A 115343-nucleotide genomic window follows, 5' to 3' on the forward strand; every position below is an offset into this window, starting at 1 on the left:
AGAAGCGGTTCTGACTGAGATTGTTCAGGCTCATCCTGCGACACTTAAATCACCGGAACCAATGATTAAGGTGCACACGCTGAATACTTCATCTGTCGATTTTATTGTCCGACCTTGGGTAAAAACAGACGATTATTGGGATGTGTATTGGGACATTACTAAGGAAGTGAAGCTTCGTTTTGATAAAGAAGGTATTTCGATCCCATTCCCACAACAAGATGTGCATTTGCATATGATTAAAGACAAGCTAACGGATTGATAAGCTGAGTTTAGTATTTTCACTCACACAGTGAATTGCGATTGTATTCACAAAACTTCTAGCCCAAGAGAGCTGCTAAAGTGCGACCATAACGGTTGGATGTTTAGCTCGTCTCTTGGGCTTTATTCATTCTTAATGTATTGAATGAATTAAATTTTCAATAGAAAGGAATCATATTATGTTAGGTAAACATCAGGAACCCTATAGCGCTTTTTATCGCTCCACTCACGACAACAAACATCTCGATACTAGAACGGAGCTTTTGGTTGGGCTATCCGCCGCAATGGGCATGAACTGTTTGCCTTGTACTCGTTACTATTTACATGAGGCAAAGAAAGCAGGGATTACCAAAGGTGAGATTTCGGATGTAACAGCGAAAGTGATGGCCGTCGCTGCTGGTCAGAAGAAATTGCAAATGCAAGAAGTACTGACGAAGTACAACATTTCACTAGATGACTATGATTAAAGTTCTCAACCGATTGTCGGTTGGGCTTCTGATGCACAAATGGAGTTGATGATGTTCCCTATAGAAGTCTTTATTGCGTATACCACCGCATGTGTGTTGCTGGTGTTATCTCCTGGTCCAGACAACTTGCTTGCTATAGGCAGGGGACTCAGTCAAGGCAAGCTTGCGGCTTTGGTGTCTGGCCTTGCTTCTGGTTGTGGGATCTTGTTTCATGTGATGTCGGCAACATTTGGGCTGACCTTACTTATTTAAACGTCGGAGTTGGTCTTTTACGCTGTGAAACTGATTGGCGCAACGTACCTGATTTGGTTAGGAATAAAGGTGCTTAGATTGCGAAGTTTATTTACTCTAGAACCGGCCAAGCCAACACCGTTAAAATCCATTTTCTCGACTGGTTTTCTATCGGCAGCACTCAATCCAAAGCCAGGCTTATTTGTACTCGCGTTTGTGCCTCAGTTTGTAAATCCATTGCTGGGTTCAGTGACATGGCAAATGGTCGTTTATGGCTGCTGGTTCGCATTACTTACCTCGGTCGGCTTTGCTTTGATGGGTGTATTTGCATCCCGTTTGGTAACTTGGCTCAAGAATAAACCTAAGGTGGTGTCTGGGCTTAATGTCGGCGCTGGCCTTACTTTTCTTGGTTCAGGGTTCGCCATAGCACTGATGCGTCAGAGGTAATGCTAGGTGGTACTGGTTCCATTTCTTGGTTACTATCTAATGAATTCATTACGTTAAAGTTAATTCATTAATAGGGACTTGGTATGATACGTCACATATTACTCATCCAATTCAAATCCACGGCGACGGAAGCTGACGTTGAGGCACTTATGTCATTATTTGAGGCAATACCATCAAAAGTTGACGGAGTAGAAGCGGTGGAGTGGGGCATCAACGATAGCCTTGAAGGAAAAAATAAACAGTATACTCACTCTGTGTTGATGACGTTTCGCGATGAGCAAGGCCGTCAAAACTACTTACCGCACCCAGAGCATGACGCGCTCAAAGCCGTGTTTCGACCACTACTCGAAGACATTATTGTCTTTGACTACTCTCTTTAAACTATCATGTTACATATTTCAAATACCGTTACGATTGCCGATTGGGAGATTGAGCTCACAGCCATTCGCTCTATGGGCGCTGGTGGTCAAAAGGTTAATAAAACCAGCTCTGCGATACACCTGCGCTTCGACATTAAACGTTCTACATTGCCTGACTTTTACAAAGAAAGACTCCTGTCGTTAACCGATTCGAGGATTACAAAAGAAGGCGTCATCATCATAAAGGCTCAACAATTTAGAACACAGGAGCAGAATCGTGAAGATGCTCTCGAGCGGCTCAAGAAAATAATACTTTCTGCGACAGTCGTTCAAAAAGCGCGGAGAGCGACTAAGCCGACAAGAGCATCCCAAAAGCGACGTGTTGATAGCAAAAAGCGTAAGAGCCAAACAAAATCGCTTCGAGGAAGAGTACAGTAAATTCAATGTTGTAACCCTCCTTATCCCTGCCTAGGTGTATTTAAGACTTACAATACTTTCAACGATTGTATGCTGGTCTAGTTTTGAGATCTAAACCTCACAAAGCATAGCAAAGGCTGTTAATTTTCAACGAGATATGGATTTCATGATACGGGGTCGTATATTGTTAGCTTGAAGCTAGTAACCGAAGGAAAGATAGTTGGATATTGTTAAGGACGATTTGCAAAGCCACCAAATTAAAGCTCTACTTCAAGAGCACTTAGATGATATGTATGCCACGTCACCGGCGGAAAGTGTTCACGCTCTTGATATAGAGGCTCTACGCCAATCTAACGTAGAATTTTGGACGGCGTGGAACGAGCAAGAGTTGTTAGGGTGTATTGCGTTGAAAGCTTTGGACAGTGAGCACGCGGAAATTAAGTCGATGCGCACTGCTCATAATGCGAGAGGCAAAGGGGTGGCGAAAACACTGCTCAATCATCTTGTGAGTCAGGCATCTGCGCGGGGTTTTTCTCGTTTAAGCTTAGAAACGGGCACAGAGGACTACTTTACAGCGGCTCGCACACTTTACTCCGGCCATGGTTTTGTTGAATGCGACCCTTTTGCTGATTACGTGCTCGATCCCAATAGTGTGTTCATGACCAAACAGCTTTAGGAGAAACGATGCTCAACCTAATTTGTCTTATAGTCGTTGCTAATATCGTTGCTGCGTTAGCTGTCTTTGGGCTAGGTTTGTTTATCCCGTTTTTTAAAGTCACCAACTTGATGGATGGGGCGTTTTTTAATGCCGCTTCAATATGGTGTGTCACCGCTCTCGTTTGGGATGGTGGAAAGGTCAGTCGTACTTACGATGTAGACATAGTAACGCATAAAATGAAGGGCATGGTCACTGGGCATGACTTGCAAGGCGAAAAGCACCAGCACTATCGTCAAAATTACAGCTTTGGTTTATCGCTGTTTATTGCAGGTGGGATGCCAATGTTGATGGCGATTGCACTGTCGATTTTTTCTTAGTTCAATTTGTTTACAGGAAAAGAACCAGTGATGCCTGCACATCACTGGTTAACCATGTTTATCTTAATCAATCTCACTTCCATGGCGCTCACGCCATTCTTGCCACATACGCGCTTTAAACTCTAAGAAACCCATATCGCTGTTAGGCGCAAACTGCTCGATGGTGCGTTTTTCTGGGTTAAGGTAATCAAAATACTCGTAATGCTGAGTATTATCACGATTGTACTGGTAGCATTGAATAGTAATGCAAGCTTTACCATCGCTCGCTTTGTTTTTAAGTTGGTGAATTTGGTTTAGACCCGGTGATAGCCAAGTGACTTCGCCTTGTTTAAACACTTGAGTGGCAAACGGTGTCGGATCGTCGTGAAATTTAGACAGCATCGCAAATAATTTCACTGTTATTTCACCAGACAGCACCCTGATAATGGCATTAGCATCACCGTGGTTGTGGATAGGAGAGTAATGCTCGCTTGGCCATATCTCCATAACGAAAGGGATACCCGGTGATTCTCCGAGGTTTACCCCCATTGTGATTCGCAAATAGGTTTCTTCCGGTGCATCGGAGCCAAACTCGTTTGCCTTGGCTTTTAGCGTTTGATAACACCATCCATTGACGTCATTGATACTCTCGTTAATAGCCTGCTCAAACTGCGGGAAGGCTTGTGTATTGAGGGTAAATTGCTTACCTGAGATGTTGGCGTACAGCTGCTGACAGGCTGGGGTTAAGTTCTCTGCAACGGTTTTGTGCTGGAAGGCGATGTCATCCATACTGATATCGTCTGTTTTGGCGACAAACAGCGGAGGCTCGATGGTTACGGGGTCAATGAGAACCTTATCGGTAAGGCGGTTATCTGAAGCCAGAATATCGACGTCTTTCACTTCTTTAAGCCAGCTTTCAGCTTCGCTATCAATATCATTGGCACGAAGATATTGTTCATCTTGTTTAAGCCCGTATTCCAACAAGACGGTATTACCGCGTATCTCACCTTTACCATAGCGAACGACGGCGTTGTTACCATCGATACTGAGCCAATATTGACATTGCGGATCGCGATCGATGCCATGATGATTCGCAGCCAGTATTACCCAATCTCCAGAACCATCTAACCCTTGTATCGTTGTCGAAATACTGGTTACAGAGAGCTTCATTGCTCGCTTTCCTTCACCAAAGCAAAATTCTAAGAAGTTGAGTTCACAATCAGTACTCGCCGCTACGGCGACAACACCTTGCCCTCTGACAATGAGTTCCTTTTCTAGCTTTTTGGTGTGGCTAAAATCGGTACTACTGGCTAAGGATGGGTTATTGGTTTTTGTCTTGTCAGTCATTGTCATTTCCTTTTGAATTAGTGTCGTCATAGGCTCGAGTAGCGAGGATCCAGCTAAAATCAGCTCCAGCTCTTTGTGCACCTTGGTGGCAGTTCATACAGCTATCGTATTGGTGATACGTCTCCATAGTAATGTTGGCCAATTGGCACTCAGGAAATGGCATGCCGCCCGCTTGAACGGGTGTACCGTCTTCACATCCAAAGTCTCCATCGGTGGGTGTTTTGGCAGAAATAGAGGGTAATTGAGGCCATTGTGAACCAATTAGTTGATAATGCTCCCAAACGGTGCCTTTTAGCAGGTTGCGGTATCGAGTATTCATATCAGTGGTCGAATAGCCAAGCTTGTTAGGGTCTTCGCGCAAAGGAGTATCAGGAATTTGGCTAAGGCGAACCACATTGATGGGTGTCGTATTAGAAAAGTCTCCAGGTTCTGGTACTCGGCTTGCTCCGGGGTGTTGCGCGGGATTGGCTCTTAAAACTGAGGCTTCACGCTGATACAAGGTAGGGTCGTAGTAGGATGGCGTCATCTCTGCGGGTGTGGACGGGTCTTCGCCTAGGTTATCGACTTGTTCGAAGGTCGCCCAGACCCATTGTGGGAAGTTGGGCGTCTTCTGGGCGATATGAAAACCAACAAGACCAACCTTGGTCGTAGTACAATCACAGCGCATCATCGCATTTTTATCGTCATCACAGGTACCTGGTACGGATACGACAGCGTTATCAAGCGTAAAGAAACGAGAATGGAACTTCGGGTTTACTTTGCTGAGATCGCGCCATGCGGCTTTGACCTCTATAACACCCTCTTTATCCTTTCCGTTACCTGATGGCATGATGATGGCCTCGTTAGGCCACTCGCTACGATTGTAATAGCCGTTTTCTCGAATAAAGTCGTATTCAACTTTGTTTACTCTTACTTCGTAGCGGGTAAATAGACCAGTTTGATCGACCAAAGGCCCTCCAAAGGCTTGGTCTAACTCATCTGCAACCGTACTGAATTTGGAACCGCTAACCAAAACCGGTTGTCCTTCGTAATCTCCACTTTTGCAAATAGCCGTACCATTGCGAGCTGTCCACGCTACGGGCTTATCACCATTTTGTGGAAATAGGTTAAATGCGGATTTCCACCCAAGCCATACGGGAAGCTTCCCATCAGAGTAATGACCAAAAACGGCCGTATTGTTGGGTTCAAATGGTTCACCATGGGAGTTGGCTTTCGATGGCCACATTAACGCAATAAAGTTTTGCCAGTTGAAGTAGTCGAAGAATGGTCTCTTGACGACACCAGAAGCGGCAAAAGGTTGCGAGGGCACTTCGGCAAGCAAGTGCCCAGAGAGTTTGGGTTCAAGATGGTGGTATAGCTCGTCCTGACTCTCTGCAAGTGCTTGACTTGCACACAATGTAAAGAGAGTTAATGCAATAAGGTTCGCTTTCATTACTTGTCCTCACACTCTCTTGGCATGTTAGCAGCGAACATCGCATGCTGTTGAACGGCGATTTGCATTTGCAAAGACGTATCTAGATTAAGTAGGTTTGGATAGTTTCCACCGCTATAAGCTTGCGGGAACTGTGTCGTTTGGAAGTAGTTAACGTTCTCTTGGCTGTATTGGTTACATAGACCGTCAAAACCAAAAATAGGGGGAATAGTGACACCCATTTGAGGGTTGGTATCATCTACATTGGCAAATGCGCCAGCATGACATGATAAGCAAGAGCTGAGTTTGTTATCTACGGGGCCTGCTAAGCGGTCTTCGCAACCAAAGTGCTCATACTTCTCAATGGATTTGTTGAGGACGCTTTGACGCGCAGTAATGGATTCAGATTTTGGTACGGCTGGGAATGTCCAAGGATCCATACCCCATTGGAGCCCAACTGGTTGAAGATTATCCCAAACCGTCGTTCCGCCGTTGTTGATGTATGCGTATGTGCCGTAGACCCATCGGGTAGGCGAGCGGCTATCGACAACCGCGACATCAACCTGAACGAGGTGAACATCTTGAATTGTGCGGCTGCACTTATCATAATTGTCACTTGTTTCTTTATGACGGTTAGCCTGCCATTTAGGAGAGCCTTTGAGGTACTCCACATCAGTAGGCGTAACACTAGAAAACAGGAATTTGACGACCACAGTGCCTTCTTTGAACGGCATACCTTTAGTCGAGGTGATTCCGTTAACTGTCTCTAAGATAGGCTGGCCATTTTTATCAAAACTTTGGCCAATTGTGTACGCACCGATATCGTTGTACATACCCACAGCCCACGTTTCAAAGCCACGTCCTTCGCCATCGCTAGGGCCACCTACACCATAAAAGTCGCTTAAATGAGCGGTACGCTCATTAGTGAGTCCATGAACAAATTCACGTCCGGTTTCTTTTGCATAAGCCATCCATGGTATGTGAAACCATCGTGTTTGACCGTCTACGTCGACGATCAATCCTTGGTCATTGTTGAGGTCGCGGGTTTGACCTTGTTTGATGTAGTCGAGGATGCTGGTTATATAATCCTTGTATTTGGGTTCTTTAGACCAGTCTGGAATACTAGAGTCGCTAAAGTCGACACCTTTCGACTCAGAGAAAAGGTCGATGTTTAGCCAAGGGCACGTGACATCTGTGCAGGCTGCTGGCATTTCAGTGGGGTATTGATCGCTAAGCTTGAAAGTAGGCCCCTGCCAATTTGTGGGTGGTTTGTTTACAGCATTATTCCATGCTGGGGATTCTGCAAACGCTATGAAAGATGTGGTCGCTAGCCACAGAGTGAGTAATAGGCGATTTATGTTTATCTGTATCATAATGCTTCCTAGTGTTCTGACGTAAATGTGGTTCATTTTGTGACGGTGTCACTATTTATAGTATTTAGATAATTGCAATAGGTAGCGTCAGCATCGGCCGAAAGGGCAATGTTTACTGACGAACCATTGTTGTGATCGACCAAAATCTGTCCCGAAGTATCGTTTTCTTCATTTAAGGTTTGCTCGACTCGAATTCGAAAAGATTGAGTTTGAATCAATTGAGGATTAGTGATGACTGAAGCGGCGAGGGGATCCCAAAAGTCGAGGTACTTGCCAATGCCTTTTTTAATAGACTGGCTGTTGAGTACCTGAGTGAGAAAGCGTGCACTGTTGTTTTCTATTTGATTCAGCTCATCGACAAAAGTTTGAGTAATTGGAACTTGCTGGGTTGCATTGAGTGCGACGAGCGTAAGATTCAAATCACTTTCAATGATTGTCTGAGCGCCTAAGGGGTCGACAAAAATGTTCCATTCAGCCACTTTGTTGGAATAGCAAGGTGGCTCTGACAAGGTTGGTTGAATGTTCCCTTCAGCACCAGGCTCGACGAACTCACTCGTTAGGTTGCCTCCCATCATTATGATTTGAGAGATTTTGTCTTTTAACGCTTTGGACAAACTAGGCTTGTCTTTTGCGTATTCAAGAAATCGCCCCCATGTGGTTCCACCACCGATACATAGTAGCGAAACGGGTTCTGAGGCACTTAAGATGTATTCTTCTAAAAAAGGAATCGCATCTATGTAATCACGATGCATGTTTTGATGTGGAAACGGAGTGTCGTAGTGGTTATCGGCAGCCTCTCGTTCTTCTCCGGGAAAGGTGTTGCTGTATCGCATGGGGGCATTAAACCCTTTGACGACTGGTATATGTAAGTCTGCCGCTTTTCCAGTTAGCGAGAGCATGTTGCTAACGTTGTGTAGCCCATGACTGAGGTGTGCATCACCTGTACCAGTGACGGAAATCCCAACCACATTGACTTCGGGGTGTAGCAGTAGATACAGCATTGCCATGTAGTCATCGAAGTCGACGTCGGTGTCGATTAGAACATTCACAGTGATCTCCTTATATGTGCTTGTGCACATAGAGGCTAGGACAAGATTTGTTAATGTCTCGTTAAAATTCTAAACTTGATAAAAAGCAACAGGATTGGAATATGGAAGCGATCAGAGAATGGCGGGTGAACTGCCCTTATTGCGGGGAGGCGTTTGAGACCTCTATTGATTGCACGTTGGACAATCAGGAGTATATTGAAGACTGCTATGTCTGCTGTCGCCCAATTTTGTTTGAAGTTACCCTAGAAAGTGAAGACGTGTTTGTGACTGTACGGCATGAGAACGAGGTTTAGATTGAAATTCAACTAATTACGCGCTAAAACATCAGATTGTTATATGGATGTAACTCGGAGTTGGTTTGGATATTGGGGTCTTTTTTACCGGTTTTTCGTTAGGTTTATCGTTAATTCTCGCGATCGGAGCACAAAACGCATTTGTCTTAAAGCAAGGGTTAAAACGCCATTATGTATTTGCAGTTTGCGCGGTCTGTGCGGTTTCTGATGCTTTGCTGATTACCGCCGGTGTGAGTGGCTTTGGAGCAGTGATTGAAGCCTATCCTTCTGTCGAAACGGTTGCTCGATATGCAGGCGCGGCATTTCTCTTTATCTACAGCTTTCAGAGTTTTCGCTCTGCAATTTCAAGCAACCATCAGCTAGATCCTGAAGGGGATAGCAACGCCAGTCTGATGAAAACAGTGCTTATTTGTTTAGCATTAACATGGCTCAACCCTCATGTTTACCTAGACACCGTCGTTCTTCTAGGTTCTATCTCAACGCAATATGCCCCTCAGCAATTCTCGTTCGGCCTTGGTGCGGTAACGGCCTCATTCGTCTTTTTCTTTTCGCTAGGATATGGCGCCAGGCTCCTCACTCCAATTTTTCATAAGCCTATTTCATGGAAGATTTTGGAGGGGCTAGTGGGCTTTATCATGCTCGCGATTGCATTGTCTTTGATTTCAGGTTAGGTGGAAATGAGTAAATTAATTGTGGTTACCGGTGGAAGCAGAGGCATTGGCGCTGCTACATCCAAACTGTTAGCGGCTAAAGGCTATAGAGTGGTCGTTAACTTCTTATCAAACGCCAAGCGAGCAGAGCAGGTGGTTAGTGATATACGACGAGATGGTGGAGAAGCGTGTAGTTATCAGGTGAATATTGCCAGTGAGGATTCAGTTGTTTCCATGTTTGACTCCATCTATGCAGAGCATGGCGAGATTTATGGGTTAGTGAATAATGCAGGGATCTTAAGTACGCAGTGCACCCTTGAGCAGATTACCGCGGAGCGTATTACTCAAATCTTAGCGACTAATGTGACTGGAACACTACTATGCGCCCGTGAAGCAATTAAATACATGAATGGGGGAAGCATAGTGAATGTTTCTTCTCGCGCATCGGTTACCGGGTCACCATTTGAGTACCTGGATTATGCCGCCAGTAAAGGAGCGGTGGATACTCTTACTAGAGGGTTAGCGTCCGAACTAGCCGGTAGAAATATTCGTGTAAACGGGGTGCGCCCGGGACTGATTAATACGGAAATGCATGCCGATGGCGGAGAGCCAGAAAGAGTTAAACGATTAGAGTCGCAGATCCCACTCGGCCGGGGAGGTGAAGCGGAGGAAGTTGCCAATGCAATTTCATGGCTGATATCAGAAGAGGCTTCTTTTGTGACGGGCACATTCGTGGATGTATCTGGCGGAAAGTAAGGAAACAAATGTATGAAACAACAAGCGCTCAGTTGTCATTGTGGAAATGTGCAGCTTTCTTTTGACCATTGGCCTGAATCGGTCACCTGCTGTAATTGCTCAATTTGTCGACGCTATGCCGCGCTTTGGGGTTATTTTCAACCAAAAGACGTGATGGTTGAAATAGCGAAAGAGACAGTAGCTTATCGCTGGGGGGATGGCTGTATCGATTTTCATCACTGCGCTGTGTGTGGTTGCGTTACTCATTATGAGTCTGCTGATAGCTCATCGACCCCGAGAACGGCCATCAACTTTAGAATGGCGGATGGCCTTAAATCTACCCAGGTTAAATATTTCGATGGAGCTGAGTCTTGGTGTTTTCTTGATGAAAGTGAGGTGCGCAAGGTATGAATCAAGAGAGGTTGAGTTTTCAAGATATCACGCTTCGGGTCGCTACAGAGCAAGACTTTGAACCGCTCTATCAACTTATGACAGAGGATGAAGCTTGGACGAAGCTTAATGGTCCTTACTTTGGTTATCAGCGTCCAACGCGTGAGCAGTTTAGCGAGGGTTACTTCTCCAAACTCATGTTGGGTAATGAAGCGCTTGTTATTGAGTATCATCAAAGAGTCGTCGGAACGGTAAGTTGTTACTGGGAAGACCAAAAAACCCGTTGGCTTGAAGTTGGAGTACTGGTTTATGACTCCCGACTTTGGGGCTGTGGCATTGGCATGAAAGCGCTGATCCCATGGGTGAGTTATCTGTTCAATACTCTAGATATAGAGCGAGTAGGGCTGACTACATGGAGCGGCAATCCGCGAATGATGAAGTGTGCGCTAAAACTTGGTATGACCCAGGAAGCGCGCCTGCGCAAGGTTCGTTACTATCAAGGGCACTATTACGACAGCGTTAAGTATGGCGTGCTGCGAGAGGAGTGGCGTGAACTAGAAAAGCTTTGGCGTCAACGTGATCATATTTACTTGTTTGATTGGGGCGATACACTCATGGTCGATGACCCCAGCCAAAGTGGCAAGATGTGCGATTGGCAAAAAATTCAGCAGGTGGAGGGGGCGAAAGCGCTATTAAGTGGGCTCGCAAAATACTGCCCCATTTATGTCGCAACCAATGCCAAAGATTCTGCAGAAGAGGATGTAAAAAGAGCCTTTGAAAGAGCGCAGCTTGCTGAATACTTATCTGGGTACTTCTGTTTCAGCAACCTTGGTGTCGGCAAAGATGATGAGGATTTTTACCCACGCATTGCCTTTAAGCTCAATACAGATACCAGTCAACTCGTAATGACTGGAGATCAACTTGAACGAGATATACTGCCAGCAAGGCGTGCGGGATTGAGAACGAACTGGCTTAATGTGAGTTCTATTTCACATAATGAAAACGGCTTTGTTCGATTAGAAGATATTCTCTATCGGGAGCAAAGCCGCATGTCTTTGGTTGACCTCGACTAAAAGGTGGCTATTACGATGATTGGATGGTGGTGATAAGCTTCTCTGCTTGATCCAAATATTCACCACCAAACAAATTGCAGTGATTGAGCAAATGATACAAGTTGTAGATGTGCTTGCGGTACTCGTACATAGGCTCGATCGCCAAAATACTTTCGTATCCGTCGTAGAACTCCTGCCTAAACCCGCCGAAAAGCTCTGTCATTGCTAAATCACATTCTCTATCACCCCAATAGCTCGCTGGGTCATAGCATATTGGTCCAAACGCGGTATTAGCCGCATTGCCATACCAAAGGTCACCGTGTAGTAAAGACGGTTTGGGATTGTGCCCGGAAAGCTGTTCGTTTACCAGTTCAACAAATTCATCGATATCTGTGAATGTGATTTGTTTTTCTTTTAGAAGCTGAAGTTGCCAGCCAATTCGCTGCTCAGAGAAGAATCGTGACCACTTTTTGTGCCACTGATTAGGTTGCAGTGTGGTGCCAATATAGTTGTCTTGATCGAACCCAAACTCCTTTTGCTCGCCCCACTTGTGTAGTTTGGCAAGTTCCTCTCCAAGCTGGTAACTAGCAGGGCCAGTATCTAAGGGTTTTACAGGTATGTAATTGAGTACGATAAAGGCACACTCTTTGGTTTTACCAATGTGAACCAGTTCAGGTACATGAACCGTGTTGGTTTCTCTTAGGGCAGTGAGATTGTCGGCTTCGATTTCAAATTTCGCGATAAAGTCTTTGTCATTGATTTTGACGAAGTAACGCTGATCACCATCGCTGATCATGTAACACTGATTAATGTCCCCGCCGCTCATTTTAATGCGCTCGGAGATATTGAACTCAAACATTAGAGTTTCTGAAAGCTGATCTGAAATTGCTTGCCACATAAACGTCTCCCACCTGCCAACACTATGGCTAGTGTAGAACAATATTGCTTACATAACATACTGTCAGCGCACAGAATCATTGACGTGACACCCGAATTTTCCTTTGTGTTCTTACAAACGTGACTTAGGTTTGCTATGGTGAAGATCTTGTCATTATTGTCATTGCTAGGAGAGCAGTCGTGGTTGTAGATACTGACGGCTATCAAGCACTTATTGAACACCTTGCGCTCAATCTAAGTGTGTTTACCTCAGAGTTGGGGGATACAGGAGAAGAGACCATTGAGGACGTATCAACGGATATGGTTGCCTCAAATATTATGGCGGTCTTCGAACAAAACCCAGAGCTTCATGCCAGTGTACGCTTTAAACTTCTTAAGGAAGTGGATTTAGTTATCCAGGATCTGGAAGAAGTGTTAGCGGGCGTTTGGAACAAAAAGGCGACCAATGAACAAGTCGCTTTTCTTGAGGAATATATCGCACTAGTAAAAAATCTATTTGACACTGCGGTGGCAAAATACGATTAATCTAGGCGTTTCTCTCTGTATCGAATTACAGAGAGAAACGTTATTGAACACTTCTAAAGTGCCAAAACGTCGATGCCCAGTATGGGTTATCTAAGCGAGAAAGCACTACCCCTTTTGATGTCGAAGCATGCATAAACGTATTGCCACCTAAATATATTCCTACGTGACGGGTTTTTCTACCAGTTTTAAAAAAGACTAAATCTCCACTTTGCGCACTCTTGTAGGCGATTTTTTCACCTACTTTGACTTGCTGCGCTGTAGTCCGTGGTAATGAGAGAGAATAGGCGTCTTGATAGACCGCTTGAACAAATGCTGAGCAGTCAACGCCGGAATAATTGGTGCCGCCCAAACGATATGGAACACCTTGCCATTTTTTATATTCAGCGAGGAAGGGCGCATTATCTGGGGTATTGTAGTGTTGCCTTGTATGTTCCGCTCGCTCTGGCTGATTAGAGCACGCCGATACGAAAACTACCATACCGTATAAAATCAATGATTTAACAAATTTCATCTGTCACACTGCTTACATCTAAACGTAATAAAAATGTCACTAAGGATTACTAATATCCTGATAATTCTATACCAAGTTATTAAATAGTACGAACCTATTACTTATTTGGTTACCGTTTAATGGATCAACTCGACGGATTGTTTATGAAAACCCCAGACAAGGGAAAACGTGCCATCTCTTTGATTCACTCTTTGAGTGCTATCTTCTTAACAATTATTCTAATTTTTGTCGGCGCGAGTGTACTGAGCACCAATGGCCTTAATCAAGTTAAGCAACAGTTTGACAATTTATCAGAAAAAGCCCTTCCACTGTCTCTTAATAATGCCGCATTGACGCAAGATGTACTGGAACAAGTAAAACTGCTTAACTATGGTACACAGCTTGAGTCGACAGAAGAGTTAGAGCAGATCCGCCAACGCATCACGCAGCTTGTCGAGCAAAGTAATCAAAAGGTTGAAAACCTATACGCCATTGCCTCGGAGTTGGGCAATGCCGTTACACAGGAGCAACGAGAGCTCCTTGGGCAGAAAATTGTTGAACTTCAAAGAAGCACTCAAGCGATTCTGGCATACCAATCGCAAATACTGGCCATGAGTGCAGATATCGATAAAGAAGTGGCCGGCTTTCGATATGCCATCAGTACGCTTGGTCAAGAAATGAATCGCATCAGCTTGCTGTTTACACAAAACAATCCGTCTTCGGCCGATGCCGCTACACGAGTGGTGACGGCTGCTAGTTCTCTAGAGAGCGCATTCTTGATGCTGATGATGCAGACCGATCTGAAAAAGGCTAATGGCGAATATCGGCAGATGCGCAATCGCTATGCAAGCATCAATTTAGCCTACGATCAGTTTGAAGAGTGGCATCCAGAAATCAGCGAGTTTCCAAGTTTTACTGCGCCCTATGACATGGTGAAAGCAGGGTTTAAGCAAAGCGGTGTGGTTCGTCAGATCATTGAACGGTTGGAGATTGCGACTATACAGCGTGAAGAACTCGCCAAAGCCGCTGTGCTGGCAAATGAGACCACGCAGATCTTGTCAGCCATTTCGACAACAGCGGAAGGGCTCATTGATGAGAGCCAATCCGTGGTAAACAGCACCATTCAAACCAATATTTACACTCTAATCATTACCACAGCCGTGTTAGTGATGGTTGTTTTTGGATTGTTCTTTGGACTGCGCCGCTGGGTTAATCGCGCACTTAAGAGTATTACTAGGCAGCTAAAACGTTTGGTTGAGCACGACTTAACGGGCGTCGTAGAGCTTTCAGGTCCCTCGGAAATGCGTGATATTGCCAGAAAGTTGAATCAGGTTATTGAGTCGACCCATGACTCAATCGAAGTGGTTACCCGTAACTGTGAAACCTTGTACCAAACCGCAGAAATCAGTCATGGCGCAGCAGAATCGACGCGAAGCAGTTTGCTAGCGCAAAACGAATCTCTCGATAGCATGGTTGCTACAGTGACTCAGTTGGAAGCGTCAATCAAAGAAATCGCGACCGTGACGACGTCCTCATTTTCTGATTCGCAGCAGGCAGAAGAGTTTGCTTCTCTGGGGCTAAAAGCGGTCGAGGAGAATCAGCAACGTTTGCATACCCTTGAAACGACACTCGGCAACAATGAAACCTCGATGAATGAGTTGGATGGTAAAGTAAAGCAAATCCAAGAAATGGTCGATATGATCAGTGGTATTGCAGACAACACCAACTTGTTAGCGCTCAACGCTGCCATTGAAGCGGCGCGAGCGGGTGAAATGGGACGCGGCTTTGCCGTTGTTGCGGATGAAGTACGCAAGCTCGCGAGCGATACCTCAGAGCAAACCACCAATATTCGCCAAATGATGGCTGAGCTGATGGACGCCGCCCAAGATTCGAGACAATCTGTTATCGAGTCTCGAGCTGAAATGAATCACGCCCTAGATTCTAGTGAGCGAGTCAAAACGTCGTTCTCAGATATTGCGCTGTCTGTGAATCATATTCGAGAACGAGCGGAGCAAGTATCTGTGGCAACCGAAGAGCAAGAGCGAGCGACAGCAGAAGTAGGGCGCGCCATTGTTCATGTCACCGACCAAGGTGAGCATTCAAATATGCAGCTTGAGTCTATGGTTGAAAGTGCTGAGCAGGTGGCTGATATCGCAGGCCACCAGCAAGCAATGCTTCACAAGTACGAGCTCAATCGTCTATCCGTTTGAACGAACAGCAGTTTAAACGAATAGCGGTTTAACCTAATTAGACTCGCGATCGTTCCTAAAAGGCTGGGTAAGTAACTTATCCAGCCTCTGCTCGTTTTTAGCCGCAAATTCTGGAATGCCTATCTCCACCTTATCGTGTCCAAGCTCTGGCTGAGCGCGATAGGTGCCAAACCAGCGATCCCATACCGACAAAAAGAAACCAAAGTTGGAGTGTGTCTCCTTGGGTATTACCGAGTGATGAACGCGATGAAAATCCGGAGTCACCACGATTTTTCTTAGAGCTTTGTCTACGGGTGCAGGCAGCTTGGCATTGCTGTGATTAAACATCGCGCTCGCATTAAGAACAATCTCAAACACCAATACTGCAACAGGTGGGATCCCAAGCGCCATCACTACGCCAATTTTGATCCACATCGATAGCACAATTTCAATGGGGTGGAAGCGAGCACCGGTGGTGACGTCTATATCTCTATCCGCGTGATGCATGCGGTGTAATCGCCAAAGTATGGGCAGTCGATGGAACACGACATGCTGAAAGTAGATAACGCCATCAAGCAAGATGACGCTGATTGGTACTACCAGCCATAAGGGCAAGGCAAGGTGGTTGAAAAGCCCCACTTGAAGTTGAGCCGCGCGCAAAGATGCTTCAATCGCTAAAAGGGGCATGGCAACCGCTAAGGTTAAAGAGTTAAACCCTACGAGCGCGAGATTGTTACTCCAACGTAATAAACGGCTGCGCGTTCGCGCCTTTCTTGGGACTGCCCACTCCCAGACAGCGCAGAGCACTAATACAGAAAGAAAGATCGCTAGGCGAATAGTGTCACTGTTTTCCATTGCTATTGAGTTTCCTTTTACTAACGCACGTTGGCAGAGTAGAATCCCGCCACCTTTTGTCAAAGTACCATGATTATGAGACGCCACGCCTTCCACGCCATGTATGACGAGCGACTTGCCGCAGCCACTAAACCATTCAACGCCCGCGGAGCAAAAGTTGAACGTTGTAAAACCTGCCAAATCGCCAAGCAATACTGTATCTGCGAACACCAACCCGTACCGAACCTTGATATTGCGGTCATGCTGTTGGTCTCTGATGCAGAGATCTTAAAACCAAGCAATACTGGGCGTTTAATACTTGATACGGTTGAGCAAGGCTATGCGTTTCCTTGGCATCGTACTGAGCCAAATGCAGACATGTTGGCGGTGTTAAATGATGAGACCTTACAGCCGATTATAATCTTTCCAGAAGATTATGTAGATGATAAAACGCGTGTTCTAGAAATGGGTGCGCAATCTGAGTTAAATACGACTTTATCTGAAGGTAAAAAGCCACTGTTTATCTTTTTGGACGGCAGTTGGCGAGAAGCACGAAGAATGTTTCGCAAATCGCCGTATTTGGACAGGTTCCCAGTTTGTTCTATCAAACCAGAAGCCGTGTCGAATTACGTAATGCGCAAGTCTGAGAATGAAGACCACCTAGCGACCGCAGAAGTGGCCAGTTTAGTATTTGAGCAATTTGGCGAAGAGAAAACCGCCAATACACTCGCTCTTTGGTTTGCTGCTTTTCGTGAAAGCTACATGTTAAGTAAGACTCGCTTCTCTCCTGATCTCACTCGTCCAGAGTTAAATAATTTCATAGCTCTAATAAAAAACGAGACGTTGCTCTAATAGTGTCCATTTAGGTGACGACTTGTTAACCAAGCGGTGCAAGCAAAGGTATAAATTGGGGCTGCATCACGGTTTGAGGGGGTAGGGATATGGATAATGCCATCAGTTATTCTATTTTTTTCGCCTCAGATTGAGGTTTCAAGGAGAGTTTTCATGTATTACGGCTTTGACGTCGGCGGCACAAAAATTGAGTTTGGTGCTTTCAACGAAAAACTAGAACGTGTAGCCACTGAGCGCGTTCCAACACCAGTTGATGATTATCAAGTATTGGTCGATACGTTAGCGGGTTTAGTTGCGAAATACGACGCAGAGTTGGGTACAGAAGGGAAAGTGGGTCTCGGTCTTCCTGGTATGGAAGATGCGGACGACGGTACCGTACTGACAGTAAATATCGGCTGTGCGAAAGGTAAACCGTTACGTCACGACCTACAACAAAAAATTGGTCGTGAAGTGAAGTTAGAAAATGACGCAAACTGTTTTGCGCTTTCTGAAGCTTGGGATGATGAACTTAAAGATTCGCCTTCAGTGATGGGGTTGATCCTGGGTACTGGTTTTGGTGGCGGTTTGATTTACGAAGGAAAAGTATTCTCAGGTCGTAACAACGTTGCTGGTGAGTTAGGCCATATGCGCTTGCCTATTGATGCATGGTTCCATCTAGGAGAAAAAGCACCTCTTCTGGATTGCGGTTGCGGTAAAAAAGGTTGCTTGGACAATTACCTGTCAGGTCGTGGCTTTGAGCTTCTTTATGCTAATTATTATGGCGAGAGCAAGAAAGCGATTGATATTATTAAAGCGCGTGAAGCTGGTGATGCAGAGGCGACTGAATTTGTCGACATGTTCATGGAACTGTTAGCTATCTGCTTTGCGAACATCTTCACCGGAAATGATCCACATGTCGTGACACTTGGTGGTGGTCTGTCTAACTTCGATTTGATTTACGAAGAAATGCCTAAGCGCGTGCCAAAATATTTAATGTCTGTGGCTAAATGCCCTAAGATTGTGAAAGCGAAACACGGCGATTCAGGCGGCGTTCGCGGCGCAGCATTCTTGAACATTAAGTAATTGCCATCGTTTTAAGTAAGGCGACCCAGTGGGTCGCCTTTTCTGTTTTTAGGTGGGAGTTGTCGTCAAAGCGAAAGTGATCTATCATTTGATACATTAAGAGTATATCAAGTGGTGGTTTAAATGAGTGCTTCAACTAAATTCGTTCCTTCTCGTTCAAAGGCTAGCTTTTGGTCGCAGATTGGCGTGCCTCCAAGAGGGCGCAAACTCTATGAAGCGATTGAAGCAGGCTTCGACTTTGCAACCTACCAAAAGCTCGCGACAGCGACGGGGATAGAGAAAAAAGAGCTCGCTCGTATCACCAACATCAAAAGCGCAACACTGAGCCGCCGAGCGAAGGATGGTAAATTCTCTTCAGATGAAAGTGACAGGCTTTACCGATATGCCGAAGTCTACAATGCGTCACTGCGTTTGTTTGAGAACAATAAAATCAAAGCGTTTCAGTGGATGCACAACCCAGTGAAGGCATTAGGGTACATCGCGCCGAGCGACATGTTGAAAACCAGTGCTGAAACCGAAGAAGTACTAAGCGTAATTGGCCGCCTCGAGCATGGCGTTTTCAATTAATGCAGTTGTATCGAATTGTAAAGAGAAAATTCGCCACAAGCATAGAGCAAGTCTTTGATGGTGAGGGGGCGCGGCGCTATGGTGGGCGATGGAACTCGGCAGGCATGCGATGTGTGTATCTCGCAACGTCCGAGTCATTGGCCATTTTAGAAGTGCTGGTGCATCTCAACGATTCTGAGCTGCTCAATGACTATGAGTTGTATCGTATTGATGTGGACGATAATGCGATCATCGAACTTGACCAAAGCTATTTGCCGGATGATTGGCAAGAAGATCCGGCACCGGCGTCGACCGCACAAATTGGTGATGAATGGATAGGCAGTGACATAAGTCTTTTTCTTAAAATCCCTTCGACTATCGTACCGCGAGAGTTCAATTGCCTGCTAAATCTCGCTCATCCTGATTTTGACTTAGAGAAACTTAACGTCGTTAAGCTCAACTTTGAGCCGGATCCTCGTTTGCTTGGTTAAGATAATCAAGGTTAAACGACAGGGCTGTGAGCCGGAAGCACTAGCTTGATGGCGTTTGGCAGGACACTGAACTTGATGTGCTTTGATGTTAGTGGTTCGCCATCGAGATTTACTGGCATCACTGAATCAGAAATCCACTCCAATGTTTTCACTTGGTTTCGCTTTACAAACGTGCCACTAAACTCGGGTTGTTGGAGCAGCTCATCGACCACTGCGGGAATATCGCCTGGCGTAAACTCTTCCAATGACACTACGTCAAGCAGCCCATCATTGAGCATAGCGTTGGGTGACAAAGGTTGACCGCCGCCAGCCATTCTGCCGTTGCATACAGCGCCGACGACAACATGACTGTCTACTTCCTTGCCGTCATACAATACTCTGCCGCTAAAAGGTTGAAAATTAATCGCTTGAACAAGGCCTGCAAGGGTATAAGCACCGCCACCTAAGAAGTTCTTCAAAGCTACGGGTGTATTAGCGGTGACCTGAGCGCCAAATCCGGCCGTGGCGATATTGATAAAGTGTCTTTCATTAGCCGATGCCGCGTCGATAAACGTGGCTTGGCCGGTCAGTGCTAAATGCAGAGCATCATAAGGGGAGAGAGTTGGAATTTCGCAGGCTGTAGCAAAGTCATTAGCCGTACCGAGTGGTAGGACAGCTAACTCGATGTGAGAAAGTTTTTGTTTGAGCAGGGCATCGACCACTTCATTGATGGTGCCGTCACCACCGCCTGCGATGAGGCGTGTGACACCATTAGCACCGGCTTCTTGTACTAACCTTTCAATATCTCCGCCTTCCCACGTCACGCGAACCTCAAGTTGGTGCCCTTGTTCTCGAAGTTGATAGACGGCTTCTCGAATGTCTTCTTGAGCAGCTTTTTTACCGTTTAGTAGTAGGCGGATGGTCATGTTCTTTCCTTAAAACAGCGAGTTAGCACTGAGTGCAGCGATATTACGAAAAACTATAGCACAAATTTCTCAATCGCTTTTGCTACGCCGTCATCATCATTGCTGTCTGTGATGTAATCGGCAATCGCTTTGGTCGCTTCCATCGCATTCGCCATCGCGACACCTTTACCAGCAAACTTGATCATGTGATGGTCGTTTTCGGCATCACCAAAGCACATCGTTTGCTCATAAGGAATGCCCAGGTGATCGGCAACGACTTTAACCCCTTCACCTTTGTTGCTGAGTGGGTTTAAGAACTCTAAGAAGAATGGGGCGCTTTGAACGATGGTGTAATCATCGTGATACGACGCGTCAATCTTGGCAATGCCTTTAGTGAGTTTGCTCGGCTCGCCAACAATCATCGCTTTGATGATTTCATGGTCATCTTCTAAGCGTTCAAAGTCATAAACAGTGAAGTCGAGCTTATTGATTTCTGCTTCGTGGTCGGTGTATGGGTTAGCTTCTGTGGTAATCAATCCGATCTGCGTGCTGAACGCGTGACAGTGTAGCCCTAGTTCGTTTGCAAGACGTGCAATACGCTTAGCATCTTTGCCTGTTAGTGGCTGCTCGTGAAGCTTTTCACCACTTTTGACCTTTTCAACGTAGGTGCCGTTAAAGTGAATAACAAAGTCGTCTTGCTCTGTTAAACCTAATTCTACAAGTGCATCCTTCATACCGTTAAGTGGTCGGCCAGAAGCAAGAACGACCGTAACGCCTTTGGCTTTAGCAGCAGCGATGGCTTGTTTGGTACGAGGGGTGATGTTTTTGTCGGATGTGAGTAGGGTTCCATCCATATCGATAGCGATGAGTTTGTACACGTGACTTACCTAAAAAAGAAATAAAACAAAACCGCATGAGAATAGGGAAATTAGCCGCAGACTGCCAGTGATTTTGTCGTCCGGTTAATGTTGAATTTCTAGCGCGCATCCTTTAAGGTCTGCTCATCTTACATAAATGGCAAAATTTAATGAGCGGTAAACAATTCAAGATCAATGAGATGTTTGAAACCATTCAAGGAGAGGGCGTGTTCACTGGCGTTCCTGCGGTATTCATTCGTCTACAGATCTGTAATGTGGGTTGTGCGTGGTGTGATACCAAGCAGACCTGGGAAGCAAAGCAAGAAGATGAGCGCGCGTTCGGCGAAATCATCACTAAGCAAGGTGATAGCCCTACTTGGAGTGATGTCAGCGCAGATGAGGTCGTTGCTATGTATCAAGCCCAGGGCTTTACAGCGAAGCATATTGTCATTACTGGTGGTGAGCCTTGCGAATATGACTTAACGCCCCTTTGTGAGGCGTTTGAGGCTATCGATGCTCGTTGCCAAATCGAAACCAGCGGCACGTCAGAAGTGAGAGTCACTGAGAATACCTGGGTGACAGTGTCACCTAAGATCGCCATGAAAGGCAAACGCGAAGTGCTTACCTCAGCGCTAGAGCGAGCGAATGAAATTAAACATCCTGTGGCGACGGATAACAACATTGAACAGCTTGATGCGTTGCTTGACGGTGTGGCGTTAAAACCGGATGTGGTGATTGCGCTGCAGCCAATTAGCCAAAAGCCACGCGCGACAGAGCTTTGTATGAGCACGTGTATCGCGCGTAACTGGCGTTTGTCGGTACAAACGCATAAATACTTAAATATTGCATAACACTAAATATGGAGACGGTAATGAAGAAGGCAGTAGTAGTTTTTAGTGGTGGCCAAGACTCGACCACGTGTTTGGTGCAAGCATTAAAAGAGTATGATGAAGTACACGCAATCACGTTTGATTACGGTCAGAGACACAAGCTAGAAATCGAAGTCGCACAAGCTTTGACAGAAAAGCTTGGCGTAAAAGCACACAAAGTGATGGATGTAGGTCTTCTCAATGAACTGGCCATCAGCTCACTGACACGTGATGACATTCCTGTCTCTCATGAACTGCAAGAAAATGGCTTACCAAACTCGTTTGTTCCGGGTCGTAATATTCTTTTTCTAACCTTAGCTGGTATTTACGCTTATCAAATTGGCGCTTCAGCGGTTATCACGGGTGTGTGTGAAACCGACTTCTCTGGCTACCCAGATTGTCGCAATGACTTTATTAAGGCAATGAACAGTGCTTTGGTGCAGGGTATGGATAGAGAGCTGGATATCGTTACACCACTAATGTGGCTAGATAAAGCCGAAACATGGGCACTGGCAGACAAATATGATGCGCTAGAGCTTGTTCGTAACGAGACGCTGACCTGTTATAACGGCATCGTTGGTGATGGTTGTGGTGATTGCCCATCATGTGAGCTGCGAGCAAATGGCCTAAACCATTATCTCGATAATCAGCAAGCGGTGATGCAATCACTTAAAGAGAAATCAAACTAAAAAGAGGCGCATGATGCGCCTCTTTATTATCTACTACGTTTATTCAAAACGACAGTGGACTGATTAGTTAAGTTTTAGATATAGCTTAGCAACCTCTGAAGGCTCCATTTCCTTACCGTCTAGCTGAGCGTTCCAGTTCGTGCCGATCAATACGCCGTCTTCGTCCAATGTCAGTAGCCAATCTTCAACGAAGATATCAAGGGGGATGTGCAGTACTTCAAAATCCGCCCACTCTTCAACGTTGTGAGTTTTTGCGTCTTCCTCTGACGACCAGAAAGGCATTACTTCACTGTTTTCGAACTCGGTCGAATCACACGCCAACCAACCATCTTCGTTGCGAAGACCCCATACAAGTTGGGTTTTGCTTGTTTCTTCAATAAACAGCTTTAGGTTTTGTTCGATATCAGACGTTAATTTGCTCATTGTTATCTACTCATAGTAAGAACTGCTTACAAGACTAGCATGAGATCATTAATATCTAAATGAATTGGCAATAAAAAAGCGCTCTAGAAGAGCGCTTTATGTCTGATTGATGGAGAACTAGGCTACTTGCCGATTTTGGTGAATATCGTCCATTCAATTTTGACCTCACCCTTGTAGCCGACCACTGAAGCGACGACTTTACGATTCATTGCATGAGCAAATTCACTGTCGCCTAATTCTTCAGGTTGCGTATCGCCAAAACCAACGATAGTGAGTCTGCTTGGGTCGATACCATTGCTTATTATGGCCTGCCTTACGACATCGGCGCGGTTTTGTGAAAGCAGCATATTCTTGTCAGTATTGCCGACGATACTCGCGAAACCTTGAATTTCAATGCTGGTTTCTGGGTACTCTTTTAGGAAGTCCGCCATCTCACTGATTTGATCTTGGAACACCGGCTTGATGTAGGTTGAGTTGTTATCAAACAAGATACGCAATGCCAGTGTGTTTGAAACGTCGATGTACTCTTCACAGCCGTCGTTATCGAGTGCTGCGCCCTGCGGCGTAGTGATACATAGATCTCTTGCATTGATAACGCCGTCTCCGTCGTCATCAATTAAATCTGCTTTCTGATCTGCAACTGGTGTTGGAATATATTCGTACTTATCGTTTTCTTCGTTGGAGGCCACAGCGGTAAGTGGCAATACCATTAGCCCACAGATGAGCAGTTTTCTCTGTAGTTTCATGATTAATACTCCACTTTCTCATTCCATTCCGACGGCGTATCGACGCGCAGCGCATCAAGCAGGGCACCTGTTGCGTTCATGACTCGGTAGCGCGCGAATTGCTCAGCGTATTTGGCATCTAAATAGCCTTTTCGAGCTTCAAATAACTCGTTCTCGGTGTTCAGCACATCAAGTAGAGTACGCTTACCGATCTTGTATTGCTTTTGATAGGCAACCACGGTGTCAGATGCTGAATCCACGTGGTCGGATAAAAATTCACGTTGCTGAACGGTAAACTCGAGTCCCGTCCAAGACAGTCGCAGTCCTTCTTCAACCATACGATAGGTTCTGTCTCTGAAGTCTTTTGCCTTGTTAAGCTGGTATGCTGCCGATTCACTGCGGTCTGAATCCGAACCACCGTTATACAAGTTGTAGCGCATACGCAGCATGGCTCGGGTTTCGTTATCGGTACCTATGTTGCCGCCAGCATCATCGCGCCAGTTGTGGCCAGCATCGATATAGAAAGTAGGGTAGTTAACCCCTTTGGTTTGTTGGTATTGGAAACGCGCTGAGTCTACATCTACCTGAGAAATCTTGATAACAGGGTGTCTCTCCATTGCCGTTTTTAGAGCATTTTCGACTGAAAGTGGAATAGCTACCTCATCGGCTCTTGGGTATTTAAGCCCCAGAGGCGCTTGTCCTACAAGGCGTTTAAACTGAGTGTGAGTATCAAAAAGGTTGTTTTGAGCGGCTAGCAGATTACCGTGAGCCTTCGCGATACGAGCTTCAACCTGAGATAGATCAGCCGTAGAACCAATACCGGAATCAACGCGCTTCTTAATATCTGAGTAAATCTTTTTGTGAACGTCCAAATTCGCTTCAGACAGTGCAAGCACTTCGTAAGCTTTGGTTGAATCCAAATAGATTTGAGCGACTTCTAACGCGATATCTGAGGCATCAGCGAGGAGTTGATAGCGTACTGATTCGGCTTCTGCCGCAGTACGGTCAATGTCGTTTAGTGTTTCGTTACCGTCCCAGATGAGCTGAGTAAGAGAGATTCCAACTTCCTTTCTTGTGAGACTTTCGTTTCGAGGGATGGAGTTTTCTCTGTCAAAATCTGTTTTCTCGTAACCAATACCACCGTCTAAATCGACTTTTGGACGGTAGGCACCAACCGCGGCATCTGCATCGTATCGCTTACTGACATACTCATTGTACGCAGCTTTAATATCTGGGTTGGTTTTGAGCGTGTAAGCAACGGCCTGCTCAAGAGTTTGGCTACTAACAGGGAGGCTAAGAGCCATAAAACAAGCTGCTGCGGTCGTGGTAAGCTTATTCAAAGTCTTTCTCCTTGATCCTTTGCCTGTGAGGAGCTTTAGCATGAATTCATCGAGCTCAAGTATGTTTGGAAGTGTTCGCATCTTTGCTTCACTCAGTAGTTTGGGAATAAATTCAGCCAAGTCAAAATGTTACCCACTGTAGTACTAACTATAGCGAGAGCTAGGTGCTTTTCAATGTCGATTTGTCTAGATTATGTATCTAATGTAAGACTGGCGCCTATTTCATCGCATCAACAGTGATCTACCCGTACATATTATTGAAAATAGTAAAGAAATTGGCTAATGCAATTAAAACAATGAAAAGGTTTCTTGTTTTTGAGACAGCAGAAACAAAAAAGCCAACCTAAGTTAGGTTGGCTGGGAGAGAAATAGAGTTGAATCTAGCGTTTGGCTGCTATAGCACTTTACAAGCGAAGCCCTTAAGGTAGAAACCTTCTGGATAAGCGGTGTCGATTGGGTGATCTGCTGCTTGCTCAAAGCGTTCAACAAACTTCACTGAGCGATTTGCATCTAGTGCTGCATCAGCAATGATTTTTTGGAACAGATTACCATCCATAAGGCCTGAGCAAGAATAGGTGAGTAATGTTCCGCCAGGTTTAAGGATTTGCATCGCGAGCATGTTAATGTCTTTGTAACCGCGGCAAGCACCATTGAGCTGCGCTTTTGACTCGGCAAACTTTGGCGGATCCATAATGACAACATCAAACTTGGTGCCTTGGTCACGATACTCGCGCAATAGTTTGAACACATCAGCATTTAGGAATACGGCTTTTTTCTTTTCAGTAAAGCCATTGAGTTCAGCGTTGTGTTTTGCTGTATCCAGTGCCAATTGAGATACATCGGCGTTGATAACTCGTTTAGCGCCACCTTTAAGTGCGTAAAGGCCGAATCCACCTGTGTAGCTAAAGCAGTTGAGTACTTCTTTGTTCTTCACATACTTCTGTGTTTGAAAGCGACTGTCACGTTGGTCAAGATAGAAGCCAGTTTTATGACCGTTGATGATGTCGACACTAATTTTCACGCCGTTCTCTTCAATAACAACCGGTTCATCTGGTGATTGACCAAATAGTACGCCAGTGCGCTCTTCCAAGCCTTCTTTCTTTCTCACCGATACATCAGAGCGCTCATAGATAGAGCAATTCGGGAAGCAGTGGTTCAACGCTTTAACGAGAGTTTCTTTCTGGTGTTCTGCACCAGCACTGAGTAATTGGCAAACGAGAAAGTCGCCATAACGGTCAATGGTTACACCTGGCAAACCATCAGATTCAGCGGCAATTAAGCGATAGCCTGTAAGACCGTCACGCTCAATGATGTCTTCGCGCAGCAATTGTGCTTGCTGGATACGCTCAATGAAGAAGTCCACATCGATGTTTTGCTTGGTGAAGCTCCATACACGCGCACGAATTTGAGAGTTTGGAGAGTAGGCGGCTTTTGCCAACCACTCACCGTTGTGCGCATACACGTCAACTGTCTCGCCAAGTTCTGGAGTGCCATCGACACTAGAGATGCCTCTGGAGAAAACCCAAGGGTGTTTGCGTCGGAGTGATTTTTCACGGCCTTTTACAAGGTGGATAGCTGATGCCATGGTATGCCTTACGATGTTGAAACGAAGAAAAGGTGGGGTATTTTGTGTGAAGTTTCAAATAAATGCAAATTGGCTTGATGAGTTAAAACGTCAATACCTCATTCTGAACTAAAATCAGCATAGCACGCGATGGATCTAGGAGAGTAATTATGACGCAGTATTGTCAGAAGTTGATTGTCACCGGCATGGTTCAAGGTGTCGGTTTTCGTTATCACACCTGCCATGAAGGATTAAAACTAGGGCTAACCGGTTATGCTAAAAATCTCCACGATGGTTCGGTAGAGGTGGTGGCTTGCGGAGACGAATCGAAGGTTGAGGCGCTGTGTGAGTGGCTGTTAAAAGGCCCTAGGACGGCGAGCGTAGACTCGGTAACCAGAGAGCCTTGTGAGCAAACAAAAACCTACACTGGCTTTGTCATCATGTAGTCATAGCGCTGCTATGTCATTAAATAGAAGGCTTGATTACAAGCATTTTGCCGGTTTAGGAAGGCCGGCAAGTTTGGTTGCTTGTTTTGCTGGGCCTTTCTTGAACAGTTTAAATAGGTATTTACTGTTACCTTTTTCCGGGCCATGTGCTTTTTCCATGGCTTTGACCAACATTCTTACTGCTGGAGAGGTATTAAACTCTTCATAGAACTCGCGAACAAATAGAACCACTTCTAAGTGAGCGTCTGTCACTTCAATGCCTTCTTGCTCTGCCAAAATAGTGATCATACCTTGCTCCCAATCTTGATGATTGAGTAGGTAGCCTTCTGCATCGGTATCGATGGTTTTTCCGTTGTATTCAAACATGATTTGCAATCTAGTTGAGGATCATCGACGCAAGGTTAGCTTAGGTTTATCTTGTTTATCAAGTGCTGTGTGATGTTTAGGTTTTCTATTCCGTTTTGATTTTCTAGCGTTCATAGGCAAACAAAAAGCCCGAGACATTGTCTCGGGCTTCATACAATCTATGTAACTTACGAACTAGGATTAATCGTTGTTCATAATGCCCAGGATAGACAATAGGCTGATAAATAGGTTGTAGATAGATACATACAAGCTAACCGTTGCAGAGATGTAGTTTGTTTCACCACCACGTACGATTTGCTGAGTTGTCAGCAAAATTACGCCAGTAGAGAACAGAACAAACATGCCGCTCATTGCTAGGTGAATCATTGGCATTTGTAGGAAGATGTTCGCGACCATACCGATCAGAAGAACAACAAAACCAGCCATTAGTACACCGCCTAGGAACGACAAATCACGCTTAGTCGTTAGTGCGTAAGCAGAAGCGCCTAAGAACGCTAGAGCAGTACCACCCAGTGCTGTAACGATAACATCACCCATACCAGCGCCAACGTAGGCATTTAGGATAGGGCCTGTCGTATAACCGAGGAAACCAGTGAACAAGAACGTGAATACTAGACCCATGCTGTTGTTACGGTTCTTCTCAGTCAAGAATAGTAGACCGTAGAAACCAACCAACATTAGGATTAGACCTGGACGAGGTAGGTTCATTGCCATAGAGAATGCTGCAACGACCGCAGACCAAAGTAGCGTCATAGAGAGCAGCGCGTAAGTATTTCGCAATACTTTGTTTGTTTGCAGTACACTCGCTTGAGCAGAACTGCGAGATACCATAGGATCGTTCATAATCTTCCTCATAGATGATTGACTTATGTTTATATGACTATTTATGGGGTTGATTGTTCAAAAGATCAAGTCCCGCAGCAAAAGTCAGTGAACAAAATCATAATAAAAATAACTGCTTAAGGATATAATAAGATGTAACACAATATTTCCAGTGTACATCAATAACCTACAAAGAAAAAGGCGACACATTGGTCGCCTTTTTTACATTGGTGCTGATTAGTGGTGCAGAATCTGACTAAGGAAGTTCTGCGTGCGATCTGATTGAGGGTTTTCAAAGAAATCAACGGGGTTGTTTTCTTCGATAATTTCCCCAGCATCCATAAAGATAACGCGATCCGCGACTTCTTTCGCAAAGCCCATCTCATGCGTTACACACAACATAGTCATGCCTTCTTCTGCCAATTCCACCATTACATCCAGTACTTCACGAACCATTTCTGGGTCGAGTGCAGAAGTGGGTTCATCAAACAGCATTACCTGAGGGTTCATGCATAGAGAACGTGCGATAGCCACACGTTGCTGCTGGCCACCTGAAAGCTGACCCGGATACTTGTCCGCTTGATCTGGGATCTTAACGCGCTCAAGATACTTCATTGCAATCGCTTCAGCTTCCTCTTTAGGCATTTTTTTCACCCAAATTGGAGCTAAAGTACAGTTCTCTAGCACTGTTAGGTGAGGGAAGAGGTTAAAGTGTTGAAAACACATACCTACTTCGCGACGAACTGCTTCAATGTTTTTCAGATCTTCAGTGAGCTCAGTGCCAGAAACGTAAATGTGACCAGCTTGGTGCTCTTCTAGACGGTTGATACAGCGAATCATAGTTGATTTACCTGAGCCAGATGGGCCACAGATAACGATTTTTTCGCCTTTTTTAACGTCTAAATTGATGTTTTTTAGTACGTGAAACTCGCCGTACCACTTATTCATGTCCTTTAGTTGGATCATGTAGTCTTCTTGTTGCGTCATAATACGTCCTCGAATTTCCGTTTATCGTTTGTGACCGGTATGCAGTTTGTTCTCAAGCCATATCGAGTATCTCGACATGCCAAAACAGAACACCCAGAACACTAACGCGACAAATACATAACTTTCCGTAGCAAAACCTAACCACTCAGGGTCGGTGTTCGCAGCTTGTCCGATACCAAGTACATCGAACATGCCGATGATGAGTACCAGACTGGTATCTTTAAAGAGACCAATAAAGGTGTTTACGATCGATGGAATAGTGATTTTCAGCGCTTGAGGCAGCACAATCAGTCCCATCTTTTTCCAATAACTTAACCCGAGTGCATCTGCGGCTTCGTATTGCCCTTTAGGAATCGCTTGTAGACCACCACGAATTACCTCGGCCATGTAGGCGGCACTAAACATTACCACACCGATGAGTGCACGAATTAGCTTATCTGTCTCTACACCTTCAGAAAAGAAGAGTGGTAGCATAACCGATGCCATAAATAACACAGTGATAAGCGGTACACCACGCCATACCTCAATGTAGACTGTACATATGCTTCGAATAATTGGCATTTCAGAGCGGCGACCCAAGGCCAGCGCAACACCAATTGGCAGCGATACGATAATACCCACCAAAGCGATAATAAGCGTAACGAGTAGACCACCCCAACGGTGCGTATCAACGACTTCTAGTCCAAACACGCCACCATAAAGCAGTGCAGCAGCAATGAATGGATAGATGTTGACAAAGAACAACCAAATCCAAAGGCGCTTAGGTGTGCGTTCGTAGGCGAGTAGGGCAACGAATATCGCTAACGTTGCGTAAAATAGACGTGGCCTCCACAGTTCAGCCTGCGGATAGAAACCATACATGAACTGTTCCCAGCGCACGCTAATAAATACCCAACATGCCCCTTCACGAGAACAAGCATCACGCGTTGTGCCCACCCAGTCGGCTTTAAGAATTGCCCAGTCGAACACATACCAAAGTAGTGATAGAGCAAAGTATCCTAAAACGACCGTCAATACTGAGTTAGCTGGACTATTAAATAAGTTTTTACGAAGCCAACCTACAACACCTACAGTGTTTGCTGGTGGCGGGAGATCGGGTTGAAATTGATGCTGACTCATATTATCTCTCCACCAAAGCAACTTTCTTGTTGTAAACGTTCATCAGTGCAGACGTGAGCAAGCTTAGAGCTAGGTAGACACCCATCGTCATTGCAATAACTTCGATAGCCTGACCCACCTGGTTAAGCGTGGTACCGGCGAATACCGAAACCAAATCGGGATAACCGATTGCCATAGCAAGCGACGAGTTTTTCGTCAGATTCAAATATTGGCTGGTGAGTGGTGGAATGATGATACGCATAGCTTGAGGGATAACGACAAGCTTAAGCGTTCTTGAACGTGGCAGCCCAAGTGACATCGCAGCTTCAGTTTGACCATGGTTAACTGCATTAATACCGGAACGGACAATTTCAGCGATAAACGAGGCGGTATAAATACTCAGCGCCAAGGTTAATGCTGCAAGTTCTGGGATAATGCTAATACCACCGCGGAAGTTGAAGCCTTTCAATACTGGGTACTCAGCCGTGATAGGCATACCCATAATAAAAAACATAACCGTTGGAATACCAACGATAAGACCAAGGGCAATTCGACCCATAGGGGTTTGTTGACCGGTGAGCTTTTGGCGGTTGTTCGCCCAAATATTGATAATAATTGTCGCAACAATACCAATAATAAACGCTCCGATCACAACGCCACTGCCTTCACCAAATACTGGGGCAGGGAAGTAAAGACCGCGAACGTTCAAGAAGATCGCTTCGCCTAAACTCATACTTTGACGAGCAGAAGGCAGAGCTTGAAGTACCGCGAAATACCAAAAGAAAATTTGCAGCAAAAGAGGTATGTTACGGAAAATCTCGATATAGACTGCAGCAAAACGGCTAACGAGCCAGTTTGATGACAATCTCGCGATACCCATGACAAAACCGAGAATGGTTGCAAACACAATGCCCAGTACAGAAACCAGAGCCGTGTTTAAAAGTCCCACGTAGAAGGTGCGCCCGTAAGAGAACGTTTCGTCGTACTCAATCAGCGTCAGACCAATACCAAACCCTGCTTCTTGGCTTAAGAAATCAAAGCCTGTAGCGATGCCACGAGCAGCAAGGTTATCCAGTGCATTGGTAACGATGGTGTAGAAGAAAAATACCAGAGCGAGTACGGCTAAGACCTGGAATACAACGGAGCGAAAGGTGGGGTTGTATAGTAGATTTGCGCTTTTCGCAGGTTTATCCTGCGCTGCGACTTGAGTCGTAGTAGGTTTCATACAGCTTTAACCTCAAATCCTTTGAAAAAGGGCGGTAAAACCGCCCTTATTGGAGCATGAAAACGCGATTAGCGAATTGGTGGCGCGTACATGAAGCCGCCAGCATTCCATAGCGCGTTTACGCCACGAGAGATTTGCAGAGGAGAGCCTTCACCTACTGTACGCTCAAAGCTTTCACCGTAGTTACCTACTTGTTTGATAACTTGGTAACCCCAATCGTCAGCAATGCCTAGACCTTTACCTTTCGGACCGTCTACACCAAGGATACGCTTGATGTTTGGATCGGTAGATTTAAGCATTTCGTCAGCATTCTTTGAAGTAATGCCGTATTCTTCAGCGTTCACCATTGCAGCTAAAGTCCACTTAGCGATGTTGAACCACTGGTCATCACCTTGACGTACTACAGGGCCTAGAGGCTCTTTAGAGATGATTTCTGGTAGTACTTCCGCTGAGCTTGGTTCTGCAAGGTTTAGACGAAGCGCGTAAAGACCAGATTGGTCTGTGGTAAGAACGTCACAGCGACCTGAGTCGAAACCTTTTGAAGTTTGTGCTGCCGTATCGAATACAACTGGCTTATACTCCATACCGTTGTTACGGAAGTAATCGGCTAGGTTAAGCTCCGTTGTTGTACCAGATTGAACACATACAGATGCTCCATCCAGTTCTTTAGCACTTGTTAGGCCAAGTTCTTTTTTGACCATAAAGCCCTGACCATCGTAGTAGTTAACACCAACGAAGTTCAGACCTAAAGCTGAGTCACGGTGTAGAGTCCAAGTTGTGTTACGAGACAAAACGTCAATTTCACCTGATTGGAGAGCTGTAAAGCGTTCTTTTGCTGTTAATGGAACGTATTTAACTTTGGATTTGTCGCCCAGTACTGCTGCAGCTAACGCTTGACAGTATTCTACGTCAATACCTTCCCACTCACCTTTTGAGTTAGGGTTAGAGAAGCCTGGAAGACCAGTACTAACGCCACAAGTTAAAACGCCAGCTTTAGTGACTTTGTCCAGAGTTGAGTCTGCAGCCATTGCTGAAGTACTCATCATCGCAGCAGAAGCCGCCACTAAAGAAGCAATAAGAGTGAGTTTCTTTGCCATTGTGTATCCTTCCTGTTATTTCCGTGTAAGTCAGGTCCAGCCTGAATACCATGTGCTAATTATTGTTGTGTTTCGGTAGAGGCTGTTGTTTTTGAACCGAATTGGTGCAAGTTGTCACAGCCGTTTAAAGCGTAGATAATGAACTGTGAATACTCAAATTATTAATTTAAATGGTTTTTTGAGTAGTCACTCAACGCCAAACAATTGTTAGAATGGCTAAGTGTGATGACTTTGTAAATAGTGCAACTAATCACTAAAAAAGTGAATTAGAGAGTGGTGTGTTAAAGTTTCGTTAAAACAAAATAAAATAAATACCATTTTGTTAGTTGTTTGTATTTTCATCTATAAAATGCATTAAATTTGGTTGGAAATAGTTTTGTGATCAATATCTCGGTGACAATTTTGCACCATTTTGGTGATCATGAATGAATAGTTATATCGTTTAGAAAAGGAAAATTATGCGTTACTTTCCACTGTTTATGGACTTACTAGAAAGGCCCGTCTTGGTTGTTGGGGGCGGTGAAGTCGCTTGTCGAAAAGTCGAAACTCTTGTTCGAGCCGGAGCTAGTGTTACGGTTGTCTCACCTAAAGTTGAACCTTATCTTAGGGAGCTGAGCGAGAGTGGAAAGTGTGTTTGGATCCCACGTTTTTATGAACAAGAGTTGATGCGGGATGAGTTTGTTCAAGTATGGGCAACGACAGACAACCCTGAGCTGAATCATAGAGTGCATAAAGATGCGAAAAATGCCGGTATTTTAGTCAATGTAGTGGACGACACACCTTACTGTGACTTTATAACACCATCGATTATTAACCGCGGAAGAGTCCAAATTGCCATCTCCAGTGGTGGCTCTTCACCGGTCTTGATCCGAGGTATAAGAGAAAAGTTAGAAGCCGTTTTACCAATGAATACTGCTCAGTTAGCGGATTTTGCCGCCAGTAAACGAAGTGATATCAAGCGCCATTTTGCGACGGTAGATGAGAGAAGAAAGTTTTGGGAGCTATTTTTCAAGCAGCCGCTTGTTATCAACTGTAAAGATAATCAAGAGCTTGAAAAAGCCTATCAATCGCTAATTCACGCTGATGCCGAATTTACTGATTCTTGCACTTGGATTGAATTTGGTGAAGATCCCGAACTGCTACCGATCAAAGCGATGCGAATTATGCAGGAAGCGGAAATTGTATTTTATGACAAGCAGTGTCCGTTTGGCTTTGTAGACTTAGTAAGGCGAGATGCAGAGCGAATTGCGTTCGATGATGTTACTCAGGTCTCTTCCGACATTATGACAAGAAAAGCGGACAAACAACGTATTGTAGTGTTTGTAGAGCCGCACTCGTCTTCTTATAAGTTGCTAAAAGAAGGAGATGAAGTGATTGAGTTGGCGAAGGTAAAATAAAAGGGCGATACGCCCTTTTATTTTATACAGATTAAGCGGAAAGAGTTCACTTAGTCTCTGAAGTTATTGAACTGAAACGGTTGGCCAAGCTCGCCGTTCTTAACCAGTTGCATAGTAGCTTGTAAGTCGTCGCGTTTTTTTCCCGTTACTCGAACTTTGTCACCCTGGATTGACACTTGTACTTTGATTTTTGAATCCTTAACAAGCTTGACGATTTTCTTCGCAATTGGAGTCTCGATGCCTTGTTTGAACAACACGGTCTGGTTCCATAGCTTGCCAGATTGTTCTGCAGTTTGGGATTCCATTGCGTTTACATCAACACCACGTTTCGTTAGGTTGCCACGTAAAATGTCACGCATTTGCTTAAGTTGAAAGTCACCCTCACAAGAGAGTTTGACGGTCTCATCATTTAAAGCGAATGTTGCTTCAACATTGCGAAAATCAAATCGAGTAGAGATCTCACGGTTCGCATTGTCTACGGCGTTGCGCAGCTCTACGGTATCGATTTCAGAAACGATATCAAAAGATGGCATGTTAACTTTCCTTTTCGTTGCGTTGTTTAACGGCGTCAGCAAGAATATCGAGCATATGAACCGTGTCGCTCCAGCTCAAGCATGGGTCGGTGATGGACTTGCCGTAAGTGAGGTTATGGATATCTTCCATACCTTGATTACCTTCCTCGATAAAGCTCTCTGCCATAATGCCCGACACTTTTTGAGAGCCTGCAATAATTTGGCGCGCCACTTCTTGAGCAACATTGATCTGTTTGCGGTGCTGTTTTTGACAGTTAGCGTGGCTAAAGTCGACAACAAGTCGTGCTGGCAAGTCAAATGATGCCAGTTGTTCGCACGCCGCATCGATAGACGCTTCGTCAAAGTTTGGACCTGTATCACCACCACGTAGAATTATGTGACCAAACGGGTTGCCGCTGGTGCGATATACCGTCATGCGACCATGTTTATCTGGCGAGTAAAAGTAGTGTGAAGCTTTCGATGCACGAATCGCATCGATAGCAATTTTAACACTACCATTTGTGCCATTCTTGAAGCCAACTGGGCAAGAAAGGGCAGAAGCCATTTCACGGTGGATTTGTGACTCTGTAGTACGAGCACCAATCGCGCCCCACGTGATAAGATCAGCAATGTATTGGCCGGTAATCATATCGAGAAACTCAGTTGCTGTCGCAAGGCCGAGTTTGTTGATATCAAGAAGTAAACCACGTGCTTTGTTAAGGCCCGCTTCAAGTGCGTAAGAACCGTCTAGGTTAGGGTCGGTAATCAAACCTTTCCAACCGACTACGGTGCGCGGCTTCTCAAAGTAAGTGCGCATTACGATAAACAGTTCGTCTTTGTATTGATCTTGGATAGCGCTGAGGCGCTTAGCATAGTCTAAAGCCGCTTCGGTATCGTGTACCGAACAAGGGCCGACAATGCAAAGAAGACGGTTATCGTCTCCAGTAAGAATATTTTCAATTTGACGGCGAGAATGCGCAATGCGCTCTGCTACGTCATCAGTAATTGGGTGGTTAGCGCTCAATTCTGATGGAGTTGGCATTGGACCTAATGCCTGTGTTCTTAGTTCATCGGTCTTTAATGGCATGATGGTGCAGCCTGCAAATTATTATGAAGCGGTTAAGATAACGGAATTGTCCAGTAGAATAAACCACTAATATAGCTATAGCTCAATCATTTCCATGATCACTTAAATTTTAACGCTATGTTTGCCTAAAAACAGAGCGATTTTCCTGTTAAGTTACTGAACGAATGTCGGTTAGTCATTAAATTGCCAGAATCCCTTGTATTCTATGTGGTGAGTCGGTATTTTGCCAAAAGCAGTAATAATTAGAGCATGGAGCAACAATGAGTTACCAAAAAGAACAGCCTCAAAGAAACACGCCATCGGGACTCAACGTCGGCAATGTGTTGCCCAGTTTTGTGGAGCAAGCCCCAGCGTCTTCTCTATATGTATCCATTTCAGAGCTGATTATGGAGAAGGTGTTTTTTCACCCGGGTTTTTCCGCAGCTGAATCGGAACTTGACCCTGTAGAAACAGAAGCCATTCAAGCGCTGCTTGGTGAGCAGACCGCTGAAGACTTCTTTGTTTCCACTCTTGTTGATGCGATCACTTCTTCAATTACGACTGAACATTCTACTATTTGCGTTGAACTCAATGACGCGACCAGTTACGAAATGAGTGCGTTACTAGGCGGTAAAGTGGAAGCGGACGAAATCAACCCACAGCTTGGTTTACGTGGTGTTTCTCGTTTTTCTTCTGAGTCATATCAAGCCTGTTTTGCCCTTGAGTGCGAAGTCATCAAAACATTACGAAGCCAGGGGCATGACGTGTCTATAGTTGTACCCTGCGTACGTGCATTAAGTGATGCAGCTAAGATCATCGATCGCTTGGCAGAACGTGGACTACCACGCGGTCTAAATGGCTTGAAAGTATTGTTTGCGTGTGACACGCCATCAGCGGTTCTGCTATCTGAGCGCTTGCTGCATTACTTTGACGGCTTAGTGCTTAAGCTAGAAAGCTTAACTCAGCTGACGCTCGGTGTTGATTTGCAGCATGATGAGTTAGCTCACCTGTACGACCCGCAAAACGAAGCGGTGTTGGCTTTAGTCAAGCAAGCAATAGCCGCGTGCCATCAAGTTAACAAACCAGCGAGTCTCTTAGTCGACAATTTGTCAGACTTGCCTCAGTTAGCAGAACTTCTGCAAGATGAAACTAAGGTAACGGTTTTTCCAGTTAGTGAGTAGAGCCACCTTAACAGGCTAATTATCAGGATATTTCAGCGGCTGACTCCTTGTTCTATGGGGTCAGCCGTTTTTTATTACAGAGTTATCTCGCTTGGCTTTTGTTTTGTTAACATTTTTTTGACAACTGATGATTATTTTGGCTTACTGGTCTGACTAGTTGTTCGGAAGGATCTCAACATGTTTAGCGCGATGCAAAAAGCCAACTTTTATCTCAATACATTCGGTTTCTTCAAGGTGCCCCTAATTTGGCTTTGTCGCCCTAAGTTACTGAAGCTCGATGAGGACGAAGTAGAGTTGCTGATCCCCTTAAAACGTCGCACTAAGAATCATTTAAACAGTATGTATTTTGGTGTGCTAGCTGTCGGGGCGGACGTTGCAGGCGGTTTTATGGCGATGAGTAAAGCTCAGCAGCGTGGTAAGCGTGTGTCATTGGCGTTTAAGGAAGTGGAGGGCAAGTTTCTTAGACGTCCTGAAGCCGATGTGATTTTCACCTGTAAAGACGGCAAGCTTATCGATGAGATGCTCGATGAAACGATTCGCTCAGGCGAGCGAATCAATAAACCGGTTCGAATTGTGGCCACCTGTCCAAGTTTGCATGGTGACGAACCTATGGCCGAATTCTCTTTAGTGTTGTCTCTAAAGGCGAAGGCTTCTTAAAGCGATGTTTCGCAAGGAAACCGCGTTAAACGGGTATCTGTTCAATATCGACGATTTTTGAACGATTGAGAACAATCTTCCAGCGATAGTAAACGGCTTCTTCGCCTTGGTTGCTCTCTCTCACAATTAGATTGAGTAGGTGGCGTTTCTCTAACGATTCTTTGACGACCTGACCTTCTTGTAATTTGTAGATCCGGTTATTGGATTTATCCATTAATCGGGTCAGAGCTCGAACGTTAATGTTTAAGATCTCTCGCGTTTGCTCATAGCCGCTTGTAAAACGCGATGTTGCCATTTCGGTATGTGAACGATAGTGCAGCACCTCTTCTTCTCTTTGTACTGAACGTTTCTTGCGAATACTCTTAATTCGGTCTGGCAGTTGTTCGAAAGTGCTGTAATCTAGCCATTCAATCTTTTTGCCCACCTCTTTTTTTGTTGTAGCGTCAATAAAGCGGCGACGCCACTTTGGTTTGCCGCGTTGTATCCAGCGCCACATGATGTCGCGTAAATCGTCCTTAAACACTTCTCTCAAGGCATAGATGACCGACAGCACCAAAATAAACGAGGCGGTGATTTCCCCTAGATAGTCCCGAGCCAAAATCACCGCAGAGGTAACAAATAACATCACTAGCCCGGTTGCGGAGCCTTTGATGATTCGTTTAGTGTTATTTCCCATGCTGGTGGATTTCGATTGCAGAACGATAGGGTGCTCGATCAGGCGACGTAACAAACGCATCTTATTGGCAAGGCGAGTGGGGTCGTTCTTCACTTTGTCGGAGTTGTAGTTGTTTAAGTTACGATGTGCTTGTTCCTTCTCAACAATGGTAATCAAACGATCTTTTAAAGGCGTGTAAGATTTGCTATTCGGAATATACACCACCAACTCAAGCAGCTTTTGTCCTGTATACCAAGAGAGATAATTGTCGATATTGGCGTAGTGGCGCTTTAGGTGCTCTTCATAAGGAACAGAGCGGCGCATCTTCTTTAGAATATCGAGCACCAGTTCAATAACTTCGTCGACTTCATCCGCGGTCACTTCGTCTTGTGCGGTTTCTTTCAGTGTTGCTACCGCTTTATCCAACGCGATGACGTACTGGTAAGCAAACAAGCTCAAACTCACACGATACTGGGTGTTTGATAAGCGGCCGCGTTTAGCCAGCCTTGAGTGGACGAGTGGCAGTAGTGTCTCGTTACTGTAGTAGGCGCGTTTTTGTGAAATAGATTCATGATAAAAATCAGACTCAGAGATGAGATGAGACTTCATTCCTAACTCATTGGGAATGAATAAGAATACATCCAAGTCTAGCTTTTTCGTGTTGGCCATTACATGTGCAATTTTTAGCGTAATAGCATCTTGTTTGTCTACGGTGATCAACCAACTCTCTCCATGTGCTGAGATTGAGCTAAGCATATCAGAACCAAGGTAAACTAGCATCTTAAAGGGAGTTAGGTATAATCGCGCCAACAACCCCATTAGAGATAATAAACATGATTAACATAGGTCGTATTAACCAATTGGAAGTAATTAAAGAAGCAGACTTCGGCTGGTTCTTGGATGGAGAGGACTACGGCTCTATTCTACTTTCTAAAAAGCATGCTCCAGAGGACATCGCTGTCGGTAACACGGTCGATGTGTTTATCTACTTTGATGCAGATAACCAAGTTGTTGCAACAACGGATACGCCTATTGCACAAGTGGGCGAATGGGGTCTGATGAAAGTTGAAGGTATTAACAGTGTCGGTGCATTTGCAAGCTGGGGCATTAAAGAAAAAGATTTGTTGATCCCGTTTAGTGAACAGCGCGGTCGTTTGTCAGAAGGACAAACTATCTTGGTTTACGTTTATACAGACAAAGCATCGGGACGCATTGTTGGCACCACTAAGTTCAACAAATTATTGGATAAGACGCCAGCACGCTATAAGCAAAACGAACAGGTTGACCTTCTGATTGCAGAGCGTAGTGAACTAGGCTTTAAGGCCATCGTTAATGGTGAGCATTGGGGAATGATTTTCCCATCTGATGTCATCGGAAAACTGTTTGTGGGTAAGAAGCTTAAAGGCTTTATCAAGCAAATCCGTGAAGATGGCAAAATCGATCTGTCACTTCAAAAAATTGGTGTGGCGAAAATGGATGACTTGAGTGAGAAAATTCTGAGCTTGCTTGAGAAGAAAGGTGGCTTCTTGCCATTGAGCGACAAGTCAACACCAGAAGCGATCTTTGCTGCGTTCAAAACCAGTAAAGGTACCTTCAAGAAGAGCATTGGCGGTCTGTACAAGCAAGGTAAGATTCGTATTGAAAAAGACGGAATTTATCTTAACGCTGAATAAAGTTATGCGCTAGTAGCTGTTGCAAGGTCAACAGACCAAAAAGAGGCCCAAAACTGATCCTGATTTGGGCCTAGGGGAATGGCTCATGGAGAGCCTACGCTAACTGTAAAGATGGACGATGTTTCAAACGCTACTGCTTGTAACAATGAGCCTGTAAGCCCTTTGCAAACTTGCATTGTGGCAAGTCTGTCAAACATTAAACTCTTTCTGCCTGTGTCTTGATAACCTTTAAAGTGTAGTACAGAACAGTAAAAAAGCGATGCTGATAGCGGTTTTAACCAGCTAAAACCGCTATCCAATTGGCTTAGAACAGATTTTTGTCGCGCACTAATTCCCTAGGCAATCCATTTTTGACTCGATTTCCCACCCATTTACCAAGACCAATGATAAAACCATTGTAGCTAACTAACACTTCGCCTTTACCGCTTAGTCCTTCTGGGCGCACATCACGCCCCATAAACCACTCTCTCGCATCTTCAATACTCAGAGGCACAGCTTCAGCGTCGGCAGTCGCTAGGGCTGTGGCCACTTGATGTTGCCATTTGTAGCCTTTCTTGTGCTGCTCTGCGATTTTGATGCCCATACGGGAAAAGCGAAACTCGCCCAGCATTGGCTCTAATGCTTTTGGGAATAACCAAATGTCATTATCGCGTTTCCAAAGCACGCTGCTTTCTGGAACAGAAAGTGAAAATGCTTGATCTAAGTGCGTGACAATGTCACTAAATTCCTTGTTAGTAAGTTGACTAAAAGGGAATTTCCCGAGCTTTTTCTTTACATCTGGCGAAGTGACAGAAGCGTGTTTTGTAAACTTAGCAATGAAAAAGCCTTCGCTATCATAGGTCTGAGGGAAAACGTGTAGGAAGCCTTCCGGAGTTGTCGCCTTGTCAGCGCCTTCAAATAGATTGATCAAGCTCTCGGCTTGAACTGCGTCTCCGAATGTATCAAGAAGATGTGTGGCCACGTTTTGATTTTCTTCTGGGCTAAGTGCACAGGTTGAATACACCAGTGTACCGCCGACTTTTAGCGCATGGAAAGCACTCTCAATCAGGTCTTTCTGTGTAGCGGCAATCTCTGCGGTAGAATCTAAGCTCCAGTTTTTCATCGCGTCCGGATCTTTTCGAACCGTGCCTTCACCCGAACAAGGCGCATCGAGCAAAATAGCGTCGAACTGCTCTGGAAGCCAACCACCAAATACACGAGCATCGTAGTTACTCAGCGCGGCGTTGCGCACGCCACAACGTTCAATATTGGCATGCAGTACTTTAACGCGGCTAGCTGCGAATTCATTGGCCACTAAAACGCCTTGGTTATTCATCAGCGCTGCTAACTGCGTGGTTTTAGAGCCAGGTGCCGCTGCCATATCTAATACAGACTCGAATGTCTCTGTAGCGTCGGAATAAAGGGCGCTAGGCGGTAGCATTGAACTGGCTTCTTGGATGTAAAACAGCCCAGCCATGTGCTCAGCCGTATTGCCTAGTGGTACAACAGACTCGTCGGCGTCAATCCAAAAACCTTCTTGGCACCAAGGGATAGGGTGTAGGCGCCATCCTTTTTGCTCGGCGATTTTTTGAAAGGCTTCAATGGTCGTCTTGAGCGTGTTTACGCGAATACTTTTCCTAAGTGGTCTACGACAAGCGTCAATGAAATCACTGATCGATAAATGCTTTGGAAGGAAGCTGTCGACGTGATTTAGAAAATCTTCTGGGAGATAGACGTTAGAATGCAAAATGAAGCCTTTTGATACTGTATTTAGTTGCGCTGGATTATAACCATAGCAGGGTATGAATGAAACCAGCGATATGAGAAACGCTCTAGCAAATAGGACGTAAAAAAATAGCCCGCTATGCGGGCTACGTTAGGCGTAAAATCGTGCTCTGAACTAAGGCGCAGGAATGGCTGTGCGCCATTGTTTCCAGCTGGCATCACCTTCTTTATTTAGGTAGAAGGTTTGTCCGGCTTTTGCTTGTGGTTGTAGTTGGTTACCCTCTGGTGTTGAGAAAGTGATTCCCCCACGAAGCAAACTGTCCACAGTTCCTGCTTTAATATTTGCACCAGACAAGCCAAATTGAACGTTTAGGCCAGAAGCATTCCAAAATACACTATTGGCACGAACCAGGTACGCGTAGTTAGGGTCAATCTCGATAGTAGATACCACACGATCAGCAAATGGGCCCAGTTCAACCATGGTTACACGGCCAACTTCAATATCACGATAGAGGATAGGGGTTCCTGGCTTGATAGAGCCTCTGTTCTCACTTTGTAAGACGAACTGAATGCCATTATCGACTTTTGCAAAGTCGTGCAGATCAAACTGCTTACTTGGTTCACCTTTACCCGGCTCAACAGCAATGTATTGCGACACAATGGCGCCAAGATTTTTTACCCCATTGAGGCCAATTTCAGGTTTAACCATCCAATAGTAGGCACCAGTATTGGTTAGCTGCTTCACGTACTCCGGTAGGATACGCGCAACAATCTCAACACGATCGCGATCGAAGTCAGGAAGAGTAAGCATAACTTCGCCCACTTTTACCCCTTGATACTTAATCGCCATGCCTTTGTTGATGGCCTGATCATTAGCAGTGGTAAATAGGGTGATGGACTGTCCGAATTTACGCGCAGAGTTAAAATCAGAATAGAGCTTCCAGTTTTTACCTGTCTTATTTTCTATACCCGGCAGGCTATCGAAGGCAATGCCACCATCAATAAGAGTTTTCAATGGTGCCGCTTTAACGTTAATACCAGAGAGTGAAGCCTCTACTTCAACGCCAGAGCGATTCCAAAATACCGTTTGTTTGGTGACAAGGTGATTGTATTTATTATCAATAGACACATTGATGTAGACGCCGCCATCGGTCAGCTCATAATCAGCGACACTACCGACTTCCATATTGCGATACAGCAGTGGGCTACCTTTTTTAATCGGTGGCAATTCAGCTGCAAATAGCTTCATTGTCATAGAGCCAGATTGATTGTGCTTAGCGAGCTCTGCCAGTGCTTTGGTCTGAAATAGTGGGAACTCTGCACGTTCGGTTTTTTGTCCTTCGCTGACAAAGCTAATGGAGCCAGTCAGAAGCTGTTTCGCTGGTGGGACTGTTACGCTAAGTCCTGCTTCGGTTAGCTCCGCGGTTGCGCTACCCGATACGAAAAAGCGGTTTTGAGAACGAATGAGATGCTTGTATTCCACATCAATCGCAATATCCATGGCCACTTGATCATCTACCAACTCAACACTGGATAAGTTGCCAACAGGGATACCACGATAGAGAACATTAACTCCTGGTTCTAAACCGTAAGAGTTATCAGCAAGCAGGCGAAGCGAGATAGATTTTGCTTGTACTTGGTCGAGTTCTTCTTGCTGAATGGCAATAAAGTCACGAGTTTGTGGACCTTCACCTGGGACTAACGTTAGGAAATTGCCGGTCAGTAAGTTAGACAGGTTTTCTACACCAGTAAGGGACACTTTCGCTTCTTCGAGTAAGAAGAGGGTGCCTTGGTTGAGCATATCGCTAAACGCCGGTTCGATTGATGCAGAAGCGACAATCGAATCACGTCCATCATTGAGTGACAAATTATTAATGCGGCCAATTTCAAGCCCGCGGTACATGATTGGAGAGCCATTACCTTTGAGGTTGCTGTTGTCTGGTAGCGTGATCTTTACTGGAATGCCTCGGCCAGCCGTTTTGAGGTCTTTGTAGAGTCTAAAATCGGAACCATCTTTAACTGGCTCACCTCCATCAGGAGAGTCCACCGCGATCGCACCTGCCAAAATTGCGGCTAAGCTTTCTAAGCGAATGTCGACACCCTGAAAGCCAACACTTGCTCCAATGCCGCTCACGTTCCAGAAGCGGCTCTTGTTGGTAATGATGTGACGGAACTCTTCTTGAATAGACGCTTTGATAATGACCGTTTCAGCATCATCATCAAGCTTGAAGTTGTAGACTTCGCCAATAGGTATTTTTTTGTAGACAATCTTTGAGCCAACGGAGATGCCTCCTAGATCTTTGGCTCGCAGAGTAACGGTAAGGCCATCGTTGATCGCAAGCTCTGTTGGCACTGACTCAAGAGCAATGAATTTGGATTTTGAGCTGCTTGATTCTGTTGCCGGGTGAATGGCAATGTAGTTACCTGAGACCAGAGCATCGAGACCAGATATGCCTGACAAAGACGCAGAAGGTTTTACCAGCCAAAACTTAGTGTTCTCGCCAAGCAGTTTTGCTGCTTCTGGGTAGATGTCTGCATCAACATAGATGTTCGAGAGGTCTTCAGATAGATTGATGTCTCGGGTCATACCGACTTCAAGACCTTGGTATCGAATGGTGGTTCGTCCGGCGATCAAGCCTTGTGCATCGGAGAAATAGATTTGAACACGCTGCCCGGCATCGTGCACTGCTTTTACCAAAAGCCAGCCTGCTAAGGCAATGGTCAAAATAGGTAAGATCCAAAGCGGCGATATTCTTCGCGTTTTCTTTATCTCTGGCGCAAAAGAGGGCTGTGGCTGATTATCATTACTCATTAATGCTACTACTCAACAGTGTTGTCTGACTCAGATTGAATTTTGGACGCATGCTTATCCCATAACAATCGTGGGTCAATAGATTCGGCGGCCAACATAGTTAAGACCACCACAATTCCGAATGCAACCGCGCCAAAACCTGGAGTGAAGTTTAGGATTTGTCCGCGATCCACTAGCGTTAACATGATGGCGATGACGAACAAGTCAGTCATCGACCATTTACCAATCCACTTGATGGCTCGGTAAATCATCAGCGCATGACGATGATTTTTGACCATATTGAATTGAATACAAATAAGGAGGTATGCCAGTCCCACAATTTTAGCGACGGGAACCACGATACTAGCAACGAAAATAATGATGGCGATGCCCAGCATGTCATTATTAATTAATGATGCCACACCAGAGAAGATCGTATCTTCCAATAGTTGACCATTGGTGATGAGAATCGAGATGGGGATCAAGTTTGCAGGGAGTATGGCAATGGTTGCTGCGATAAGTAGTGCCCATGTTTTCTGCATTGAATTGGGCTTACGGTGGTGGAGCGCACTACCGCATCGTATACATGCTGTGTTTTCTTGCTGCGATAGGTGGCAGCTATGACAATGAATACGTTTTTCGGTAATCGCCAAGCGACTTTCCGGATGCCATAACTCCCAATAGCGGCGAGTGCTGACACGATTGATAATCAGAATAGTAATGACCTGCAAGATAACTAAACTATAGAGGGCATTGCCAACGAAGATATCGGAATAGTCTTGCAGCTTGAAACAGGATATCGCCACACTAATGAGGAATACATCCAACATCACCCAATGGCGACTGTGGTCAAGAATGAATAGCGACCACTTCAGCGGCATAAACCAGTGTCTTCTCAGTGAAAAGTGAGCGCTTAGGATAGAAAAACACATCGCAAGTGGTGCAATGGTGTGACAAAACATGGTGAGTAGCGCTAGACCCAGATAGCCTTCTTTAACGAGAGCGTGAAAGCCTTCCATTAAAGTGCCCTCTATATTTACTCCAACCAAGCGAATAGTAATAAAGTCGAAGTAGTATGAGGGAATAAACAGCAACAGACAGGTAATAGCCAGCGCTAGGTTGCCATTTAGTGATGCGTGTTCGCTGCGATACACAGTGGTACCGCAGCGAGGACAATCAGCAGTTTGTCCAGGTTCCAGAGGAATAGTGTCGACAGGTAGTTCACAGTTCTCACAGAGTCTAACTTGCGAAGCTGGTGATGAGTGGGCACAGCTTTTCATCACCACTAGTTCTGTCCTTCTAGTGATGTACGGGTAACGTTAGCTTGCTGACTGCACAGTACCGTACAAGGTTTGGTACAGACCTTCTTTTTCGACCAATTCAATATGGGTTCCTGATTGTGTTACCTGACCATCTTCGAGTACATAGATGAGGTCTGCTTGTTTCACCGCAGAGAGTCTGTGCGCAACAATAAGCGTTGTGCGATCTTTCAAAAACTCACTAAGCGCAGTATGTAGAGCAGCCTCTGTTGCTGTGTCGAGCGCCGATGTCGCTTCATCCAAAATCACAAACTGCGGATCGCTTAGAATCATGCGAGCGATTGCCAAGCGCTGTCTTTGACCGCCTGACAGCCGAATGCCATTTTTGCCAATTTGAGTTTCTAGCCCATCAACAAGCTGATCCGTGACATCTTGAAGCTGCGCTACTTTCAGCGCATTCCATATGGAGAAGTCATCGTACTCTTTTCCAAGAGTCAAATTATGCCTTAAGCTGTCATTAAAGAGTATAGGTTGCTGTAAAACAACAGCAATTTTATCTCGAATAATGTCAAAACCTATGTCATTTGTGTCAACTCCATTGAACTTGATAATGCCTTGGTTTTGCTTATACACGCCAATAAGTAACTGGATGAGTGTTGACTTGCCGCCACCACTGGCTCCAACTAAGGCTACTTTCTTTCCTGCGGGTATGTCCAAGCTCAACCGTTTGAGGACATCCTTGTCTGAGTTATAGGAGAACACCACGTTTTCAATCGCGACATCGACTTGGGTGTTGTCGACGAATGGATTAATTTTACTGACGATTTGTGGCTCTTCATCGAGGTCGAGCAGCGTATTGATGCGGTTAAGAGCTGCTTTGGCGCTGTACCAAGAAAACTGAATGCTCAGCAGCTCTTGAACAGGCCCCAACATAAACCACAAGTAACCGAAGACGGCAAAAATCTGTCCGATGGTCAAATCACTAAATAGAACCATCACCATGGCTACGGCTCTAAAAAGTTCAAAACCAATCAGGAACAGCAAGAAAGAGAGTCGACCTGCAGCTTCCGACTGCCAGGCATATTTGTCGGCATTGGATCTTACTTCATTGGCATGCTCTTTTAATTGATTTAAAAAGTCACGCTCTCGGTTGGCTGCGCGTAACTGATAGATGCCATCTAGTGTTTCGACTAAACGATTTTGAAATTTCTCAAATGCTTGGTTTTCTCGCTTTTTAAGATGCTTAACCATACCGCCAAGTTTCTTTGAAAAGTAAACCACTACAGGGTTAACCAACAAAATAAACAAGCCTAGACGCCAGTCTAACCACAGCAACACAATAGCAGTGCCGATCACAGTGAGAAAACTAATTATGAACTTACTCAGTGTGGAGCCGATGAATTGGTCGATTGTTTCGATATCGGTAATAAGGTGGGCGTTAATACCACCGCTGCTGCGGGTTTCGTACTGAGCGATGCTAATTCGTCCGAGCTTATCGATCATTTTGCAGCGGATTTGATAGGTAATGGTCTTAGACACTAAGGTGAATTGACGTCCCTGCAGAATGTTTAAACCTTGGCTGACTGTTCGCATCATAACCACTAGCACCAGAGTCATTGCTATATAGCCGATAGGAGTTTGCCAGCTATCAAGCATGAAGGTGTTCATCATAGCAAGGCCACTAGCAGGTTGGTCTAGAAGAACTTCATCAACCATTAAGGGCATCAATAGCGGAATAGGGACGCTAATCAGCGTAGCGATAATCGCGATGAGATTAGCAACAATTAAACGTGGCTTGTGATTTTTTACTTGAGTTATCAACCAGGAACGGCTAATAGTGTCTTTGGTATTCGGCATGCTTTTGAGAATGGTTCCTATTTCTATTTTGTTGGCATTGTACGTTTATCGTTGGAATTTAAAAGCTATTAATGGAAATATCATGAATTTAGACAACTATGAGCGTCTTACAAAACAGGCGGTTGCGCTCATCGAATCGGAAACCGACTTCATCGCTAACCTTTCTAATATTAGTGCACTTCTATTCATGGAGTTAGAAGACCTTAACTGGGCTGGCTTTTATTTGATGAAACAAGGCGAACTCGTCCTTGGTCCATTCCAAGGGAAACCGGCTTGTGTCCGAATTCCAGTAGGCCGAGGTGTTTGTGGTACTGCCGCTGCAACCAATACGGTACAACGTGTATACGATGTTCATGCATTTGAAGGTCATATCGCTTGTGACGCTGCGAGTAATTCTGAGATCGTAATTCCGTTTTCTATAAATGGAGAGATTGCCGGGGTGTTGGACATTGATAGCCCAAGTATTGGTCGATTCAACGAAATTGATGAAGAGGGATTAACCAAGTTCATGGATTCCGTACAAAAGGTGCTTAATTCCCATACAAACGTGGGCTAAAATCACATTTGCCTGTGGTTTTTCTATTGCAGGTCACTATAATACCAAGAATATTTTTCTTAATGCTTCGCGGATAACCGCATTAACCAGGAACCCACATGGAAAACACTGAGAAGTTGAAGAACAGCAAAGAAATTATCGCGTATATTGCTGAATGTTTCCCTAAATGCTTTACTGTAGAAGGTGAAGCGAAACCACTTAAAATTGGTATCTTTCAAGATCTTGCTGAGCGTCTAAAAGATGATGAGAAAGTAAGCAAGACTCAGCTACGTTCAGCGTTAAGACAATACACTTCTTCTTGGCGTTACCTACACGGTGTTAAACCTGGAGCAGTGCGTGTTGATCTTGATGGTAACGATTGTGGTGTATTAGAAGAAGAGCACGTAGAGCACGCAAAAGCGACGCTAGCAGAAAGCAAGGCAAAAGTTGCTGCTCGTCGTAAAGAACAAGCTCAAAAAGCTCGTGAAGAAGGTAAAGCGAAACCTAAAGCTAAAAAGCCTCAAGGTGCACGTAAGCCACAGACTACAAAGAAAACAGCGAAAGTAAGTAAGCCAGTTGAAACGCGCGCTTTGAATGCAGATGAGATGATCATCGGTAAGCAAGTAAACGTAAACATGGGCAAAGGGAACATGGCTGCGACCATTGTTGAAATCAATAAGGAAGATGTGCGCGTTCAGCTAATAAATGGCCTACAAATGGTTGTTAAAGCGGAGCACCTGCGCGCATAAAGGAGATATTCCTACGCATGAAGTGCCGTTCAAAAGTATCTTTAATCGCTGCTAGCCTTTGGCTAGCAGCTTCTTCGGCTCAAGCCATTGAAGCAAAGTACGAAAAATCAAAAATTCCTACTTTAGCTCCAGAAGCTCAGCATGAGACCGCCAGTAAACGTGTGACATCTCGATTCACTCGTTCTCACTACAAGCATTTCACTTTAGATGATGAATTTTCAAAGGCGATATTTGCTCGTTATTTGGAAATGCTCGACTACAATCGCAACATTTTTACCCAATCTGACATTGATAAGTTCGACGCTTGGTCATCAAAGCTCGATGATCAATTGAAGGCTGGTAATAACCAGATTGCGTTTGATGTTTACAATCTCTCAATGCAGAAACGCTATGACCGTTTTGTCTACGCACTTTCTTTGTTAGGCAAAGAGATGAAGTTTGACGTTGATGAGGCAATCACTCTTGATCGTTCAGAGGCTGAATGGCCTAAAGACGAGGCAGAGCTTGATGAGTTGTGGCGCAAGCGCGTCAAATATGATGCTTTGAACCTCAAACTTGCTGGTAAAGATTGGGACGAAATCAAAGAGACATTGGGCAAGCGTTACAACAATGCGATTAAACGCCTTACTCAATCACACAACGAAGATGCGTTTCAGATTTACATGAATGCCTTCGCGCGTGAGGTGGATCCTCATACTAGCTACCTGTCACCACGTTCTGCAGAGCAATTTCAATCAGAGATGAATCTTTCTCTTGAAGGAATTGGTGCGGTGCTGCAATTGACGGACGACTATACGGTTATCCGCTCTCTGGTTGCTGGTGGTCCTGCATCGAAAAGCAAACAGCTTGGCGAAGGTGACCGCATCATTGGTGTCGGACAAGATGGTGAAGACATTGTTGATGTTATCGGTTGGCGTTTGGATGATGTTGTACAACTAATCAAGGGGCCTAAAGGCACCAAAGTTAAACTGCAAATTCTTCCTGAAGGTAAAGATGCTAAGGCGTCAGTTGTAGAGATTGTTCGTGACAAGATCCGTCTTGAAGACCGAGCGGTTAAGTCAGAAATCATTGAGAAAGATGGCAAGAAGATAGGTGTGATTGAAGTCCCTAGCTTTTACGTAGGGCTTTCTAAAGATACTGACAAACTGATTACTGAGCTCAAAGAAAAAGGCGTTGATGGCATCATCGTTGATCTTCGAAACAACGGAGGCGGCGCGTTAACAGAAGCAACAGCACTGTCGGGTCTTTTCATTGAAAGTGGTCCAGTTGTTCAAGTTCGCGATAGCTATGGTCGTGTCAATGTGAACAGCGATACTGATGGCAAAATCAGCTATCAAGGTCCAATGACGGTTCTGGTCAATCGCTACAGTGCATCAGCCTCTGAGATTTTCGCCGCAGCGTTGCAAGATTACGGTCGAGCTATTGTTTTGGGTGAGAACTCATTCGGTAAAGGTACGGTTCAGCAGCATCGTTCGCTAAATCATATCTATGACTTGTTCGATAAAGAGCTTGGTTATGTTCAATACACCATCCAGAAGTTCTATCGCATCGACGGTGGTAGTACTCAAAACCGTGGTGTAGTGCCAGATGTAGCTTTCCCGACGGCGGTTGATCCTGCGGAAACAGGAGAGAGTGTTGAAGATAACGCTCTACCTTGGGACAGCATTGATAAAGCGAAATACACACAGTTACAACGTAACGATGAAGTAATCGCATCATTAAAGGCTGCTCACGAAAAACGCATTGCTACGGATATGGAATACGGCTTTATTGCTGAAGACATTGCCAAGTACAAAGCAGAAAAAGACGATAAGACATTGTCTTTAAGTGAAGCAGCACGTAAACAAGAAAGTGATGAATCAGACGTTCGTCGTTTGGAACGCGTTAATCAACGCCAGAAAGCAGCAGGTGAAAAACCTTATGCAACGCTTGATGACATTCCAAAAGACTACGAAGTGCCAGATGCTTACTTGGATGAGGCGGTAGCAATCACTGTCGATCTTGTTAACAGTAAAGCGTAAGCTTTATGCTGGTTACCAATAGAAACGAGCGGCAACGCTCGTTTTTTTTCACCCGCATGAAAGCTGCCTCAATTCTGATACTTAAAATTAAAAACCGTGATTTAGATCAAAATATTTAGCAATCTCGTATTAAGCCTCCTAAGCTTTAAGTACTGGTGAGGGGGATACATATGAGATGGATTACGCTAATTCTGTGTGTTTTTTCGTTTGGAGTATTGTCGGAAACACGCAAAGATAATAATGACTTAACACAATTTGATCAGCCGTTTTTGCTTGGAGATTGGTATTTAGTCAATCCCAGTCCAGGTGAATCACCGGATGCCTTTCTGGCCATCAAACTAACACTTCAATCTAACTATTCGTTTAGCATTGATATTCAAAAACAAGATTACAGTATTGAACATTGGGAAGGTTTGTTTACCGCTAACGAAGATACCATCATTCTTGGCTTAAACTCCGATGAGCCACAAGTCTACAGTTACAGTGGTAATCACAATATGCTCAACCTTAATGGGGTTGTCTTTACCAAAGCGCTCTCTAACTCGCTTGCTGGAATTTGGTCATCGGTGAGTGTCTCGGGTGATGACAAACACGCTCAAGATATCGCTCGCATGGATCTAATTCTACAGCCGGATTTTGTGTTTACATTTCGTGTAAGTTCAAGCGAAGGTAGCGAAGCCATTCATAGCGGTGTTTACTACACCGAAGATGATCATATCGTACTTCTTTATCAAGATGGTGAACACGATGCTACATATACACTAGATCAAGATGAACTCACTTTAGAAGTTGAAGATGGTGATATGTTTGCGGTGTTAAATCGTATTCGTTAACAAAAGTTTATAAAACATTTGAGCGTCAACTCACGTTGGCGCTTTTTTTGTGTCTTGCTTTGTAAACATTGTCTGCAAACCTTTGTCTGTCGGAGTATAATCGACGCGATTCAGCAATATTTCAATATTCTGCTAACAAATAATAAAGACAAGGACTAAAGGATGACGGAGTCAGCACCTAAAGCCAAATACCGAAGTGACTATCAATCACCTTCGCACACTATCACAGATGTAAACCTTACTTTCGATCTTCACGAAACTCAAACTCGTGTTACAGCTATCTCTCAAGTTAAACAGATGGCAAATGAAACAACGTTAACGCTTGACGGCGAAGGTATTGAGTTAGTACAAATCAGTGTCAACGGACAAGTTTGGCAAGACTATGCGCAGACAGATACCGGCTTAGCGATTCATAACCTGCCGGAAGAGTTTGAACTCGCGATTGAGAATATCATTTCACCTTCAACAAATACCGCGCTAGAAGGTTTGTATATTTCAGACGGCGCGTACTGCACTCAATGTGAAGCAGAAGGTTTCCGTCGTATTACTTATTTCCTCGACAGACCAGATGTTCTGGCGAAATACACGACGAAAGTGATTGCAGATAAAGAAAGCTTCCCATACCTGCTAAGCAACGGTAATAAGATCGAGGAAGGTCAGTTAGAAAATGGTAAGCATTTTGTGGCATGGGAAGATCCGCATCCGAAGCCATCTTATCTTTTTGCTCTGGTTGCGGGTGACTTTGATGTATTGCGTGACAAATACACCACGCGCTCTGGTCGCGATGTAGCACTAGAGATTTTTGTCGATAAAGGCAACTTAGATCGCGCCAACCATGCGATGGTTTCGCTTATCAACTCCATGAAATGGGATGAAGAGCGTTTTGGTCTGGAATACGATCTTGATATTTACATGATCGTTGCTGTCGATTTCTTCAACATGGGTGCGATGGAAAACAAAGGCCTAAACGTCTTCAACTCTAAGTTTGTTTTGGCTAATGACCAAACAGCGACGGATACCGATTACCTTGGTATCGAAGCAGTAATTGGTCATGAATATTTTCACAACTGGACTGGTAACCGAGTGACTTGCCGTGACTGGTTCCAACTAAGCCTGAAAGAAGGTTTGACTGTATTCCGTGATCAAGAGTTTTCGTCTGACTTAGGTTCACGTTCGGTAAATCGTATCAACAACGTACGTATCATTCGTGGCCCTCAGTTTGCCGAAGACGCGAGTCCAATGTCACACCCAATTCGTCCAGACAAAGTGATTGAAATGAATAACTTCTACACTTTAACGGTTTACGAAAAGGGCAGTGAAGTTATTCGAATGATGCATACCTTGTTGGGTGAAGATAAGTTCCAAGCGGGCATGAAACTTTACTTTGAACGCCATGATGGTACAGCAGCAACCTGTGAAAACTTTGTTGCAGCGATGGAAGATGCATCAGGTATCGATCTTAATCAGTTCCGTTTATGGTATAGCCAGTCGGGTACACCAACGGTGTCTGTTACTGAACAATATGATGAAGCTGCATACACCTATACATTAAGCGTGAAGCAGACGACACCGGCAACACAAGATCAGGCAGAAAAGCAGGCACTGCACATTCCATTTGACGTAGAACTGTATGATGAACAAGGAAAAGTTTTCGAGTTACAGCGTAACGGAGAGCTTTGCGGCAATGTGCTAAACATTACCGAATCTGAGCAAAGTTTTGTGTTCGAAAATATCTCAAGCAAACCAGTTCCTTCAATGCTTCGAGAATTCTCTGCACCAGTGCGCTTGAACTTTGAGTACAGCGATGAACAGTTGGCTTTCTTGATGATTCACGCTCGCAATGACTTTGCTAAGTGGGATGCCGGTCAAATGTTGCTGGCGAAATACATTAAGTCAAATGTAGAAGCGGTGCAAAAAGGCGCTAACGTTGAACTTCCAGAATTGGTGGTAGATGCTTTTAGAGGTGTAGTGCTAAATAGTGAACTTGAGCCAGCCTTTATTGCTGAAGCATTATCGCTACCGAGCTTCAATGAAGTGGCAGGTTGGTATGAGACAGTAGATGTTGATGCAGTGTGTGATGTACTTAAAGGGATCAAACTTGCTTTAGCATCGGAACTGCAAGATGAAATGTCTGCGCTTTACCATACACTCGCGCAAGCTGATTACACTATTGAGCACGCTGCTATTGGTAAGCGTTCGTTGCGTAATCTGTGTCTTCAATATTTGGTGAATGTACCAGAGTACGCACATCTTGCTAAAGACCAGTACCAATCGGCGAACAACATGACCGACACTATTGCTGCAATGAGCGCTGCAAACAGTGCATCACTTACATTCCGTGAAGAAATCATGTCTGACTACAGTGAAAAATGGAGCCACGATGGTTTGGTTATGGATAAGTGGTTTGCTTTGCAAGGTGCGAATCCGTCGAAAGATGCGCTGGTAAATGTCAAAGCTTGTATGTCACATAAAGCATTTAGCTTAAGTAATCCTAACCGCACTCGCAGCTTAATTGGCTCATTCCTAAACATGAACCCACGCCGTTTCCATGATAAATCGGGTAAAGGCTATCAGTTTGCTGGTGAAATTCTAACGCAACTGAATGAATCTAACCCTCAAGTGGCCTCGCGCTTAATCGACCCACTTCTAAAACTGAAGAAGTACGATAGTGAACGCCAAGCATTGATAACGCTAGAGCTCGAGAAGTTGAAAGGTCTTGATAACCTAGCTAAAGACTTGTTTGAAAAAGTCACGAAAGCGCTAGAATCTTAATCTTTAACCCATACCTGTATATTTATACAGGTATGGGTATTTATACAGGTATGGGTATTTTCTTCACTTTAGATAAATTGATCATTTTTTAATCACAAACCTATCTCCACGTCATGAAACATTACTATTTCAGTCTAAATATTAGCTATCAACAGTACGTTACACACTACACTGGTCATGCATACAGTATTTTGGTTTGTACCGATCAAGGATTGAGATTACAGCTACCAGCGACAAGATTTCGTCCGTTTTTAACACAATTAGGTCTAAAAGGACGCTTCAGGTTGACAACTGACCAAAACAACAAGTTTTTACGGTTAGAATCACTGTAACTTCCGCCATTACTAGTGATATGAATAAGTGCATCAGTCACACAATCAAACATTTTCCTGTCACATACCATATTTTTTATTAACCCTTTCTCAATAAAACTTTTACAATAAAGACAAGCCTACATCCCTCATAAAAACAAAAAAGTGGAGCGTTATTATGACCACGCGCGAACCCGTTGTTCCGGTTCTACTGGAGAAAGTTTATCAACTGATTGAATCTAAAGTAGAAGGCGTCAATCAGCCATTAGTGACTAAACTTGCCAAACACATTTTTAGCAACGTTTCCCCTGACGATTTGCTACAGAGAAACGAGTCAGACCTGTATGGTGCCGCTGTGAGCCTTTGGCATCATCTCAACGAGAAAAAATACGATGAGATTTCTGTTCGAGTATTCAACCCGACGGTGAGTCGTCACGGTTGGCAGTCAACTCATACTATTGTTGAAATTGCAGTGCCAGATTCTCCATTCTTAGTCGACTCTGTAAAAATGGCACTCAATCGTGTCGATCTTACATGTCATATTATGCTGCATGGCCCAACTCAGTTTGAGAGAAATGATCAAGGCCAAATTACTTCGGTCAATGAAGGGAAAGGGCATCTTCAATCAGTCTTCCATATCGAGGTGGATAGGCTGAGTGAAAAATCAGAAATGACTGCGCTTAAAGATGAACTGATTGCCATTTTTGAAGACACCAGTTTGGTGGTCAACGAATGGGAGTCAATGTCAGATAAGCTCAAGCAAATTACGAAAGACCTAGTAAAAAACAAAAGCAAGCTGCCATTAGAAGCGGATCGTTTTGATGAGACGATTGCATACTTAGAGTGGCTGGGTGATCACAACTTCACATTCATGGGATACAAAGAATTTGATCTTATTAGTGAAGAAGGGGATTCAGTATTAAAACCAACCGATGAGCCAGGACTTGGCTTGTTCTCGAAAGCAGATCGCGTTCGCTCGGTGAAGATTTCTGAATTTTCTGATTCGGCGCGCTTAGAAGCGAAAAAGCCGTTCCTACTCATCCTGACAAAAGGTAACAAAGCAAGCCGCATTCACAGACCTGCTTATACCGACTATGTAGGCATCAAAAAATTCGACGCTAACGGCAAGGTAATTGGCGAACATCGATTTACTGGTCTTTATACCTCTGCCGTGTACAACCAGAGCGTTTCAACTATTCCACTTATCCGCGAAAAAGTAGAACGTATCTTATCGGCAAGCGGTTATCGAGATGGTTCGTACTCTTACAAAGCATTGAGAAACATTCTTGAAAATTACCCACGTGATGAGCTACTTCAAGCGAAAGAAGAAGAACTGCTTGAGATAGGTATGGGCGTAGTGCAAATGCAGGATCGTGATTTGATCCGATTGTTTGTGCGTAAAGATCCGTTTGGGCGCTTTTTCAGCTGCATGGTTTACGTGAGTAAAGATCGTTACAACACACAGCTTAGAAAAGACACGCAACGGATCCTGAAAAACTATTTTGGTATTGAGCAAGAGGTTGAATTTACGACTTACTTCTCAGAGAGTCCACTGGCAAGAACCCACTATATCGTTAGGGTAGATAACAACAACATGGATGTAGATGTGAAGGCGATTGAACGAAACCTAATGGAGGTATCCGCTTCTTGGGATGACCGTTTGTCTGACGCTATCGTTGCTAACTTTGGTGAAAGTAAAGGGTTGCCCCTCTCTAAGGTGTATTCAAAAGCATTCCCGCGTTCATATAAAGAAGACATGATGCCAACATCGGCGGTGGCAGACATTGAACGTCTTGAAGCGCTAGATGAAGACAACAAATTAGGTATGCTTTTCTACCGCCCTCAAGAAGAGTCAGCCAATTCTAAGGCCGTGCGCCTTAAACTTTACCACCGTGATGAGCCAATCCATCTATCTGATGTCATGCCAATGCTGGAGAATCTTGGGTTACGAGTGATCGGTGAATCGCCATACGAGATCGTTAAAACTGACGGCGGTACATATTGGATCCTTGATTTCTCAATGCTTCATAAGAGCGACGCAGAAGTGGATCTTCGTGAAGCAAGAGATCGCTTCCAGCAAGCCTTTGCCGCAATTTGGTCTGGCGATCTTGAAAGCGATGGCTTTAACCGACTTGTGCTAGGCTCGGGTTTAACTGGTAGAGAAGTTTCTATTCTCCGTGCTTATGCTCGCTACATGCGCCAAGTTGGCTTCCCATTCAGTCAGCACTACATTGAAGATACTCTGAATCACTACCCAGAGCTGGCGAAAGATCTTGTTGAACTGTTTACCCAGCGTTTCATGCCGTCACTAAAAGGCAGTAAGAAAGGTCAACAGCGTGTGATTGAGAAAATCAATAAGCAGCTCGATAAAGTCGATAGCTTGGATGACGACCGTATTATCCGTCGTTATGTCGAAATGATTTCTGCAACACTTCGCACTAACTACTACCAGAAAGACAAAGCCGGTGAGCATAAGCCATGGTTATCGCTCAAACTAGAGCCCAAGAAAATTCCTGAAATTCCAGCACCAGTGCCAGCGTTTGAGATCTTCGTTTATGCCCCAGACATTGAAGGTGTGCATCTTCGTGGTGGCAAAGTTGCTCGTGGTGGTCTTCGCTGGTCAGATCGTCAAGAAGACTTCAGAACCGAGATTCTTGGTTTGGTGAAAGCGCAACAAGTTAAAAACACTGTCATTGTTCCAGTTGGTGCAAAAGGCGGCTTCGTTTGTAAGCGTCAGCCACAACTCTCTAGCCGAGACGAGATCTTTGCTGAAGGCCAGCGCTGCTATAAACAGTTCATTCGAGCACTATTGGATGTGTCGGACAACATCATTGAAGGGGAAGTGGTTCCACCTAAGAGTGTAGTAAGACACGATGAGGACGACCCATACTTAGTTGTTGCTGCCGACAAAGGTACTGCAACCTTCTCAGATTTAGCGAACTCAGTATCAGATGAGTATAACTTCTGGCTAGGGGATGCATTTGCTTCCGGTGGTTCAAATGGCTATGACCACAAAGCCATGGGTATTACCGCAAAAGGTGGTTGGGAGTCGGTGAAACGCCATTTCCGTGAAATGGGCATCGATTGCCAAAACGAAGACTTTACGGCCATTGGTGTTGGTGACATGGCAGGGGATGTATTTGGTAACGGGATGCTGCTTTCCAAACATATCAAGCTAAAAGCCGCCTTTAACCACATGCACATCTTTATTGATCCAAATCCGGTGTCTTCTGCGAAGAGTTGGGATGAGCGCAAGCGACTGTTTGATCTTCCACGCTCTAGTTGGGAAGACTACGATCCTAAGTTGATCTCTAAAGGTGGTGGTGTCTTTGCTCGCCGCGCTAAATCGATCAAATTGACCCCAGAAATCCAAAAAATGCTTGGTACTAAGAAAGCGTCTGTTGCACCTAATGATCTTATTAAGATGATTCTGGGCATGGAAGTGGATCTGCTATGGAATGGTGGTATTGGTACTTATGTGAAGGCGAGTTCTGAAACGCACACCGATGTGGGCGACCGCGCGAATGATGTGCTGCGTATCAATGGTAGCGAGCTTAGAGCTAAAGTTGTTGGCGAAGGCGGTAACTTAGGTATGACACAGCTGGGTCGTATTGAATACGCACTGGCGGGTGGTCGTGTAAATACCGACTTTGTCGATAATGTTGGCGGTGTTGATTGCTCGGATAATGAGGTCAACATTAAGATCTTCTTGAATGGTCTTGTTTCAAATGGCGATCTAACGGTCAAGCAGCGCAACCAAATCTTGGAATCTATGGAAGATGAAGTTGGCGAGATTGTGTTGGATGATGCTTACTGCCAATCTGAATCGATTTCGGTGACAGAATTCCAAGGTGTCTCTCTGGTAAAAGAGCAGATCCGCTTTATCCATACGCTAGAGAAGGCGGGGCATTTGGATCGTGCTCTAGAATACATTCCATCGGATGAAGATCTGCTAGAGCGTGAGAAACAAGGGATTGGTATGACTCGTCCTGAGCTTTCCGTGCTGGTGGCTTACGGTAAGATGGTGCTGAAAGAGGAGTTGGTGACAGATGACATCGCGAATGACCCATATCATCAACAACAACTGACTCAGTACTTTCCATCAGAGTTACGCCGTAACTACTTAGAAAGTATGCCAAATCATCCACTGCGCGCAGAAATTATCTCAACTATGCTTGCAAATCAGATGGTTAACGAGATGGGCTGTAACTTTGTGACTCGATTGCAAGAAGAAACAGGTGCAACCGTGGTCGATATTGCGAATGCGTACGCGGCGTCTCGAGAAATCTACGGCTTTGCTTATACTTTTGAGCAAATTAGAAAGTTAGATAATGTCGCGAGCTCTGAAGCACAGTATGAATTGTTGTTTATTGTTCGCAGAACGCTGCGTAGATTGGCTCGCTGGATTCTGCGTAACCGTCCGGGTAAGCAGTCGGTAGAAGAGTTGGTTGCCCGTTATCGTGAAGACGTTATTAAGGTTGAGCAAACTCTTGAGAAATGTTTGGTGGCCGAAGAAGTTGAAGAGCATCATGAATTAGCGCAAGTATGGGTTGAGCAAGGGGTAGGTAGCGAACTTGCGAACTATGTGTCGCGTTTATCTAGCTTACTTTCTGCAGTAGATATCGCTGAAATTGCAGCTGAAGCGAGCTTTGAAGTTGAACGAGCGTCGAAACTTTACTTCCACTTAGGTGATCGATTATCACTGCATTGGTTCTTGAATCAAATCAACGGCCAAGCAGTTGATAATAACTGGCAAGCATTGGCAAGAGCGGCATTCCGTGAAGATCTTGATTGGCAGCAGCGTTTGTTGACTGCTCAAGTATTGCGATGTGGTTGTGGGGGAGATTCAGAAGACGTGATACTGTCACTTGATAACTGGATGGATACCAATACACATAGCCTTCAACGGTGGGAAAATATTCTCAATGAGTTCAAAGTGGGGAATGTACACGAGTTCGCTAAGTTCTCGGTAGCACTGCGCGAACTCAGTTTGTTGAACCTGAACTGTGCAAATAATCTATAGGTTAACTGCCTGATATCAAAAGATAAGCGCTCTTAGGGGCGCTTTTTTGTATCAAGCATCAAATTTGGTGACGGTGTAACGTAAATTTGATTGAATCTTATGCGAAACGTTTGCTTTTTTTCGATAAAGACAAATCTTGATTGCATGTTTAGGCGAATCAGTAAATAATACCGCCCCGTTTACACGGGTTTTCTATCGGAGGCACAATGCTTTACCGTCTTGCCAGAACTGGCTTTTTCCAACTTGATGCCGAAAAGGCTCACGATCTCGCTATTCAAAACTTCAAGCGCTTCACCGGCACACCACTTGATCTCGCTTATCGCCAACAATTACCAAATCGACCAGTAGAATGCATGGGTTTGACGTTTAAAAACCCTGTGGGTCTAGCTGCAGGCTTAGACAAAAACGGCGAATGTATCGAAGCATTCGGCGCTATGGGCTTTGGTTTTGTTGAAGTTGGTACGGTAACACCACGCCCACAGTCAGGTAATGACAAACCACGCCTGTTCCGCTTGGTAGAAGCTGAAGGTATTATCAACCGAATGGGTTTCAGTAACTTGGGCGTTGATAATCTGGTAGAGAACGTTAAGAAAGCAAAATATGACGGAATCATCGGTATCAACATTGGTAAAAATAAAGATACGCCAATCGAGAAGGGTGCTGAAGACTATATTATCTGTATGGAGAAGGTTTACGAGCACGCGGGCTACATTGCTGTAAACATCTCATCTCCTAACACTCCTGGACTTCGTAGTTTGCAATACGGTGAAGCACTGGATGAACTCCTTGCTGAGCTGAAAACAAAACAGTCAGAATTGGCTGAAAAGCATGGTAAATATGTACCTCTTGCACTGAAGATCGCGCCGGATCTAAGTGATGACGAGATTAGCCAAATCTGCGATTCATTGATCAAGAACCAAATTGACGGTGTGATCGCCACCAATACAACATTGGATCGCTCTGTCGTAGAAGGTATGAAGCACGCCAATGAGGCTGGTGGCTTGAGCGGCCGTCCAGTACAGTCTCGCAGTACAGAAGTAGTGCGCCTTCTAGCGAAAAACCTTGATGGTAAGCTTCCAATCATTGGTGTTGGTGGTATTGACTCGTACGTGTCTGCAAAAGAGAAACTGATGGCCGGTGCTTCGCTGGTGCAAGTTTACTCTGGCTTTATTTACCACGGTCCAAAACTTGTTAAAGACATCGTTAAGAATCTATAAACGCTTTCATCTACCAAAGTGACTAGATTTTAATCGAGAAAGGGGAAATTAGTTTTCCCCTTTTTTTTTTGTTTATTCGTTTTTAGAATTAGTAACAACTGACCAACAGGTAATTAAGCGTTTTACCTAACAGTCTGATTATTCTTTAAATATAGAGACGGAACGATGCTTAAACCCAGCGATACATGGATCTGGTATATGGACGAGAGTGAGAACTCTCTTATGCTGGACTTGGGAGACGATATGGTTTTTAAAACCAATCTTTCCCGTAAACTCCTTGTCGACTGCGCGATGGGTCAGAACAACTTCACTGTCGATGACGCATCCGCGTTTCAAACCTTTAAAGACCAAATTAGTGTACTTGAGCTCTCAGAGCCTAGACAGGCTGAACTAACGCTGTATTGCGTGGCAGCCAAGCGCTTTCATAAACCCGTACAACCAAAAAGCTGGTTCTTCGACCACCAAGATGGCTCTTATCAGCCAGAGGAAGGGGAACTGGTTCGATTGGTAAACTCAAATTCAGAAGGTTTCTTCATCGTTCTGGAAGTGGGAGAGAGTGCCAGTTTGTGTGCGTTAGTCGACTTAGAGTCATTCAGTTTGACAGCCAGCAAGCAAGTCACGTTTGGCCAAAGCATTAAAGTGATGCACGACCGTATGACGTGTGCACAGCAGTTTATCGCATTAAACCAGCCTATCGCTCTTGTAGGTTAGAGCGGGGCACTTAGAGCGCGTTAACGCGCCTTATAAGAAAAAGCAGTGGCAGCTTTAAACAACAATAATATGTGTTTCCTTCATTTCTCGTAGAATTTATCGGCCTGGTTGGCCGATTTTTTTTGTCTGCTATTTACCAAAAACCTACAAGTCCCCTTCAGTTTTACTCCTCAAGCGAGCTCTTTAACCATCCAAGCGGCGATGTTTTGCCGTATCTATCTTGTTGCAGAGCAAATATTTCGCTTTTTTTTACCACTAAAAGTAACGTTTTTATTTCCCTTAATAGGGGCTAATTAACTAATGAGTTCCCCATTTAGGTACTTTCTGTAACTAAGTTACACGAAAATATGGGCTTTGGTATATACCAATCGTGCCGCGAATAAGTATTCACTATCGCGAAAGCCGTTGGTTTATGGTGAATTAATTAAGTACAAGCTAATGTAGGGTGCCGGTATGTGTTAGGCGCTTACACCGGTTAAACCTTGTGCGAACAAACACTTTGAACGCGGGTTATTGAAGGTTTGTTTAGTGACAGGCAGTAATGTCAGGTATAATCAACACCATTTTTCACAGCCAGATGAACACTATGAACCAATATCTTGCCGTCACTTCTAACGGACTTGAAAACCTTCTCGCTCAAGAGCTTGAACAAATGGGCTTAACTTCTGTAAAGCCTGTTCAAGCAGGGGTGAAATTTAAAGCGACTAATGAGCAGATTTATCGCGCTTGTTTGTGGAGCCGCTATGCTTCTCGCTTTGTTAAAGTACTGTCGGAATTCACTTGCCAAGATGATATGGACCTTTATCTGGCTGCTTCGTCCATCAACTGGGTTAACCACTTCCACAGCACGAAGAAATTCATTGTTGATTTCAACGGTACGAACCGAGAGATCCGTAATAGCCAATATGGCGCAATGAAAGTGAAAGACGCGGTAGTGGATTGCTTTAATAAGAAGAACTTACCAAGACCAAACATCAGTAAAGATGGAGCCGATGTACGTGTGCATGTGCGTTTGCATCGTGATAAGGCTCTGATTGGTCTGGATATGGTGGGCTCTGGCTTGCATCAACGCGGCTATCGTACTGAATCTGGTCGTGCTCCTCTTCGAGAAACACTCGCAGCTGCTATTGTTGCTAGAAGTGGGTGGGAGCAAGGTAAGAACATGCTTGATCCGATGTGTGGTTCGGGTACGTTGTTGATTGAAACAGCTATGCTTGCTGCGAATATGGCACCAGGCGTCAAACGTAAGACTTGGTGTTTTGAAGCCCTAGAAGACTTCGAGCCAGAAGTTTGGGCAGAAGTGAAATCGGAAGCGAATGTACAAGCTCGTCGCGGTGTCAAAAAGACTGACAGCAGGTTTTGGGGCTTCGACAACGACCCTAGAGTCCTTCGCACAGCAAAAGAGAATGCTAAGCGTGCCGGCGTTGAAGACTTGATTACCTTTGAGCTTGGCGATGCCAGCAAAGTGACTAAGCCAGCAGAGTTTGGTGAGGGCGTGATTGTTTGTAACCCACCTTATGGTGAGCGACTAGGCACCGAGCCAGGTTTGATAGCACTGTATACTGAATTTGGTAATCAGCTTAAAACCGAGTTCGGTGGCTGCCAGGCATCGATTTTCTCAAGTTCAGATGACTTACTAAGTTGCTTACGCATGCGTGCTGATAAGCAATTTAAGTTGAATAACGGTGCGTTACAGTGTCACCAAAAAAATTACTCGATTTCAGCGCGCAGTGCAGAACAGATTGCTGGCAATAATGACCTTCAAGTGATTGCACCAGATTTCTCAAACCGTCTGAAAAAAAACATGGCCAAAATCGGCAAGTGGGCTAAGAAAGAAGGATTAGACTGCTACCGTATTTACGATGCTGATTTACCAGAGTACAACGTTGCGGTTGATGTTTATCAAGATTCTTTGGTTATTCAAGAATACGCGGCGCCGAAGAGTATTCCAGAAGAGACAGCAAAGCGTCGCCTGACAGATATTATCCGTGCTTCGATCAAAGTAACTGGTGTTGACACCAACAACGTTGTTTTGAAAACTCGCGAGAAGAAGAAAGGCAGCTCACAATACAACAAGCTTGCTCAAAAGTCGTCAACCATGAAAGTTCATGAGTACGGCGCGCAGTTGATCGTAAACTTGCATGACTACCTAGATACTGGCCTGTTCCTCGATCATAAAATCACTCGTCGTAAACTGGGTGAATTGGCGCAAGGCAGAGATTTCTTGAACCTGTTTGCATACACAGGTTCTGCGACTGTTCATGCTGCGCTTGGTGGAGCAAAGTCTACGACCACGGTTGATATGTCTAATACATACTTAGAGTGGGCGAAAGATAACATGAAGCTGAATGGTCAAGTAGGTCGTCAGCACCAATACATTCAAGCAGATTGCTTACAATGGCTTGCGAAAGCAAACGGCATTTACGACCTTATCTTTATCGATCCTCCTACGTTTTCAAATTCTAAGCGTATGGAGCAATCGTTCGACGTACAACGTGACCATGTCACTTTAATGCGTGATTTGAAACGTCTACTAAGTGCAGAAGGTACTATCGTATTCTCAAACAACAAACGCCACTTCAAAATGGATTTGGAAGCGTTGGAAGAGATCGGCTTAACTGCGAAAAACATTTCTGATAAGACCTTGCCCCTCGACTTTGCTCGTAACAAGCATATTCATAACTGCTGGGTTATCTCTCACAAAAGTTAAGACGGATCATGACAAAGGAACTGACATTATACAGCACTGAAGGTTGCCATCTCTGTGAGATGGCTCTTGAGCTAATCAAACAAGTAGGGCTCGGGGAACAGGTAGAGATTGTCGATATTGCTTTCGACGATGAGCTGTTTTCTCGTTACGGCGTCACTATTCCAGTAGTCAAAGTGGATGAATCTGAGATCAACTGGCCCTTCGATATCTTACAACTTCAACAATGGTTAACAGTCAATGGCATTACTTACCATCCATAATGGACAACTTGCATTTGGTGATCATCCGCTTCTAGATAAGACGGACTTTGCGCTTCAAGAGAATGAACGCGTGTGTCTGGTTGGTCGAAACGGTGCTGGCAAGTCAACGTTAATGAAAGTATTGGCAGGCGACATCATTATGGATGATGGCAAACTGCAAATTACTCAAGATGTTGTAGTATCTCGTCTAGAACAAGATCCTCCTCGCGACCAAGTTGGAACGGTCGAAGACTATGTCGCTGAAGGCTTGGCAGAGATCGGTGAGCAGCTAAAGCAATATCACGCTTTACTTGAGCTGGTGGCTCAAGACCCAAGTGAATCTCATATTAATCGCTTAGCCAAAGTTCAAGAAAACCTCGAAGTTTCCGGCGCATGGCGTTTTGAAGACCGCATTAAGAACATTCTTGGTGCGCTCAAGCTTGACGGTGCTACGCTACTTAGCGATTTGTCTGGTGGTTGGCAGCGAAAGGCGGCATTAGCTAGAGCGCTGGTGTGCGATCCTGATGTCTTATTACTCGATGAGCCAACCAACCATTTGGATGTGACAACCATTGAGTGGTTGGAGACGTTCTTAAAAGACTTCCGTGGTTCTATCATCTTTATTTCTCACGACCGCGCTTTTATTCGCTCTATGGCGACACGCATTGTCGATCTAGATCGAGGCCAACTTGTCTCTTTCCCTGGCGACTACGAAAAATACCTAGTCGAAAAAGAAGAGGCGCTACGTGTTGAAGAAATGCAAAATGCAGAGTTCGACAAAAAGCTCGCGCAAGAAGAAGTTTGGATAAGACAGGGCATCAAAGCACGAAGAACTCGCAACGAAGGTCGTGTCCGTGCGCTGAAAAAACTTCGAGACGAACGTAAAGGCCGCAGAGACGTTCAAGGCAAAGTGAACCTCAAGCTCGACGACACCGCGCGTTCTGGCAAGATTGTGTTTGAAGCTGACAATCTGAACTACGAGATTGAAGGCAAAACCATCATCAATAACTTTTCTTTCAATATCCAACGTGGTGATCGTATTGCGCTTATTGGTCCTAATGGATGTGGTAAGAGTACGTTGATCAAGCTGTTACTCGATGAGCTTACACCTACATCAGGTAAACTTAAGTGTGGTACCAAGCTTGAAGTCGCTTATTTTGACCAGTACCGCGAAGCATTAGATCCAGAAAAGAGCGTTATTGATAACCTTGCCGATGGTAAACAGGAAGTGATGGTTGGCGGACGTGAGCGTCATGCGCTAAGTTATCTTCAAGACTTTTTGTTTGCACCAAAACGCGCGAGAACCCCAGTGAAAGCACTGTCGGGTGGTGAGAAGAACCGCTTGTTGTTGGCTCGTATTTTCCTGAAGTCTAATAACCTACTGGTACTCGATGAACCAACCAACGATTTGGACATTGAAACCTTAGAATTATTAGAAGAGTTACTAGGAAATTATCAAGGCACACTGCTTTTAGTGAGCCATGACCGTCAGTTTGTTGATAATACTGTGACCGCTAGCTGGATTTTTGAAGGAAATGGGGTTATCGAAGAGTTCGTTGGTGGTTATCATGATGCTCAGCAGCAGAGACAGCAGGTGTTGGACGCACGTAAAGCGTACGAGCCAGTAAAAGAGAATAAAAAACAGCCAGTTGAACAAAATAACAAGACACAAGCAGTGAACTCTAAACCTAAGAAGCTGTCCTATAAGCTACAGAGGGAATTAGAAGCGCTACCAGCTCTGTTGGAGCAACTGGAGCAAGAGATTGAACAACTACAGGAAATGGTGAATGACCCTACGTTTTTCGCCAAGCCAGTAGAAGAGACACAACCCATTTTAGATAGTTTAGCTGCAAAAGAGCAGGAGCTAGACGTTGCTTTTGAGCGATGGGAAGAGCTAGAAGCAATGCAACAGGAAAGTTAGTTTTGATGAGTCGTAATAATTTTAAGTTTTCATTGATTGCTGCAAGTGTACTTGCAGCGACATCGAGCCATGCTGCTTTATATAAAGTGGTTGAGGTCGATCCTACTGGAAGTATCAAGTCTACCGGTGTATTTGTTGAAGCCAACGGAAGTGTGGTCACTGAGTTTTATGGTAGTGCGATAGAAAAGGCTGATGCGAGCAATCCAATGGGGTGTTTTGCCGAAGGGACAACATGTAGCGAGTATCGTTTGTATGGTGATTCTCGAAATGGTTCTGAAGGCCATTCGTATCGTCAAGAGATCCCATTTAACTACGATTCGTCATTCTTCTATACCGACTGGAACCGTAACCGCGATTATTGCCGTTCTGAATTAGGTTATCAAACCTGTGATCCAGGTTGGACTGATAAAATGTGGTACAGCTTTAGCGACGTTGGCGGTCTACTACGTGAGCGTGACGCGTTTTATAACTCGTCGCAAACGGGCTGGAACAATATTGCCGGTGAAGACAACTACTTCTCTAATGCTCATGGCTTTAGTGAAACCACGCCTTCATCTGATCCGGATCAAGCATCTACTGCTACGCGAATGGGCGTAACGCCAACTTCGGACTATAAACCGGGCGGTGTAGCGACACCAGATACCAACTCAGAAAACGTCGTTATCAATAGCCTGACGTCTGATCAAGGTATGGCTATTGGTAACACCAGCTCGGGTTACTACCGTATCAATGCTTCTGATGGTGCGAAAGGCAACTTAGCAACGGCATACCGTCATCGTGGTTTTGTGCAAAATGGCGATACTACGGAAATGTTGCTGCCACTCTTGGTTGAGTCACCAAACAGCGATCAGCGAATTACCAACCAAATGGGTCGGACTATGGGTTGGAGCAGTTTCAATTATGGTGGCAAAGAGTACATCGTAGGCAGTGCTGCGGTCGCTCCGTTTGACTACAACGACGATAATAAGAACTGGAATGGTGACCTGAATAACTGCTTGATCGAAGATCCGGCATCGCGATCTGATTGCCAGAATTTTGCTTTTGCGACTAAAACTGCTGTATGGGACTCAACCAATTTTGTAGCGGGCGCTTCAATCGTGTCTGATTGGCAAAATGGTGTACCAACCAACAACGATAAAAAAGCGTCACAGGGCAGTGCTCGTGGTGCTGTTATTGCTGCGCAAGATAGCGCTTCGGATAACCCGCGCAATGGAAAACCATTCCTTGTTGGTCTCAACACAACCGGTGATGGCTCAAATAGTTTCCTTCAAGCAACGGTATTTGTTCCTTCAACGACATTTGATCCAAGTGCGATCGACACATCACGCCAGTGGTCTCCAGTGACTGTAGAGAACGCCCGAATCAAGTCAGGTGATGACTTTATTTATAGCAACTCATACGCGACTGACATCAACAAGAACCTCGTGTTCTTGGGTGCGTCTAAGCGACGCGGTGATAAGCGAGAAAATGGTGCGGCGGCAAACCGTATGTTCTTGGGTCAAGTGAGCCTAAACAATGATGCGAATGGCAGTTTCTCTACACCATCTGCGCGTTATTTTGACGAACTTAATGGCAACAGCGGTATCTTCTTTCGTGGTGTAGGTGGTGAGCCTGGTGCAATTAACAACTACAACGAAATTGTTGGTGCAGTTGATGCTGAGCAATCAACAGAGTATTTTGGTAAAAAACGACGCCAACGCGGCTTTATTTACCCTTATAACACTACCGGAACGGATGCTGAGCGTTTGGCGGTTTTCCAGGGCAAACCATGGTTACTGGACGATCTAACCAATGGCGGTAGCTACAATACGAAAAATAATCAATACCGTATTGTCGATGCTGCTGACATCAACGATGATGGTGTGATTGCAGCAACCGCGCTTAAATGTGATGGCGGCTATGACACCACCAGTCATAACTCCTATTGTGGCAACGGCCAAAAGAAAGAGAAGCTCGTCGCAGTTAAGTTGATCCCGATCGCAAATGCAACATCAGCCGACATTCAAACTCGTGGTCTAGAAGCACCACCAGTTAAACGTAGTGGCGGTAGCCTCGGCTGGATGGCTTTGATTATGCTTGGATTCTTTGGGTTACGCCGTAACAAGTAGTCACAAGTGACAAAAATCCCAGCTTCACAATAGTGGAACTGGGATTTTTTTGTGTCTTGAGATCGGGCCAAAAATGAGCAATTATTAAAGAGGAGTCACAAAAGCTCCATAAATCTTTAATGATAGAAAGTCGGGAAACCGATTTTGTATAGCGAGGACCGTACTATGAAGAGACAAAAGCGTGATCGTCTAGAACGAGCTCAATCACAGGGTTACAAAGCTGGATTGAATGGGCGATCGATGGAAGCCTGTCCCTATCAACAAATGGATGCAAAGTCTTATTGGCTTGGCGGTTGGCGTGACGCGAGAGATGATAAACAATCAGGACTCTTCAAGTAGTCGGGAGCGAAATTGAAGTAACAAAGGCCTCAAGAGAGGCCTTTATAATGCGCACCTAGTGCACTATAACTAAATTTATGTGCTAAAAATAAACGACTCCGGAAAGTCGTTTATTTACAAAATAGCTTAGAAAGCAGAGGTGTCTTTAAATAGACCTACTTTAAGATCTTTCGCTACGTAGATCTCTTTACCATCTACCAATACGCGACCATCAGCAATGCCCATAACTAGCTTGCGGTTTACAACACGCTTCATGTGAAGTTCGTAGGTTACTTTCTTAGCCGTAGGTAGTACTTGACCGGTAAACTTCAGCTCACCTACACCTAGTGCACGACCTTTGCCTTCACCACCAATCCAGCCAAGGTAGAAACCAACAAGCTGCCACATAGCATCCAAACCAAGACAACCTGGCATTACTGGGTCACCTATAAAGTGGCAGTCGAAGAACCATAGATCAGGAGTAATATCCAGTTCAGCAACGATCAAACCTTTGCCAAAGTCACCTTCAGTTTCGGACATTTTTGCTACGCGGTCCATCATCAGCATGTTCGGTGCTGGAAGTTGAGGGTAGCCCTCGCCAAATAATTCTCCGCGGCTAGAGGCTAGAAGGTCTTCACGGCTATAAGATTCACGTCTGTTTTGCATTATTTATTACTCCAAATTTGCGTTAGGCCATCTTAGTGAACAGGTGTACGCTAGACAAGTCCGACCACGACTAGACAAACCAGTTTTTAATCCGTGTCACAAATGACTCTGGTATTTCATGTTTTTCAAAGTTTTCAATACGTTCGGCAATCTTGCCGATCACACTATCTTCGGTGTCACTTTTGAAAGGTTGACCCAATAGAAGTGGTATCACTTCGTCTACGTGAGTCACAGACCAAATGTGAAATTCTTCATTTTTGATGCTTTCAACGAGCTCTTTATTCAATGCCAGGTGCTGAACATTGGTTTTAGGCAAAATGACGCCTTGCTTGCCTGTTAAACCTTGGTGTTTACATACGTTATAGAAGCCTTCCACTTTCTCATTTAAACCACCTACAGCTTGAACGCGGCCAAATTGGTCGACAGCACCTGTAACCGCAATTTGTTGGTCAATTGGATAGCCAGATAGCGCACTCACTAAAGAACATAACTCTGCTAATGAAGCGCTATCACCGTCGACTTCACAATAAGACTGCTCAAACACAATAGACGCGGAATATGGTAGTGGGGCATCTAGGTCGAGTTCGGAAGACACAAATGCTTGCATGATCATCATGCCTTTGGCGTGAATGTTGCCACCGAGGTCAACTTTGCGCTCGACGTCTGATACATCGCCGTCACCAAAGTGCACCACACACGAGATACGAGCAGGCTCACCATAACTGATAGGGTGTCCTGGAATATCAATGACCGTTAAACCGTTTACTTGACCAACTTGTTTTCCTTGAGTTTCAATGACGACTTGGCCTTCCAAGATATCATCGATAGCCCGTTCCGGCAGATAAGACTCGCGGTTACGCTTCGCCTCGATTGCCGCTTCTATATGTTCAGAAGATATCGTTGAATTGTGACTGTACGATGATGCTTCACAAAGCATAGCTTTATGCCAATCAACCGAAAGTGGCCAGTATTGTTTGTCTTCTGTTTCGCGCGCGCCGGCTTGAAGCAGCTTTAAGTAGCCCGAACGATCAAGTTGCTTATCTGATAGAAATTGCGACATCATCGAGTTTACAAACGATAAGTATTGCTTGGCTGTTGCAGGCGTCACTTTCAAATCGTTCTCTATTTCAGTGTACTGCATAAAGCCGGATCGAAAGTCACTGTCGATAAAGTCTAGATCTGACAACTGTTCTCGATCACCAATAACGATAAGCTTAAAGTTCGATGAAAAACTAGGTGGTGTTAGCGCGGCAGTTTTGGTGTCAACCGATACACCATTGAGTTTTGCACCTTGCAATAACGCTTTCAAATTTGTCCAAACACCAAGACTTGCTAGTGCAGTTTGCGTCGATGAAATGAGAAAACCACCATTAGCTTGTGATACTAGACCTTGAGCAACAACAGGTTCGTTTTGCGATGTTTGGTATCGGTCAAACAACAAGTTTGGGTCAGCATCTTTACTGACGACAGTTTTGTGACCTAGTGCTTCAATATGATCGCTGACGAGCTGTCGATGAAACAAGTTGTCGCCATCTTTAATGATCAGTACTTTTGAAGGACACGCATCAGAGACGAAAAACGACAGTGCGGCTTTAAGGCGAGGCTGCAGTTCAATAGCGTCTAATGGGGCGAGAGTAGGTGCGTTATCGAGTAGATCGGCGAAATCGTTGTAAAGGGGGCAGACTTGTTGCCAAGGGACTTGATTCATTGGGTCGTAACTTAAGTTTAATTTGCACGAAGTATACAATGAATCGCCACTCAACGTTAGCTTTTCAACTGTTCATATAGCGAGCAAAATCCCATTAACTGAGCATTGTTATTGAGAAGTTTGGAATCTTGGGTTACGCTGTCACTGTAAACAGAGTAGGGATGCAAACCAATGAAATACCAACAACTTGAAAACTTAGAATGTGGTTGGAAGTGGCAGTATTTAACAAAGAAGTGGCGTGAAGGCGATAATATTACGCGTTACATTGATACCAGTGAGATCGAACAGGCAGTATCAAAGCTAAAGCAGCTAGAGCATGAACCTACTCTGGTTATTGAGTGGATCGATGAACATATGTCAGTTGAGCTCGACAATAAGCTTAAACAAGCGATTAGGGCTAAGCGTAAGCGCCATTACAATGCCGAGCAAATTCACACCAAAAAGAAGTCCATTGATTTGGACTTTCGCGTTTGGGAAAAATTATCTCATCGCGCAAGCGATCTCGGTTGTACGCTCTCTGAAGCCATCGAGTATTTGTTAAGTGAAGCGTCTCGGAGCGAGAAAGCCACGCAGAAAGTAAGCAGTTTGAAAGAGGACTTAAGTAAGCTATTAGGTGACGAAGGGAGGTAGTCGCTATGTTGTATGTCGTATTGCTTGGGGCGATCGTTGTATTTTGGCTAGTCGCTATTGATCGACCTTCTTTAGTTGTGCAAATGAAAGAAGGTGCAATCACTAAAACTAAAGGCCATTTGCCACCAACGTTTAAACACAATCTTAAAGATATTGTAGAACGAGATAAAACGACGGGAGACCTTAAGGTATACCAAACCCGTAGCGGTATGAAGCTCAAGTTTAGCAAGACAATTTCTAAGAGCATACAGCAAAGAATACGAAACATTTTTCCTCATCAAAGCTTCAAATCTAAAGGCAAGAAAAAGAGCCGTTAAGTATCGATATAAAAGGGTATTTCTGCCCTTTTATATCGTAATCTAATGCACTATAACTAACAGGTTTGATAGCTAATAACTAAGCTTTGGCCGCAATTTCTCGCTCATCCCAAATTTTCATTAACGTTCTACGCGATTCAGAATCGAGCATTTGGATCCTTCTACATGTCCAGTTCTCTGCAATATAGTCCGCCATTTCTAACGATACAGGGTTGTTATCCGTTAGGTAAGTCCCTAGCGCCGATTCTGCTTCTATTAAAGATAGACCCTCTACATCCCAGTTTTGGATACGAACGTAGCTGTTTTTGAACCATTCAATTGGAAGTGACATAGAAATCTCCTTTTCTAATATCTAATCATTATTTTTAAGACACTGTGTCTTTGCGTTGAATCTAGAATTGAATATTTGGATGGTTTTGTAAAGAGCAGGGTGAAATAAACTTAATAAAAATTTCTAAATATAATTTAGAGTTCATCTAGTGAATGGTTATTTTCATGTAATTTACGCTAGTGATAGATTGCCTTATCTTATCTTTGTTTCATATACACATGCTTTATAGGTGATGAAGCCCCGTATTCAAAGGGTTTGTGTTGGTGGTTTCTAATATTCATCGTAATTCTTTCGTTGGTTATACGACGTCGTCTCGTAAATATATATAATGCAAACCTATATTGGCTAATTCATAAGTTTTGATTTGATTATGTTGGTGGTAAATTGTTTGGGTGGCGCCTATATAGTGGGTCTATATGTTGTATTTTGATGGTTAATGCCTTTGTATTGAATTCGCTTTTCAATTGCTGATTATTTATTTGGGCTAGTAATAATCTGATTCATTAGCTGTGGGATATACGTGAGTAAAGAGCTTTTTATCTATATCCGAGCATCAGTCTATGAGGGAACGATAACGTGCATAGACATAGGTACTTAGACAGAGGTGTGGTTGTTTAGGTTTGTATTAGTCGCACCAAAGACAGCAGTTATTAAAGGGAGCCACTGGGTAAATAGACTAGTTATTCACAATCAGCAGTTTTTCAGAACTCGTATCAATAGCGGTGCCGTGCTATCAGTCAAGCGCTTAGCGTGAGCCAAGAAAAGCCGCGTTTTGTTAACGAAGCCATAAAGTATGAAACGGTTTAAGTGAACCGAAAAACTCCAGACGAATTACGACGGCAAAAGTCGCAAATTGCCGAACAGTGCATAATGTACAGTGGATGTGGTAATCAGCGGCTCATAGTAATGATTTAAGGCCAACAGGCTTGGGCTAACATAGCAAAAAAGTTTGAGAGCCTTGGAATCTCTAGATTTTCCATGGCGTTAGCGAGCGTTGGCTTGGTGGGATTTGGCTCTGGAGAACTTATATCTAAGTACGTATTATCTATCTTATGTTAAATATAATGTGCGTGAGCTTGAATTCTTCTATGTAAAGCTGCTCTACCTTCATCAGATGTACCGTATTTAACGATAATGTGGATTTACCATAAAATACCTAATAATCACATTACTTAATCACAGATTAGTAATGTGATTATTAGAAACAAAAAGCCCGTGCTTGTTTTCTAGCACGGGCTTTGAAGATTCTAGTCCACGCGTTAGTGACTAGAAGTTGTTGTCGTCGATATCGTGCTGACTTCCTCCCGATGATTGGTCTTCGTGACCGAAGCTTCCGGAATCATCAGTAAAGTCGACACCAGTATCGGTATTGTCGCCGGATGTCCAATCGCCGCTGCCACCTGCATCTTGTAGACCTGAAGTGTCTGTTGGAGCTTGGCTACTCGCTTGCATCGCATATTGATCATCAACTTCAATCGTTGTAGTTGCTGTTGCTCCTTCAATTGGTGTATCAAGTTCATCAACACCTTGGAATGATATTGATGCTTCACCTTCAAAGGTATCGCCTAGTGACATTGTCACAGGTTGCGACAAATCGCCAGATACTGTGTAAGTGCCGTCACCATTATCAAGTGCACCGCTAACTGATGCGCCTTCTGGAATACCAGAGAGCTCGACCTGTTCTACGCCTTCAGCTAATGTCACTTCATCTGGGATAGACAAGTTAACATCTGTGCCAGGTGCCGCGGTAACATCTGCACCCTCATCTTCAGTGTTAGTCTCATCTGCCGATGTAGCTTCAACGGTTTCTTGTACCGTTTCAGTATCTGCTGCAGCGCTTTCTGGCTCCGTGCTTGATGCAGATGTTGCTTCCGGTGCAGCTTCAACGTTCATTGTTGTTTCTAATGTTTGCTCTTCGCCTCCTGATTGCACGGTCGCTTCTAACGGGATGTCACCACTAAACTCTGGATCTGGCCAGAATGTCCATTGGTCATCACCGGACGGCACTAATGCACCTTCATCACCTGTGTAGTTGAGTTCAGACAAACTTGCATCGTCCGCAACATCAAGGTTTTGAAGAATCTGTTCGCCGTTGATGCCGATAGAGCCATCGTCGGATTGAGCTAATGGTTCAACTGATCCAGAAGTTTGTTCATCAACCGTGATATTGAAATGACTCTCAACTGAGTTTTCGCCATCACTAGCCACGAAGCCAATCTGTGCGCTGCCAGTATAGCCTTCAGCTGGAGTGAATTGATAACCACCCTGCCCGTCAGATTCAATGAGGCCTTCGCCTTCAAGCAGTGTGACGGATTCAATACTCATCTCACCCGTTTCAGAGCTTAAAGTACCCAACATGTCGCTATCGGTGAAGTTAAGTGGTTCACTTTCCTCAACGGTAGCAGAAGCAATAGACTCGATTTGTGGGCCATCGGTGATTTGTCCTTCATTCTCATGAACACCAATTGTGCTTTGTTCATCATGAAGAATACCGTCACGCTCTACTACATAGGCGAAGTCCACTTCACCAGTAAAGCCATCGGCAGGACTAAAGGTCCATGTACCATCACCATTGTCAACCATCGTGCCTTGGTTAGGATCAACCAAGTGAACCATTTGGATCGCATCGTCATCATTAGCATCGATGTTTTGCGCCATGCCAATCAAGTCCTCTTCAGTAAGAAAGATTGGTTCGCCCAGCGTTGTATCAAAGTCGCCGGAAATCTCACTACCTTCTGGTTCTGGTAACGGCTCATCACCATAGTCAACGGTAGTTGCGCTGACGGTTACGAAGAAGTTTCCTGAGAAATCTTCTGGCGGTGTTAACTGCAGATCATCGATGTTCCAATTAGTAATACTGATCATTTGTCCAGGCTCAGTAATAGTAACAGTATTATCACCATCACTGACTTCAAACCCGACAGGGAAACCAGTCATGACCAAGTTGCTGAGCATTTCTGAGTCATCAATTAGGTCAACGTTAAGTCCCAAGTGACCCGTTGAATCTTCGGAGAACACTAATGGCCCTTCGTGATCCGTGGTGATAACCGCACCGTCAGCGACAGGACGAACAAACACTGGTACGTCGAGTGCAGTTTCAAACTCACCATCGGAAGCGACAACTTGTAGCCCTGAAGTTCCCGCAAAATCACCCGTTGGTGTGAATGTCCAGGTACCATCACCATTGTCATTCAGGTCACCTGCGTCTTCTCCATCTGGCATGATAATGCGAGAAATTACTAAGTTTTCAGTATCGATATCGCCAAATAGGTCAAGCATATCGGATGAATCGAAGGTAAATGCCCCATCCTCGTTTGTGGTTAGGAAGGCATTGCCATCGTTAAATGGTGCATCATTCACCGGAATGACATCAACATTGAGCGAGCCTTCTGCTGTCGCTTCGCCATCTGAAATTTCGTAAGCTAATTCTACTAAGCCGTTAAAATCTTGCGATGTAACGAGGTGATACATGCCATCTGGCTGCTGTTGCAATTGCGCGTTCTGTGGCGACTTAACACTAATACTATCGAGTGTCAGTTCATCACCATCTAAATCACTTGCCTGTGCCAAGATGTACTCAGGGTCGATGACCATAACTTGGTCTTCTTCTCCCTGCATTTCTATTGAAGGTGCCTGAGGTTCATCGTTAACAGCAGCGATGTCAATATTGCCCTGAACCGCTGTTAGCTCTGTACCATCATCAACGTTAAAGTTGAACGGTACATCGCCGTTGTAGTTTTCTGTAGGTGTGAAGGTCCAAGTACCATCGGTATTGTCAACCAGTGAGCCAAATGACTCATCGATGGATAGGTCTTTGGCGGTTAAGTCATCGCCATCAATGTCTTGAGCATGCTTCAGCAAGTCTTCTTGAGAAATGATGATTGCATTATCTTCTACACCTTGAAGGTCAACTGGATCCGATGTCGCAGGGTCGTTAACTGGGTTTACAGTAAGATCTGCATTGGCAACGATCGTTTCGGTTCCGTCAGAGATATCAAAGTTCAGATCGATATCTCCGTTGAAGTTGGCATCTGGCGTGATGGTAAAGCTGCCATCACCATTGTCTGTTACTGTTGCATTGTCACCTGCTGAAAGATTCGATGCAGTAAGTTCGTCAACATCGACGTCTCCAGCTTGAGCTAGCAACTGCTCTTGAGTCAGAGTGATTGAACCGTCTTCATCGACACTGTAAGCGAGATCGCCGGATACAGGTGCGTCATTAATCGCGATAACTTCAATACCTGCCGTCGTACCTACGGTTGCCCCGTCTTCATCAGCGACAATGACGTCTAGTGACACATCACCATTGAAGTTCTCATTAGGAGCGAAACTGTAAGTGCCGTCTCCATTATCAGTAAAGATACCATCTGTGCCTGAGTAAGACACATCGCTGACACTCACCTCGCCTTCGACATCACTTGAATTAGCAAGTAATTGGTCGTCAGAGATGGTGATGATGCCATCTTCATTGACGGAGTATGTTGTAGAGCCAGCCACTGGAATGTCATTGACCGACTCAACGGTCACATCAATGTTGGCTTCAGTAGTCGTCGTACCGTCGCTCACTGAGAAGCTTAGGTCGACGTCACCATTGAAGTTTTCGTTTGGTGCGAAGGTATACGTACCGTCACCGTTGTCGGTGAACACACCTTCTGTACCAGAGTAGCTAACATCCGCAACAGACAGGTCATCACCATCAATGTCTGACGCGCCCGCTAGAAGCTGCTCATCAGTGAAGGTCAACGAACCATCTTCTTGGATGGTATAACCCACATCTTCCACAACCGCTGCGTCATTCACTGGATTTACAGTGAGGTCAGCATTCGCGACGATGGTGTCGGTGCCATCTGAGATGTCGAAGCTTAGGTCAATGTCGCCATTGAAATCAGCATCTGGAGTGATCGTGAACGAGCCATCTTCGTTGGCTGTCACTGTCGCGTTGTCGCCTGCTGCTTAAGTTGGCCGCAGTCAGATCATCGCCATCTACATCTGACGCTTGTGACAGACAGTTGGTCTTGAGTTAGAGTGATTGAACCGTCTTCATCGACTGAGTACGCTAAGTCACCAGAGACTGGCGCATCGTTCACTGCGATGACATCAATGCCAGCTGTCGTATCGGCAGTAGCGCCGTCTTCATCAACCACGGTCACATCAAGACTTACGTTACCGTTGAAGTTTTCATTCGGGGCGAAGCTGTATGTGCCATCACCATTGTCGGTAAAGATACCGTCTGTGCCTGAGTACGACACATCATCAACACTCACCTCGCCTTCAACATCACTTGAGTTCGCAAGCAATTGGTCGTCAGAGATGGTGATGATGCCGTCTTCGTTGACTGAGTACGTCGTTGAACCGGCTACTGGGATATCGTTGACAGACTCAACCGTCACGTCAATGTTGGCTTCAGTAGTCGTCGTACCGTCGCTGACTGAGAAGTTTAAGTCCACTTCACCATTGAAGTTCTCGTTTGGTGCGAAGGTATAGGTACCGTCACCATTGTCGGTGAACACACCTTCCGTGCCTGAGTAGCTGACATCTGCAACAGACAGGTCATCGCCATCGATATCGGAGGCACCCGCTAGAAGCTGTTCGTCAGTAAAGGTCAATGAACCGTCTTCTTGGATGGTGTAACCCAAATCTTCCACGACTGCCGCATCATTTACTGGGTTAACAGTCAGGTCTGCGTTAGCCACGATGGTGTCGGTGCCATCAGAGATATCGAAGCTTAGGTCAATGTCACCATTGAAGTCCGCATCTGGTGTGATGGTGAATGAACCATCGTCATTAGCCGTTACCGTAGCGTTATCACCTGCAGTTAGATTTGCTGCTTCAAGCTCATCGCCTTCAACATCGCTAGCTTGAGCTAGAAGTTGTTCTTGAGACAATGTAATTGAGCCGTCTTCATCGACGCTATAGGCCAAATCACCAGATACTGGTGCATCGTTGACTGCAATAACGTCAATGCCTGCCGTGGTATCCGCTGTCGCCCCATCCTCATCTACAACAGTGACATCAAGACTGATATTGCCATTGAAGTTCTCATTCGGTGCGAAGCTGAACGTGCCATCACCGTTGTCGGTAAGTATGCCGTCCGTACCAGAGTAAGAGACATCATCAACAGCCACCTCACCCTCCATATCCGAGCTATTAGCTAGCAGCTGGTCACTGGTAATGGTGATGATGTTATCTTCGTCAACGCTGTAAGTCGTCGCTCCCGCAACCGGCAAGTCGTTTACTGAGATCACGTCGATACCAGCCGTTGTATCCGCTGTCGCTCCGTCTTCATCGACAACAGTAACATTTAGGCTTACGTCACCGTTGAAGTTCTCATTTGGTGAGAAGGTATAGGTGCCATCACCATTGTCTGTGAACACACCATCAGTACCGGTATAGGTGACACTATCTACAGCGACATCTCCTTCAACATCAGAGCTGTTGGCAAGCAACTGTGCGTCGCTGATGGTGATGCTTCCATCCTCATCAACGCTATAGCTTGTTGCACCGGCTACTGGAACATCGTTGATTGGCACGACTTGGACATCGATATTGGCCAAGACCGTATCCGTTCCATCACTTACGTCGTAGGTAAGATCAACATTACCATTGAAGTTTTCATTTGGCGCGAAGGTGTAAGTGCCATCGCCATTGTCAGTAAAGACACCGTCAGCTCCTTCATAGTTTACTGACTCAACAGTTAAATCGTCGCCGTCGATGTCGGTTGCGCCAGCGAGTAATTGTTCGTCAGTAAAGGTTAGCGAGCCATCTTCATTAATGGTGTAGTCGTGGTCGTAAATGACAGACAAGTCATTCACAGCCGTCACCGTAACATCGAGTTCCGCTGGGGTAACACCACCGTTGCCGTCGTCAACGTTGTAGCTGATTGAGAACTCACCGTTAAAGTTTTCTTCCGGCGTAATGGTATAGGTACCATCACCGTTGTCAGTGATGATCGCGTTTTCAATAGCGATATCACCGATGCTTGGTTCATTACCGTCAGTTTCTTCGCCAGAACCTGTTTCTTCGGTATCACCGGCAACGACTTCTGAGATATCAATGCCATTGTCGGCCGCAGCGGCTTCTTCAGACGTTGGTAGTTCAAAGTTAGTGACTGAGCTTACGTCTTGGCTCGGTACTATCACGCCATCGACGATGTCAAACACATGCCAGTGATCACCTTGTGGGTTGTCTGGCAGATCCGGTGTGAAGGACTGAATCAGTGTATCACCAACAAAGATTTGAACTTGGACATCTTCTACGCCGTCCACATCCCAACTGCGACCGCTGTAGTTGTGCACTGAATAGTGCATATTCATGTCTTCATAGTTTGGAATGGTAATCGTTTCTGGGCCATTGCCATTCACATCATCGACATCTTGTGCGACGCGGTCACCTGACTCTTGGGTGTAGCTCATATCTCGATAGTAGATATGGTCTAGCTCTTGCCCTGAATCTTGATCGTACAACCATAGGTGGTTGTCAAGATCTCGAGGATCATCTCCCCAAGTCACCACCACACGCATATCGGCGTCATCTAGGACTTCAGATATTGCGGTTACACCACTGTTGGTCTCTTCTCCTGCTGGAACTACAAAGCTTGTCGTAATTGAGCCCTCTTGCTCAATAGTGACTGTACCTTCATTAACAATCGAGCCGCTAACTGAATAGCTACCCGAGTCATTGGTTACGGTGGTGTAGCTATTACCCGCACCGTCATTCAGCGTAACTTCAGCGCCGGACACTGGATTACTGGTTTCCGCATCCAGCACGGTGCCAGTCACTGTTGTATTATCGCCCTGCTCTCCAATGATGGCTGTCATGTCATCATCTTCGATATCAGTTGCGAACTGCAATAGCTCCTCTTGAGTGATGGTATAAGAGCCATCTTCCTCAATCGTAATGGCTACATCAGCAGAGACAATTGGCGCATCATTCACTGGATCAACTGTTAAGCCGAGGTTGGCTGCAATTGGAGTGTCACCATCACTGATACTATAGGCCACATCGATGTAACCATTGAAGTTCTCATCTGGCGTGATGGAGAAAGTACCATCGCCATTGTCAACAATGGTTGCATTGTCAGCTACCAAGCTGTCTGCAGTGAGTGCATCTCCCTCGATATCAGCCGCATTGGCAAGCAATTGCTCTTGAGTAATCGTAATGGTGTTGTCTTCATCAACATTAGCGTAAACATCTGAAGTAGTTGGAAGATCGTTGACTGGATTGACCGATAGATCGGCATTAGCAACAATGGTTTCTGTGCCATCCGAGATATCAAAGCTCAAGTCGATGTTGCCGTTAAAGTTGGCCTCTGGTGTTACCGTAAAGGTACCATCACCATTATCAACCACGGTCGCGTTGTCGCCAGCAGACAGGTTAGCGGCTGTGAGGTCATCTCCATCCACGTCTGAAGCCTGAGACAGCAATTGCTCTTGGGTTAACGTAATCGAACCATCTTCGTTGATGTTGTACGCCAAGTCACTGGAGACTGGCGCATCATTAACCGCAATTACATCAATACCTGCTGTGGTATCGGCGGTTGCACCATCTTCGTCAACAACTACGACATCAAGCGACACGTTGCCGTTGAAGTTTTCATTTGGCGCGAAGCTGTAAGTACCGTCACCATTGTCTGTGAAGATACCATCTGTGCCAGAGTAAGACACATCGCTGACACTCACGTCCCCTTCAACATCAGAGCTATTAGCAAGCAACTGATCATCTGAAATGGTAATCACGCCATCTTCATTCACTGAGTACGAGGTAGAGCCTGCTACTGGAAGGTCATTAACAGATTCGACCGAGACATCAATGTTGGCCTCTGTTGTCGTTGTGCCATCACTAACAGAGAACTTAAGATCAACATCACCGTTGAAGTTTTCGTTCGGAGCAAAGGTATACGTGCCGTCACCGTTATCGGTGAATACACCATCAGTACCTGTGTAAGTAACATCCGCAACAGATAGGTCATCACCGTCAATATCAGATGCGCCCGCTAGAAGTTGCTCGTCAGTAAACGTCAGTGAACCATCTTCTTGAATGGTGTAGCCAATATCTTCCACAACCGCGGCGTCGTTCACTGGGTTAACCGTTAGGTCGGCACTAGCCACTATAGTGTCGGTGCCGTCAGAGATATCGAAGTTTAGGTCAATGTCGCCATTGAAGTCTGCATCTGGTGTGATAGTGAATGAGCCATCTTCGTTGGCCGTAACTGTGGCGTTATCACCCGCTGACAAGTTCGCTGCAGTAAGGTCATCACCCTCGATATCACTTGCTTGAGACAGTAATTGCTCTTGAGTCAGCGTGATCGAACCGTCTTCATCAACAGAGTAAGCTAAATCACCTGAGACTGGAGCATCATTAACCGCGATGACATCGATACCCGCAGTGGTACCCGCTGTTGCGCCATCTTCATCAACAACGGTTACATCAAGCGATACATTGCCGTTGAAGTTTTCATTTGGTGCGAAGCTGTAAGTGCCATCACCGTTGTCAGTGAAGATACCATCTGTACCTGAGTAAGACACATCATCAACGTTGACTTCACCTTCCACATCAGAACTGTTCGCAAGAAGCTGTTCGTCTGAGATGGTAATAATGCCATCTTCATCGACTGAGTATGTGGTAGAGCCAGCAACAGGAATGTCATTGACCGACTCAACTGTCACATCAATATTCGCTTCAGTGGTGGTTGTGCCATCACTGACAGAGAAGCTTAAATCAACTTCACCATTGAAGTTCTCGTTTGGTGAGAAGGTATAGGTGCCATCACCGTTGTCAGTGAACACACCTTCTGTGCCCGAGTAGCTGACATCAGCAACAGACAAATCGTCGCCATCAATGTCAGATGCACCCGCTAGAAGTTGCTCATCAGTAAACGTTAGTGAGCCATCTTCTTGTATGGTGTAGCCAACATCTTCCACAACCGCAGCGTCATTCACTGGGTTCACCGTAAGGTCAGCGTTAGCAACAATAGTGTCGGTACCATCAGAGATGTCGAAGCTTAGATCAATGTCGCCATTAAAATCAGCATCTGGAGTAATGGTGAATGAGCCATCTTCGTTGGCAGTCACTGTCGCATTATCGCCTGCGCTTAAGTTAGCCGCAGTCAAATCATCGCCGTCTACATCTGAAGCTTGAGACAGCAGTTGTTCTTGAGTCAGTGTGATAGAACCATCTTCGTCGACGCTGTACGCCAAGTCACCAGAGACTGGTGCATCATTAACTGCAATGACTTCTACACCTGCAGTTGTCTCTGCTGTCGCACCTTGTTCATCCACAACAGTGACGTCAATCGAGACCTCACCGTTGAAGTTTTCATTAGGTGCGAAGCTGTATGTGCCATCACCATTGTCGGTAAAGATACCGTCTGTACCTGAGTACGAAACATCAGAGACCGCGACATCGCCCTCGACATCAGAGCTGTTGGCAAGCAGCTGCTCGTTAGTGAACGTGAGAATGTTATCTTCGTCAACACTATAAGTCGTTGAACCAGCGACTGGTAAATCATTGACTTCAGTTACTGTGATATCAATATTCGCAGGGGTGATTTCCGTGCCATCAGATACTTCAAACAAGAGGTCGACTTCACCACTAAAGTTCTCGTTTGGAGCAAAGGTATAAGTACCATCACCGTTATCTGTAAATACCCCTTCTGCGCCATTGTATGTGACCGATTCAACGCTGAGGTCATCACCATCTACATCGGTGGCATTGGCGAGTAATTGCTCGTCAGTAAAGGTGAGCGAGCCATCTTCTTCCATGGTGTAGGCCACATCTTCAACAATCGCCGCTGCATCGTTAACTGGATTAACAGTCAAGTCGATATTAGCGACCGTTGAGTCTGTACCATCAGTGACAGAGAACGTTAGGTCGATATCACCATAGAAGTCCGCGTCTGGTGTGATAGTGAATGAACCATCCTCATTGGCGACAACGGTAGCATTACTTGCAGCGGTGACATCTAGAGCAGTAAGATCGTCCCCCTCAACATCGGAAGCTTGAGACAATAGTTGCTCTTGAGTAAGCGTGATCGAGCCGTCTTCATTAATGCTGTATGCCAAGTCACCAGAGACTGGCGCATCATTAACAGCGATGACTTCGATGCCAGCCGTTGTTTCTGCCGTTGCACCATCTTCATCTACTACGGTTACATCTAGCGATACATTACCGTTGAAGTTTTCATTTGGCGCAAAGCTGTAGGTGCCGTCACCGTTATCCGTGAAGATACCATCTGTGCCTGAATAAGAAACATCGTCAACCGCAACCTCACCTTCAACATCTGAGCTGTTTGCTAGAAGCTGGTCATCGGAGATGGTGATAATGCCATCTTCGTCAACCGAGTACGTAGTTGAACCTGCAACTGGAATGTCGTTGACAGACTCTACGGTAACATCGACGTTCGCTTCAGTCGTTGTAGTTCCATCGCTTACTGAGAAGCTCAAATCCACTTCACCATTGAAGTTCTCATTTGGTGCGAAGGTATAGCTGCCATCACCATTATCGGTAAACACACCTTCCGTGCCTGAGTAACTGACATCGGCGACAGACAAGTCATCGCCATCAATGTCCGATGCGCCGGCTAATAGCTGCTCATCAGTAAAGGTTAATGAACCATCTTCTTGAATGGTATAACCCACATCTTCAACCACTGCAGCGTCGTTAACAGGATTGACTGTTAAGTCTAGATTTGTTGATACGATCTGGTCGCCATCGCTGACATCGAAGCTAAAGTTGACATCGCCATTGAAGTCTGCGTCAGGCGTGATAGTGAATGTACCATCGCCATTATCCACGACTGTGACATTTTCATCTTCTGTGCTCAAATTAAGCGCAGTTAGAGCATCGCCATCGAGATCGTTGGCATTCGCCAGTAACTGCTCTTGAGTAATGGTAATGGAGCCATCTTCGTCGACTTGTGCAGAGACCGAATCTGATTCAGGTGCATGGTCAACTTCAAAGTTAACAACTTGAATCGTACTCGCTTCATCGTCGTTAGAAAGTTCTGTTGCGGTCGCTTTGATTTCTAACGCAGTGGAGCCTGTATAGTCCTCTGGGAAGGTAATTTCGATGTTTTGATCGATGACAAGCGTTGGAAGCACGGCTGTACCATCTTCACCAATAACGATCTCACCCTGCAAGATTTGGCTGTTGGTTTCACCGACGTCTACGGTAAAGGTGAAGTCATCATAGTCACGATCACCACCGCCATAGAGATCTTCGATACCATAAACAATCTCGCCATCATCATTTAACGTTGTTCTGGTATGTTCAACGCCATCTTGGTTCAGGTTGGTATTCGTACCACCATGGAACACCGAGTCTCCAAATTGACTTTGGATAACGGTTTCATTGCCATCAGGATCAATATGAACCAGTTGCGGGTCGACAGAATCAATGGTGGCTGGATTGCCATCTGCATCGCGGAACATAAAGGTTCCATCTTGCATCGAGTCGAAGTCATTGCGATTGAAGCCATTCGGAATAACGAACAGGTTAAAGCTTTCGCCTTCTTCTACTTCAAACGTGATTGACGATTGACCAGGAATCAAGTCGCCACCGGAACCTACTTGGGATGCGTTCTCAAACCCAATGTTTACGTCGGTAATATTGCCATCTTCATCGACAGTGTAGTAACCAGCCGTATTTTGGAAACCAGCGCCTTCACCTTCGAAAGTGACAGTGATATCCGTGGTTTCATAACTCGTAATACCGCCAGACTGGTCATCAAGTACACCCTCGTTGTCATAGCGAATCACAGTACCTTCTGGTAAGCCGCCGACTTCCAGTGTTAGTGTCTCAGACAAATCTTGGTCTACAAGCGCAGCACCGATGTTTAGTTCAGTGGTGCTACCAGGTTCGACAACAATAGCCTCATCTGTGACAGTGTCACCATCACCAGTGGTCACCTCCAAGTCTGGTGCATCGGCAACCGCTTCGACATTCACACCGATAGTTTGGGCAACTTCAGCTTCACCATCTGAAACGGTAAAGCCAATATCTAGATTGCCGCTAAAGTGCTCTTCCGGCGTAAAGGTATATGTGCCATCTCCATTATCGACGAGAGATCCTTCATCACCGCTGTAACTCACATCAGTAATACTCAGCTCATCACCTTCGACGTCTGTCGCTTGAGCTAGAAGCTGCTCTTCCGTGAAGACAAATGTATTGTCTTCCTGAATATCAACGTTAAGCGGAGCAACGTCCGGTGCGTCATTGACTGGATTAACCGTCAGTGTAAGCTCGCTGGTTGTATCTAGCTCACCGTCAGAGACGTTGTAGCTAAACACGATATCGCCATTGAAATCTTGTGACGGCGTAACACTATACGTACCATCACCATTATTGACGATTGTTGCGTTCGGGTCGTTAGTCTCAAGGTTTTCTGCAACTAAGAAGTCACCGTCTCTATCAGTTGCGTTTTCAAGCAGCATATCTTGTGTAACCAAGATAACACCATCTTCATCCATTTCCGCGACAACTGGTTCTGCTTCTGGCGCATCATTGACAAACTGAACTTTCAACGCGATGTCAGCGGTAACCGTATCAGTGCCGTCACTAACATCAAACGTAAGACCTGCACTACCGCTATAATCAGGCGCTGGCGTTAAGGTATAAGTACCATCACCATTATCGGTTACTGATACATTTGGATCATCGGAGTTGACGTTGACGACAGTCAAATCATCACCCTCAACGTCAGTTGCTTGAGCAAGCAACTCTTCTGCTGTCACAATGATCGATTCATCTTCCAAGACATTGAATGATAAATCGGGGACATCTGGTGTATCGTTGACTGGCGTTACGGTTAGGTCTAACTCGGTGCCTACTGTAGCGATTCCGTCTGTAACATCATAAGTGAAGTCGATATCGCCATAAAAGTCTTCACTTGGGGTGATAGTGAAACTACCATCCTCATTTTGAACAATGGTGGCGTTCTCATCGTTCGTACTTAGGTTGACTGCGGTGAGATCGTCGCCATCAAGATCACTCGCGTTAGCAAGCAACTCTTCTTGAGTGATAGTGATGGTGCCATCTTCTTCTACCGTAGCAGATAGTGGTCCTGTTACTTCTGGACCAACGTTGGAGTCAACGACATCAATATTCAGTGAGCTTGGCGCCGATGCTTGGCCATCACTGATATCAAACGACAATGAGACATTGCCAGTGAAGCCTTCAGATGGTGTGAAGCTGAAGGTATTGTCGCCATTATCAACCAGTGTGCCATCCAATTGATTGGTTAGGACAAGGTTTTCAACATGTAAGATGTCTCCATCAACATCAGTCGCACCGCTTAACAAACTCGATGTACTAATTGTGATGGTGCCATCATTCAGCATATCCAAATTCAGCGGAGCCCCAGGAACAGGAACGTCGTTCACTGGAATGACGGCTAAATCAATTTGGTTCATAGTGACGTCTTCGCCATCACTCACACCAAAGCTGAGGTCCACATCGCCATTAAAGTTTTCATTTGGAACGAATGTGTAAGTACCATCTCCGTTATCGGTTAACTCACCACTGTCCCCGTTGTAGCTGACGTTGTAGATGCTTAACTCATCACCTTCGATATCTGAAGCATTCGCAAGCAGATCTTCATCGGTAAACGTGATGGAGTTGTCTTCTTCGGTACTCAGGATAACTGGACCAGATACCACTGGCGCATCATTTACTTCTGCGAAGTTGATGTGGATAGTATTATCGTCAACCAACTCGCCGTCGGTGACTTGATACGTTAGGTCAATATCACCAGAGAAGTTTTCGTTTGGTGTAACTGTCCAAGTGCCATCACCGTTGTCGGTTAAGGTTGCATTGTCATCTTCGAGAGCTAAGTTGATGATATCAAGTTCATCACTATCGATATCACTGGCTTGTGCCAATAACTGTTCTTCGGTAATGACGATAGAAGCAAAGCCATCTGCTCCTTCTTCTGTCGTGGTTACGGCTGGCAAGTCAGCAGTTAGATCGATCTCTTGATCGCCCTCACGAACATTCAGACTAATAGTTTCCGTAACTTCTGTACCGTCGATACCGATAGACGTAAATACGACATCGTCAGGTAGTGTCTGAGAAACAGACATGTTTTGAACAACGTAAGTACCGTTACCTTGAATAGTACCGAGTTCGAAACGAGCCACAGGTTCATCAGTCGTTAGCGTATATTCGTGCTCATAACTATTACGATCATCTTTGTGGTAAGTTTCAGAGTCTATGAGATTTCCATCCGCATCAAACGCGCGGATCTCAACCTCTGTGAAGTGTCTAGACTCTTCCATAAACCAGCCACCTAGACCATCTAGATTGAAACTGATTTCGTTGATGTCCTGACCTTCTACTGTGACGACAAGTTGTTCATCACCACTTAGGCCTTGTCTGTCAGTATCCCCAATACCGTGACCAATATGGGTGTTGCCGTTCCAAGCGCCAAGTGGACCATCGGTACTTTGTGTGATAACGGTTAAGTCACCATCGGTAAATTGGCGAGTATGAGAATCAACTTCATCACCCCAGTCGCTGACTTTAGCGTTGTCATCAAAGGTACCTAGCTGCGTCGTTGATGTAGAATCCGCTACCGCTGTTTCATCCGGTACAAAACGAATCTCAGTGTCTGGAGAAACTTCTTGCCCAACTTCCAGAGTGACCCACTCATCTTCAATGTTTGCTTGAACAATACCGAATTCAGGTTGTTGGTCGAGGCGAATCGCTGGCTCTTCGCGCATACTCACGCCAACAGTTTGATCTTCTTCCGCTTGAATGTAAATTTCATCCCCTGCATCAGGTGCGTCATTAACTGGATTGACAGTAAGATCTAAGGACGTTACAACATTCTCGTCACCATCAGAAACGGTGTAAGTGAAGTCCAACTCACCATTGAAGTTTTCTTCTGGAGTGATAGTGAACGAGCCATCTTCGTTCTGAACGATTTCTGCTTCAGTACCAAACAGTTGCAAGTCACTTGCAACTAGATCGTCGCCGTCTATATCCGAGGCATTCGCCAATAATTGTTCTTGAGTGATGGTGATACTGTTATCTTCATCTACCTGAGCGACAATACCCGATACTTCCGGAGCATCGTTAACTGGGTTAACGGTTAAACCACCCGTTGCAACAATAGTCTCTGTGCCATCTGAGATATCGAAGTTGAGGTCAATTTCTCCATTGAAGTTATCATCTGGCGTGATGGTAAAGGTACCATCGCCGTTATCAATTACCGTAGCATCTCCACCCACACTTAGATTGGAAGCCGTTAAAGCGTCCCCATCTACATCTGATGCTTGAGCAAGAAGTTGTTCTTGGTTTAGCGTAATTGAGCCGTCTTCGTCAACCGAGTACGCGACGGTACCAGAGACAGGTGCATCGTTCACTGCAATAACGTCAATGCCTGCAGTGGTTTCAGCAGTTGCACCGTCTTCGTCTACCACGGTGACATCAAGAGAGACATTACCGTTGAAGTTTTCGTTTGGTGCGAAGCTGTAAGTACCGTCACCGTTATCAGTAAAGATGCCGTCTGTGCCAGAGTACGACACATCATCAACCGCGACTTCGCCTTCTACGTCAGAGCTGTTTGCTAGAAGCTGCTCATCAGAGATGGTGATGATGCCATCTTCATCGACTGAGTATGTCGTTGAACCAGCCACAGGAATGTCGTTGACAGACTCTACTGTCACATCAATGTTGGCTTCCGTAGTAGTTGTACCGTCGCTCACTGAGAAGCTTAGGTCGACTTCACCATTGAAGTTCTCGTTTGGTGCGAAGGTATACGTACCGTCACCATTGTCGGTGAACACACCTTCTGTACCTGAGTAGCTCACGTCGGCAACAGATAGGTCATCGCCGTCAATATCTGATGCGCCAGCGAGAAGCTGCTCATCCGTGAAGGTTAACGAACCATCTTCTTGGATGGTATAACCCACATCTTCCACAACCGCTGCGTCATTCACTGGGTTCACAGTCAAATCTGCATTAGCCACGATGGTGTCGGTGCCATCTGAGATGTCGAAGCTAAGGTCAATGTCGCCATTGAAGTCCGCATCTGGAGTGATGGTGAATGAGCCGTCTTCGTTCGCTGTTACAGTTGCATTGTCACCCGCACTTAAGTTGGCGGCTGTTAGGTCATCACCTTCTACGTCTGATGCTTGTGATAGAAGCTGCTCTTGTGACAATGTCACACTTCCATCTTCATCAACACTGTATGCCAGGTCACCGGATACCGGAGCATCGTTGATAGGAAGTACATCAACGTTAATAACGGTTTCAACGGTGGCACCATCTTCATCTTGAATGGTAACGTTCAATTGAACTTCGCCATTGAAGTTTTCATTTGGCGCAAAGCTACAAGTACCATCGCCGTTGACTGAGAAGATACCGTGTGATCCATCGTAGCTGATACCCACTAGCGATACATCGCCTTCTATATCAGAAGCATTGCCGAGGACTTGAGATTCACTGAATGTCAGTACGCTATCTTCGTCAATGGTGTATGACGTTGGTCCTGCAATTGGTGGATCGTTAACCTCTATAACAGTTAAACCAGCGCTCGTCTCTGCTGTCGCTCCGTCTTCATCTGCAACAACTACATCAAAGCTAACCTCACCCGAGAAGTTCTCATTTGGCGAGAAGGTATACGTACCATCACCGTTATCAGCAAAGACGCCATCAGTTCCAGAGTAAGAGATATCCTGAACAGAAACGTCGCCTTCTACATCGGAGCTGTTAGCCAATAACTGCTCGTCAGTAATGGTAATTGAGTTGTCTTCTTGTACTGAATATGTGGTTGAACCGGCTACTGGAATGTCGTTGACCGACTCAACCGTCACGTCAATGTTGGCTTCCGTAGTAGTCGTACCGTCGCTGACTGAGAAGTTTAAGTCCACTTCACCATTGAAGTTCTCGTTTGGTGCGAAGGTATAGGTGCCGTCACCATTGTCGGTGAACACACCTTCCGTGCCTGAGTAGCTGACATCGGCAACTGATAGGTCATCGCCATCGATATCGGAGGCTCCCGCTAGAAGCTGTTCATCCGTGAAGGTCAACGAACCGTCTTCTTGGATGGTGTAGCCCACATCTTCCACAACTGCGGCGTCATTCACTGGATTTACAGTGAGGTCAGCATTCGCGACGATGGTGTCGGTGCCATCTGAGATGTCGAAGCTAAGGTCGATGTCACCATTGAAATCCGCATCTGGAGTAATCGTGAACGAGCCATCTTCGTTGGCCGTCACTGTCGCGTTGTCACCTGCTGATAAGTTAGCCGCAGTCAGATCATCGCCGTCTACATCTGACGCTTGTGACAATAGTTGCTCTTGAGTCAGTGTGATTGAACCGTCTTCATCAACCGAGTACGCCAAATCTCCTGAGACTGGCGCATCGTTCACTGCAATAACATCAATGCCAGCTGTGGTATCGGCAGTAGCGCCGTCTTCATCAACCACGGTCACATCAAGACTTACGTTACCGTTGAAGTTTTCATTCGGGGCGAAGCTGTATGTGCCATCACCATTGTCGGTAAAGATACCGTCTGTACCTGAGTAAGACACATCATCAACCGCCACGTCACCTTCTACATCTGAGCTGTTCGCTAGAAGTTGCTCATCTGAGATTGTAATGATGCCATCTTCATCGACTGAGTATGTCGTTGAACCGGCTACTGGGATATCGTTGACAGACTCAACGGTCACGTCAATGTTGGCTTCTGTGGTCGTTGTACCGTCGCTCACTGAGAAGCTTAAGTCGACATCACCATTGAAGTTCTCGTTTGGTGCGAAGGTATACGTGCCGTCACCGTTATCTGTGAACACACCTTCTGTGCCTGAGTAGCTGACATCAGCAACTGACAAGTCATCACCATCGATATCGGAGGCTCCCGCTAGAAGCTGTTCATCCGTGAAGGTCAACGAACCGTCTTCTTGGATGGTGTAGCCTACATCTTCCACGACTGCTGCATCATTCACTGGATTCACAGTGAGATCCGCGTTAGCTACGATGGTGTCGGTGCCATCTGAGATGTCGAAGCTTAGGTCAATGTCGCCATTGAAGTCCGCATCTGGAGTGATGGTGAATGAGCCGTCTTCGTTCGCTGTTACAGTTGCGTTATCGCCTGCGCTTAAGTTGGCCGCTGTTAGATCATCGCCGTCTACATCTGAAGCTTGTGACAATAGTTGCTCTTGAGTCAGTGTGATTGAGCCGTCTTCATCGACTGAGTAAGCCAAGTCTCCGGAAACTGGGGCGTCATTAACAGCAATAACCTCGATACCTGCTGTGGTATCCGCGGTAGCGCCGTCTTCATCAACCACGGTCACATCAAGAGAGACATTACCGTTGAAGTTTTCGTTTGGTGCGAAGCTGTAAGTACCGTCACCGTTATCAGTAAAGATGCCGTCTGTGCCAGAGTACGACACATCATCAACCTCTACTTCACCTTCAACATCACTTGAGTTAGCAAGCAATTGGTCGTCAGAGATGGTGATGATGCCACCTTCATCGACTGAGTATGTCGTTGAACCAGCCACAGGAATGTCGTTGACAGACTCTACTGTCACATCAATGTTGGCTTCAGTGGTCGTTGTACCGTCGCTCACTGAGAAGCTTAGGTCGACTTCACCATTGAAGTTCTCGTTTGGTGCGAAGGTATACGTACCGTCACCATTGTCGGTGAACACACCTTCTGTACCTGAGTAGCTCACGTCGGCAACAGATAGGTCATCGCCGTCAATATCTGATGCGCCAGCGAGAAGCTGCTCATCCGTGAAGGTTAACGAACCATCTTCTTGGATGGTATAACCCACATCTTCCACAACCGCTGCGTCATTCACTGGGTTCACAGTCAAATCTGCATTAGCCACGATGGTGTCGGTGCCATCTGAGATGTCGAAGCTAAGGTCAATGTCGCCATTGAAGTCCGCATCTGGAGTGATGGTGAATGAGCCGTCTTCGTTCGCTGTTACAGTTGCGTTATCGCCTGCGCTTAAGTTGGCCGCTGTTAGATCATCGCCGTCTACATCTGAAGCTTGTGACAATAGTTGCTCTTGAGTCAGTGTGATTGAGCCGTCTTCATCGACTGAGTAAGCTAAGTCACCAGAGACTGGAGCATCATTTACTGCGGTGACATCAATGCCGGCAGTCGTTTCAGCGGTTGCGCCGTCTTCATCTACAACAGTCACATCAAGACTTACATTGCCGTTGAAGTTTTCATTTGGTGCGAAGCTGTAAGTACCATCACCGTTGTCAGTAAAGATGCCGTCTGTACCTGAGTAAGACACATCATCAACCGCCACGTCACCTTCGACGTCAGAGCTGTTTGCTAGAAGCTGCTCATCAGAGATGGTGATGATGCCATCTTCGTTAACTGAATATGTGGTTGAACCAGCCACTGGAATGTCATTAACGGACTCAACGGTTACATCAATGTTGGCTTCTGTCGTAGTCGTGCCATCACTTACTGAGAAGCTTAAGTCGACTTCTCCATTAAAGTTTTCGTTCGGTGCGAAGGTATAGGTGCCGTCACCATTGTCGGTGAACACGCCTTCGGTGCCTGAGTAGCTGACATCAGCAACTGATAGGTCATCGCCATCGATATCGGATGCGCCAGCAAGAAGTTGTTCGTCAGTAAAGGTCAACGATCCATCTTCTTGGATGGTGTAACCCACATCTTCCACAACTGCAGCGTCATTCACTGGATTCACAGTAAGGTCTGCATTAGCCACGATGGTGTCGGTGCCATCAGAGATGTCGAAGCTAAGGTCAATGTCGCCATTGAAGTTCGCATCTGGTGTGATGGTGAATGAACCATCTTCGTTGGCTGTTACGGTCGCGTTATCGCCTACGCTTAAGTTAGCCGCAGTTAGATCGTCGCCGTCCACATCGGACGCTTGAGACAATAGTTGTTCTTGAGTAAGAGTAATCGAGCCGTCTTCATCAACCGAGTAAGCTAAGTCACCGGAGACTGGTGCATCGTTCACTGCGATGACATCAATACCAGCAGTAGTTTCAGCGGTTGCGCCGTCTTCATCCACAACAATCACATCAAGACTTACATTGCCGTTGAAGTTTTCGTTTGGTGCGAAGCTGTAAGTACCATCACCATTGTCAGTAAAGATACCGTCTGTGCCTGAGTAAGACACATCTTCAACCGCCACGTCACCTTCGACGTCAGAGCTGTTTGCTAGAAGCTGCTCATCAGAGATGGTGATGATGCCATCTTCATTGACAGAGTATGTAGTAGAGCCTGCTACTGGTATGTCATTAACAGACTCAACAGTGACATCGATATTCGCTTCAGTGGTCGTTGTACCGTCGCTCACTGAGAAGCTTAAGTCGACATCACCATTGAAGTTCTCGTTTGGTGCGAAGGTATACGTGCCGTCACCGTTGTCGGTGAAGACACCTTCGGTGCCTGAGTAACTCACATCCGCAACAGACAAGTCATCGCCATCGATATCGGAGGCGCCTGCTAGAAGCTGCTCATCCGTGAAGGTTAACGAACCGTCTTCTTGGATGGTGTAACCCACATCTTCCACAACTGCAGCGTCATTCACTGGATTCACAGTGAGATCCGCGTTAGCTACGATGGTGTCGGTGCCATCTGAGATGTCGAAGCTTAGGTCAATGTCGCCATTGAAATCAGCATCTGGAGTGATGGTGAATGAGCCGTCTTCGTTCGCTGTTACAGTTGCGTTATCGCCTGCGCTTAAGTTGGCCGCTGTTAGATCATCGCCGTCTACATCGGAAGCTTGCGATAACAGTTGGTCTTGAGTCAGTGTGATTGAGCCGTCTTCATCGACTGAGTAAGCTAAGTCACCAGAGACTGGTGCATCATTTACTGCGATGACATCAATGCCTGCAGTAGTTTCTGCGGTTGCACCGTCTTCATCTACAACAACGACATCTAGGCTGACATTACCGTTGAAGTTTTCGTTTGGTGCAAAGCTGTACGTACCATCACCATTGTCAGTGAAAATACCATCTGTACCTGAGTAAGAAACGTCGCTGACGGAAACGTCTCCTTCTACATCACTTGAGTTAGCTAACAACTGAGCATCGCTAATTGTAATAATGCCATCTTCGTTAACTGAGTAAGTCGTTGATCCCGCGACAGGTAAATCATTAACGGCTTCGACAGTCACATCAATATTGGCCTCAGTAGTTGTAGTTCCATCGCTGACAGAGAAACTAAGGTCTACTTCGCCATTAAAGTTTTCATTTGGAGAGAAAGTGTATGTGCCATCACCATTGTCGGTGAACACACCATCGGCACCCGTGTAAGTTACATCGGCTACGGTAAGATCATCGCCGTCGACATCGGTTGCACCCGCTAACAGCTGCGCATCAGTAAATGTTAGCGAACCATCCTCCTGGATGGTATAAGCAACATCTTCAACTTCTGCCTCATCGTTCACATCTTCGACCTGGATTTCGAACGTTTGCTCGGTTGTCTCAGAGTCAAAGTCGTCATCCAATCGCTCTTGATTTAGGTTGGCTTGCTCGCCTTCGTCAAGAACGTTGACCTCAAATGTTTCACTGTCAGTTTGCGTGTCAAAATCATCACCTTCGCCAGCCCTAGCAGCAGGTGAAGCCGCTGATGCTTGCGGTGCGCCAGAAGCTTGCTGAGTTTGCCCTTCAGCGTCACTGCCGCCATCTGAGCCTTGGGAATCTTGGCCACCTACACTTTGCGCGCCAGCTCCTGCGCCACCAGCGCCACCAGAACCCGAATCAGCGCTAGCGCCCTCGTCTGTCATCTGACTATCAACAACACCTGACTGAACACCCTCGGACGAAGCTGCTTCACTATCTACAGCCTGAGCAGATTGCTCACCACCGGAATCATCACCTTCACTTGACGCACCGGCACCACTGGGATCATCTTCCATTGCTTGGTTAGCGTCGTCAGCGGCATCGGCAGCATCTGCCCCAGTCGCTATGGTTGTTGCTATTGTGTTTTGTTGGTTTTGCTGAGCCTGTTGCTGCTCCGTACCATCATTACCGGTTTCTACTTGTTCGACCGCATCATTGAGAGGGTTGTTTTCGTTGTTGTCAGCCATGTTGCCTCCGTCGCGTTGTCAGCTTTTAAAATCAGACACTTCCTAGAAACTCAGTAAAGGACAACAAACACGAAAGACAAGGCAATTTTTGCGAAAAAAAAGCAAAAAGTTTAGGTGACATAATTGAAATTTATACGTACCAGAAATATTTAGCTAAGCAACTAAACACAAACTACAGATTAACAAGGAATTTTTTTGAAAAATGAGCATTAATATACTTAGCTATTAGTTAAGGTGATATTTGTGCAATCTAAACCTAAGACGCTGTTATCACGTATATTTAATACTATAGTTTAGGTTGTTGTCCGGGAGGCGGTTGTGAGTAAAAGTAACATCGAGCATCACATTAGAAATGCCTTGATTCAAAATACGGATAAATCCGAGTCTGATTATGTTGAAGCGGTTGAAATAAAGAGTGCGATGACAACCGTTCACAAAACCCTTCTTTTGACTTTCTTTATCATTCTGATTCTACTTGGCATTGCTTCTCAAGCTCGTATCGATATTGTCGTTTCATCAAGGGGTGAGCTTTTGCTCGAATCAGATATAGAGAAAGTTCAGCATCTTGAAGGAGGAATTCTCGATTCAATGCTCGTGAAACCGGGGGACATTGTTTACGAAGGCCAGCCAATCGCTAGGCTTAGAGCCATCGAAAGAAACTCACAGCTTTCAACAATGAATGCGGAAATCGCTCAACTTGAACTCGATAGGCTTCGCTACTTAAGCTTAATCGCTCAAAAAGAACCTGACTACACGCCCTATTCCGATTTTCCCGATCTCGTGCGGGTGAATCAGGAGACATGGCTTAAAGAGAACGCTAAAAATGTCTCTGCGGAAGCATTGATCAAACATGATATCGAACACAAAGATCGCCTTATAGCGTCAATGAAGAAAAGACGTGTCAGCTCTCTTAACCAGCTTAAGTTAATCCGTAAACAGCTTGAAATTAAGCAAACTCTGTACAACGAAGAAATGGCCTCTTACGTAGACGTACTAAACATGCAGGTTCAAGAGTCCAATATGGTGAGAGAAATCGAAAACCTCGATGAATCTCTCATGAATGAAGATTTTCAGCTGCTAAGGTTAGAAAAACAGCTTAACGATCTGATTGTAAATAGGAACGCGGAGTATCAAGCACAAATAATTCAAGCAAATAAAGATCTCGATATTAAACGAATACAGCAACCTCAGCATACGGATAAAGTCAATCGTCTCGTGGTTTATTCTCCCGTAGATGGTGTTGTTGATAAAGTGCATTTCAATTTTCGCTCTGCGGTGGTACCTCCGGGCGAAAGTATTGCCGATATTGCACCGTTAAATAATACCTTACACGGTGAAGCTAAGATCCCTCGTAAAGAGATGGGGTTTGTTGAAGTTGGACAGGAAGTAAAACTGAAGTTCGATACCTACAATTTTGCCAAGTACGGTTTTATGCCAGGCAAGATTTCCTCTATTAGTCGCTCTTCTTATGAGGAAGAAGAAACGGAGTACTATTTAGCAAAAATTACGATAGAGCATGATTTTCTTGAACGTTCTGGGACTAAGTACAGTCTCTCACCATTTATGGAGTTTACGGCAGATATAAAAACCGGCGATAGGCGAGTCATAGAGTACGCTGCAAAGCCAGTTATGTCGGCAATAGAAGATGCATTTGACGAGCGTTAAACCATGAAGCCGCGGTACAAAGTATACAGCTTCCCAGTGATCAAATTAGGCATAGTAGTTTTACTGTGCCTTTCGGCTATTGGTCTCTGGTTTGCGTATCAGTACTACACAGCCGCTCCCAAAGAAAGCACATTCACTACGCCATTAATTGCTCAAACCGAGAAGCTAAACACAGCACTCGAATCCACTATCCTTACCCTAGATGTGTGCCTTCAAAATACTGAATGTGATGACGTTAGCCAACACGCTCAGTCATTAATGAATGAAATGACCGCCTTCAAAGCGTTGGCCGCATTGGACAAAAAACAAGTCAGTTTAGTCGGTGCTGTGGAATACAGTAACGTGCAGCTCGCGATCAATCGATATTTCGCCCAAGACTCTCCTAAGAGAGACCACTACCACCTGCTTCGGACAACCCTTAGCAACAATTACGTAGAGATCCGTAACCGGTTTGACGATCTGTTCTTTGTTGAACACAAGAAAGTTGTTGAGGATATTCGATCTTCTGTGAACATTATTGTCGTTATTTTTCCGATGCTGGCTATTATTGCCATTGCTGTCGTTCTTGGAGGCTGGAATCGACTAAAGAAAACGGTTCGTGATCGCCGTTCTGTAAATCAGAGTTTTGAGTCTCTCGCTGAGCGCTTGGACGAACTAGACTCATCAAAAATTGAAAAGATCCTTAGCACTACAGAGATTGATCCCATTGAGCGTAGCATTTATTCCAAGTTGAGATTGCTGCATGAAAAGGTAGATAAGCAGCAACAAGATGCAGACTTGAATCAACAGCTCTACGGGCTAATTGGTTATGAAATTCGCGGAATAACCAACACCATCAAAGGCGGAATTCATTATCTTGTCCAAGATGCAGATGAGAACACAGCAGTTCTCGCTCAGGACATAACTTCTGCTGCTAATACCCTTTCTGAACTTGCTGAAAACTACAATCGACTGCTCTCTCAAGGTCGCGACAAAAGCAGCAGCGCGTTTTCTTTCTTGGATGTGGTCTCTGAGCTGACTATCCACATGAAGTCTAAACTCCAGCGTGAAAACCTAACTCTTGAGTGTGCATTCATTGGTAGTGTGCCTGCTATGGTTTTGGGTCACCAAACTAGCCTGTTTTGGATGCTTTTCCTAAAGCTCTCCAATGCTCTACAAGTTCAAACCGATAGAAACGTGCTGTTTAAAGTAGAAACTGGTAGCGGTCTAGATGTCGATCGCTCAAGAGTTACGCTGTCACTTACCTTTCTCACCAACACGAATGTGAAGATGGCAAAGGTTGATTCACTGCACTGGTCTGAGCGTGCAGATTCAATGGGAAGTAATGACGAATGGACAAAATCAATCCTTGGCAATATTGGTCACTTTAATTCTACATGGTTCGAATCTGGTAAGCAGCGACGTTTCCAAGTAGAAGTTGATCTTGAAGCTCAGAGCTACTTCGCACCAAATTCAAGTACGTTAGAAGGTAAGAATCTTATCGTTTGTAGCTCTGGTATGTTATCGCTGGAGATATTAACCAATGTGCTGACAATGAATGGTGCCAAGTTTACCGTCTGCGAAGATCCTAATGAGCTTTTCCGACTTAACTCTTCTGAAAACAAAGTCGATGGCGTCATCATCACCGATGCTATAGAAGGTATCCAAATCGCTCCTTTCAGTAAAACGTTGAGTAAGCGATTAAAACCTACCGGAACTAAGCTGTTTTTAATGTCGAGCACCTCCGAACTGGCTCAAATTACTCATGAGTTCGTCGACAAGGTCTTTTTCAGCCCTATCTTGCCACATGAGTTTATTCCTCACTTACGCGAAGCATTGGAAGCTGAGTCCGTTGAAGAGACCTTAGAAAACAGCTCATTCTTAATTGTTGAAGATGACAAGGTACAGCAGTTCCTACTCAAGCGTATTTTGATGAAACAAGAATATAACGCCGATACCGTGGGTGATGGCTCAGAAGCGGTCGAATGGGTTAAGAAACAGCGCGCTGACATCATCTTTATGGACTGTATTATGCCGGGCATGGGTGGCATACAGGCAACTCGCCTGATACGTGAACACGAAAAAGAAAACGATATTTCCATTCCTTCTACGATCATCGGAGCAACTGCATTGACCAGCGTTGCGGAACATAAAGCATGTATCGAAGCCGGTATGGATTACGTCATTAGCAAGCCTTACAAAAGCGATGAAATTCTCAAGGTGATCAAAAAATATGTGGCCTATCAGAAGATTAGTTAGTTGTGCTTTTATCGTTGTTAGCTTTCCTTCTCAAGCATTAACCTTGCTGGAGGCGGTACAGATCGGTTTGAACAACAATGTGTCGCTTATTGCGAGTCGAAAAGGTGTTGAAGAGAACGCCTACAACATTGATGTCAGCCGTTCAAAATTTCTCCCTACCGTTTCAGCCAATGCGACAAGCACCTGGAGTGGTAACCGTACCGTTCTTAGTCACACCGATGACACGACTAATAGCTACAATGACCACGGTTATAGCGTTTCACTGAGTCAAAGTTTGTTTAATCTTGCGGATATCTACAAGTACGGCACGGCGAAACTGGACTTCAACATTGAAGAGATTAAAAACGAGAATAAAACTCAAGAGATCATTCAAGAGATTGCCGTTCAGTACTTTGAGTATTTAAAAAACGGCGCTCAAACTCGTGCCACTAAAGCAGAGCTAGACTCGTCACTCGCTAGACTCAAACAAATGCAACGTAATGTGGAGCTTGGCAATGTTGCTGCGAGTGAGCTTTATGAAGTGGTGGCGCAAAAAGAAGGGATTGCCAATCGATTGAGAACCCTTGGTAAAGACAAGGATGTAATTCTCAATACACTAGAGTTACTCACACAATATCCTGTCATTCCAACCCAAGATCTAGAGCGTAGCCTCATATTGTCAGAAATTACATTTGAACGCAGTGGTGATTTACTAGAGCAAGCGATGCAGTACAATAACGACATCATTGTCTCTGAGAAAACATTAGATCGAAGCTTCAGAACACTGAAAGAAACGGGTTCTAACTTTGCGCCAAGCCTGTCTGCGAGCGCCAGTTATCGTCATGACGACAGCAACAACTTTGATCCGATTACCACACCCGGTGCGACTGGGATTAGCGACTCTAAGTCTCTTGGGCTTACGCTGACCGTACCAATCACGACTGGTGGCTCTGATTACTATGCTTATAAGAAAAATGAAAAAACGATAGAGCGCAATGAGCTACTGCTTCTTGATACGCGTAACACGGTCAAAAATGACTTAGAAACCTCCATTCTTAACATCAACGATTTCTCTCAATCGATTTTCACCTTCGAAAATATTATTCGTGCTAATTATTCTTCCTACAATGGAATTAAGAGGGCTTACGATCTGGGCACGCGCACCCTCACCGACTTACTTGCCGCAGAGAGCAAGTTGTTTAGTGCCATTCGAGATTATGAAAGCGCAAAATACAATTATGTTATTGAATCGATTCGGCTTGATAAAACGGTGGGGAATTTATCACCGCTGAGCATAGAAAAAATCATGGCTTTAATGGTCAATGAATCGAGCATTCGCGATATGGACGTGATACCCGAGCATCTAAAAAACTAAAATTTAAAAGCATTTTTCTTTTAACAGCGAGTAGCAATAGGACAGGTCGATGAGTAGTGAGCATTTCTCCCAACGAATCACTTTTGCCGATAAGGTGTATCTCACCTTTTCGACCGTCATGTCGACTCTGTTTGCTTTGGTCTTACCCTTTTCTATCTTGATCATCTTTGACCGTGTTTTACCCAACCAAGCCAAAGATACCCTCTCCTTACTATTCGCGATCATTCTTGTTGCTATCTATCTGGACTACTTACTCAAGAAACAAGAAGAAGTGATCACGTCGACACTGATGAAGGACTTTGAAAGCGATTTGACCAACCGTGTGTTTAAGTCTGTGTGTTTGGCTGAAATAAACAGGTTTAATCAACTCGAGCCAGGTCAGTACTTAGAGCGTATTTCTACTATTCCAGAGATTAAAAGCTTCTTCGGTGGGGAAACCGTACGAGCTGCCATCAACGCGGTAGTTAGTGTTATAACCATCATCATTATTGGCCTTATCAATGTTGGTGCGGGTCTAACGTTGGTCGTGGCTTCAATCATTCTCTATGTCGCCGCGCTGCGTATTTCCAATCGAAAGATTGTGACGCTTGAAGAGAAATCTGAAATTGAAGGTCTTACCAACTCCAAAATCATAGAGATTGTTTCAAGTCCTCTAGACAATAAAAGCCGCACTATGGAGTACCGTTTAGAGAGCCTAATGACCGATATGGTCAAAGAGCGAGAGAGTAAAAATATTGAGTACGAAAATTTAGAGTCTCAGTTTAACTTGGTACTTGCGCTGATTCAGCAACTGTCTATAGCTTGCGTTGTGGTACTGCTCGCGATGTCAGTGATTAACCTGGCAGCAAGTCAGGGTGTAATGGCGGCCATTATCATGCTAACCAACCGATACTTTGCTCCTTATCAACAAGTTATGCGTACGATTGGCCGCTGGAAGCTTAATAAACTGCACATAGAGAAAGTGTCTGAGTTATTGGAGTTGGAATACAAACAGCAACGAGATATAGCGCAAGTTGATAGTCAGGATGAGTTACTCCCCGCTCCAGTTGATCAAAATATTGGCAATCTCATAGAGGTGAAACTCTCTACAGGACAGCGAATCGAGTTCACACTAGGTAGACCAACGGTTATTCGAGGGCTCTCTGGCAGTGGCAAGAGTCACATTACTCGCTGTCTCACACGAGATGTTGAATGTGAAAAATCAGAAATCTACATTAATCACAAGCCTCTTCATGATATTCACTATCATACTTGGCGTGAAGCAGTCCATAGAGTAGATGGAAACAGTACCTTTGTTGAAGGAACCATCATCGATAACCTGACGTGTTTCAGGCCGATCTTAAACAGTGCTGCGTTTACCATTTGTAAGAACCTTGGCATCAAACATGAAATCGATGCGCTTACCGATGGTTTCTACACTCAACTTACCGGAAACAAAAACGCACCTGTTTCGAGGCAGGTTCAGTACGCTCTCTTAATAGTGCGGGCGATGCTAAGCCAAAAAAAATTACTTGTGCTGGATGATATCGACGCAGTTTTTGACACCGCTTTTGGCGAACGAGTGGTTTCAACACTAATACCCAAAGCAAACCAACAGTTCCTAATTATTGTAAGTAACAAACTCGACAGCAGAAAGTATGGCCTCAAGTCGATTCGATTAACCGGTGAAGAGGTAGCAGCATGAGTATTCTTGTCGACTTCAACAACATCGGGCAACGACTCTCCGATTTTGAGTCAGACCAGTTTCAGGAGCGCTACCAAGGCTCCCCTTTACTTAGGGGGCTGGCCTATACGCTTATCGCTATGGAATGGGAAGGTACGCCCGAACTCTTATCTGATGCGTTTATGCCTGGGGAGTCAGATTCAGACGGTTTTGAGGCGACGTTAACACGACTCGGCTATCAATGCCGCACCACTAAATATGAAAAAGCCGAGCTTGCCCAAACGCAGGGGTTACATTTACCCTGCTTTATCGAGCTAGATAAGCTTGAAGCGATACTTCTTTCTGTGCGCGATGGCGTTGCTACGCTGTTTGATTACAAGAACAATAATAGCGTTACGGTGACATTGGTTGATGCAACATACTCAATTACCGTTATCTCTGAGTATTCTAAGCTGTTCCGAGAGCCGCCACCTGAGTCACAAGATAAGTCCAACTGGATCAAGTATGCGTTCTATCGCTATAACGATGAGTTTAAAAGTCTGATCTTCCTTTCTCTGGTTATCAATATTTTCGGTGCTTTGCAGCCATTCTTTATCATGAGCGTGTATAACTTCGCGCTCGCTTCTAGTTCTGTTTCTACATTGTATTGGCTGACCCTGTTTGCTGTCTTCCTAGGTTTTGCTGAATATGCCGTAAAAAAAGTTAGGATGAACATTCTCGCCACCTCAGGACAAGATTTGGCGGTTCACATCTCCCGCAATGTGATCGCAAAATTATTATGGCTTCCCTACTCTATGACCTCTTCTGCCGGTGTTTCGTCTCAGTTGGCGCGCTTAAAAGATATCGATCAGTTCAGAAAGCTCGTCACCGCTGAAGCGACACTGAGTTACTTCGATATGCCGTTTATCGTAATTTTCATTTTAGCGGTGACCATTCTCTCTGGATACGCTGCACTTACGGTCTTAGCGGGCATATTCCTAATGATCGTGTTCTGTATCTATTCGCGTTATATCTATTCTCAAGCGACGGCCAACAGCTCTAGAGCAAACGCGATGGTCTCTTATCAATGGAACGAACTACTTCGCGGTATTAATACAATACAGGGACTTCCTCTTCTTCGTGTTATTCAGTCTCGATTCAATGCATCCCACGAACAGAGTTCAAATGACGCTGCGCACGTTGCAATGACTAACAGTAAAATTCAAGCGATTGGTGGCGGCCTAATTCAGGCGATTGGTACGGCCTCGATTGTTACCGCCGTTATTACTGTGATGGATGGCAACTCTGATGCCGGCGCTATGTTAGCGACGGTCATTTTGGTTTGGAAAGCACTCGGTCCGATCATGGGCATATATAACTCCATTACCAAGTTTCAAACCATCAAATCTTCAGCAGCTCAGATCAATGCACTCATGTCGCTTAACGACGACAAAACGTCGCTTGAGAAAAGTCCGCCTATTCGTAAGTTCGTCGGTGAAGTGGTGGGTAGCGGCATCACACATCGATATCAAGGTGCGCAAACTGGGTTAACTAACTTAGGGTTTAAGCTCATGCCCGGGAGTAAAACCGCCATTTCTGGTCCTGCGGGTAGCGGTAAAACAACGCTGCTGATGATCATTGCTGGCCTAGAAGAGCGTTATCAAGGTGCGGTTTATATCGATGGTTACAATATCAAACAGTTCAACAACTATCGCTACAGAAAGGCGATTAATTTCATTCCGTTTGATATGCACCTTTTTGAGGGGTCTATTCGATCGAACTATGTTCTGCACAACGGAGTGATCTCGGAATCGCAAATGAACTACACCTTTAACCTTCTCGCGCTTTCTAAATGGTTTTGTGATGGGCTGGATACTCACTTAAATACCGATGTACTTAAGAATCTCCCCAGTGGCGTCATTCAAAAGCTGAAAATAGCGATCGGTCTTGGCGACATGTCGCAGAACCTGTTCATTATTGATGAGCCTTTTGTCGGATGTGAGGCAGAGCACGCTGGGTATTTAAATCAACTCTTCACCGGAGCGTTAAAAGATAAGACCGTGGTGTACACAACGATGGATCCTGCGCTCATCACCAGCTCCACTCATTGCTTATTGTTAGAGCCTGATGGCAACCAGAAGTACTTTGGTCTGCCGGATAAAGTAATGAACGCTATGGGGTGATGCTGTAAGCACTTTTCGAAACTAGCGAATAACGACTTGTCTTGATTCACCAGATGACGAAGTTACTGTGATAGTAACCGGCGCCTCAACACCTTCAAGTGTTGATTGTTTGACCGATTTCATTAACACATCATCCATATTTAGAACTTTAAATGTTAAAAGTTCTGATTTTGTGACGTTCAGCACCTTTGTCGAAGAATGATACAAAAATGTGATGTTTTCCTCTCCCACTTTCAGCTCGCACTGTTCGTTAACTGAACAATCTACCGTATTGGTCACATCGTGCGTCATCGTACGGTAACTAAATGCGGCAATGAGCACCAACATCATGATGATTATTTGTACAAACCTTGCTTTTGTTAGCTTCTGTGCTGCCATTGTGACGAGTTCTCCGTGTAACAAACTTCAAAGTTTTGAAATAAATGGTCATAAACCAGACCAAGTGTAAGGTTACTACCCTGTTCTTGATTTGTTAATTGAAGTATTATTGTCGCTTGAAAATGCTACTTTTTGTTAAATCCGGCAAGAGAAGTAACGTTCTGATTCAACGTTAGTTCTTTTGATGGGTTGGGTAGCATTACGACATGTGTCGTGTTGGAAGTAAAGTGTAGTTAATTAGAAAATTGGAAGCATGTTAATGAGCCAAGAAAAGCAGCTTGAACAAGTCTACAACTATACCGTAGTACGCCAGTTCACATTAGTGACGATTCTCTGGGGTATTGTTGGTATGGCAGTAGGTGTTTTGATTGCCGCTCAATTAGTTTGGCCACAGCTCAACTTTGATACGCCGTGGTTGACGTACAGTCGTTTACGTCCTTTGCATACTAATGCGGTAATCTTTGCGTTTGGTACCAGTGCTCTGTTTGCAACGTCTTATTATGTTGTGCAGCGTACCTGTCAAACGAGATTATTTGGAGGCCCTCTTGTCGCATTCACCTTTTGGGGATGGCAAGCAATTATTTTAGCCGCTGCAATTACTCTGCCGTTAGGTTTTACCTCAGGTAAAGAGTATGCAGAATTAGAATGGCCAATCGATATCGCTATTGCAGTGGTATGGGTGTCTTACGCTATTGTGTTCTTCGGAACGCTCATCAAGCGTAAAACGTCACATATCTATGTAGCGAACTGGTTCTTTGGTGCGTTCATCATCACCGTTGCAGTACTTCACATTGTGAACAGTATGGCAATTCCTGTATCGATGGGTAAATCTTACTCCGTCTATTCAGGGGCCGTCGATGCGATGGTTCAATGGTGGTACGGCCACAACGCGGTAGGTTTCCTTCTTACAGCCGGTTTCTTGGGTATGATGTACTACTTCGTACCAAAGCAAGCTGAACGTCCTGTTTACTCTTACCGTCTATCGATCGTTCACTTCTGGGCGCTTGTCTCTCTGTATATTTGGGCTGGTCCTCACCACCTACACTATACAGCTCTACCAGACTGGACTCAGTCTCTAGGTATGGTGATGTCTTTGGTTCTATTTGCTCCGTCTTGGGGTGGTATGATCAACGGTATCATGACGCTGTCAGGTGCTTGGCACAAGCTGCGTTACGACCCAATTCTTCGTTTCTTGATCGTTTCCCTATCGTTCTACGGTATGTCAACGTTTGAAGGTCCGATGATGTCTATTAAGACGGTTAACGCTCTGTCTCACTACACCGACTGGACAATCGGTCACGTGCACTCAGGTGCTTTAGGTTGGGTTGCGATGGTTTCCATCGGTTCTGTTTACCACCTAGTACCTCGCCTATTCGGTCAAGAGCGTATGTACTCTGTCGGCCTTATTAACACCCACTTCTGGCTAGCAACTATCGGTACAGTTCTGTACATCGTTGCGATGTGGATCTCTGGTGTTATGCAAGGTCTGATGTGGCGTGCAGTTAACTCGGACGGTACGCTAACCTACAGCTTCGTTGAATCTGTACAAGCGTCGTACCCGTTCTACTTCGTTCGTTTTGTTGGCGGCTTCATCTTCTTAGCGGGTATGTTCTTAATGGCATACAACACGTACAAGACAGTAACAGCAGCTAAAGGTAGCTTGAAAGCTGCCCCTCAACCGGCTTAAGGAGATTAAAGATGAGCTCAAACTCTAACAATCGCCATGAAGTCGTTGAACGTAACGTTGGCTTACTGGCTATTTTAATCGTATTCGCAATCAGTTTAGGCGCGCTTGTTGAAATCACTCCGTTGATTTTCCAAAAGCAAACTACTGAACCTGTGAAAAATCTTCGTGCGTACAGTGCACTGGAAATGGAAGGTCGCGATATCTACATTCGTGAAGGTTGTAACGTTTGTCACAGCCAAATGATCCGTCCTTTCCGTTCAGAAACTGAGCGTTACGGTCACTACTCTGTCGCTGGTGAAAGCGTTTGGGAACACCCATTCCTATGGGGTTCTAAGCGTACTGGCCCAGATCTCGCCCGTGTTGGTGGACGTTACTCTGATGAGTGGCACCGAGTTCACCTAATCGATCCTCGCGAATTGGTTCCAGAATCAAACATGCCAGGTTTCCCTTGGCTAGAGGAAAACGTACTGGATGGCAAATTGACACAGAAGAAACTAGAAATCTTCCGTAACCAGTTTGGCGTTCCATACACGGATGAGCAAATCGCAAACGCGGCTAAAGACGTAGAAGGTAAAACAGAGATGGATGCCATCATTGCTTATCTTCAATCTTTAGGCCATGCGATGAAATAAGGAGGGGCTTATGGATATCGGTACTATTCACAGTATTTGGACCATAGTGTTGTTCGCAAGCTTCATTGGTGTTGTGTGGTGGGCCTTTGGCAAAAGCCGCAAAGCACGCTTTGAAGAAGATGCAAACTTAGTGTTCGCTGACGAACAAAAAGCCACCTCCGAAGAAAAAGGAGTGACTAAGTAATGACTACATTCTGGAGTCTATGGATTATTGTCATCACAGTCGGTACGCTGGTTGGTTGTGCAGCGATCCTATATTGGTGTGTTCGCGACAAAATGGGTGTCGAAGAAGGCGAAGATATGGGTCACGAATACGATGGTATTCGTGAGTTGAACAACCCACTGCCTAAGTGGTGGACTTATTTGTTTGTCGGTACGTTCATCTTTGCCGCTATTTACCTTGCTATGTACCCAGGCTTGGGTAACTACAAGGGTCTTCTTGGCTGGCAAAGTTCGGATCAAACCGTACGCTCACTTGAAGAGTCAAAAGCCTCTATTGCCGCTGCTCAAGAAAACAAAACTCTTGTTCAGTACGCAAAAGAGCTTGATGACGCAGATGCCTACTTCGGTGAAGCATTTAACCGCCTAGCAAAAACATCGGATGGTGCGCTACGCCCTATCCCTGAAATTGCTACCGACAGTGAAGCAATTAAAGTAGGTCAACGTTTGTTCCTACAAAACTGTTCACAATGTCACGGTTCGGATGCTCGCGGTCAAACTGGCTTCCCTAACCTAACGGACAATGCATGGCTATACGGCGGTGAGCCTGAGGCAATCGTGACAACGCTGCTGCACGGCCGCGTTGGTCAGATGCCGGGTTGGAAAGATGCCCTTGGTGAAGATGGCGTACGTGAAGTCGTTAGCTACACGTTAAGCCTTTCAGGTCGTAAAGTGAACGCCCGTGAAGCAGAAGCGGGTAAAGCTCGTTTCGTCGTGTGTGCAGCGTGTCATGGTACAGATGGTAAGGGCAACCCTGCTGTCGGAGCGCCAGATCTTACCGACCAAGTATGGTTATTTGGCGATTCTCGCGCGGCTGTAACAGAAACCGTTATGAATGGTCGCTCGGGTGTAATGCCAGCATGGAAAGACATCCTAGGTGAAGAAAAAGTACAGCTAGTATCAGCGTACGTTTGGAGCCTAAGTAATTCCGACAAATAAGTAACATTTCAATAACAGCCCCTTGTAAGGGGCTGTCTTTTCTAGATAAATTATAATTTCTTTCTTAGTCAGCTGTTGAGAACTTTTTTATGGTAAAGCCTTGGTATAAACAATTCTGGCCGTGGTTTCTAATCGCGTTGCCTCTGTCTGTTGTGATCGGAACTGGTTATCGAATCTCGCTGTTAATGGACAACCAAGTCAGCTTAGTTGCCGAGGATTACTATAAAAAAGGAAAAGGGATTAATGTTGATTTAACCAAGATAAACGTTGCTAGAGAGCTTGAACTCAATGCAGCGGTATCGTCAGCAGGCGATACTATTTTGATTAAGTTCCAAAAAGGTCAATTGCCTCACTTCCCTGCTCTTACTGCTACGTTTACCCATCGCACACTGCCGGACCGTGATTTTGAAAAGCTTGTCACTGCAGATGCTAAAGGCACCTACCGACTAACACTTGATCACGATGTTCAAGGTCCTTGGTTTGTAGAGCTACAACCACATGACCAAGCTTGGATGGTTCAAGGCCGAGTAACATTCCCAACTGAAACTGATGTAGTGTTGTTAGATTAAATTATGAGTAAGACGTGTTATCACTGCGGTGAAGATGTACCAGCCAACACGAACTTCAACGTAGAAATTTTAGGTGCAGACCGGGAGATGTGTTGTCCCGGCTGCGAAAGTGTGGCTCAAACGATTGTCGATAGTGGCTTAGTCTCCTACTACCAATATCGCACTACCACAGCAGAGAAGGCTGATTTAGTGCCCGAGCAGCTAAGAGCACTCATTCATTACGACAATGAAGATGTGCAAGCTGAGTTTGTAAGGAATCACGAAGACACCAAGGAAGTGACATTGTCACTTGAGGGGGTTGCCTGTGCAGCCTGTGCTTGGTTAATAGAAAAGCGCATGTCCGTCGAGCCTGGTGTTGTTTCTATTCGGGTTAACACCACGACAAACCGTGCTCTCCTTAAATGGGACAAAACTGCCACCCAACTCAGTCAGTTACTCTCCTCTATCCATACCCTCGGCTACAAAGCTGCACCGTTTGAGGCAGACAAGCAAGAAGCGGCTTATCATGCCACAATGAAGCAATACCTATATCGATTGGGTATTGCTGGCCTTGCGACCATGCAAGTGATGATGCTGGCAGTAGCCCTGTATCTAGAAGTATTTGGTAACCTTGAACCTGAGTTCAAAAGTTATTTCCGTTGGGTTAGCTTGATTTTCGCAACGCCTGTTCTCCTCTACTCTGCTCTTCCGTTCTATATCAATGCTTGGCGAAGTATCAAAGGGCGAACCCTTGGCATGGATGTCCCTGTCTCTATTGCTCTGATATTCGCTTATGTAGCGAGTTTAGTCGCGACCGTCACAGAACAAGGGGAAGTGTTCTTCGAGTCTATCTCGATGTTTACGTTCTTCTTACTGATTGGCCGTTATTTAGAGATGCGAGCGCGAAGAAAAGCCGCCGCGGCAAGTGGGAACCTTCTAAAGCTCATTCCTGCCATTGCCAATAAACTCAATGGTGAACAAGTCCCGGTTAAGTCGCTTCAAATTGGCGATCAAATAAAAGTATTACCTGGGGAGCACATTCCAGCGGATGGTGTCGTACTTAATGGCCGTATTCACATCGATGAATCAATGCTAACGGGTGAATCACTACCGGTTGTAAAAGGCAAAGACGACTTTGTCTATGCCGGTACGCTAAATGGTGATGAAGCCTTTGATCTTGAAGTGCGCTCCACCAAAGCCGACTCAATGATTTCTAGCATTGTTCGATTGCAAGATGAAGCCCAATTGAGCAAGCCTAAAATTGCCGAAATCGCTGACATCGTGGCACGTTACTTTGTTGCTATCATACTCGTAATTGCTGCAGGCACATGGTTGTTCTGGCATCAAACGGAACCTGATGATGCGTTTTGGATCATGCTGTCTGTGCTCGTAGCAACCTGCCCTTGTGCTCTATCATTAGCTACGCCGACCGCAATCACTTGTTCAAGTTCGCGTATGGGGACGTTAGGTATTCTATCTCGACGCGGACACGTATTTGAAACCTTGTGCAAAGTTAACCATCTCGTTGTCGACAAGACGGGTACTCTCACTCATGGGGACATTGAAATTGCTCGTACGCACGCTTTTGGTGATCAATCTGAAGTAGAGTTCCTGAGCATTGCTGCATCCCTAGAAAGTCACGCCAACCACCCTATTGCTCGTGCATTCAAACCATACCTGAACCATTCAGTTTTGGTGACAGATGTAGAAAACGTTATCGGCTCAGGTTTGCAAGGTATCATTGATGGTAAGCTGGTTAAAATTGGTAACGCGCACTATGTATTAGGACGTGACGATGCTGCTCTAAACAGCGTTTATATGTCTATAGATGGTCAACATGTAGCAACATTCGAGTATCGTGACCCAATTCGTAAAGAAGCGGTCGAATTTATCAACAAGATGCGTGAAGCCGGTGTGAAAACAACACTACTTACTGGTGATACACTCTCCAACGCCGAGCCCGTCGCGAAAGAAGTCGGTATTGATGACGTCATTGCCAGTGCTTCACCTAGCGATAAACTGAATTACCTCAAATCTCTCGATTCTGATGACATAACTATGATGATTGGTGATGGCATTAATGATGCTCCGACTCTAGCCGGCGCTCATCTATCTATAGCTATGGGTGGTGGTACCGATGTTGCCAAGGCTTCTGCTGATCTTGTTTTATTGGGTGACAGGTTGGATAAAATACTCACTGCTCGCGAACTCGCGTTAAGAACTCGCAAGATCATCAGAGAGAACTTAGCTTGGTCTTTAGGGTATAATGTTTTGATTCTACCATTAGCAGTCGCAGGACTCGTCGCGCCTTACATTGCGGTTGTGGGCATGTCAGCAAGCTCCATTATTGTCGTTTCAAACTCGCTACGCTTGCTTAAAGAAGAAGGTAAGTAACATGGAAAGCATCTATATCCTCATTCCCATCGCCATTGTTTTGGTGTGTGTGGCTGTTGCCATCTTCTTATGGGCGGTGAAAAGCGAACAATTTGAAGACCTAGAACGTCAAGGCCACAATATTTTGTTTGACGAAGACACCGACCAACAAGCTAAAGCAAAACAAGCGAGTCACAAGCCGAAACAGGAAGACTCGCGTGAATCTTGACCTAGTTGGTGCTTTTACCATCGGCCTTTTAGGAGCAGGCCACTGCATGGGAATGTGCGGTGGTATTGCATCCCTTCTTTCCATTGGACAATCGAATAAAACCCCCACCGCACTTATAATCAATTACAACCTTGGCCGTTTGCTAAGTTACACGTTGATCGGTAGTGTTGTGGGCGGAACGATTGCAGGGATTGCATCGCTTTCCCAGTTCAATCAATCGCTTGCGTTTGTTCGTATCATCGCCGCTTTGTTTATGGTGTTGCTCGCTTTCTATGTTGGGCGATGGTGGAATGGACTACTAAAGGTTGAAGCTCTGGGTCAGTCGTTATGGAAGCGTATCTCGCCTCTCGCCAATGAACTACTGCCACTAAAACACAGTTCTCATGCCATACCGTTTGGTTTTTTATGGGGCTGGTTACCATGCGGCCTTGTCTACTCGGTATTAACCTGGGCAGCCGTATCTGGAAGTGCATTGGGCGGTGGCGCCACCATGTTAGCTTTTGGTCTTGGTACCTTGCCCGCTATGTTGTTGGTAGGCACGAGCGCTACAAAATTAAAATCCCTGCAAAATTCACTTATTTTCCGCAACATCGCCGCAGTTTCGATACTCTTTTATGGACTATATACAGGTTACGAGTCGGTGATGATTTTTAGCGCAAACTAATAGATGATTGTTTTATCATTGATTTTTTAGCTACCCTTTGGGGGTAATGAATGATAAAATCTTGATGTACATCAAATAGTGAAAGGTTGTTATGATTTCTGAAAAGCCTGTAGCAAAACGTGTTCAGTCTGGCGGCTGTGCGATTCATTGCCAAGATTGCAGCATTAGTCAGCTCTGCATCCCCTTTACTCTCAACGAATCTGAGCTTGATCAACTAGACCAAATCATTGAGCGTAAAAAGCCGATCCAAAAAGGCCAAGAGCTATTCAAAGCAGGTGACGAATTGAAGTCACTTTATGCTATCCGCTCAGGGACAATTAAAAGTTACACCATTACCGAACAAGGCGACGAGCAGATCACTGCTTTCCACCTAGCTGGCGACCTAGTGGGTTTTGATGCCATCACCGGTGATGAACACCCAAGCTTTGCGCAAGCTCTTGAAACTTCGATGGTGTGCGAAATTCCTTACGAAATTCTAGATGACCTTTCAGGCAAAATGCCGAAACTTCGCCAGCAAATCATGCGTTTGATGTCGAATGAAATCAAAGGCGATCAAGAAATGATTTTGCTGCTTTCTAAGAAGAATGCTGAAGAGCGTCTTGCTGCTTTCCTATACAACCTATCAACTCGCTTCTCACAACGTGGATTTAGCCCAAGGGAGTTCCGCTTGACTATGACTCGCGGTGACATCGGTAACTATTTGGGTCTAACGGTTGAGACCATCAGCCGCCTACTTGGCCGCTTCCAAAAAGCAGAAGTACTGAGTGTTAAAGGCAAATACATCACTATCATCGACCATGATGCACTGATGGAAATGGCCGGCGTTTCTAAAGAATAAGCTCGTCAGCTCACTAATTGTCGCAACCTTTCCTAAGTGGCTCTACAATGAGCCACTTCAAATTTTCTTCCCTTTAAAATTCAATTTTTCTAAAAAAATTCATAGATTTGCGCTAAAGTGTTTATAGGTAATAGCCCAATTAGGTAGGGAGTATCTATGAGCATCTACAGTAAAATCCTCGTCGTAGCGAATCTTAATAGCGATGAGCAGCCTGCCCTTGCTCGTGCGGTTCAGCTTGCTAAGAAGAGCAAATCCAGGAGCCACATTCGTTTCTTCTTATCTATCTACGATTTCTCTTACGACATGACTTCTATGTTGTCACATGAAGAACGTGACGCAATGAGGCGTGGTGTAATACACCAACGTGAAGAATGGATGAGAAGTGTCGCTAAACCTCACCTCGATGACAGCTTCGATTTCGACGTTACGGTTGTTTGGCATAACAGACCCTATGTAGCGATCGTGGAGGAAGTTTTTGAGGGACAGCAAGATATTGTCATCAAAGCCACTCGCAAACACGACATTCTCGAGTCGGTGATTTTCACACCAACAGATTGGCACTTACTTCGTAAATGCCCAGTACCTGTTTTGTTAGTTAAGAATGCCGATTGGTCAGAGAAAGCCAATATTATTGCATCGGTTCACGTTGGCTCAGAAAACCCAACCCACATCGATTTGAATGATTGTATGGTGAAGCAACTTGATAGCTTAACCGAACGTCTCGACGCAACGGGCTATCTCGTTAACGCCTACCCGGTTACACCTGCAAACATCACTATTGAGCTTCCAGAGTTCGATCCAGCAACCTACACCGACGCTGTTCGCGGTCACCATTTGACGGCTATGAAAGCGCTGCGTCAAAAACATGGTTATGCCGAAGACCAAACGATCGTTGAGCAAGGATTGCCAGAAGACATCATTCCGGATGTAGCTCGTCAGCTGGATGCTGGCATGGTGATTCTTGGTACTACTGGTCGCACTGGTTTGTCCGCGGTATTTATTGGTAATACAGCAGAGCATGTGATTGATAAGATCAATTGTGATGTCATGGCGCTTAAACCGGATGGCTATATTAGCCCTCTAGATCCAGGCCAATCTTAATTATCTCATCACATGTCCAGTATTTCGTCACCCCTGCGCAGGCAGGGGTCTACTTAACGCATGCACCAAGCCTCGATTAGATTCCTGCCTGCACAGGAATGACACGAGTACCCACCAAGCCTTGGATGAATGAGCTTAACTTCTATGTAACCAACATAAAAAAACGCCCCTCAAATAAGGGGCGTTTTCTTCAATCTAGCGGTGTACTAAACATTAGTCACATCAATAAACATAGACTCATCGATGTTTGTCGACGAAACCGTCGCTTCACTAAACTCATACTCTTCACGTGAGCCTTCACGATCCAATGGAAGGTTTACGAAATCAAACAACTCACGGTCAGCCAACTGACTTGGGCTAACGTTTTGAATCGATTTAAAGATAGCTTCAACGCGACCCGGGGTCTTTTTATCCCAATCAATCAACATCGCCTTAATCGACTGACGTTGCAGGTTCTCCTGAGAACCACACAGGTTACAAGGAATGATTGGGAAATCTTTATGTTCAGCGTATTTGATCAGATCTTTTTCACGGCAGTACGTTAGCGGACGAATCACCACGTTACGACCATCATCAGAACGAAGCTTAGGAGGCATCGCTTTTAGGCGGGAGCCGTGGAACATGTTCAAGAACATGGTTTCCACAATGTCATCAAGGTGGTGACCTAGTGCAATTTTAGTCGCGCCAATTTTCTCAGCAAATGAGTAGAGCGTTCCACGACGAAGACGCGAGCATAGGCCGCATGTCGTTTTGCCCTCAGGGATCTTCTCTTTAACGACTGAGTACGTATCTTTATCAACGATGTAATAAGGAATGTTCAGTGTTTCAAAGTAATCTGGCAGGATGTGCTCTGGGAAACCTGGCTGTTTCTGATCAAGGTTAACCGCAACCACATCAAACTTGATTGGTGCTGCTTTTTGAAGATTCAATAGGATATCCAGCATCGCAAATGAATCTTTACCACCACTGATACACGC

90 protein-coding genes and 1 pseudogene (2 of these 91 only partly in view) are annotated in these 115343 nt (G+C 45.1%); 58 read left to right on the plus strand and 33 right to left on the minus strand.

What is annotated here, in order from left to right:
• The 8 genes from PG915_RS08335 to PG915_RS08370 all read left to right on the plus strand — a co-directional run.
• A protein-coding gene (locus PG915_RS08335) for a mechanosensitive ion channel family protein (RefSeq protein WP_353496108.1) crosses the window boundary here: on the plus strand, positions 1-259 show its end. Its footprint begins 1445 nt before the window's first position; the window shows 259 of its 1704 coding nt (coding positions 1446-1704); the start codon falls outside the window, past its left edge; the stop codon is at positions 257-259.
• A gap of 178 nt (positions 260-437) precedes the next feature.
• The gene (locus PG915_RS08340) at positions 438-725 is read left to right on the plus strand and encodes a carboxymuconolactone decarboxylase family protein (protein ID WP_353496109.1); all 288 of its coding nucleotides are present in this window, start codon (positions 438-440) and stop codon (positions 723-725) included.
• Positions 726-776: 51 nt separating this feature from the next.
• The gene (locus PG915_RS08345) at positions 777-977 is read left to right on the plus strand and encodes a hypothetical protein (RefSeq protein ID WP_367357774.1); all 201 of its coding nucleotides are present in this window, start codon (positions 777-779) and stop codon (positions 975-977) included.
• Between the two features lie 9 nt (positions 978-986).
• Positions 987-1403, plus strand: a complete 417-nt coding sequence (locus tag PG915_RS08350; protein ID WP_353496111.1) for a LysE family translocator — start codon at positions 987-989, stop codon at positions 1401-1403.
• Between the two features lie 83 nt (positions 1404-1486).
• Positions 1487-1783 (plus strand): Dabb family protein, encoded by a 297-nt coding sequence (locus tag PG915_RS08355; protein ID WP_353496112.1) that lies wholly within the window; start codon positions 1487-1489, stop codon positions 1781-1783.
• A 6-nt stretch (positions 1784-1789) separates the two neighbouring features.
• Positions 1790-2200, plus strand: a complete 411-nt coding sequence (gene arfB / locus PG915_RS08360; protein ID WP_353496113.1) for an alternative ribosome rescue aminoacyl-tRNA hydrolase ArfB — start codon at positions 1790-1792, stop codon at positions 2198-2200.
• Positions 2201-2399: 199 nt separating this feature from the next.
• Positions 2400-2855 carry a GNAT family N-acetyltransferase gene (locus PG915_RS08365; protein WP_353496114.1) on the plus strand — a complete coding sequence of 152 codons (456 nt, stop codon included), beginning with the start codon at positions 2400-2402 and terminating at the stop codon, positions 2853-2855.
• A gap of 8 nt (positions 2856-2863) precedes the next feature.
• On the plus strand, positions 2864-3214 hold the full coding sequence (locus tag PG915_RS08370; protein WP_353496115.1) for a hypothetical protein: 351 nt from the start codon (positions 2864-2866) through the stop codon (positions 3212-3214).
• 63 nt (positions 3215-3277) lie between these two features.
• On the opposite strand, the gene PG915_RS08375 is transcribed toward PG915_RS08370, so the two are convergent.
• The 4 genes from PG915_RS08375 to PG915_RS08390 are packed head-to-tail and all read right to left on the minus strand — an operon-like array spanning position 3278 to position 8373.
• Positions 3278-4540 carry a cysteine dioxygenase gene (locus PG915_RS08375; protein WP_353496116.1) on the minus strand — a complete coding sequence of 421 codons (1263 nt, stop codon included), beginning with the start codon at positions 4538-4540 and terminating at the stop codon, positions 3278-3280.
• Positions 4533-5972, minus strand: a complete 1440-nt coding sequence (locus tag PG915_RS08380; RefSeq protein WP_353496117.1) for a hypothetical protein — start codon at positions 5970-5972, stop codon at positions 4533-4535. Before PG915_RS08380 ends, PG915_RS08375 begins: the two co-directional genes overlap by 8 nt.
• Positions 5972-7324, minus strand: coding sequence for a hypothetical protein (locus PG915_RS08385; RefSeq protein ID WP_353496118.1), 1353 nt, complete (start codon positions 7322-7324; stop codon positions 5972-5974). The genes PG915_RS08380 and PG915_RS08385 overlap by 1 nt, the downstream gene beginning before the upstream one ends.
• A gap of 32 nt (positions 7325-7356) precedes the next feature.
• Positions 7357-8373 (minus strand): nucleoside hydrolase, encoded by a 1017-nt coding sequence (locus PG915_RS08390; protein WP_353496119.1) that lies wholly within the window; start codon positions 8371-8373, stop codon positions 7357-7359.
• Positions 8374-8474: 101 nt separating this feature from the next.
• On the opposite strand from PG915_RS08390, the gene PG915_RS08395 reads away from it, so the two are divergent.
• The 5 genes from PG915_RS08395 (at position 8475) to PG915_RS08415 (ending at position 11514) form a co-directional block, all read left to right on the plus strand.
• On the plus strand, positions 8475-8666 hold the full coding sequence (locus tag PG915_RS08395) for a CPXCG motif-containing cysteine-rich protein (RefSeq protein ID WP_353496120.1): 192 nt from the start codon (positions 8475-8477) through the stop codon (positions 8664-8666).
• Positions 8667-8737: 71 nt separating this feature from the next.
• Positions 8738-9337, plus strand: coding sequence for a LysE/ArgO family amino acid transporter (locus PG915_RS08400; RefSeq protein WP_353498689.1), 600 nt, complete (start codon positions 8738-8740; stop codon positions 9335-9337).
• Between the two features lie 6 nt (positions 9338-9343).
• Positions 9344-10072: an SDR family oxidoreductase gene (locus tag PG915_RS08405; protein ID WP_353496121.1), complete on the plus strand. Its 729-nt coding sequence runs from the start codon at positions 9344-9346 to the stop codon at positions 10070-10072.
• Between the two features lie 12 nt (positions 10073-10084).
• The gene (locus tag PG915_RS08410; RefSeq protein ID WP_353496122.1) at positions 10085-10462 is read left to right on the plus strand and encodes a GFA family protein; all 378 of its coding nucleotides are present in this window, start codon (positions 10085-10087) and stop codon (positions 10460-10462) included.
• A complete protein-coding gene (locus PG915_RS08415) occupies positions 10459-11514 on the plus strand; it encodes a GNAT family N-acetyltransferase (protein WP_353496123.1) in 1056 nt (351 codons plus the stop codon). Before PG915_RS08410 ends, PG915_RS08415 begins: the two co-directional genes overlap by 4 nt.
• A gap of 10 nt (positions 11515-11524) precedes the next feature.
• Here PG915_RS08415 and PG915_RS08420 read toward each other — a convergent pair whose 3' ends face one another.
• Positions 11525-12391 (minus strand): fructosamine kinase family protein, encoded by an 867-nt coding sequence (locus PG915_RS08420; RefSeq protein ID WP_353496124.1) that lies wholly within the window; start codon positions 12389-12391, stop codon positions 11525-11527.
• 179 nt (positions 12392-12570) lie between these two features.
• Between PG915_RS08420 and PG915_RS08425 the strand changes: the two genes are divergently transcribed.
• Positions 12571-12915, plus strand: a complete 345-nt coding sequence (locus tag PG915_RS08425) for a DUF3802 family protein (protein WP_042498691.1) — start codon at positions 12571-12573, stop codon at positions 12913-12915.
• 40 nt (positions 12916-12955) lie between these two features.
• On the opposite strand, the gene PG915_RS08430 is transcribed toward PG915_RS08425, so the two are convergent.
• The gene (locus PG915_RS08430) at positions 12956-13426 is read right to left on the minus strand and encodes a C40 family peptidase (protein WP_353496125.1); all 471 of its coding nucleotides are present in this window, start codon (positions 13424-13426) and stop codon (positions 12956-12958) included.
• Between the two features lie 143 nt (positions 13427-13569).
• On the opposite strand from PG915_RS08430, the gene PG915_RS08435 reads away from it, so the two are divergent.
• The gene (locus PG915_RS08435) at positions 13570-15615 is read left to right on the plus strand and encodes a methyl-accepting chemotaxis protein (RefSeq protein ID WP_353496126.1); all 2046 of its coding nucleotides are present in this window, start codon (positions 13570-13572) and stop codon (positions 15613-15615) included.
• Positions 15616-15648: 33 nt separating this feature from the next.
• On the opposite strand, the gene PG915_RS08440 is transcribed toward PG915_RS08435, so the two are convergent.
• The gene (locus PG915_RS08440; RefSeq protein WP_353496127.1) at positions 15649-16449 is read right to left on the minus strand and encodes a sterol desaturase family protein; all 801 of its coding nucleotides are present in this window, start codon (positions 16447-16449) and stop codon (positions 15649-15651) included.
• Positions 16450-16518: 69 nt separating this feature from the next.
• On the opposite strand from PG915_RS08440, the gene PG915_RS08445 reads away from it, so the two are divergent.
• The 4 genes from PG915_RS08445 (at position 16519) to PG915_RS08460 (ending at position 19379) form a co-directional block, all read left to right on the plus strand.
• On the plus strand, positions 16519-17280 hold the full coding sequence (locus PG915_RS08445; RefSeq protein ID WP_353496128.1) for a tRNA-uridine aminocarboxypropyltransferase: 762 nt from the start codon (positions 16519-16521) through the stop codon (positions 17278-17280).
• Between the two features lie 153 nt (positions 17281-17433).
• On the plus strand, positions 17434-18342 hold the full coding sequence (gene nagK / locus PG915_RS08450; protein ID WP_353496129.1) for an N-acetylglucosamine kinase: 909 nt from the start codon (positions 17434-17436) through the stop codon (positions 18340-18342).
• A gap of 123 nt (positions 18343-18465) precedes the next feature.
• The gene (gene parS / locus PG915_RS08455) at positions 18466-18909 is read left to right on the plus strand and encodes a type II toxin-antitoxin system Xre/ParS family antitoxin (protein WP_353496130.1); all 444 of its coding nucleotides are present in this window, start codon (positions 18466-18468) and stop codon (positions 18907-18909) included.
• Positions 18909-19379, plus strand: coding sequence for an RES family NAD+ phosphorylase (locus PG915_RS08460; protein ID WP_353496131.1), 471 nt, complete (start codon positions 18909-18911; stop codon positions 19377-19379). Before parS ends, PG915_RS08460 begins: the two co-directional genes overlap by 1 nt.
• 11 nt (positions 19380-19390) lie before the next feature.
• Here PG915_RS08460 and yegS read toward each other — a convergent pair whose 3' ends face one another.
• Together yegS and yidA are read right to left on the minus strand one after the other, a co-directional pair.
• Positions 19391-20284: a lipid kinase YegS gene (gene yegS, locus PG915_RS08465; protein ID WP_353496132.1), complete on the minus strand. Its 894-nt coding sequence runs from the start codon at positions 20282-20284 to the stop codon at positions 19391-19393.
• Positions 20285-20337: 53 nt separating this feature from the next.
• Positions 20338-21141, minus strand: a complete 804-nt coding sequence (gene yidA / locus PG915_RS08470) for a sugar-phosphatase (protein WP_353496133.1) — start codon at positions 21139-21141, stop codon at positions 20338-20340.
• A gap of 149 nt (positions 21142-21290) precedes the next feature.
• On the opposite strand from yidA, the gene queE reads away from it, so the two are divergent.
• Both queE and queC read left to right on the plus strand, forming a co-directional pair.
• On the plus strand, positions 21291-21971 hold the full coding sequence (gene queE, locus PG915_RS08475; RefSeq protein WP_353496134.1) for a 7-carboxy-7-deazaguanine synthase QueE: 681 nt from the start codon (positions 21291-21293) through the stop codon (positions 21969-21971).
• Between the two features lie 20 nt (positions 21972-21991).
• On the plus strand, positions 21992-22678 hold the full coding sequence (queC, locus tag PG915_RS08480; protein ID WP_353496135.1) for a 7-cyano-7-deazaguanine synthase QueC: 687 nt from the start codon (positions 21992-21994) through the stop codon (positions 22676-22678).
• Between the two features lie 63 nt (positions 22679-22741).
• Here queC and PG915_RS08485 read toward each other — a convergent pair whose 3' ends face one another.
• The 4 genes from PG915_RS08485 to PG915_RS08500 form a co-directional block, all read right to left on the minus strand.
• The gene (locus PG915_RS08485; protein ID WP_353496136.1) at positions 22742-23101 is read right to left on the minus strand and encodes a DUF2750 domain-containing protein; all 360 of its coding nucleotides are present in this window, start codon (positions 23099-23101) and stop codon (positions 22742-22744) included.
• A 122-nt stretch (positions 23102-23223) separates the two neighbouring features.
• Positions 23224-23847 carry an OmpA family protein gene (locus PG915_RS08490; protein ID WP_353496137.1) on the minus strand — a complete coding sequence of 208 codons (624 nt, stop codon included), beginning with the start codon at positions 23845-23847 and terminating at the stop codon, positions 23224-23226.
• A gap of 2 nt (positions 23848-23849) precedes the next feature.
• Positions 23850-25130, minus strand: coding sequence for a TolC family outer membrane protein (locus PG915_RS08495; RefSeq protein WP_353498690.1), 1281 nt, complete (start codon positions 25128-25130; stop codon positions 23850-23852).
• Between the two features lie 430 nt (positions 25131-25560).
• Positions 25561-26751 carry a class I SAM-dependent methyltransferase gene (locus tag PG915_RS08500; protein ID WP_353496138.1) on the minus strand — a complete coding sequence of 397 codons (1191 nt, stop codon included), beginning with the start codon at positions 26749-26751 and terminating at the stop codon, positions 25561-25563.
• A gap of 149 nt (positions 26752-26900) precedes the next feature.
• Here PG915_RS08500 and yccX point away from each other — a divergent pair, with 149 nt between their 5' ends.
• Positions 26901-27176: an acylphosphatase gene (gene yccX, locus PG915_RS08505; RefSeq protein WP_353496139.1), complete on the plus strand. Its 276-nt coding sequence runs from the start codon at positions 26901-26903 to the stop codon at positions 27174-27176.
• Positions 27177-27212: 36 nt separating this feature from the next.
• On the opposite strand, the gene PG915_RS08510 is transcribed toward yccX, so the two are convergent.
• The 6 genes from PG915_RS08510 to PG915_RS08535 form a co-directional block, all read right to left on the minus strand.
• Entirely contained in the window at positions 27213-27542 is a 330-nt protein-coding gene (locus tag PG915_RS08510) for a TusE/DsrC/DsvC family sulfur relay protein (protein WP_338164353.1), read from the minus strand.
• Positions 27543-27722: 180 nt separating this feature from the next.
• Positions 27723-28385: a Bax inhibitor-1/YccA family protein gene (locus tag PG915_RS08515; RefSeq protein ID WP_112461762.1), complete on the minus strand. Its 663-nt coding sequence runs from the start codon at positions 28383-28385 to the stop codon at positions 27723-27725.
• 216 nt (positions 28386-28601) lie between these two features.
• On the minus strand, positions 28602-29351 hold the full coding sequence (locus PG915_RS08520; RefSeq protein ID WP_042498733.1) for an amino acid ABC transporter ATP-binding protein: 750 nt from the start codon (positions 29349-29351) through the stop codon (positions 28602-28604).
• 21 nt (positions 29352-29372) lie between these two features.
• Positions 29373-30470: an amino acid ABC transporter permease gene (locus PG915_RS08525; protein WP_353496140.1), complete on the minus strand. Its 1098-nt coding sequence runs from the start codon at positions 30468-30470 to the stop codon at positions 29373-29375.
• 1 nt (position 30471) lies between these two features.
• Positions 30472-31674, minus strand: coding sequence for an amino acid ABC transporter permease (locus PG915_RS08530; RefSeq protein WP_353496141.1), 1203 nt, complete (start codon positions 31672-31674; stop codon positions 30472-30474).
• Positions 31675-31742: 68 nt separating this feature from the next.
• Positions 31743-32771: an amino acid ABC transporter substrate-binding protein gene (locus PG915_RS08535; RefSeq protein WP_353496142.1), complete on the minus strand. Its 1029-nt coding sequence runs from the start codon at positions 32769-32771 to the stop codon at positions 31743-31745.
• A 458-nt stretch (positions 32772-33229) separates the two neighbouring features.
• Between PG915_RS08535 and PG915_RS08540 the strand changes: the two genes are divergently transcribed.
• Positions 33230-34168 carry a siroheme synthase gene (locus PG915_RS08540; protein ID WP_353496143.1) on the plus strand — a complete coding sequence of 313 codons (939 nt, stop codon included), beginning with the start codon at positions 33230-33232 and terminating at the stop codon, positions 34166-34168.
• Positions 34169-34218: 50 nt separating this feature from the next.
• On the opposite strand, the gene PG915_RS08545 is transcribed toward PG915_RS08540, so the two are convergent.
• On the minus strand, positions 34219-34701 hold the full coding sequence (locus PG915_RS08545; protein ID WP_353496144.1) for a YajQ family cyclic di-GMP-binding protein: 483 nt from the start codon (positions 34699-34701) through the stop codon (positions 34219-34221).
• Between the two features lies 1 nt (position 34702).
• The gene (locus PG915_RS08550) at positions 34703-35767 is read right to left on the minus strand and encodes a 3-deoxy-7-phosphoheptulonate synthase (RefSeq protein ID WP_353496145.1); all 1065 of its coding nucleotides are present in this window, start codon (positions 35765-35767) and stop codon (positions 34703-34705) included.
• A 260-nt stretch (positions 35768-36027) separates the two neighbouring features.
• Between PG915_RS08550 and PG915_RS08555 the strand changes: the two genes are divergently transcribed.
• Both PG915_RS08555 and PG915_RS08560 read left to right on the plus strand, forming a co-directional pair.
• Positions 36028-36927 (plus strand): putative PEP-binding protein, encoded by a 900-nt coding sequence (locus PG915_RS08555; protein WP_353496146.1) that lies wholly within the window; start codon positions 36028-36030, stop codon positions 36925-36927.
• A 177-nt stretch (positions 36928-37104) separates the two neighbouring features.
• Entirely contained in the window at positions 37105-37584 is a 480-nt protein-coding gene (locus PG915_RS08560; RefSeq protein ID WP_353496147.1) for a PaaI family thioesterase, read from the plus strand.
• 25 nt (positions 37585-37609) lie between these two features.
• Here PG915_RS08560 and PG915_RS08565 read toward each other — a convergent pair whose 3' ends face one another.
• Positions 37610-38959: a hypothetical protein gene (locus PG915_RS08565; protein WP_353498691.1), complete on the minus strand. Its 1350-nt coding sequence runs from the start codon at positions 38957-38959 to the stop codon at positions 37610-37612.
• Between the two features lie 113 nt (positions 38960-39072).
• On the opposite strand from PG915_RS08565, the gene PG915_RS08570 reads away from it, so the two are divergent.
• Positions 39073-39912, plus strand: coding sequence for a CvfB family protein (locus PG915_RS08570; RefSeq protein ID WP_353496148.1), 840 nt, complete (start codon positions 39073-39075; stop codon positions 39910-39912).
• A 304-nt stretch (positions 39913-40216) separates the two neighbouring features.
• Here the strand turns inward: PG915_RS08570 and rsmF are convergent, their stop codons facing one another.
• The 4 genes from rsmF to PG915_RS08590 form a co-directional block, all read right to left on the minus strand.
• Positions 40217-41638 (minus strand): 16S rRNA (cytosine(1407)-C(5))-methyltransferase RsmF, encoded by a 1422-nt coding sequence (rsmF, locus tag PG915_RS08575; RefSeq protein WP_353496149.1) that lies wholly within the window; start codon positions 41636-41638, stop codon positions 40217-40219.
• Between the two features lie 153 nt (positions 41639-41791).
• Entirely contained in the window at positions 41792-44428 is a 2637-nt protein-coding gene (locus PG915_RS08580) for an MlaD family protein (protein ID WP_353496150.1), read from the minus strand.
• An 8-nt stretch (positions 44429-44436) separates the two neighbouring features.
• A complete protein-coding gene (locus PG915_RS08585) occupies positions 44437-45687 on the minus strand; it encodes a paraquat-inducible protein A (RefSeq protein ID WP_353498692.1) in 1251 nt (416 codons plus the stop codon).
• 39 nt (positions 45688-45726) lie between these two features.
• Positions 45727-47523 carry an ABC transporter ATP-binding protein gene (locus PG915_RS08590; RefSeq protein WP_353496151.1) on the minus strand — a complete coding sequence of 599 codons (1797 nt, stop codon included), beginning with the start codon at positions 47521-47523 and terminating at the stop codon, positions 45727-45729.
• A gap of 82 nt (positions 47524-47605) precedes the next feature.
• On the opposite strand from PG915_RS08590, the gene PG915_RS08595 reads away from it, so the two are divergent.
• The 14 genes from PG915_RS08595 (at position 47606) to rmf (ending at position 69012) form a co-directional block, all read left to right on the plus strand.
• On the plus strand, positions 47606-48079 hold the full coding sequence (locus PG915_RS08595; RefSeq protein WP_042498765.1) for a GAF domain-containing protein: 474 nt from the start codon (positions 47606-47608) through the stop codon (positions 48077-48079).
• Between the two features lie 98 nt (positions 48080-48177).
• Positions 48178-48807, plus strand: coding sequence for an RNA chaperone ProQ (gene proQ / locus PG915_RS08600; protein WP_353496152.1), 630 nt, complete (start codon positions 48178-48180; stop codon positions 48805-48807).
• Positions 48808-48824: 17 nt separating this feature from the next.
• Entirely contained in the window at positions 48825-50828 is a 2004-nt protein-coding gene (gene prc, locus PG915_RS08605; RefSeq protein WP_353496153.1) for a carboxy terminal-processing peptidase, read from the plus strand.
• 170 nt (positions 50829-50998) lie between these two features.
• Positions 50999-51661 (plus strand): hypothetical protein, encoded by a 663-nt coding sequence (locus PG915_RS08610; RefSeq protein ID WP_353496154.1) that lies wholly within the window; start codon positions 50999-51001, stop codon positions 51659-51661.
• 162 nt (positions 51662-51823) lie between these two features.
• Positions 51824-54433 carry an aminopeptidase N gene (gene pepN, locus PG915_RS08615; protein ID WP_353496155.1) on the plus strand — a complete coding sequence of 870 codons (2610 nt, stop codon included), beginning with the start codon at positions 51824-51826 and terminating at the stop codon, positions 54431-54433.
• 113 nt (positions 54434-54546) lie between these two features.
• Entirely contained in the window at positions 54547-54765 is a 219-nt protein-coding gene (locus tag PG915_RS08620) for a DUF2835 domain-containing protein (protein WP_353496156.1), read from the plus strand.
• 157 nt (positions 54766-54922) lie between these two features.
• A complete protein-coding gene (locus PG915_RS08625) occupies positions 54923-59767 on the plus strand; it encodes an NAD-glutamate dehydrogenase (RefSeq protein WP_353496157.1) in 4845 nt (1614 codons plus the stop codon).
• A 206-nt stretch (positions 59768-59973) separates the two neighbouring features.
• On the plus strand, positions 59974-60984 hold the full coding sequence (gene pyrD, locus PG915_RS08630; protein ID WP_353496158.1) for a quinone-dependent dihydroorotate dehydrogenase: 1011 nt from the start codon (positions 59974-59976) through the stop codon (positions 60982-60984).
• 165 nt (positions 60985-61149) lie between these two features.
• Entirely contained in the window at positions 61150-61695 is a 546-nt protein-coding gene (locus PG915_RS08635) for a cell division protein ZapC (RefSeq protein ID WP_353496159.1), read from the plus strand.
• A 586-nt stretch (positions 61696-62281) separates the two neighbouring features.
• Complete coding sequence (gene rlmKL, locus PG915_RS08640) at positions 62282-64405, plus strand: bifunctional 23S rRNA (guanine(2069)-N(7))-methyltransferase RlmK/23S rRNA (guanine(2445)-N(2))-methyltransferase RlmL (protein ID WP_353498693.1); 2124 nt, start codon at positions 62282-62284, stop codon at positions 64403-64405.
• An 8-nt stretch (positions 64406-64413) separates the two neighbouring features.
• On the plus strand, positions 64414-64665 hold the full coding sequence (locus PG915_RS08645; protein WP_112479954.1) for a glutaredoxin family protein: 252 nt from the start codon (positions 64414-64416) through the stop codon (positions 64663-64665).
• Positions 64643-66565, plus strand: a complete 1923-nt coding sequence (locus PG915_RS08650; protein WP_353496160.1) for an ABC transporter ATP-binding protein — start codon at positions 64643-64645, stop codon at positions 66563-66565. The genes PG915_RS08645 and PG915_RS08650 overlap by 23 nt, the downstream gene beginning before the upstream one ends.
• A gap of 5 nt (positions 66566-66570) precedes the next feature.
• Positions 66571-68673: a DUF3466 family protein gene (locus PG915_RS08655; RefSeq protein ID WP_353496161.1), complete on the plus strand. Its 2103-nt coding sequence runs from the start codon at positions 66571-66573 to the stop codon at positions 68671-68673.
• A gap of 165 nt (positions 68674-68838) precedes the next feature.
• Positions 68839-69012, plus strand: coding sequence for a ribosome modulation factor (gene rmf / locus PG915_RS08660; protein WP_042475718.1), 174 nt, complete (start codon positions 68839-68841; stop codon positions 69010-69012).
• Between the two features lie 126 nt (positions 69013-69138).
• Here the strand turns inward: rmf and fabA are convergent, their stop codons facing one another.
• Both fabA and PG915_RS08670 read right to left on the minus strand, forming a co-directional pair.
• On the minus strand, positions 69139-69657 hold the full coding sequence (gene fabA / locus PG915_RS08665; RefSeq protein ID WP_338164378.1) for a bifunctional 3-hydroxydecanoyl-ACP dehydratase/trans-2-decenoyl-ACP isomerase: 519 nt from the start codon (positions 69655-69657) through the stop codon (positions 69139-69141).
• Positions 69658-69727: 70 nt separating this feature from the next.
• Positions 69728-71365 (minus strand): Lon protease family protein, encoded by a 1638-nt coding sequence (locus PG915_RS08670; protein ID WP_353496162.1) that lies wholly within the window; start codon positions 71363-71365, stop codon positions 69728-69730.
• A gap of 171 nt (positions 71366-71536) precedes the next feature.
• On the opposite strand from PG915_RS08670, the gene matP reads away from it, so the two are divergent.
• Positions 71537-71995 (plus strand): macrodomain Ter protein MatP, encoded by a 459-nt coding sequence (gene matP, locus PG915_RS08675; RefSeq protein WP_353496163.1) that lies wholly within the window; start codon positions 71537-71539, stop codon positions 71993-71995.
• A 5-nt stretch (positions 71996-72000) separates the two neighbouring features.
• On the plus strand, positions 72001-72312 hold the full coding sequence (locus PG915_RS08680) for a DUF3634 family protein (RefSeq protein ID WP_353496164.1): 312 nt from the start codon (positions 72001-72003) through the stop codon (positions 72310-72312).
• Between the two features lie 79 nt (positions 72313-72391).
• Here PG915_RS08680 and PG915_RS08685 read toward each other — a convergent pair whose 3' ends face one another.
• On the minus strand, positions 72392-72643 hold the full coding sequence (locus PG915_RS08685) for a hypothetical protein (protein ID WP_353496165.1): 252 nt from the start codon (positions 72641-72643) through the stop codon (positions 72392-72394).
• 927 nt (positions 72644-73570) lie between these two features.
• Between PG915_RS08685 and PG915_RS08690 the strand changes: the two are divergent.
• Positions 73571-73702: pseudogene (locus tag PG915_RS08690) on the plus strand (hypothetical protein); the annotation flags it as partial.
• Between the two features lie 207 nt (positions 73703-73909).
• Here PG915_RS08690 and PG915_RS08695 read toward each other — a convergent pair.
• Both PG915_RS08695 and PG915_RS08700 read right to left on the minus strand, forming a co-directional pair.
• Complete coding sequence (locus tag PG915_RS08695; protein WP_353496166.1) at positions 73910-77575, minus strand: tandem-95 repeat protein; 3666 nt, start codon at positions 77573-77575, stop codon at positions 73910-73912.
• 41 nt (positions 77576-77616) lie between these two features.
• Positions 77617-95676 (minus strand): tandem-95 repeat protein, encoded by an 18060-nt coding sequence (locus tag PG915_RS08700; RefSeq protein ID WP_353496167.1) that lies wholly within the window; start codon positions 95674-95676, stop codon positions 77617-77619.
• Between the two features lie 318 nt (positions 95677-95994).
• Here PG915_RS08700 and PG915_RS08705 point away from each other — a divergent pair, with 318 nt between their 5' ends.
• From PG915_RS08705 to PG915_RS08725, 5 genes are read left to right on the plus strand one after another with little or no spacing between them, the layout of a single operon-like run.
• Positions 95995-97341, plus strand: coding sequence for an HlyD family type I secretion periplasmic adaptor subunit (locus PG915_RS08705; RefSeq protein ID WP_353496168.1), 1347 nt, complete (start codon positions 95995-95997; stop codon positions 97339-97341).
• Positions 97342-97344: 3 nt separating this feature from the next.
• Positions 97345-99579 (plus strand): response regulator, encoded by a 2235-nt coding sequence (locus PG915_RS08710; RefSeq protein ID WP_353496169.1) that lies wholly within the window; start codon positions 97345-97347, stop codon positions 99577-99579.
• A complete protein-coding gene (locus tag PG915_RS08715; protein ID WP_353496170.1) occupies positions 99554-100933 on the plus strand; it encodes a TolC family protein in 1380 nt (459 codons plus the stop codon). The genes PG915_RS08710 and PG915_RS08715 overlap by 26 nt, the downstream gene beginning before the upstream one ends.
• A 49-nt stretch (positions 100934-100982) precedes the next feature.
• Entirely contained in the window at positions 100983-102617 is a 1635-nt protein-coding gene (locus PG915_RS08720; RefSeq protein WP_353496171.1) for an ATP-binding cassette domain-containing protein, read from the plus strand.
• The gene (locus PG915_RS08725; protein WP_353496172.1) at positions 102614-104758 is read left to right on the plus strand and encodes an ATP-binding cassette domain-containing protein; all 2145 of its coding nucleotides are present in this window, start codon (positions 102614-102616) and stop codon (positions 104756-104758) included. Before PG915_RS08720 ends, PG915_RS08725 begins: the two co-directional genes overlap by 4 nt.
• 21 nt (positions 104759-104779) lie before the next feature.
• On the opposite strand, the gene PG915_RS08730 is transcribed toward PG915_RS08725, so the two are convergent.
• Positions 104780-105136 carry a hypothetical protein gene (locus PG915_RS08730; RefSeq protein ID WP_353496173.1) on the minus strand — a complete coding sequence of 119 codons (357 nt, stop codon included), beginning with the start codon at positions 105134-105136 and terminating at the stop codon, positions 104780-104782.
• Between the two features lie 259 nt (positions 105137-105395).
• Between PG915_RS08730 and ccoN the strand changes: the two genes are divergently transcribed.
• From ccoN to uspE, 10 genes are all read left to right on the plus strand, one after another.
• Complete coding sequence (gene ccoN, locus PG915_RS08735) at positions 105396-106823, plus strand: cytochrome-c oxidase, cbb3-type subunit I (RefSeq protein WP_042501564.1); 1428 nt, start codon at positions 105396-105398, stop codon at positions 106821-106823.
• Positions 106824-106834: 11 nt separating this feature from the next.
• Positions 106835-107455, plus strand: a complete 621-nt coding sequence (ccoO, locus tag PG915_RS08740; RefSeq protein ID WP_103879746.1) for a cytochrome-c oxidase, cbb3-type subunit II — start codon at positions 106835-106837, stop codon at positions 107453-107455.
• Between the two features lie 10 nt (positions 107456-107465).
• On the plus strand, positions 107466-107639 hold the full coding sequence (locus tag PG915_RS08745) for a cbb3-type cytochrome oxidase subunit 3 (protein ID WP_042501559.1): 174 nt from the start codon (positions 107466-107468) through the stop codon (positions 107637-107639).
• Positions 107639-108613, plus strand: a complete 975-nt coding sequence (ccoP, locus tag PG915_RS08750) for a cytochrome-c oxidase, cbb3-type subunit III (RefSeq protein ID WP_353496174.1) — start codon at positions 107639-107641, stop codon at positions 108611-108613. Before PG915_RS08745 ends, ccoP begins: the two co-directional genes overlap by 1 nt.
• A gap of 89 nt (positions 108614-108702) precedes the next feature.
• The gene (locus PG915_RS08755) at positions 108703-109182 is read left to right on the plus strand and encodes a FixH family protein (RefSeq protein WP_353496175.1); all 480 of its coding nucleotides are present in this window, start codon (positions 108703-108705) and stop codon (positions 109180-109182) included.
• Between the two features lie 3 nt (positions 109183-109185).
• Positions 109186-111555 carry a heavy metal translocating P-type ATPase gene (locus PG915_RS08760; RefSeq protein ID WP_353496176.1) on the plus strand — a complete coding sequence of 790 codons (2370 nt, stop codon included), beginning with the start codon at positions 109186-109188 and terminating at the stop codon, positions 111553-111555.
• Position 111556: 1 nt separating this feature from the next.
• Positions 111557-111763 carry a cbb3-type cytochrome oxidase assembly protein CcoS gene (gene ccoS / locus PG915_RS08765; protein WP_353496177.1) on the plus strand — a complete coding sequence of 69 codons (207 nt, stop codon included), beginning with the start codon at positions 111557-111559 and terminating at the stop codon, positions 111761-111763.
• Complete coding sequence (locus tag PG915_RS08770; RefSeq protein WP_353496178.1) at positions 111753-112427, plus strand: sulfite exporter TauE/SafE family protein; 675 nt, start codon at positions 111753-111755, stop codon at positions 112425-112427. Before ccoS ends, PG915_RS08770 begins: the two co-directional genes overlap by 11 nt.
• Before the next feature lie 91 nt (positions 112428-112518).
• Positions 112519-113265, plus strand: a complete 747-nt coding sequence (locus PG915_RS08775; protein ID WP_112460197.1) for an FNR family transcription factor — start codon at positions 112519-112521, stop codon at positions 113263-113265.
• 156 nt (positions 113266-113421) lie between these two features.
• On the plus strand, positions 113422-114366 hold the full coding sequence (gene uspE, locus PG915_RS08780) for a universal stress protein UspE (protein WP_353496179.1): 945 nt from the start codon (positions 113422-113424) through the stop codon (positions 114364-114366).
• A gap of 206 nt (positions 114367-114572) precedes the next feature.
• Here uspE and ttcA read toward each other — a convergent pair whose 3' ends face one another.
• On the minus strand, positions 114573-115343 hold the 3' portion of the coding sequence (gene ttcA / locus PG915_RS08785) for a tRNA 2-thiocytidine(32) synthetase TtcA (protein ID WP_353496180.1). It continues 123 nt past the right edge of the window; the window shows 771 of its 894 coding nt (coding positions 124-894); its start codon lies off the right edge, out of view — the gene reads right to left on this strand; its stop codon occupies positions 114573-114575.

It is taken from the genome of Vibrio sp. CB1-14 (genome assembly GCF_040412085.2).
Lineage (GTDB): Bacteria > Pseudomonadota > Gammaproteobacteria > Enterobacterales > Vibrionaceae > Vibrio > Vibrio chaetopteri.

Bases quoted from the DNA above. Each gene is read 5' to 3' on its own strand.
- PG915_RS08595 (WP_042498765.1), top strand. From the start codon at position 47,606: ATGAATTTAGACAACTATGAGCGTCTTACAAAACAGGCGGTTGCGCTC.
- PG915_RS08625 (WP_353496157.1), top strand. From the start codon at position 54,923: ATGACCACGCGCGAACCCGTTGTTCCGGTTCTACTGGAGAAAGTTTAT.
- pepN (WP_353496155.1), top strand. From the start codon at position 51,824: ATGACGGAGTCAGCACCTAAAGCCAAATACCGAAGTGACTATCAATCA.
- uspE (WP_353496179.1), top strand. From the start codon at position 113,422: ATGAGCATCTACAGTAAAATCCTCGTCGTAGCGAATCTTAATAGCGAT.
- PG915_RS08535 (WP_353496142.1), bottom strand. From the start codon at position 32,771: ATGGCAAAGAAACTCACTCTTATTGCTTCTTTAGTGGCGGCTTCTGCT.
- PG915_RS08545 (WP_353496144.1), bottom strand. From the start codon at position 34,701: ATGCCATCTTTTGATATCGTTTCTGAAATCGATACCGTAGAGCTGCGC.
- PG915_RS08375 (WP_353496116.1), bottom strand. From the start codon at position 4,540: ATGACTGACAAGACAAAAACCAATAACCCATCCTTAGCCAGTAGTACC.
- queC (WP_353496135.1), top strand. From the start codon at position 21,992: ATGAAGAAGGCAGTAGTAGTTTTTAGTGGTGGCCAAGACTCGACCACG.
- PG915_RS08370 (WP_353496115.1), top strand. From the start codon at position 2,864: ATGCTCAACCTAATTTGTCTTATAGTCGTTGCTAATATCGTTGCTGCG.
- PG915_RS08540 (WP_353496143.1), top strand. From the start codon at position 33,230: ATGCGTTACTTTCCACTGTTTATGGACTTACTAGAAAGGCCCGTCTTG.
- PG915_RS08415 (WP_353496123.1), top strand. From the start codon at position 10,459: ATGAATCAAGAGAGGTTGAGTTTTCAAGATATCACGCTTCGGGTCGCT.
- fabA (WP_338164378.1), bottom strand. From the start codon at position 69,657: ATGCAAAACAGACGTGAATCTTATAGCCGTGAAGACCTTCTAGCCTCT.
- PG915_RS08670 (WP_353496162.1), bottom strand. From the start codon at position 71,365: ATGAATCAAGTCCCTTGGCAACAAGTCTGCCCCCTTTACAACGATTTC.
- PG915_RS08420 (WP_353496124.1), bottom strand. From the start codon at position 12,391: ATGTGGCAAGCAATTTCAGATCAGCTTTCAGAAACTCTAATGTTTGAG.
- PG915_RS08555 (WP_353496146.1), top strand. From the start codon at position 36,028: ATGAGTTACCAAAAAGAACAGCCTCAAAGAAACACGCCATCGGGACTC.
- PG915_RS08500 (WP_353496138.1), bottom strand. From the start codon at position 26,751: ATGGCATCAGCTATCCACCTTGTAAAAGGCCGTGAAAAATCACTCCGA.
- PG915_RS08495 (WP_353498690.1), bottom strand. From the start codon at position 25,130: ATGGCTCTTAGCCTCCCTGTTAGTAGCCAAACTCTTGAGCAGGCCGTT.
- ccoS (WP_353496177.1), top strand. From the start codon at position 111,557: ATGGAAAGCATCTATATCCTCATTCCCATCGCCATTGTTTTGGTGTGT.
- PG915_RS08655 (WP_353496161.1), top strand. From the start codon at position 66,571: ATGAGTCGTAATAATTTTAAGTTTTCATTGATTGCTGCAAGTGTACTT.
- PG915_RS08550 (WP_353496145.1), bottom strand. From the start codon at position 35,767: ATGCCATTAAAGACCGATGAACTAAGAACACAGGCATTAGGTCCAATG.
- ccoP (WP_353496174.1), top strand. From the start codon at position 107,639: ATGACTACATTCTGGAGTCTATGGATTATTGTCATCACAGTCGGTACG.
- ccoO (WP_103879746.1), top strand. From the start codon at position 106,835: ATGAGCTCAAACTCTAACAATCGCCATGAAGTCGTTGAACGTAACGTT.
- PG915_RS08590 (WP_353496151.1), bottom strand. From the start codon at position 47,523: ATGCCGAATACCAAAGACACTATTAGCCGTTCCTGGTTGATAACTCAA.
- PG915_RS08510 (WP_338164353.1), bottom strand. From the start codon at position 27,542: ATGTTTGAATACAACGGAAAAACCATCGATACCGATGCAGAAGGCTAC.
- prc (WP_353496153.1), top strand. From the start codon at position 48,825: ATGAAGTGCCGTTCAAAAGTATCTTTAATCGCTGCTAGCCTTTGGCTA.
- PG915_RS08685 (WP_353496165.1), bottom strand. From the start codon at position 72,643: ATGTCACTTCCAATTGAATGGTTCAAAAACAGCTACGTTCGTATCCAA.
- PG915_RS08395 (WP_353496120.1), top strand. From the start codon at position 8,475: ATGGAAGCGATCAGAGAATGGCGGGTGAACTGCCCTTATTGCGGGGAG.
- PG915_RS08355 (WP_353496112.1), top strand. From the start codon at position 1,487: ATGATACGTCACATATTACTCATCCAATTCAAATCCACGGCGACGGAA.
- PG915_RS08445 (WP_353496128.1), top strand. From the start codon at position 16,519: ATGATTATGAGACGCCACGCCTTCCACGCCATGTATGACGAGCGACTT.
- PG915_RS08650 (WP_353496160.1), top strand. From the start codon at position 64,643: ATGGCATTACTTACCATCCATAATGGACAACTTGCATTTGGTGATCAT.
- PG915_RS08385 (WP_353496118.1), bottom strand. From the start codon at position 7,324: ATGATACAGATAAACATAAATCGCCTATTACTCACTCTGTGGCTAGCG.
- PG915_RS08405 (WP_353496121.1), top strand. From the start codon at position 9,344: ATGAGTAAATTAATTGTGGTTACCGGTGGAAGCAGAGGCATTGGCGCT.
- PG915_RS08755 (WP_353496175.1), top strand. From the start codon at position 108,703: ATGGTAAAGCCTTGGTATAAACAATTCTGGCCGTGGTTTCTAATCGCG.
- PG915_RS08430 (WP_353496125.1), bottom strand. From the start codon at position 13,426: ATGAAATTTGTTAAATCATTGATTTTATACGGTATGGTAGTTTTCGTA.
- yccX (WP_353496139.1), top strand. From the start codon at position 26,901: ATGACGCAGTATTGTCAGAAGTTGATTGTCACCGGCATGGTTCAAGGT.
- PG915_RS08525 (WP_353496140.1), bottom strand. From the start codon at position 30,470: ATGAGTCAGCATCAATTTCAACCCGATCTCCCGCCACCAGCAAACACT.
- PG915_RS08700 (WP_353496167.1), bottom strand. From the start codon at position 95,676: ATGGCTGACAACAACGAAAACAACCCTCTCAATGATGCGGTCGAACAA.
- yegS (WP_353496132.1), bottom strand. From the start codon at position 20,284: ATGACCATCCGCCTACTACTAAACGGTAAAAAAGCTGCTCAAGAAGAC.
- PG915_RS08580 (WP_353496150.1), bottom strand. From the start codon at position 44,428: ATGAGTAATGATAATCAGCCACAGCCCTCTTTTGCGCCAGAGATAAAG.
- PG915_RS08345 (WP_367357774.1), top strand. From the start codon at position 777: ATGTTCCCTATAGAAGTCTTTATTGCGTATACCACCGCATGTGTGTTG.
- rlmKL (WP_353498693.1), top strand. From the start codon at position 62,282: ATGAACCAATATCTTGCCGTCACTTCTAACGGACTTGAAAACCTTCTC.
- rmf (WP_042475718.1), top strand. From the start codon at position 68,839: ATGAAGAGACAAAAGCGTGATCGTCTAGAACGAGCTCAATCACAGGGT.
- PG915_RS08680 (WP_353496164.1), top strand. From the start codon at position 72,001: ATGTTGTATGTCGTATTGCTTGGGGCGATCGTTGTATTTTGGCTAGTC.
- PG915_RS08570 (WP_353496148.1), top strand. From the start codon at position 39,073: ATGATTAACATAGGTCGTATTAACCAATTGGAAGTAATTAAAGAAGCA.
- PG915_RS08745 (WP_042501559.1), top strand. From the start codon at position 107,466: ATGGATATCGGTACTATTCACAGTATTTGGACCATAGTGTTGTTCGCA.
- PG915_RS08725 (WP_353496172.1), top strand. From the start codon at position 102,614: ATGAGTATTCTTGTCGACTTCAACAACATCGGGCAACGACTCTCCGAT.
- arfB (WP_353496113.1), top strand. From the start codon at position 1,790: ATGTTACATATTTCAAATACCGTTACGATTGCCGATTGGGAGATTGAG.
- PG915_RS08340 (WP_353496109.1), top strand. From the start codon at position 438: ATGTTAGGTAAACATCAGGAACCCTATAGCGCTTTTTATCGCTCCACT.
- PG915_RS08610 (WP_353496154.1), top strand. From the start codon at position 50,999: ATGAGATGGATTACGCTAATTCTGTGTGTTTTTTCGTTTGGAGTATTG.
- PG915_RS08515 (WP_112461762.1), bottom strand. From the start codon at position 28,385: ATGAACGATCCTATGGTATCTCGCAGTTCTGCTCAAGCGAGTGTACTG.
- PG915_RS08730 (WP_353496173.1), bottom strand. From the start codon at position 105,136: ATGGCAGCACAGAAGCTAACAAAAGCAAGGTTTGTACAAATAATCATC.
- PG915_RS08440 (WP_353496127.1), bottom strand. From the start codon at position 16,449: ATGGAAAACAGTGACACTATTCGCCTAGCGATCTTTCTTTCTGTATTA.
- PG915_RS08435 (WP_353496126.1), top strand. From the start codon at position 13,570: ATGAAAACCCCAGACAAGGGAAAACGTGCCATCTCTTTGATTCACTCT.
- PG915_RS08490 (WP_353496137.1), bottom strand. From the start codon at position 23,847: ATGAAACTACAGAGAAAACTGCTCATCTGTGGGCTAATGGTATTGCCA.
- PG915_RS08530 (WP_353496141.1), bottom strand. From the start codon at position 31,674: ATGAAACCTACTACGACTCAAGTCGCAGCGCAGGATAAACCTGCGAAA.
- PG915_RS08485 (WP_353496136.1), bottom strand. From the start codon at position 23,101: ATGAGCAAATTAACGTCTGATATCGAACAAAACCTAAAGCTGTTTATT.
- pyrD (WP_353496158.1), top strand. From the start codon at position 59,974: ATGCTTTACCGTCTTGCCAGAACTGGCTTTTTCCAACTTGATGCCGAA.
- PG915_RS08560 (WP_353496147.1), top strand. From the start codon at position 37,105: ATGTTTAGCGCGATGCAAAAAGCCAACTTTTATCTCAATACATTCGGT.
- queE (WP_353496134.1), top strand. From the start codon at position 21,291: ATGAGCGGTAAACAATTCAAGATCAATGAGATGTTTGAAACCATTCAA.
- PG915_RS08460 (WP_353496131.1), top strand. From the start codon at position 18,909: ATGCAGTTGTATCGAATTGTAAAGAGAAAATTCGCCACAAGCATAGAG.
- PG915_RS08645 (WP_112479954.1), top strand. From the start codon at position 64,414: ATGACAAAGGAACTGACATTATACAGCACTGAAGGTTGCCATCTCTGT.
- proQ (WP_353496152.1), top strand. From the start codon at position 48,178: ATGGAAAACACTGAGAAGTTGAAGAACAGCAAAGAAATTATCGCGTAT.
- parS (WP_353496130.1), top strand. From the start codon at position 18,466: ATGAGTGCTTCAACTAAATTCGTTCCTTCTCGTTCAAAGGCTAGCTTT.
- PG915_RS08585 (WP_353498692.1), bottom strand. From the start codon at position 45,687: ATGAAAAGCTGTGCCCACTCATCACCAGCTTCGCAAGTTAGACTCTGT.
- PG915_RS08520 (WP_042498733.1), bottom strand. From the start codon at position 29,351: ATGACGCAACAAGAAGACTACATGATCCAACTAAAGGACATGAATAAG.
- nagK (WP_353496129.1), top strand. From the start codon at position 17,434: ATGTATTACGGCTTTGACGTCGGCGGCACAAAAATTGAGTTTGGTGCT.
- PG915_RS08710 (WP_353496169.1), top strand. From the start codon at position 97,345: ATGAAGCCGCGGTACAAAGTATACAGCTTCCCAGTGATCAAATTAGGC.
- PG915_RS08410 (WP_353496122.1), top strand. From the start codon at position 10,085: ATGAAACAACAAGCGCTCAGTTGTCATTGTGGAAATGTGCAGCTTTCT.
- PG915_RS08775 (WP_112460197.1), top strand. From the start codon at position 112,519: ATGATTTCTGAAAAGCCTGTAGCAAAACGTGTTCAGTCTGGCGGCTGT.
- matP (WP_353496163.1), top strand. From the start codon at position 71,537: ATGAAATACCAACAACTTGAAAACTTAGAATGTGGTTGGAAGTGGCAG.
- ccoN (WP_042501564.1), top strand. From the start codon at position 105,396: ATGAGCCAAGAAAAGCAGCTTGAACAAGTCTACAACTATACCGTAGTA.
- PG915_RS08715 (WP_353496170.1), top strand. From the start codon at position 99,554: ATGTGGCCTATCAGAAGATTAGTTAGTTGTGCTTTTATCGTTGTTAGC.
- PG915_RS08760 (WP_353496176.1), top strand. From the start codon at position 109,186: ATGAGTAAGACGTGTTATCACTGCGGTGAAGATGTACCAGCCAACACG.
- PG915_RS08380 (WP_353496117.1), bottom strand. From the start codon at position 5,972: ATGAAAGCGAACCTTATTGCATTAACTCTCTTTACATTGTGTGCAAGT.
- PG915_RS08620 (WP_353496156.1), top strand. From the start codon at position 54,547: ATGAAACATTACTATTTCAGTCTAAATATTAGCTATCAACAGTACGTT.
- PG915_RS08720 (WP_353496171.1), top strand. From the start codon at position 100,983: ATGAGTAGTGAGCATTTCTCCCAACGAATCACTTTTGCCGATAAGGTG.
- PG915_RS08635 (WP_353496159.1), top strand. From the start codon at position 61,150: ATGCTTAAACCCAGCGATACATGGATCTGGTATATGGACGAGAGTGAG.